Below are 91,588 nucleotides of genomic sequence, written 5' to 3'. Positions count from 1 at the left end.
TCATCATCCGCAACAACGGTGTCGAGATCGATCGTGTGCCGGTTCAACTCGATGGCACTTGGAGCTTCACGCCGAACCCGCCGCTGAACAATGGCTCGACCAACGTGTTCGATGTGATTGCCCAGGATCCGGCCGGTAACCAGAGTGCGCCGTCTGCTTCGTGGACCATCACGATCGATACCGATGCGCCGACCACCTCGGCAATTGTCGATAGCATGGGCAAGGACAGCGGTGCTGACAGTGGCGACTTCCTCACCAACGATGGCAGCGCCGGGCGTTTGATTCAGGGATCGTTGACGGCGGCGTTGGCGGCGGATGAAAAGGTACAGATCTCCATCGACGGCGGTGCGACCTGGCTTGATGTGCTGGTGAATGCCGGTAATACGTGGAGCTTCCTCGACCAGAACAATCACTCCGGTGATTGGACCATACAGACCCGTGTAGTTGACGCTGCTGGTAACGCCAACGTTACCAGCCAATCAATCACATTGGATCGCTTGGCTCCCGATGCACCTGATACGTTCGCGATCAGTGGCACGACTGTCACCGTTGCATTTGATGGCAGCAGCTTGACTGAGGGTGACACCATTCAGGTAGTGGTGGGCAGCGAGCGATTTGAGCAACAGCTGACCCAGGCACAGATTGATGCAGGTTCGGTTGATGTAGTCACCACAACCGGTGTGTCGATGTCCAACACTTCTGCCTCGTTTATCGATCAGGCGGGTAACTCTTCGCAGGTTCTGACGTTCTTTACTTCGTCTTCTGATTTCGAAGATTTTGCGCCTGTCGACGTAAATAGTAGCGGCTCCTTAGATTTCGGTGGATTTACTTTCAGATGGGATGACTCAACATCATCCAACCCTGTTTGGTGGCCACGGGGCATCGTTGAGGCAGGCAAGACCACTGGAGATGGACTGCTAACACCTTCCATTGGTTTGGGAGTATGGGGGGGAGGCTTTAATGATGCGCGACTCACTTTGAACAATGGGGAGACGGCGACAGAAGTCAACTTCTCTCTTGGTGAGCTGCTTGCTTCTACTATGATTTTAAGGTTCTTCAATGCCGACGGAAACCAAATCCATACAGTTGTTTTAACTGGCGCAATGCTCCAAGAAGTCAGTGTAACCATGCCTACTGGGCTAGAGTTTAGTTATATGGAATTTGACACTGCTCTAGGCGAGTGGTTCTGGCTTGATAACTTCGAATTCGTAGGTACGTCAGAAGGCTTCGAAAAGAACGATCCAGCGACCAACCAGACGATTGACGGCACAGGCGCCTATCTTGGCGGTGACACCGACAACGTCTTTTCGTTGAGCGATGTGGCACACCTGAATGCAGCGGACAGTTCTATCAATGGCGGCACCGGCGTCGACACTTTGAGCCTAACGGGAACTGGTCAGGTCCTTGATCTGGCGACCATCGCCGGGAAGCTCGAGTCGATTGAAATCATCGACATCACCGGCACCGGCGACAACACCCTGAACCTCTCTCTGAGCGACGTTCTGGAACTGGGTGAGAGTTCATTGTTCACCGAAGACGAGACCGTACAGATGATGGTCAAAGGCAATGCCGGCGACGTGGTCAATCTGGACGATCTGCTGGCCGACGGTACCGATCCGGGTGACTGGGCCGGTCAGGGTCAAGTCACGGTCGAGGGTGTGACGTACAACGTCTTCCAGCACTCGAGTCTCGATGCTCAGTTGCTGGTTCAGGACGGGGTGACCACCAACCTGGTGTAAACGCGAACACCCTGCGCAGACCTTGTCTGTGCAGGGCGCTCGATGCCATGCGGTTGGTTCGTCCAGCCTCAATCCAATTCATTAGCTGCGGGCGCCTTGGGGTGTTCGCAGTGGAGTCATGATTATGTTTAAACGTATAGCCGTCCTTAACGTTGCATTGCTGAGCGTGGCCCTGGCCAGTGCCCAGTTTGCCACGGCCGAGGAATTCAAGTCGGGCACTGTCTCGGACAAAGTCTTCGGCACTCAATATGCCCCGGTGGCACCGGTTGCCGATCGTCAGGTGCAAGTGGTGTATTACCGCGCCAACGCCATGGGCACCCAACAGGGCGCTGCCCACGTGTATGTCGACCGCGAGTTTCATGCCGGTCTGCTGCCCGGTGGTTACAGCGCGTTTTGCGTGGCACCGGGCAATCACAGCCTGGGCGCCTATTTGAAAGATGCCCCGCAATACAAAGGTAAAAGCACCGATGTGTTCTCGGCCAGCCTGGACGGCGGCAAGACCTACTTCCTGCGGGTTCGCGAAGACGGTCATGGCGCCCCTCAACCGGTCGCGCGGGTAGAAGCGGAACGTGAGCTGGCGGGCATGCGCAAGCAGATTCAGGCATTGTCCCGCGCCTCGACCGTGCAGGCCTGTGACTATCTGCCGATGGCACCGGCCCCGTTCACGGATTACGCCTTGTCCGGTGACGTACTGTTTGCCTTCGGCAAATCGGGCTATCAGGACATCACCTTCCAGGGCCGTGAAGCGATTCGCCAACTGGTCAGCCGTCTCAAGCAGGAAAACGCCAACCTGGAGCGCATCGAAGTGGTCGGTCATACCGACTCGATCGGTTCGGCGGCCAGTAACCACCTGCTGGGCCTCAAGCGTGCCCAGACCGTGCGGCGCATGCTGCTCGAAGGTGGTCTGCCAGCCTCGGCGGTACAGGCCAGCAGCGCCGGCGCCAATGAGCCTGTGACCAGCGGCTGCTACGGCTCCCGCGCCGAGAAGGTCGCTTGCTACGCGGCGGATCGTCGTGTCGTGGTGCGGGTGCATACCCAACGCTGATGCTCAACGGGGAGGTTTGCCCTCCTCGTTTTTTAGCCCGACGCAAGGGATGCGTCGGGTTTTTTTTGCCTGTTGCACGGCGTTTCTCACTGGGGCGAACAGCCACGGGGCGAGCGCCTGTCGGCGATTTCTGAGACGGGTCTTATATCGGGGCCGATGGGGCTTTCGGATAATCAAGGTTCGAACGGTTGCCCTGACGGACAGCCCCATTCTGTTGATAGTCCTGGCGCCCCGACGGGTTGACGCCGACGATGGAACCAAGATGAATTTCATGCGAAACACGAATCGAGTGGTGTGGCTGGGAGGCTGCGCGTTACTGGCCGCCTGTCCCGTACTGGCGCAGGAGCCCAAGGCCGGTCAGGTCGCCGGTCGGGTGTTTTATGCTGCGTATATGGGGCTGCCACCGGTCGATGTCGATCAAGCGCAAGTGGTGTATTACCGCAGCAAGGAAGGCGTGCAGCGTGGGGGGGCCGCCCATGTATACATCGATCGTGAGTTCCACACGGGCCTGTTGCCGGGTGGTTTCAGCAGCTTCTGCCTGGCGCCCGGCAATCACACCCTGGGCGCGTACCTGGACGATGCGCCGACCTACAAAGGCAAAAAAACCGATCTGTACCTGGCCAGCCTGGAAGGCGGCAAGACCTATTACCTGAAGGTCCGGGAGGACGGCAATACCTTCCCCATGCCGATCAAGCGTGAAGAGGCCGAACGTGAATTGCAGGCTACGCGCTCGCAGATGCACGCCTTGTCCCGCGCCACGAGCGTCGAGGTCTGCCGTTACTACGAGCACTTGAAGGACGAGGAACGTTTCAAGCATTACACCCTGGCCAGTGATGTGTTGTTCGCCTATGGCAAGTCGGATCTGCGCGACATCAGCGGGGCTGGCCGTCACGCCATCAGTCAGCTGCTTGATGAGCTGCATCGTGACGATGCACAGATCAAGCATGTTCAGGTGACGGGCCATACCGATCCGCTCGGCACGGCATTCGACAATCAACTGTTGGGTGAACGCCGGGCCAGCACCGTGCGGCAAATGCTGGTCGACGGTGGCGTGCCCGAGTCGATCCTCAGCACTGCCGGCGCTGGCAGCCGCGAGCCGGTGGTGCACACCTGCTACGGCCCACGGGTCGAGCAGATCAACTGTTATGCCCCGAATCGCCGGGTGGAAATTCGCGTGGAGCTGAACCGCAACCCGCTATAAAGAATCGCTCCCTCTCGAGAAGCTCTGCTTCTTGATTTTGCCCGTCGTGTTCAGCTTCAGAACCGACGGGATTTTTTTGTCCGGCGTTTGTTGAAGGTTACCGTTATCGGCCAGTGACCAGCGGGTCGGAATCTTCCAGCAAGTGCCGCTCAAGTGACTCAATAGCGCTCAGCAGGGTTTCCACCTGTTCGCTACAGCTCAGGGCGTCACCCTTGAACGCCAGTGACTCCAATTGCGTACAGGCATCGATGAGTTCCCGGGCATCGGCCATTTGGGCTCCGCCCTTGATCTTGTGGGCCAGGCTGATCATGTTCTCGAAGTCCTCGTCGAGCATCAGTTGCTTGAGCCGGGCACTGTCTGTGCGATTGGTATTGATCAGTTCGTCCAGCAAGGCCGGATAGGCTTCGGGCGCCAGCACCCGGAGTTTCTGCAGTTCGCCACCTGAAGTGCGGGCGGCTTTCGCCCGGCGCTCGACCTGAGCGGCCACGGCACCGATATGTTGAGTCAGGGCTTCGATGCCAATGGGTTTGAACAGACACTGGGTCATGCCGACATCAAGGCAGTCTTGAATGATTTGCGTCTGGGCATGGGCGGTGAGACCGAAAATCGGGTGGGCGCCCAAAGCTTGGGACTGCTCGATGCCGCGCATTTGCCGGGTGAGCTCATAACCGTCCATTTGCGGCATGTTGCAGTCGGTGATGGTCAGGTCGAACGGTGGATCAGCCTGCTTCCATTCGGCCAATGCCGTCTCACCGTTATCGCAGGCGACCGCGCGGTGGCCCAGGTATTCGATCTGCTGACAGAGCAACAGGCGATTCGGTGCGTGGTCCTCGACCACCAGAATGTTCAGGCGCTGATTGGTTGGGCTGGAGGGCGCGACCGGTGCTGATGCAGGGGCTTGCCGGGTACGTTCGGCAGTGAATTGCAGGGTAAAGCAAGCGCCCTGGCCAGGCTGGCTTTCAACGCTCAACCGGGCATCGAGAAGTGTCGCCAATCGGGTACAGATGCTCAACCCGAGGCCAGTGCTGCGCCCGCCGCCGACGTTTGGCGATGCCTGCACAAAAGGCTCGAAGATGGCTTTTTTCTGCGATTCGTTGAGGCCGATACCGGTATCGCGAACCTCAATGGCGTAGCGTCCGAACCCCGACCTGGTGTCATCGGGCAATTGCTTGAGGGACAACTGGACCAAGCCATGCTGGGTGAACTTGATGGCATTGCTGATCAGGTTGGCGACTATCTGATTGAGCATCAGCGAGTCGATGATCACCTGCTGATCATCGGCTTCGAGCAGCAACTCGAACCTCAGATTCTTGTTTTGCGCATTGATCTCAAACAGCTTGTGAACGGAACGCAGCAGCTCTGCGAGGTGGGTTGGCCGTGGCGATGGATGCATGGCCCCGGCTTCGATTTTCGACAGGTCCAGAATATCGCCGATCAATGACAGCAAGGACTGCGCGGACTGGTGTGCCACCGTCAGGTTTTCATCGATCTGTTGCGGGCTGCCACCGCGCACGCGGAGCATTTCGATGAGGCCGATCAGGGCGCTGATCGGGGTACGGATTTCATGGCTCATACTGGCCAGGAAAATCGATTTGGAATCGTTGGCCTCGTCGGCGGCTTCCTTGGCCAGGCGCAGCTGTTCCATCAGGTGTTCGCGTTCACTGATATCCAGCCAGCCGCCAATCACTCCGGAAAACTCACCAGAGCTACTCAAGAACGGCAGGGTCCAGTGATAGATACGTCGTGATTGGCCCTGCACTTCGATTTCCAGGTCGGCGAAGGTCGGTTCTCCATGCCGCTCGGTATCCTGATAGACCTGCTGGTACTGGCGGCTCAATTGCGGCGAAATGACACCGGCGTCGAGTAAAGTCTTGCCGATAACCTTTTCGTGGGTGGTTTGCAAAAACTCCAGGTAGGCCCGGTTGCAGTGAGCCAGTCGGCCAGACTTGTCGCGCACATAAAGGGCGATGGGCGAACCATCGATCAGGGTTTTACTGAAGGTCAGTTGGTCACTGAGGGCCAACTCGGCGCTGCGGCGCCTCTTGATCTGGATTTGCAGATAGTAGTTCCAGACCAGGAACGCCAGGACGAAGGCGATGGCCACGGCGATGACTTTATAGACGTCGTCCTTGTAGGTGCTCCAGGAACTGGAGACGGCCGGGGCCGCGTGATTACGCCAGCGATCGCTCAGCGTCTTGAGCTCTTCGGGAGGGATACCCAGAAGCACCTTGTTGATGATGCTTTTGAGCGGCATGTCATCCATACCGACGGCCATTGCAATACGTCCCGGGTTGGGTCCGAGCACTGCGGCGATCTTCAGATCCTCGCGGAAATGGTGCTTGATGAAGTAGTCGGCGCCGAAGCGGGTGTGCACGCTGGCATCCACTTCACCCTTGGACAGCAGTTCGATGCCGCGCACTGCCGTGGCGACCGGAACCTGGGTGATCTCGGGATGGTGTCGGGTGAGCCAGTTGGAAAGTGGATTGCCGACAGGAATGGCCAGGCGCTTGTTCTTGAGTTCATTGATGCTCTGGATGGTCGCCCCGGAGCGCGAAGTGACCACCACGAACGGACTGATGAGGTAAGGCCGGGTGTACTGCTCGGGCATCAGTCGCAAGTCACCGATGCTCAAGGAGGCGATGACATCGGCCTCTTTGTCCTTGAGTTGGGCGAGCATGCTGGGAACGCTGTTGTTGCGGATGATTTCAAGTTCAAGGCCCGTGCGTTGCTGGACTATTTTCAACAGGTCCGCGCTCAGGCCCTGGAGCCGGTCGTGGTCATCGAAAAATGTCAGCGGTGCATAAGACCCGGCTACCAGCACCCTGATCTTGCGATGGGTTGCGAGCCAGGCGGTCTCGGTCGAATCCAGGTTCAGTGGCGGTTGTTCGACGACGAAGTTGTTGCTCAGCCCCCAGCGCGTGGTGACGCGCATCATGTCGGTGGGAGAGATCGCATCGAGGGTGTTGTTGATCGCCGCCAGTAACTGCGGCTTGCGATCACTGACGGCAAAGTTGATGTCGGCCGAGGTGGAGACAGCATCGCCGGAAATATAAACGTCGTTGCTGTACAGCAGCCTGATCAGGAATTCGGCAGTGATGGCGTCGGTCCAGAGGGCATCGGCCTGGTCATAGACCAGTGCGGTCAGGCTGTTCAAATGGTTGGTGTGCTGGATCAACGTCGCCTGTGGATATTGCCGGTGCAGAAATGCACCGACCGTGTCGTCACCCACGTAGGCCAAGCGCTGCCCGTGCAGATCCGTGGAAGGCAGCAAGGTTTCACCGAGGCGCCGGACAATGACTTTGCGGTTCAGCAGATAGGGACGGGACTGGGTAATCGCGCCCTCCTGGCCTTCGCTCACGTCATGTAGCGCGAGCATGTCGACCTGACCTTTCTCAAGGGCTTCCCTGGCCTTGGCGCGGGTTGCGAAGCGCCAGATTTTCAGGCGTATGCCAGTGGCCTCGCGTATTGCCCCGAGGTAATCGGCCGTGACGCCTTCGAACTGACTTTGTTCGAAGCCCATGTGCAAGGGCGGTAGCGCGCCAGTCCAGATGGCCACACTGACTTCGGGATGGCGCGCGAGCCAGGCTTGGGTTTGTATATCGAATTCGACATGGGGAGCGGTGATCGGCGCGTTGACCAGCAGCTCTACCGGCTGCGGAGCCTTGGCCAACACATTCGCTACGGGCAGAAACGCCAGCAAAGCCAGCAGCCAGGCAAATGAAAAACGAGAGATATTCAAGGCGTTCCGTTCCGTAGAGAGCACTGACGATCAAGCCCGTTGAAGATAGGTCCTGGGGGGGCCACGGGCACTACGCTGATGAATCTAGCAACCTTGTGCGATCTTGTCTTGGCGTCCGATGCGCCGATCCCCCCTCTCCTCCCCGACGGCCAGAGGCCGCGTCTTTTAATGACGCGGCACTCAACTGCCGGTGCGCAACCAGCGAGCCAGTGTACCGGCCCCCGCATACTGTCGGAAAATCGCCTGGTAGCCGTCGAAGCGATTGTTGATTTCGTTGACCTGATTGCCGTAGTGCTCGTTCTCGGCGGTCAGCACATCCAGCAGCGTCCGTCGGCCCAGATGGTGCCATTGCTGGAAAAAGTCCTCGCGGATGCGGCTGGATTCCACCGACAGCTCACGATAAAGCTCTGAACGCTCGAGCAAGGTGCGGGCATCGTGATCGGCGGTGCGGATGCGGAACTCCAGGTCGCGGCGCTGCTGATCGGTTTCGAAGCGGCTGGCTTCGGCGCGTTGCAGGGCCGCACGTTCGGCGGCGCGAGTGGAGCCGCCGCGAAACGCCCCCCAGGTCATCGAAAGATTGGTTTGCCATGGCTGTTCGCGGCCGAGCGAGTCTTCAGCGGTACTTTTGCTGACCACCCAGTTCAACTGCGGCAACCCGCCTGCGCGCACGGCTTTGGCTTGCAACTCGGCCGACTCCGTTTCAGCGATGGACTGGCGAATGGTCGGGTGCTCCTTGGCATCGTCGAGCAGAAGGTCGAGGTTCGCCAGCCGAATGTTCCATTCCTTGGTTCGCGGAATCGCCACCGGGCGTTCGCCCACCAGTTTGCTCAAGGTGATTTCGGCGTCCCGGGCCTTGGCATTGGCCGAGTCGCGCAAAGCCTGTGCCTGCAGCAAACGCGCCTTGGCCTGGGTCAGCTCGCTGGAGCGTCCCTGGTCGACGGCGACAATGCCGGCGAGCATCTTCACCAATTCACTCATGCGGTCGGCGAACTGCTGGCTGAGGTCGACGATGATGCGCTGTTTGCCCAGCTCGATCATTGTGGTGACCACCTCGTAGCCGAGGGTTTCCTTTTCAGCCTCAAGGCTTTCATCGGCGGCTTTGGACAAGTGCTTGCGGCTGTCGATGGTGTTGCGAATGCGCCCCCAGTCATAAACCGGCGTGGTCACGGCCAGATTGATGCCGCCGCTGCCAGAGTCCTCATCGGAGCCTTTGCCGAACTTCACCGGAGAGGTCTGCGTACCGACATCCACTTGTGGATAGCGTTGCCCGCGGGCTTCAGCGATGTCTTCTTCGGTGGCTTGTTGTTCGGCCTTGGCGCGCTCGATCGTCGGGGCCCGATCGATGGCTGCCTCCACGGCGCGATTGAATATGTCGCGCAATTCAAACTCGGACGGTCCGAGGATGGTGTTGCCTTCCCCGCGACGAGCGGCTATACGGGGCGGCAATGCTGCCAGGGACAACGCTGAAACACTATGGACCTGTTGTTCCGCGGCGCGCGCAACACTGGACGTGGTGGGCGGTTTTGCCGCGCCTGGAGCCGTGACTGGAGCCGTGACCGCCGGCGTACTGGCCGGCCGTGGCGCAGGGATGGCATTGGCCGCCACGCTCGACGTGGTCGGGGTGAAGTTGAGCAGTTCGTCTTTCTTGTGTTTGGTCGAGACTGGCGCGGCAGGTTGGCGCGCCGTGCGCGGCTGTACCAGGGCCTGCGTGACTTGGGGTTGTGATGTCCGGCCGGCCGCCGATGGTGACGGGCGTACGGGGGTGGTTTTGGGTGTCGATGCAGATTGGAACTCCACTAAGCCCCCCTCGCGCCGCGCCGTGGCCGTCGCCGCGGGTTGTGCTGGCGTGACACGGGTAAAGCTCGGCAACTCTTCAGCCAGGGCAAGGCCGCAGCTCAATCCCCCTAGCAGACAGGAAGAGACCAGCAAGGCTGCCGAGGCGAACGGAAAACGGTGGTTATTCGAGACGTTCATCCTAGCGCTCCCGGAAAGCTTCACGTGCCTTGAGCACGGGCTTGAGCAGGTAGTCGAGAATGGTTTTTTCACCGGTGCGCACCTCCACCGAGGCGACCATTCCGGGAATGATCGGCAATGACCGGCCACCTGCTTCCAGGGTGCTGCTGTCGGTCAGGACCAGCACCCGGTAATAGGTGTCGTCAGGCCGTCCGGCCGCCGCTTTTTGATCGTCTTTCAGGGTATCGGGGCTGATGTGCTCGACTTGTCCTTTGAGACCGCCATAAATGGCGTAGTCATAGGCCGTGATCTTCACTGTCGCGGGTAGGCCGGGGCGCAAGAACGCTACATCGGCGGGGCGAATCTTGCCCTCGACCAACAGTTGGTCCTCCAGGGGGACGATTTCCAGAATGTGCTCGCCGGGCTGGATCACTCCGCCACGGGTATTGACCCGTACGTTCTTCACCGTGCCGCGCACGGGAGCATTGATGGTGGTGCGTTCGACCACATCGGCACGTCCCACCAGGTTCTCGCTGGTCTGCGACAGCTCCAGTTCGAACTTGGCCAATTCCGAGTTGGCCTCCGCCTGGTAGCGGTTGATCCGCTCGACGATCTGCGATTTGATCTCGTTGGCCGAACGCCGCATGCGCAGGATTTCGACCTCGGACATGAGCCCCTTGGCTGCCAGCGGCTCGGCCAACTGGATTTCGCGGGCCGACAAGGCATAGCTGCGTTGCAGGGACGCGATGCTCTCGTCCAGGGCACTCTTGCGTGCTTTGTAGGCTTGTTGTTCCTGCAGGACCACGGCCGGATCGCTCATGACCATTTCGTCGAACTCCAGCGGCTGCTGGTACGCTTCGGCCCGTAGTCGGGTGATGCTGGCCTTGAGGCCGATCACCTTGGACAGGGTTTCGCGATAGCTGGCCTGGGCCCGGGTCGGGTCGATTTTGAGTAATACCTGATCCTTCTCCACGATGTCGCCTTCGCGCACATTCATCTCGGCAAGAATGCCGCCTTCGAGGCTTTGTATGACCTGTTCACGACTCTTCGAAATGATCTTCGCTTCACCGAGGGTGATCTCTTCGACGCGAGCGAAATAGGCCCAGACCAAACCACCGATCAGCACGGCGGCAATCAGTTGGAGGACAAGCCTGGAACCCGGTGTGGTCTGGGCCAGCAGCGACTCCTGAACATCGTTCATGAATGCCGCGTCGCCGGGCATCAAAGCCGGTGCGCTCTCGCCCCGGCCGAATATTTTCTTGATCATTGTTTAGTCACCGCAGATTGTTCCGGGGGATTGGCGCTCTGCGCCGAGGCATCGCTTTCGCTGATGGCTCCAGGCGTTGCGGTAACGGCTGCAGGCACAGGACGGGCCGGGCCGATCTTCACGTTGGTGCGAGGTTTGGCCGTTGCCGTGGCAGCGGCTTTATCCATGTCCTTGGCAGGCTTGCCACTCAAGGCTTCGAGGATCTTGTCCTTGGGGCCGTCGGCGGTGACCTTGCCGTCATCGACGATGATGATCCGATCTACCAATGCGAGGAGCGAAGGACGGTGGGTGACCACCACCAGGGTCTGGCCTTCAGTGGCGCGCTTGAGATGCTCGAGAAATTGCGTTTCGGTCTGCCCGTCCATTGCGCTGGTGGGTTCATCCAGCAACAACAGACTGGGGCGCGCCAGCAGGCTGCGAGCCAGGGACACCAGTTGACGCTGGCCGCCCGACAAACCTTCCCCCATTTCACCGATGGGCAGGTTGATGCCTTTGGGATGACGCGCGGCGACGTGGTCCAGGCCTGTCAGTCGCAGTACCCGCAGGAACTCTTCGGGCGTGGCTTCAGGTTTGCCGATCATGACGTTTTCCCGCAGCGTGCCGTAGAACAGGCGCGCTTCCTGACCGACGTAACCAACCGCTTTACGCCAGTCCGCCGGGTCGATCTGGTTGACGTCCAGGCCATCGGTGAACATCTGTCCGTTCACCGGCAGGTACAGACGCGCCATCACCCGTAGCAGGGTAGATTTGCCACTGCCGATACGCCCCAGGATGGCCACGCGCTCACCTGGCTTGATCGACAGATTGATGCCTTGCAGCACGGGTGGGTTGGGCTGCATGGGCGGGGCGGGGTAGGCAAAACCAACGTCCTTGAGGCTCAGTTGGCCACTGATCGTTGGCTTGGCCAGATACTCGCGAGTGACGTCTCGATCGACCGGCATCTCCATCAGACCATTGAGCGAGCTCATCGCTGCCTTGGCTTGCTGGTAGCGCAAGGCAAGCCCGACGACCTGGCTCAACGGCGCGGTGGCGCGACCGGCGAGCATCACGGTAGCGATCAGCGCACCCATGGTCAGATCACCGGCGTCGATCAGGTAGACACCGATGACGATCAGCGCCACGGTCTGGATCTGTTGCAGGAACGCGACCGAGCCGGATGCCATGCTGGACAGTTCGCGCGACTTCATCGAGGTGTTGGCAGCCAATGCGCTGAAGGTTTCCCAGCGTCGCTGCATGTAAGCCTCACCGCCGGTTGCCTTGAGGGTTTCCAGGCCTTCCACGGACTCGATCAGCACGCCTTGCTTGAGAGAAGACTCTCGCAGGTTTTCCTTCATGGTGCGGGCCAGCGGCCACTGGATTGCCACGCTGATGATCAGGATCAGCGGAATCAGCAGCAACGGCACCCAGCCCAAAGGACCACCCACAGCGAAAATCACACCCACGAACAGCAACACGAAGGGCAGATCGGAAATGGTTGCCAGGGTCGCCGAAGTGGCGAAGTCACGAACGGATTCGAATTCGCGCAACTGGTTGGCAAATGAACCGGAGGAAGCTGGCTTGTGCTCCATCTGGATCGAGAGGGCTTGTCGAAACAGCATCGTGCCCAGCACCAGATCGGCTTTTTTTCCGGCAAGGTCCAGCAAGTGCGCCCGCACATAACGGGCGATGGCCTCGAACACCATGGCCACGACCACACCGATTGCCAATGACCAGAGCGTGATGAATGCCTGGTTCGGCACAACGCGGTCGTAGACGTTCATGGTGAAGAAAATGCTGGCCAGTGCCAGTACGTTGATCAGTACGGCGGCAATCGCTGCGCTGCGGTAATAACGACGGTAGCGCCATAGCGTGGAGAACAGCCAATGGCCGGCGGCTTGCGGGGTTTCATCGCCGGCGCGTGCATCGACCTTGGCCGTCGGCTTCATGAGAATGGCGAAACCGGTGTACATCTCGTCCATCTCGGCCTGGCCGATTTCTACTGGCTCATTGCTGATCTCAGGCAGAACCAACTGGTACAACCAGGCGCGTTTGTCTTCTGCGTCAGGATCAGGGCGATGCCCCAGCAAAATGCAGCCGCCTCGATCCTTGCGCAGCAGAATGATGGGCATCAGTTGCTTGGGCAAAGCCTTGGCGGAGCGCTCGACCATTCCCGCGGTCAGCCCGGCATTGCTCAGGCTGCGCATGGCCAGCGAAGGCGTGAGCAAGCCGACTTTAGGCAATCCGGCGGTCAACGCCTGAGGTGATTTTCCCAGAGCATAGTGATCACAGATCCAGGACACGCTCTGCAGCAGAGTGTCCTGAATCTGTGTTTGCGGCGCAGGTATCGCCTGCTCGTCCACGCTTGCTGCGGCGGACGTACTTTGAGTAGCCATCAAATTGAGTCCTGGCCCGCCTCGTGGCGAGCTTGTCGAAAAGTATCGGCGGGGAGTGGAGGGCACTGGAGTGAGGCCGCAAGCTGCAAAACGTCTCCCGATCATTGGGATAATTCTGATCAGCGAGGGGACAGGTGTGAACGAGACTTGTCCCAAAAGCCATTGGGACGAATACCGCTTCTTGAGCATGAAGCGAGTCGACCGAACAAGGCACGCAATGGCCCAGCGGGCGTTTTTCAGGCTTGGTAAATGTCCGTAACCCACTGAAAAACGGACGATCGCCGTCAGGGATAACAAATCGAATGACTTGTTCTAATCGGGTGCATAGGAAAAGCTTTTTGCAGTTTTCTTTCAGTCGGCACTTAGGATAAGGTGCAGCGAGCAAGCAAGGGCTGTAGGAAAATTCCGAATATCAGTGCTGTGGAGTCCTAAGAATGAAGTGGTCGGTCGTTTCCCCTCTGCGAATCGTTCTGGTCGATGATCACGCTCTGATACGAGAAGCGCTGAAAGTCCGACTTTCCACCGAGTCGGACTTCAAGGTGGTCGGGGTTTACTCTGGAAGCGCAGAGCTGGTAGAGGCGTTGCGTGGTGAAAAAGCCAATCTGCTGGTTCTGGATTATCAATTGCGCGATGGCGAGCTGGACGGCCTGCGCTTGATCCAGTTGTTGCGTAGCCATTACCCAGAGCTGCGCATCCTTATTTTTTCCTCCGTGGAACGACCGGCGACGGTCAACATGGCCATTCGTGCTGGCGCCAATGGCTTTTTCGGTAAGTCCCAGGATACCGAAGAACTGTTGCGAGCAATTCGTACGGTGGCGCTGGATCGCTTGTACCTTTCGCCATCGATGGCCGCGGAACTGGACTCGACTCCCAAGATGCCAACGGCGATCCCCGAAGCTGGGGAGGCAGGGGAAAACATCGGTATGCTGGTCAACTATCCGGCACTCTCACCCAAAGAGCGTGAGGTGTTGCGTTGTTGTCTGGAGGGGATGTCGGTTTCTCAGATCGCGATCAAGTTTCTACGCAGTCGAAAAACCATCAGCGGACAGAAGCAGGCTGCACTGCGCAAGTTGAATGTGCGCACGGATACCGAATTGTTCAAGCTGCACCTGGACCTCAAGGACATTTGAGCAGTCGCTCGAAATTGCCTATCTCTGCGTATAGAAGATGTGATCGCCGATACGCACGGTTTTTTCCAAACGCTGAGTCCAGAGCGGTCGAACCCGCTTGGCATGAAAATGCGTAGCCCCTTGGGTAATGTCAGGGTGCTCGCCATCGATCACGCCCCTGGCGACGGCCTGGGCTTTTTTCCAGGCTTGAGGCTCCCGCGGAGTCTTGTTGCGTTTTGAATCTGTCCAGGAAAACTGCCCGCGCTCATAAACCACTTGGCAGACCTTACCGGGTACCCATTCAGCACGGTTCATGGTTACCATGGCCACCGCAATTTGCCCGGATTTAGGCTCCCCGCGGGCTTCATGATAAATATTCAACGCCAAACAGAACAATGCACTACCGGGGGTCATTTATTTATGTTCCTTGCCACTTGTGTTCGTGAGCACAGTTTTTCCGGGCACGACTAACCATCGGCCGGGTAATCATCAACGGCGTCCAGGGAAGTTATTTGTGCTCCAGAGTTACACTTTTTTGTTTTCAACTACTTTGACTGTGCTGCGAATGTTGTCCGAAATTTCGCCCTGATTAACTGAGCTCGATTGTCAATATATGGTCAGGGCTCTGCCAGTCTGTTGCGTTTTGCCAGGTCATAAAGTTCTAGCAGGTTGTTCGCATTGAGTTTGACCAGCAATCGGGTCTTGTAGGTACTAACGGTCTTGCTGCTGAGCGACAGACGTTCGGCAATCTGTTTATTACTCAGCCCCTGGGCCAGTTGTTGCAGCACTCCCAGTTCGCGAACGGAGAGTGTTTTGAGTAGTTCTTCGTCCCGATCCTTGCCCCCTTCACGGCGGGTCAGACAAAAAGCCCGATCAGGAAAATAACTGTATCCACTGCCTACCGCCCGGATGGCGCTGACCAGTTCGCACAGGTCGTCATGCTTGTTGACGAAGCCATGGGCACCGGCTTCCATACAGCGTATCGCTATGTGAGTGGAGACTTGAGCGGTCAACACAATGATTTTTACTGGCATGCGCTGGGCTGCCAGGCGGCTGATGACCGTCAGCCCATCAACCTTTGGCAGCCCTATGTCGAGAATCACTGTTCCTGGCTGATGTTCATGGATGAGGGCCAGAGCATCCGTTCCGTTTTCCGCTTCACCCACAATCGTGTAACCCTCATCCTCCAGCAAGCAGCGAACGGCCATGCGGACGACTGGATGGTCATCGATTATTACAATCTGCTTATTCATTGTGCGGCCACTGGGTGAGACGAGGTCGGTGATTTTTAACCGGTAACCCGGGTGTTAGCAATTCCTCACCGTTTTTTTGAGACAAGTCTTGAAAGGTTCAGATACGTGATTATTTTGTATATAAAATATTTTTTGCAGCATTGAACATGTTTTCCGTTCCGGCCCGTCAGTTCTTTTGCAGTTGAGTGCTGCTTGATATTTCTATTGTTGTTTTTTGTTTTGAAGTTTGCTTGGTCAACACTCGCAAGACATTAAGTTACGAGTGTTTCTTGCTTTTGGTCGTATTGTGCGGACTCCAGGCGTGTCGCCAAGCCACCACCACGGTCGGATACTCGCAACAGATCTCGAAGAAAGCTCGCGCAGGCAGTCGCGCTTTCGATCGGCCAGTTCACTTTGCCAATGCCGTGTGAGTGTGGGAATTCGAGGCAGATCATGGCCGGGGTCGATTCATCAGACCAACGTGATGAACTGGAGGTCTGGCTGACGGCAGGCCGTTACCGGTTCGCACTCAAAAAAATCTGACACTCCCCCGGTGTCAGGATAGTTGTTTGCACTTTTTAGCGAATATCCGTGACCTGTTTTTAATCTGAGAACTTTTTCGAAAGGAAACTGTAACGTTCCTCGTTTAGTGCGCTCTAGCGATGTGACTCATGGGGGTGTCTTGCGCGAATGCAAGCTTCCTTTTTGGGGTACTACTCGGTGGGTGCATACCGCCCGAGAATAATTAAATCCTATTACCAGCGGTCAAGGATTCTAGATGAACTCGAATGATAAAGGCAGCAATGCAACGCAGCGGGTCACTGAGGCGGGGCTATTGGTCGATATGTTGAACAACGGGAGCCTGGCGGGCCTGGATGTCGGCTCATTGTCGGCGCCGTCGATCACCGCAGTGCTGGATCTCCACGGCGCTACGCAAATTGTCGATAACGGCGGCAGCATGGACGATCCCTCTCCGCAATTGCGCGGTAGCGGTGAACCAGGCTCAGTCGTGACGATCTACGATAATGGCCAGGTATTGGGACAGACGTTGGTCGACAAAACGGGCGGTTGGAGCTTGCAGGTATTTTTCGACACCCTGATTGAGCCGGGTGAGCATACCTTTACCGTGGTCAATGAAGCGGGCGAGGGTTCTGAGCCGTTCAAGGTGACGGTCACTGCGGCGGCCGTCGCCCAGCCGGTAATCACCTCGGCTTACGACAATGTGGATGAAACCGGCACAATCATAAGTGGCGGGAATACGGATGACAGCATCCCGACTTTCTTCGGCCTTGGCGAGCCAGGCACCTACGTTTACCTATACCAGGACGACAAGGTCGTTTCCAGGGCCTTGGTGGGGGCAGATGGCAATTGGACAATCGATTCAGATGAGTTGTCGCCGGGGCAGCACGTGTTCACCGTGAGGGCTCACGGTGGTGAGCATTCGCCACCGTTTGTACTGAACGTGACCGCAATTCCTGACATCCCCTCTAACAAGCCGGTAATCGAATCGATTTACGACGATGTGGGTCAATCAGGCACGGTCGTCAGCGGCGGTAGCACCGATGACAACATCCCGACCTTCAGCGGCAAGGGCGAGCCGGGGATCCGCATTTACCTGTTTGAGGGCAACACGCGTCTGGCCAGCACGGTGGTGGATGCGGACGGCAGTTGGACGATCAGCGGGCAGGTCTGGTTAGCGCCAGGTGAACACGTGTTTACGCTGACGGACAATAACGGCGAGCGTTCGGAACCGTTCGTGTTGAACGTGACCGACACTTCTGAAGTTCCTGAGGCTCCTGAGGCTCCTGAGGTTCCTGAGGTTCCTGAGGTTCCTGAGGTTCCTGAGGTTCCTGAAACACCTTCTGGCAAGCCAGTGATCGAGTCGATTTTCGATGATGTGGGTCAATCAGGCACGGTCGTCAGCGGCGGTAGCACCGATGACAACATCCCGACCTTCAGCGGCAAGGGCGAGCCGGGGATCCGCATTTACCTGTTTGAGGGCAACACGCGTCTGGCCAGCACGGTGGTGGATGCGGACGGCAGTTGGACGATCAGCGGGCAGGTCTGGTTGGCGCCAGGTGAACACGTGTTTACGCTGACGGACAATAACGGCGAGCGTTCGGAACCATTCGTGTTGAACGTGACCGAGGCTACTCTTGGCAAGCCGGTGATCGAATCTGCAGTGGACAATATCGGTGTCGACATTGGCTTGATTGGCAACGGTGCTATCACCGACGATGCGCGACCAACACTCAAGGGTCATGGCGAGCCCAATACCGCAGTCTCGTTGTACGTAGACGGCAGGTATATGGTGAGTGCCGTGGTGGCCGAAGATGGTAGCTGGAGCCTGCTCTCGCCGCGTGCTCTTACACCCGGCGAGCACGTTTTCACCGTGAGGGGGGATAATGTGGTGTCGGATCCATTCGTGTTGACTGTGATCAACGCCCCGCAAGCGGCAACATTGGTGATCGAGTCAGCGATTGACCAGACCGGTCCAGTGACTGGCGTGATTGGCGACGGTAGTGCCACTGACGAGCATCAGCCGGTCTTCCGTGGCCATGGTGAGCCAGACGCCCCGGTGTTCTTGTTTGTCAGCACGGGCGGAGAGCGCTTGTTGGTCGGTAGCGGTGTAGTGCAGTCAGACGGTACGTGGGAAGTGGGTATTGATATCAACCTCTCAGTGGCCTCAGGCCACAATGTGTTCACAGTGTCCGATGGTGTAAGCGACTCGGCCCCGTTCACCCTGCACATTGGTAGTGATGAATCGACATTGAGGATGGCAGCGCAAGCCGATACCGTCGTCGACCTGGAGCCGCTTACCCTGTCGTTGTCCGACCTGTTGCAGGATGTATCGAGCGAGTTGTTTACCCATGAAGTGGCGTTGCCTCTGATCAGTGACGTGCACCCGGAGTTGGATCTGGGTGTCGTTGTTGAAACCGACGGTGGTGTCAACGTCTCGGTGGGCGTTCTGAGTCTGATACTGGAGCCAGAGTTGGCTCACGTGGCGTAAGACGGGCAATCACTCGGGCCAATGCGGTCTCGGTACCCGCGTGCATATCCATGGGTTCGGTGGCGAGCCAGATGGCGTCGATGCGGATCATCGCAACAGATCTCGAAGAAAGCTCGCGCAGGCAGTCGCGCTTTCGATCGGCCAGTTCACTTTGCCGATGCCGTGTGAGTGTGGGAATTCGAGGCAGATCATGGCCGGCGTCGATTCATCAGACCAACGTGATGAACTGGAGGCCTGCCTGACGGCAGGCCGTTACCGGTTCGCAAACAAAAAAATCTGACACTCCCTACAACGCATCCACTTCAGATTTAAATCAATTACATCGTTACAACCGTGTAATTTTTTCAAGTCACCAATCTCTCCTTATCAACAAGGTTTCTTCAGAAGCTTTGTGGGCCTGCATTTCAGCTATAGCCATAGGAGTTACCAAGCATGTCTATAAAAAAACGTTCCATCGAAAACGCTGCTGTCAATTCGGACATATCACAGTCCCAAGCTGCCACTGCGGTGACGCCGAGTGCTACGCCCACCTTGGGCGTAAATAGCAATCCTTCCGCCACGACCACCCCCTCTGCGCCCGCCATCACGGCGGTATTCGACAATGTCGGGGAAAGCGTAGGCTTGCGTGGTAATAACAGCAGCACAGACGACACTCGCCCTACCCTCCAGGGCATCGCCGAACCCAATAGTGTGGTGACTATCCGTGACAACGGTGTCGTGCTCGGGTCAGCTGAAGCAAATGCCTTCGGCGAGTGGAGTTTCACCCCCCTCACCGACCTGACTCCTGGTGACTACAATCTGCGCGTCAGCGACTCTTTCGATCAGTTGAGCGAGTTGTTCGTGTTACGTGTTCTGGCACCGGGAGAAGCGGCACCCGAAGTCGGCATCACGTTCTATCTCGATGACTCCGGCGCACAACAAGGGTACTTCCACAACAACTCCAGCACCGACGATGCCCGGCCCACCTTCGGTGGTGTTGCTCAAGCCAATGCCGTCGTCACGATCTATGAAGGCGAACAAATCATCGGTTCAACCCAGGCTGACGCCAGGGGTAATTGGCAATTCACGCCAACCAATGACCTGAGCGCAGGCGCGCATAGTTTCACGGTGACCGATGCCAGCGGTCAGCGCAGCGACACCTTCAACGTACAGATCCTGGACCCGACGCAAGCACCTGACCCAAGGCCTGGCATCCATTCGGCTATCGACAATGCAGGCCCAAGCCAGGGCAACCTCGGCAACGGCGCCAGCACCGACGACAACCTGCCGGTGTTGTCCGGCCACGGCAAGCCCGACAGTGTTCTCAATGTGTATGCCGGCGGTACTTACCAGGGTTGGGTTAACGTTGATGGCAGCGGTAATTGGTCCTTCAGCTTCATCCAGCCACTGCCCGAGGGAAATCAGATCCTCACCGTGGTGGACACCGCCAATGGCTTGACCAGCGCGGACTTCAACTTACATATTGAACCCTCGCCAGCTTTACCTGCGGCACCCAGTATCGAGTCGGTCTTTGACAATGTCGGCACCAGCCAAGGCAACCTTTTCAACGGCGCCAGCACCGACGACCTTCGCCCGCAACTTCTGGGTAAAGGACAGCCCAACAGCGAGATACATATCCTCGATAACGGCAGCTACCTGAACTCGGTCAAGGTCGACAGCAATGGCAACTGGTCACTCAGCCTCTTCAAGGATCTGAGTGGCGGTACACACAGCTTCACCGTAGTGAATGCTGCCGGCCAGAGCGGTCCAGCCTTCGAACTGAATATCGCAGCTGCACCTGCGCCAAGTATTGAGTCGGTCTTTGACAATGTCGGCGCCAGCCAGGGCAACCTTGCCAACGGCGCCAGCACCGATGATTTCCGTCCGCAGTTGCTAGGGAAAGGTCAGCCCAACAGCGAGATACATATCCTCGATAACGGCAGCTACCTGAACTCGGTCAAGGTCGACAGCAACGGCAACTGGTCACTCAGCCTCTTCAAGGATCTGAGTGGCGGTACACACAGCTTCACCGTAGTGAATGCTGCCGGCCAGAGCGGTCCAGCCTTCGAACTGAATATCGCCGTTGCAACTGCGCCTGCGCCAAGTATTGTGACGGTCCAGGATAATGTCGGCGGTGAACAGGCATTTCTCGCCAGTGGCGCCACCACCGATGACGCTCGCCCTGGTCTGTATGGGGAAGGCAGACCTAACTCGGTTATCACTATCTATGACGGTGAGCAGGTGATCGGCTCGACGACGAGCGACTTCAACGGTAATTGGTACTTCAGCCCCCGTGCTGACCTGTCTCTGGGCGATCACCATTTCGTAGCTGTCGATAGTACTGGCGAACGTAGCGAGACCTTTTCGCTGACGGTAGAAGCTCAGGCACCATTTATCAGCCACTTTGCTGACAACGTGGGTAGCGAGACTGGCTTCTTTGGTGATGGAGACACCACTGATGACGCCAGGCCTACGTTCGGTGGCAATGGCATACCTGATAGCCTGATCACTTTCTACAGCGACGATCAAGTCATCGGCTCGACTCAAACGCTTGCTAACGGCCAGTGGCAGTTCACTCCGGCAGAGCCCTTAAATGAAGGCAATCACAGTATTAGCGCGATAAGCGCCAATGGCCTGGTCAGCAATACGTTCGAGCTGACGGTCACCCCACTGACCAAGGCGAACGGACTGTTGGGGCTGACGCTGTCCGATGTATTGAGCGATACAGGTGAACACTTCTTTGTGTCCGCGGTACCTGAAGTCAGTAGCGGGTTCTCGGCAGAGGCCTTGGAGTTCGATGCACAATCGTTCGCTCTAGACAGTGCATTGTCGTCAACTCCCGCCACCGATTACGGGGTAGTCGTTCAAGCTAGCCTGACGATGGCCGACTTGATGGAGCAGGTGCAGCCGCATTAACCGAAGACTGTAAAAGTCTCGATTGAAACCATCAGTCGCTTCGGGTCTTGATACGACTCCAAATCAGCAGGTGGCAACAGGTGTGATGCATGACGCGATGAGCGTCCGCCGTCGAGATAAGCAGGATCGCCCCGCTTGAGGGATATGAGCGCAGAAAATTGCTGGTCTTGAATCATTCAAGACCAGCATTGCGTTCGTTCGAGCCCAAAATCCGAGCAACAGACTTTCTGAGCTAGAGGATGCTCAGACTTCTGACCGAGTGGTTCGAACCACTGGCGAAGAGACAGGGGTTTTTCAACTGTGGATAACTTATTCCACAGTGACCGACTTCGCCAAATTGCGCGGCTGATCAACGTCAGTACCCTTGAGTACGGCGACGTAGTACGACAGCAGCTGCAGCGGGATGGTGTAGAGGATCGGCGACAGGATGTCGTGGATGTGCGGCATGTGCACCACGTGGGTGCCTTCACCGTTGGTCATGCCGGCCTTCTCGTCAGCGAAGACGATCAACTGGCCACCACGAGCGCGGACTTCCTGAAGGTTGGACTTCAGCTTCTCCAGCAGCTCGTTGTTCGGCGCCACGGTCACCACTGGCATGTCGTTATCCACAAGCGCCAACGGGCCGTGTTTCAACTCGCCGGCCGGATAGGCTTCGGCGTGGATATAGGAGATTTCCTTGAGCTTGAGCGCCCCTTCCATCGCCACCGGGAACTGCGCGCCACGGCCGAGGAACAGTGTGTGGTGTTTTTCGGCGAACAGTTCGGAGATTTTTTCCACGGTGCTGTCCATGGCCAGCGCTTCGCCCAGACGGGTCGGCAAACGACGCAGTTCTTCGACCAGCGTTGCTTCGACACCTTCGGCCAAGGTGCCACGAACCTGACCCAGGGAAAGCGTCAGCAACAGCAGGCCAACCAATTGCGTGGTGAAGGCTTTGGTCGATGCCACACCGATTTCGCGACCGGCCTGGGTCAACAAGGTCAGGTCGGATTCGCGCACCAGCGAGCTGATGCCGACGTTGCAGATCGCCAGGCTGGCGAGGTAACCCAGTTCCTTGGCGTTGCGCAACGCGGCCAGGGTGTCGGCGGTTTCACCGGACTGGGAAATGCTCACGAACAAGGTGTCCGGCTGCACTACCACCTTGCGGTAGCGGAATTCGCTGGCGACTTCGACCTGGCAAGGAATGCCGGCCAGCTCCTCGAGCCAGTAACGCGCGACCATGCCGGCGTGGTAACTGGTGCCGCACGCGACGATCTGTACGTTACGCACTTTGGCGAACAGCTCGGCGGCCTGTGGGCCGAATGCCTGTACCAGGACCTGGTTCTGGCTTAGGCGACCTTCCAGGGTGCGCTGAACCACGGACGGTTGCTCGTGGATTTCCTTGAGCATGAAGTGACGGAACTCGCCCTTTTCAGCGGCTTCGGCGCCGTCGCGATACTGCACGGCTTCGCGCTCGACAGCCTGGCCGTTGACGTCCCAGATCTGCACGCTGTCGCGGCGGATTTCGGCGATATCGCCTTCTTCCAGGTACATGAAGCGGTCGGTGACCTGACGCAGGGCCAACTGGTCGGACGCCAGGAAGTTTTCCCCCAGGCCCAGGCCGATCACCAGCGGGCTGCCGCTGCGGGCTGCGACCAGGCGATCAGGTTGCTTCATGCTGATCACTGCCAGGCCATAAGCACCGTGCAGTTCTTTGACAGTTGCCTTGAGGGCCACGGTCAGGTCGCTCAGATCCTTGAGTTTGTGGTTCAACAGGTGAGCGATGACTTCGGTGTCGGTGTCCGAGGTGAACACATAACCCAGGGCCTTGAGTTGTTCACGCAGGGCTTCGTGGTTCTCGATGATGCCGTTATGCACCACCGCCAGGTCGCCGGAGAAATGCGGGTGGGCATTGCGCTCGCACGGCGCACCGTGAGTAGCCCAGCGGGTGTGGGCAATGCCAAGACGCCCAAGCAGTGGCTCGGCGGCCAGTGCTTGTTCCAGTTCACTGACCTTGCCCGGACGACGCACGCGCTCGAGTTTTTCGTCGTTGGTGTAGACCGCCACGCCGGCACTGTCATACCCGCGGTATTCCAGACGCTTCAGGCCTTCGACCAGGATGGCGGTGATGTTACGTTCTGCGACTGCGCCGACAATTCCACACATGCTATTTCTCCTGACTGACAGCCGCGCAAATCAACGTGATGCCGCGGGCCTGAATCTGATCGCGAGCCTCTAATGGCAGGCGTTCATCGGTAATAAGGGTATGGACACTGCTCCAGGGCAGTTCCAGGTTGGGAATCTTGCGGCCGATCTTGTCGGCCTCCACCATCACGACCACTTCGCGGGCGACTTCGGCCATGACCCGGCTCAGCCCGAGCAGTTCGTTGAAGGTGGTTGTACCGCGAACCAGATCGATGCCATCGGCACCGATGAATAGCTGGTCGAAGTCGTAGGAGCGTAGGACCTGCTCGGCGACCTGCCCCTGAAAGGACTCGGAATGCGGGTCCCAGGTACCACCGGTCATCAACAGCACCGGTTCGTGCTCAAGTTCGCTCAGGGCATTGGCGACATGCAGCGAGTTGGTCATCACCACCAGGCCGGGTTGCTGTCCGAGTTCCGGGATCATGGAGGCAGTGGTACTGCCACTGTCGATAATGATCCGCGCATGCTCACGAATCCGCGCGACGGCGGCACGGGCGATGGCTTGCTTGTACTTGGAAATCGGCTGACCAAGATCCGCGACCAGTTCCTGAGGCATGGTGATCGCCCCGCCGTAACGACGCAGCAACAGGCCATGGCTTTCAAGTGCCGCCAGATCCTTGCGAATCGTAACTTCCGACGTTTCGAAACGCTTGGCCAACTCATCCACACTGACTTCGCCCTGCTCATTGAGCAAGGCGAGGATGTTGTGACGACGCTGAGGTGTATTACGCTTCGACATGAGCTGGTAAGTTTCGTTTCGAAAGATAACGGAAGCAATCAAAACCTATCAGCGAAACTTCGTCAAGCGCCAAGCGATAAAAAGAGCTGTGGATAACTTGCTAGCGATGGGCGTGAACGATGATGCATTCTTTCTGGAAAAATGCGCCGCTCTCGAATTCATCGCGAGCAAGCTCGCTCCTACAAGGGAATTGTGGATAACTCAGCCCTTCTTGATCTTCTCAGGCCGCTTCCAGCCATCGATGTTCTTCTGACGAGCACGCCCGATAGCCAACTGGGATTTATCCACAGTCGAGGTAATGGTCGAACCGGCAGCCGTGGTCGCACCGTCCAGGATATCCACAGGCGCTACCAACGAGTTGTTGGAACCGATGAACACGTCTTCACCCAGCACGGTTTTCCACTTGTTGGCACCGTCGTAGTTGCAGGTGATGGTGCCAGCACCGATGTTGGTGCGTGCGCCCACTTCGGCATCGCCCAGATAAGTCAGGTGACCGGCCTTGGCACCTTCGCCCAGGCGAGCGTTTTTCAACTCGACAAAGTTACCCACATGGGCCCGCGCTTCCAGCACGGAACCTGGACGCAGACGCGCGAACGGGCCAGCATCGCTGCCTTCACCCAGAATGGCACCCTCGATATGACTGTTGGCCTTGATGACCACGCCTTTGCGCAGGGTGCTGTCCTTGATCACGCAGTTCGGGCCGATCACCACGTCATCCTCAATGACCACTTTGCCTTCAAGGATCACATTGATGTCGATCAGCACATCGCGGCCTACGGTCACGTCTCCCCGTACATCGAATCGTGCCGGGTCGCGCAGCGTCACACCTTGAGCCATCAAACGACGACCGGCGCGCAATTGATAATGCCGTTCCAGTTCGGAGAGTTGCTTGCGGTCATTGGCGCCCTGCACTTCCATGGCGTCGTGCGGTTGCTCGGTGGCCACCACCAGACCATCGCTCACTGCCATGGCAATGATGTCGGTCAGGTAGTACTCGCCCTGGGCGTTGTTATTGGAGAGACGGCTCATCCAGTCGCCAAGGCGGGCAAAAGGCAGCGCCAGAATGCCGGTATTGCCTTCGGTGATCTTGCGTTCGGCTTCATTGGCATCTTTCTGTTCGACGATGGCCGCAACCTTGCCGGCGGCATCACGAACAATTCGGCCGTAACCGGTCGGGTCATCCAGCTCGACGGTCAGCAAGCCCAGCTGCTGCGGACCGACCTGCTTGAGCAGGCGCTGCAGGGTTTCGACCTCGATCAACGGCACATCACCGTAGAGCACCAGCACGGTGTCGGACTGAATGAACGGCACTGCCTGAGCAACGGCGTGACCGGTACCCAGCTGTTTATCCTGCAGGACGAAATTCAGGTCATCCGCTGCCAGGCGCTCGCGCACGGCATCGGCACCGTGACCGATCACGACGTGGATGCGCTGTGGATCAAGTTGCCGGGCGCTGTGGATAACATGGCCAAGCATCGAGTTGCCGGCAATCGGGTGCAAGACTTTCGGCAAAGCGGAACGCATGCGCGTGCCTTGGCCAGCAGCGAGAATAACGATTTCAAGAGACATGACTGGCTACCAATCCTGGGTGGTCAACGGCTGCGACCAGGTTGTAAAAGTCGGAAAAGAAAAAAGGGTAGCCGAGGCTACCCTTTTTAATCAATCACACAACAAGTGCTGCCTTAGTGGCCGAACTTCTTGCGGATCTGCTGGACGGTGCGCAGCTGAGCTGCAGCCTCGGCCAGACGTGCGGCAGCAGAACCGTAATCGAATTCCGCGCCTCGCTCATGCAGGGCTTTCTCGGCAGCCTTAACGGCTTCCAAAGCTGCGGCTTCGTCCAGGTCGGCAGCACGTTGCACGGTGTCGGCAAGAACCTTGACCATGTTCGGCTGAACCTCGAGGAAACCACCGGAGATGTAATACACCTCCTCTTCCCCGCCCTGCTTGACCAGGCGGATCGGACCTGGCTTCAGATTAGTGATCAGCGGCGCGTGACCCAGAGCGATACCAAGATCACCCAGTGCACCGTGCGCAATCACCATCTCGACCAGACCGGAAAAGATTTCTCCTTCCGCGCTGACGATATCGCAATGGACTGTCATAGCCATCTGATTGCCTCAACCTAAATTAGCGCCCGTTGCCGGGCGCCGGGATTACAGTTTCTTGGCTTTCTCGATCGCTTCTTCGATGCCGCCAACCATGTAGAACGCTTGTTCTGGCAGGTGGTCGTAGTCACCGTTGAGGATGCCTTTGAAGCCAGCAATGGTGTCTTTCAGGGAAACGTATTTACCCGATGCACCGGTGAAGACTTCAGCCACGAAGAACGGCTGCGACAAGAAGCGCTGGATCTTACGAGCACGGTTTACCAACTGCTTGTCGGCTTCCGACAGCTCGTCCATACCCAGGATCGCAATGATGTCCTTCAGTTCTTTGTAACGCTGCAGAACGTACTGAACGCCGCGAGCGGTGTCGTAGTGGTCCTGGCCGATTACGTTCGGGTCCAGCTGGCGCGAAGTCGAGTCGAGTGGATCGACCGCCGGGTAGATACCCAGGGAAGCGATGTCACGGGACAGAACGACGGTAGCGTCCAAGTGGGCGAAGGTGGTCGCTGGCGACGGGTCGGTCAAGTCATCCGCAGGTACGTATACCGCTTGGATCGAAGTGATCGAACCTTCCTTGGTCGAAGTGATACGTTCTTGCAGAACGCCCATCTCTTCAGCCAGGGTCGGCTGGTAACCTACTGCCGAAGGCATACGGCCCAGCAGTGCGGATACTTCAGTACCGGCCAGGGTGTAACGATAGATGTTGTCGACGAACAGCAGAACGTCGTTACCTTCGTCACGGAACTTCTCGGCCATGGTCAGGCCGGTCAGTGCTACGCGCAGACGGTTACCCGGCGGCTCGTTCATCTGACCGTAAACCAGTGCCACTTTGTCCAGAACGTTGGAGTCCTTCATCTCGTGGTAGAAGTCGTTACCCTCACGAGTACGCTCACCCACACCGGCGAACACGGAATAACCGCTGTGCTCGATGGCGATGTTACGGATCAGCTCCATCATGTTTACGGTTTTGCCTACACCGGCACCACCGAACAGACCGACTTTACCGCCTTTGGCGAACGGGCAAACCAGGTCGATAACCTTGATGCCGGTTTCCAGCAGGTCGTTGCCGCCTGCCTGTTCAGCGAACGAAGGCGCTGGACGGTGAATGCCCCAACGCTCTTCAGTGGCGATAGGACCAGCTTCGTCGATCGGGTTGCCCAGAACGTCCATGATCCGGCCCAGAGTCGCTTTACCGACCGGTACGGAGATGGCTGCGCCAGAGTCGACAACGTCCAGACCGCGCTTCAAGCCTTCGGTGGAACCCATCGCAATGGTACGAACCACGCCGTCGCCCAGCTGCTGCTGAACTTCCAGGGTGGTCCCGGCCGCGCTTTGTACAGTCAGCGCGTTGTAGATGCTCGGTACGCTGTCGCGTGGAAATTCCACGTCGATAACGGCGCCGATGATTTGAACGATACGTCCGCTACTCATAGCTGGATCCTCTGAATATTTGAACCGTTAAACCGCGGCAGCGCCGCCGACGATTTCCGAGATCTCTTGGGTGATCGCAGCCTGACGCGCCTTGTTGTAGACCAGCTGCAAATCGCTGATCAAATCACCGGCATTGTCGGTAGCGTTCTTCATCGCGATCATCCGCGCAGCTTGTTCAGCCGCGTTGTTCTCGACCACCGCCTGGTAGACCTGCGACTCCACGTAACGGACCATCAAGCCGTCCAGCAGCTCCTTGGCATCCGGTTCGTAGAGATAGTCCCAGTGGTGCTTGAGGTCTTGATCCGGGGTTGCCACCAGTGGAATCAACTGCTCCACGGTAGGCTGTTGCGTCATGGTGTTGATGAACTTGTTGGACACCACGGACAGGCGGTCAATACGGCCGTCCAGGTAGGCATCCAGCATCACCTTGACGCTGCCGATCAGATCATTGATCGACGGCTCTTCACCCAGGTGGCTGATAGCTGCAACGACGTTACCGCCGAAGTTGCGGAAAAAGGCCGCACCCTTGCTACCAACGACACACAGATCGATCTCGACGCCGTTTTCGCGGTTTACCGCCATGTCCTTGACCAGGGCCTTGAACAGGTTGGTGTTCAAGCCACCGCACAGACCACGGTCACTGCTCACTACGACATAACCGACACGCTTGATTTCGCGGTCGATCATGAACGGGTGGCGGTATTCCGGGTTGGCGTTGGCCAGATGCCCAATTACCTGGCGGATACGCTCCGCATAAGGACGGCTAGCAGCCATGCGCATTTGTGCCTTGCGCATTTTGCTGACCGCCACTTTTTCCATGGCGCTGGTAATCTTTTGCGTGCTTTTGATGCTCGCAATCTTACTGCGAATCTCTTTTGCGCCTGCCATGTAACACCTATCAGGTTAGCAAGCGGGAGCCTTGCGGCTCCCGCTGCGGCTTACCAGGTTTGGGTGGCCTTGAACTTCTCGATACCGGCTTTCATGCCAGCGTCGATTTCGTCATTGAAGTCACCTTTCACGTTGATCTTCGCCATCAAATCGGCGTGATCGCGGTTGAAGAAAGCAATCAGCGCTTGCTCGAAGCTGCCGATCTTGGCGATTTCAACGTCAGTCAGGAACCCACGCTCAGCGGCATACAGCGACAGCGCCATGTCAGCGATCGACATTGGTGCGTATTGCTTCTGCTTCATCAGCTCGGTAACGCGCTGACCATGCTCAAGTTGCTTACGGGTCGCTTCGTCCAGGTCAGAAGCGAACTGGGCGAATGCCGCCAGTTCACGGTACTGAGCCAGAGCGGTACGGATACCACCGGACAGCTTCTTGATGATCTTGGTCTGAGCGGCACCACCCACACGGGATACCGAAACACCGGCGTTCACTGCAGGGCGGATGCCCGAGTTGAACATGGCCGATTCCAGGAAGATCTGACCGTCGGTGATGGAAATCACGTTGGTCGGAACGAACGCGGAAACGTCGCCAGCCTGGGTTTCGATGATCGGCAGTGCGGTCAGGGAACCGGTTTTGCCGGTCACTGCGCCGTTGGTGAACTTCTCTACGTATTCTTCCGAAACGCGGGATGCGCGCTCCAGCAGACGGGAGTGGAGATAGAACACGTCGCCTGGGTAAGCTTCACGGCCTGGTGGACGGCGCAGCAGCAGGGAAATCTGGCGGTAAGCCACTGCTTGCTTGGACAGATCGTCATAAACGATCAGCGCGTCTTCACCGCGGTCGCGGAAGAATTCACCCATGGTGCAACCGGAGTACGGTGCCAGGAATTGCAGCGCAGGAGATTCCGAAGCACTGGCAGCCACGATGATCGTGTTGGCCAGGGCGCCGTTTTCTTCCAGCTTGCGAACCACGTTGGCGATGGTCGATTGTTTCTGACCGATCGCTACGTAGACGCAGAAAATGCCGCTGTTCTTCTGGTTGATGATCGCGTCGATCGCCAGAGCGGTTTTACCGATCTGACGGTCACCGATGATCAGCTCACGCTGGCCACGGCCGACAGGGATCATGGCATCGACAGCCTTGTAGCCAGTCTGTACAGGCTGGTCTACCGACTTACGCCAGATCACGCCTGGAGCAACTTTCTCGACCGCGTCGGTCTCGGTGTTGCCCAGTGGACCTTTGCCGTCAACAGGGTTACCCAGTGCGTCGACTACGCGACCCAGCAGTTCCTTACCAACCGGAACTTCCAGGATGCGGCCGGTGCACTTGGCGCTCATGCCTTCAGCCAGAGACTGGTATGCGCCCAATACAACGGCACCTACGGAGTCTTGCTCCAGGTTGAGGGCCATACCGAAGACGCCGCCCGGAAACTCGATCATCTCGCCGTACATTACGTCGGCCAGACCGTGAATCCGCACGATACCGTCAGATACGCTGACGACAGTGCCTTCGTTACGGGCTTGGGAGGTCACATCGAGCTTGTCGATGCGGCCCTTGATAATTTCACTTATTTCGGAAGGATTGAGTTGCTGCATTGCTCTGCTGCCCCTTCAAACTCAAGATTTCAATGCTTCGGCAAGTTTCGCGATTTTGCCGCGAATCGAGCCATCGATAACCAGGTCGCCGGCGCGGATGACGACACCACCAATAAGGGCAGCGTCCTCCGCAACTTGCAGGCGCACTTCCCGGTTGAGTCGTGCACTGAGAACCTTGGCGAGTTTGTCTTGCTGTTCTTGGTTCAATGCAAAAGCACTGGTCACTTCAACGTCTACCGACTTCTCTTGTTCGGCCTTGTACAGGTCAAACAGAGCGGCGATCTCCGGCAACAGCGGGAGACGGTCGTTTTCGGCAACGACGTGGATGAAGTTCTGTGCCTTGGCATCAAACTTGTCGCCGCACACGTCAATGAACGTGGCGGCCTTTTCTGCGCTCGTCAGTCGCGGGGCCTTGAGCACGCGCTGCATGGTGTCGTCTTCCGACACCGCTGCAGCCAGGCCGAGCATGGCTGACCAATTGGCCAGTTGCTGGTGGGCCTGAGCGTGCTCGAAGGCCGCCTTAGCGTAAGGTCGGGCCAACGTGGTCAGTTCTGCCATGATCGCCCTCGCTTAGATTTCAGCAGCCAGTTGGTTAACCAGCTCTGCGTGCGCGTTTTGATCGATTGTGGCACCCAGGATCTTCTCGGCGCCGCCGACTGCCAGCAAGCCCACTTGGGCACGCAGCGCGTCTTTGACACTGTTCAGTTCCTGTTCGATCTCGGCTTGAGCCTGAACCTTCACACGGTCAGCGTCGACACGGGCTTTTTCAACAGCCTCTTCGACAATCTGGTTACCGCGTTTCTTGGCTTGCTCGATGATTTCAGCTGCCTGAGCTTTCGCTTCGCGCAGTTGGTGACCCGCTTTCTCTTGGGCCAACTCCAGGTCGCGAGCTGCACGGCTGGCAGCGTCCAGACCATCAGCGATCTTCTTTTGACGTTCGTGCAGAGCCGCAATGACCGGAGGCCATACGAACTTCATGCAGAACAGTACAAAAATCAGGAACGCAACGGACTGGCCAATCAGGGTCGCATTAATGTTCACGCCAACACCTCGCAGTTACGTTGTCCATCACACCAAATTACCCGGAAGATCCGAGTAATTAGCCAGCGATTTGACCAACGAACGGGTTCGCAAAGGTGAAGAACAGAGCGATACCAACACCGATCATGGTTACGGCGTCGAGCAGACCGGCAACGATGAACATTTTAACTTGCAGCATTGGAACCATTTCTGGCTGACGCGCTGCGCCTTCCAGGAACTTGCCGCCCAGCAGGCCGAAACCAATTGCGGTACCCAGTGCGCCCAGGCCGATCAACAGTGCAACAGCGATAGCGGTTAGACCAACTACAGTTTCCATCTTTCCTCCCGACTTTTACGTCGTATGGTTTAGGTTTTTTAGATTAAAGCGGTAAAACAAATCGTTTCAGATGCCCCGCAAGGAGCACCTTCCCGTTTTACCGGGAAGGACATCAGACTAGTCGAGACTGGCCTTAATGGTTTTCTTCGTGTGCCATCGACAGGTAAACGATGGTCAACATCATGAAGATGAACGCCTGCAGGGTGATGATCAGGATGTGGAACACAGCCCACGCCCACTGCAGAACAACGCCCAGGCCACTAAGCCAGAGCAGACCGCTGCCGAACATCACAGCAATCAGAATGAAGACCAGCTCGCCGGCGTACATGTTGCCGAACAGACGCAGAGCCAGGGAGATCGGCTTGGCGATCAGGGTCACGAATTCCAGCAGGAAGTTCACCGGGATCAGCAGGGCCTGAACGAAGATGTTCTTGCTGCCGAACGGGTGCAGGGTCAGCTCGCCGATGAAGCCGCCGAGGCCCTTGACCTTGATGCTGTAGAAAATGATCAGTGCGAAGACCGAGAACGCCATGCCCAGGGTCGCGTTCGGGTCGGTGGTCGACACGGCGCGGAACGGGATGTGGTGGTCGCCGGTGATCAGGATGGCCAGTTGAGGAATCCAGTCGACCGGTACCAGGTCGACGGCGTTCATCAGGAACACCCAGACGAAGATGGTCAGTGCCAGCGGTGCAATCACCGGGCTACGGCCATGGAAGCTGTCTTTCACGCTGCCATCGACGAATTCGACCAAAACTTCAACGAAGTTCTGCAAAGCACCTGGCTGACCCGAAGTCGCTTTTTTTGCCGCCATGCGGAAAAGAAGAACGAAGATCAGACCCAATGCGACCGACCAGCCGAGAGTATCGACATGGAAAGCCCAGAAGCCCATTTCCTTGGCTTCTGCTGCGGTGTGGGCAAAGCCCCAGCCGCCGGTAGGGAGCTGACCGAAGGTCAGGTTCTGCAAGTGGTGCTGGATATAGCCCGAAGCGGTTGTTTCTGCCATGGTTGCCTCAAACGCCCTAAGGTCTCGAAAGTCTTGTTCTCATCAGCAGGGGAGCGAACCAGCTGACTGACTGAGTCAGCACGAAGGCACCGAATACTGCAATCGGCGCCAGTGGCTTCACACCTGCAAACACCAGTGCAAACAGCACTGCCGTCAAAATCAGTTTGCCTGCCTCGCCGGCATAAAAAGACCGGACGATGGACTGGGCCGCTCGAGCGCCGGAAAACCGAAATGCCCTGTGAGCGAAATAAACATTGGGTAGCAAGGCTATCAGGCCTCCGCAGAGTCCCGAGTACCCGGCAACGACTCCATATCGGTACCAAAGCGCCAAAGCGGCGATCAGCAACACGACAAATTGAGCCATTAACACCGGAAAAACTGCCAGGCGATGGAAGGGCAGGCGGTTTGGCGTGCGGGTTTCCATCACTTTTACTCTCCAATGGTCGGCTGCCGAAATTCAATAACTTGGCATAATTTGTGCCGACAAAATGCGCGCAGAGTATAGGGGCGGTTCTGCCCCTATTCAACTGTCAGGTAGTGATTTCCGACTGCGCGCTACATGAGGAAATGTTTCAGCGGATATGTGCAAGTACGCCTTGAAGCTCATCCAGTGAGTTGTAGCCAATCACCAACTGCCCTTTACCCTTCTTACCGTGGCGGATCTGCACCGCAGAGCCTAGGCGCTCGGCCAGGCGCTGTTCGAGACGGGCGATATCCGGGTCCGGTTTTGCCGGTTCAACAGGCTCCGGTTTCCCACTCAACCACTGGCGAACCAGTGCCTCGGTTTGGCGCACGGTCAGCCCGCGTGCGACAACATGTCGCGCCCCTTCAACCTGTTGAATTTCCGGCAAACCGAGCAATGCACGGGCATGACCCATTTCCAGGTCGCCGTGGGACAACATGGTCTTGATGACTTCCGGCAAGGAAATCAGGCGCAACAGGTTGGCCACGGTCACCCGGGACTTGCCCACAGCCTCGGCTACCTGTTGCTGGGTCAGCTGGAACTCCTGCTGCAAACGCTGCAGGGCCACGGCTTCTTCAATCGGGTTCAGGTCTTCGCGCTGGATATTCTCGATCAGGGCGATAGCGATCGCGGTTTCATCGGGTACATCGCGAACCATCGCCGGGATCGTTTCCTGCCCGGCTTGCTGGCTGGCGCGCCAGCGGCGTTCGCCGGCAATGATCTCGAAGCGGCCGCTGCCGATCGGGCGAACCACGATGGGCTGCATGACACCCTGGGCCTTGATCGACTGCGCCAGCTCTTCGAGCGCCTGCGGATCCATGTCACGACGCGGCTGGTACTTGCCGCGCTGGAGCAGATCCAGGGGAAGGTGCTGCAGCTCACGCTGATCGGCTTGCGCCGCTTGTTCTTCCAGCGAGCTGACAGTCGGACCACTCAACAGAGCATCCAGTCCACGTCCGAGACCTCGTTTCTTGACGGCCATGGGGATTCCTTAAGTTGCCTGAGCAGCGGCGATGCGTGAGTTTTTGCGTTGACGACGAACCATCTCGCCCGCCAATGCCAGGTAGGCAACGGCGCCTCGCGACGCTTTGTCGTACGCCAGCGCCGGCATGCCGTAGCTTGGTGCTTCGGCCAGACGGATGTTGCGTGGAATGACGGTATCGTAGAGCTGCTCGCCGAAGTGTTCCTTGAGCTGCGCCGAGACATCGTTCATCAGGCTAAGGCGCGGGTCGTACATCGTGCGCAGCAGGCCTTCGACCTTCAGGTTCGGGTTCAGCAGTTCAGAGATACGCTTGATGTTATCCACAAGGTCGCTCAAGCCTTCGAGTGCGAAATACTCGCACTGCATGGGGATAATGACCCCGTCGGCGGCAACCAGTGCGTTCAGGGTCAGCATCGACAGCGACGGCGGGCAGTCGATCAGGATGTAATCGTAGTTTTCCCGGATCGGCGCCAGCGCGCTGCGCAGACGGCTTTCCTTCATCTGCATTTCCAGCAGAACCACTTCGGCCGCGGTGAGATCGCGGTTGGCCGGCAACAGCTGGTAACCACCGTGTTCGGAGTAGTGCATGGCCTGGGCCAGGTCACATTCGCCGATCAGCAGGTCGTAGACCGAGTTTTCCAGGCCATGTTTATCCACACCGCTACCCATGGTGGCGTTGCCCTGTGGATCGAGATCGATCAACAGCACCCGGCGCTTGGTCGCGACCAGGGATGCTGCGAGGTTGATGCAGGTGGTGGTTTTGCCCACGCCACCCTTTTGGTTCGCAATCGCGAATACCTTAGCCATTCTTGCTTGTGTTCCCAATCATGCCGTGCGGCGCAGTATCAGCAGATGGCGTTGGCCTTGGCAACCAGGTACGGCCAGGGCGTGTTCGCTATCGAGGTGGAAGTCTGCCGGCAATGCTACCAGCTCATCGGCCGGATGAACGCCCTTCATTGCCAGCCAGCGTGTTTCGCTATCGCCGAGGTGGCGAGTCCAGTTACTGAAGTTTTCCATGCTGCTGAACGCCCGGGAAATGATCCCGTTGAATGGCTGTGCAGGCTGGAATGCTTCGACGCGACTGTGGATAACTTGCAGGTTATCCAGTTTGAGTTCGAGTTTGACCTGGGTCAGGAAGCGGGTTTTCTTGCCGTTGCTGTCCAGGCAGGTCACCTGGGACTCGGGAAACAGGATCGCCAGCGGAATGCCAGGCATGCCGCCGCCGCTGCCGACGTCGAGCCAGCGACCGTTTTCGATGAACGACATCACGCTCAGGCTATCGAGCAAGTGACGGGAAACCATTTCGTCCGGATCACGCACGGCGGTGAGGTTGTAAGCCTTGTTCCATTTGATCAACAGGGCCAGGTAACCCAGCAACTGTGCGTGCTGGGTTTCTGTCAGCGTGACACCGAGTTGGCGAGCACCTGTGGATAACTCTTCTGCGTGTTGCGAAGTGACCAACGAACTCAAGCGCTTTGCTCCAACTGACGGCCCGCGCCGCGTTTTTTCAAATGAATCATCAACAGCGAAATGGCTGCCGGCGTAACGCCCGGGATACGCGAGGCCTGACCCAGGGTTTCTGGACGGGTCGCGCCGAGCTTGCTCTGGATCTCCTTGGAGAGACCGGAAATGTTCGTGTAATCGATATCCACAGGCAGTCTGGTGTCTTCGCTGGCACGCAAGCGGGCGATTTCATCCTGTTGACGATCGATGTAGCCGGCGTACTTGGTCTTGATTTCGACCTGCTCGGCAACCTGTGGATCTTCTGCGCCCCCACCGGTCACGGCAATCAGACCAGCGTAGTCGATTTCCGGACGGCTCAAGAGATTGAGCAGGTTGTATTCGTGAGTCAGTGGCGTGCCGAATTTTTCGGCAATGGCATCGCCCTGTTCGGTGCCCGGGCGTACCCAGGTGCTTTTCAGGCGCTGCTCTTCCAGTTCGATGCTTTCGCGTTTTTTGCAGAAAGCCGCCCAGCGCACGTCATCCACCAGGCCCAGTTCGCGACCTTTTTCGGTCAAGCGCAGGTCGGCGTTGTCTTCGCGCAGGATCAGACGATATTCGGCGCGGGACGTGAACATCCGGTACGGCTCTTGGGTACCAAGGGTGATCAGGTCGTCGACCAACACACCGATATAGGCCTCGTCGCGACGCGGGCACCAGGCCTCTTTGCCTTGTGCACGCAGTGCAGCGTTGGTTCCGGCGAGCAAACCCTGCGCACCGGCTTCTTCGTAACCGGTTGTACCGTTGATTTGCCCGGCGAAGAACAGACCGCCGATGACTTTGGTTTCCAGGCTGTATTTCAAATCCCGTGGATCGAAGTAGTCGTACTCGATCGCGTAGCCAGGACGCACGATGTGCGCGTTTTCCATGCCGCGGATCGATTGCACGATCTGCAATTGCACGTCGAACGGCAAGCTTGTGGATATCCCGTTCGGATACAGCTCATGGGTGGTCAAACCTTCCGGTTCGATGAACACCTGATGGCTTTCCTTGTCGGCGAAGCGATGGATCTTGTCTTCGATCGACGGGCAATAACGCGGGCCGATGCCTTCGATCTCGCCGGCAGCGGAATACATCGGCGAACGGTCGAGGTTCGCGGCAATGATTTCGTGGGTACGGGCATTTGTGTGGGTAATCCAGCAACTGACCTGTCGTGGATGCTGTTCCTTGTTGCCCATGAACGACATCACCGGGATCGGCGTATCACCCGGTTGTTCGGACATCACCGAGAAATCCACGGACCGGCCGTCGATACGCGGTGGAGTACCGGTTTTCAAACGACCCACACGCAATGGCAGTTCACGCAGACGGTGAGCCAGCGCGATCGATGGCGGATCACCGGCGCGACCGCCGGAAAAATTCTGCAAACCGATGTGGATAAGTCCACCGAGGAACGTGCCGGTGGTCAGCACCACGGAATCGGCGAGGAAACGCAGACCCATTTGCGTGACAACACCACGAACTTGTTCCTGCTCAACGATCAGGTCGTCAGCGGCCTGTTGAAATATCCACAGGTTCGGCTGGTTTTCCAGGATTTCGCGGACAGCTGCCTTGTACAGAACCCGGTCTGCCTGTGCGCGGGTTGCGCGCACGGCCGGGCCTTTGCGGCTGTTCAACACGCGAAACTGGATGCCGCCTTTATCGGTGGCCATGGCCATCGCGCCGCCGAGGGCGTCGATTTCCTTGACCAGGTGGCTTTTGCCGATCCCGCCAATGGCCGGATTGCAACTCATGGCACCGAGGGTTTCCACGTTATGCGTCAGCAACAGGGTTTTAACCCCCATACGTGCTGAGGCCAGTGCTGCCTCGGTACCGGCATGACCGCCGCCGATGACGATCACTTCAAAACGGGAAGGGAAATCCACCACGCACCTCGTGCCTGCTTAAGTAGGTAATTCAGGAATAGTTTGAGCTCAGGTTTTTGGACCTGGTCGACAAGTATAGGGACTTCGCCCTTCCTAAAGAACCCTTTGCACAAAATTTAACCAGCTGTGGAAAAGTCGGAGTTATAGAAATTAAAAAGAAAGAAATTTATTAAATCTTTGTTTTTATGTTTATTTCTATGCACCCACCTTTCTGTGGATAGATTGATGCAGGCCTTTGTTTTCAATATGTACAGAGATTCAAAACCCTGTGTTCATGTACCAATGAGGCCCTTGGATAACCGGTGTAAGCCTGTGGATGAAAGGGGTGGTTATCCACAGAGGCGGTTATGTTCAGTTTTCGAGCCCTGTTATCAACTGACCTTAGCGTCGGTTATTCACAGGGCTTAATCCACAGAAAAGCTCCGTTTGCTCGAATTTCAGGTACAGGAATTACGCTCAAGCAGACGAAGCCCGCTCGGCACTGGAGGTTATTTTCAGAAAAGGAGAAAGCAGACAGGCACGAATGGCCTGTCTGTGAATAACAGGAGGGCTACTTACCGATACAGAAGCTGGAGAAAATTCGCCCCAGCAGATCGTCAGAGCTGAAGGCACCAGTGATTTCACCCAACGACTGCTGAGCCTGGCGCAAATCCTCGGCCAATAACTCGCCAGCACCGGCCAGGGTCAATTGCGCGCGGCCATGCTCGAGAGCAGCACTGGCATGACGTAGCGCCTCAAGGTGTCGCCGGCGAGCGCTGAAGCTGCTTTCAGACGTTTGTTCATAGCCCATGCAGGCCTTGAGGTGATCACGCAGCAACTCCAGTCCGATACCACCCGATTTGGCGCTCAGGCTGATGGTGACATGACCGTCCTGGCTGACCTCCAGGGCAATGGCTTCGCCTGTAAGGTCGGCCTTGTTGCGGATCAGGGTGACTTTCGCGGGATCGGGACGAATTTCGAGAAACTCCGGCCACAGCGCGAACGGATCGAGGGCTTCGGGCGCTGTGGCATCGACCACCAGCAATACCCGATCCGCTTCGCCGATGGCCTTCAAGGCACGCTCGACGCCGATTTTTTCAACATGATCATCGGTATCGCGCAGACCGGCGGTATCCACGACGTGCAGCGGCATGCCATCGATGTGGATATGTTCGCGAAGCACGTCACGGGTGGTACCGGCAATTTCCGTTACGATCGCTGCTTCACGCCCGGCCAGGGCATTGAGCAGGCTGGATTTGCCGGCATTCGGACGACCGGCAATGACCACGGTCATGCCGTCACGCAGCAAGGCACCCTGCCCGGCTTCGCGGATTACAGTGGATAACTCGTCGCGCACCTTGTCGAGCATGCTCAGGACGTGACCATCGGCGAGGAAGTCGATTTCCTCTTCCGGAAAATCGATGGCCGCTTCGACATAGATGCGCAGGCCGATCAATTGCTCGGTGAGGTTATGCACACGCGACGAGAAGGCACCCTGCAGGGAGCGCAACGCATTTCGCGCAGCCTGGGCGGAACTGGCTTCAATCAGGTCGGCAATGGCTTCGGCCTGGGCGAGGTCCAGTTTGTCGTTGAGGAAGGCGCGCTCACTGAATTCCCCCGGCCGGGCGAGACGGCAACCCAGTTCCAGACAGCGTTTGAGCAGCATATCCAGAACAATCGGGCCGCCATGGCCTTGCAGCTCCAGGACATCTTCGCCAGTGAACGAGTTCGGGCCGGGGAAATACAAGGCAATGCCCTGGTCCAGCACCTCGTCGTTTTCACTGAAAAACGGACCGTAGTGAGCAAATCGCGGCTTGAGCTCGCGACCACTGAAGGCCTTGGCCGCAACGCTGGCCAACGGCCCGGAAATACGCACGATGCCTACACCGCCGCGACCTTGAGCGGTGGCGACGGCTGCGATGGTTTCACGAGGAACGCTCATAAACCGGTATCCAGACAAAAGTGACAGATAGCAAAACGCCCCACTAGGGGGCGTTTTGAGTGGTTATCCACAGTGTAAATCAGGCAGCTGCTTTAGCGGCTGCTTCGATCTTACGTGTGATGTACCACTGTTGGGCGATCGACAGGCAGTTGTTCACTACCCAGTACAGCACCAGACCAGCCGGGAACCACAGGAAGAAGAAGGTGAAGATGATTGGCATCAGCTTCATCACCTTGGCCTGCATCGGATCCGGAGGAGTCGGGTTCAGCTGCTGCTGGATGAACATGGTTGCACCCATGATGATCGGCAGAATGAAGAACGGATCCTTGATCGACAGGTCAGTAATCCACAGCATGAACGGCGCCTGACGCATCTCGACGCTTTCCAGCAGAACCCAGTACAGCGAGAGGAAAACCGGCATCTGCACGAGGATTGGCAAGCAACCACCCAGCGGATTGATCTTCTCTTTCTTGTACAGCTCCATCATGGCTTGCGACATTTTCTGCCGGTCATCGCCATGTTGCTCTTTCAGCGCGGCCAGTTTCGGTGCCACTGCACGCATGCGCGCCATGGATTTGTAGCTGGCAGCCGACAGCGGGAAGAAGATCCCTTTGATCAGCATGGTCAGGAAGATGATCGACCAGCCCCAGTTACCCACAATGGCGTGGATATGTTGCAGCAACCAGAAGATCGGTTGGGCGATGAACCACAGAATGCCGTAGTCGACCGTCAGCTCCAGACCTGGGGACAACTCTTTCAGCACGGCCTGGCTTTTCGGACCAGCGTACAGAACGGCGCTGGTTTCAGCCTTGGCACCCGGTGCAACACTCATCGATGGACCGGTGTAGCCGATGATGTAGTTGCCTTTGCTGTCTTTACGGGTCTGGACGACGTTGTTTTCGCCCTTGGCCGGAATCCATGCGGTCACGAAGTAGTGCTGCAACCAGGCAACCCAACCGCCAGTGACGGTTTCTTTCAGCGGCGCCTTGTCCATGTCCTTCATGGACACTTTCTTGTACGGCTCGGAACTTGTCCACAGGGCGGCCCCCAGGTAAGTCGCGGTACCAGTAGCCGTGGTCGACGAAGGATCGGCGCTGGCGTCGCGCTTCAACTGGGCGAACATCGCACCGGTCCAGGGCTGGGCGCTCTGGTTGTCGATCAGGTAGGAAACGGTTACGTCATACAGGCCGCGTTTCAGGGTGAAACGCTTGATGTAGTTGACGCCGTCCTTGCTGAACTTCAGGTCAACGACCAATTGGTCCTGACCGTCGGCCAGCTGATAAACCTTCTTCTCCGAGGAATAAACCGGACGACCGGCCGGATTTGCATCCGGACCGTTGGTGCCGATCAGACCGCTTTGCGCCAGATAAGTACGTTCGCCGCCGTTATCGAACAGCTGGAACGGAATTTCCGGGTGATCCTGACGACGCGGATACAGTGGCAGGGTCAGCTGGGCAACATCGCCACCTTGTGGGTCGACAGCCAGGTCCAGTACATCCGTTTTGATCTGGATGAGGTCCTTGCTCACAGCCACCGGCGTTTCGGCAGGTGCGCTGGTGTCGCTTGCAGCACGTGGAATGTCGTCACTGGCGGAAGCGTTGGAGCCAGATGCCGTATCCGGCAGGCCCGATGCAGTCGTATTGGTGGCAACATTCTGAGTCGGCAGGGCAGCCTGGCCATAGTCCTGGTTCCATTTAAGAACCATAACGTAGGACACGATTGCCAGGGCGACGATCAGGATCGTGCGTTTGATATCCATGATTACTCGGCCATCGAAGAAGAACGGGAGGTAGGGATAGGTGGAACCGGGTCATAACCACCGGAATTCCACGGATGACAGCGACCTAAACGACGAAAGGTCAGCCAGCCACCGCGAAGAAGGCCATGATTTTCGATGGCTTCTAACGCGTAGCAAGAACAGCTGGGGTAGAAACGACAGTGATCGGCCATCAGGGGACTAATGGCATAGCGATAAAACTGGATCGGAACGAGTGCCAGTTTACGCATCCGGACTGTCTACCCCTACAGGTTCGGTTTTAACTGCTGGTACCGGCGAACTGCGAGCCAGTCGTTTCCAGAGTTTGCCGAGATGCTGAATCAATTCGGGGTTTTCTACGTCACCCAAACCTTTACGCGCGACGATAACAATGTCCCAACCGACCAGAGAATCCTGGTTCAGGCGAAACGATTCGCGCATCAGACGTTTGAGGCGATTGCGCTCGACGGAGAGCTTTACGCTCTTTTTCCCGATAACCAACCCGAGACGGGGGTGATCAAGATCGTTGTTGCGCGCAAGGAGCAGGAGATTTTTCCCCGGAACCTTGCCGGTAGGGGAGTCAAAGACTGCCTTGAAATGCCGGGGGGTAAGCAGACGCTTTTCCCGACTGAAGTCCTGACTCACCTCCAGTGCCGGATTATCAAACTGCCAGACGCGCACGACCTTTGGCGCGACGACGCGACAGGACGGCACGACCGTTCTTGGTAGCCATGCGAGCACGGAAACCGTGGGTACGAGCGCGTTTGATAGTGCTTGGTTGGAAAGTACGTTTCATTGTCGTGTTACCTGGTTCGTCCACAACGGGCCGGAATGGCCCCCGTTTTAAGAGACCGGGGATTCTAGAGAAAGCAAGCCTTCAGGTCAATTTCCAACCAACGTTTCCTTATAAATAGATCTCCGGAGGTTTTTCTGTGTTCGCACCTTGCGTAGATATAAAAATAAGAAAGGAAAGTATTTAAAGCTTTTCTGTAAAGCTTATAAAAGCTAGGTGCGCATTCATCTGTGGATAAGTTGATTCAGGCCTTGTTTTACCAGCTGTACAGAGAATGACAACTACGGTGGAAAACAGTGTTCAGCCTGTGCTGCGCTGTCGGATAACCTGTGTGTGAAAGGTGGCTTTATCCACAGGCCGGTTATCCACCGAGTTTCGCCCCCACTTGTACAATGACCTTAACCCCGGTTATCCACAGAGCTTATGCACAGACCACTGGTCGCCTTTTTTGCGTATAAAACGGAGATTCTTCTTGGGCGATGAACCACCTTCGTGTGGATAAGTCGGCGTCTGGTCGCTACAATGGCCGCTTGTTTTTGCCTCACCGGCTTTCAACTTAGGGGATATCCGTGTCAGTGGAACTTTGGCAGCAGTGCGTGGAGCTTCTGCGCGATGAGCTGCCTGCCCAACAATTCAACACTTGGATCCGTCCACTACAGGTCGAAGCCGAAGGCGACGAGTTGCGTGTCTATGCGCCCAATCGTTTTGTTCTGGACTGGGTCAACGAAAAATACCTGGGGCGTGTTCTCGAATTGCTCGATGAACACGGCAATGGCATGGCACCTGCGCTTTCCCTGTTAATAGGCAGCAAACGCAGTTCGGCACCTCGTGCCGCGCCCAATGCTCCCCTGGCTGCCGCGGCTTCCCAGGCCCAGGCTGCTCAAGCGCCAGCCAGTCCGCCGACGGCACCTGCCGCCGCGTCGACCAAGCGTGCGACGCAAAAAGTGTCTGAGGTCATTGAGGAAGAACCTTCCCGTGACAGCTTCGACCCGATGGCCGGCGCCAGTTCGCAACAGGCTCCGGTTCGCGCCGAACAACGTACCGTGCAGGTCGAAGGTGCGCTCAAGCACACCAGTTACCTGAACCGCACCTTTACCTTCGAGAATTTCGTTGAAGGTAAATCCAACCAGCTGGCGCGCGCCGCCGCCTGGCAGGTGGCAGATAACCCCAAGCACGGTTACAACCCGCTCTTCCTTTATGGTGGCGTTGGCTTGGGTAAAACCCACTTGATGCACGCTGTGGGTAACCATCTATTAAAGAAGAACCCGAATGCCAAGGTGGTGTACCTGCATTCCGAGCGTTTCGTGGCAGACATGGTCAAGGCCCTGCAGCTGAATGCGATCAACGAGTTCAAACGCTTCTACCGTTCGGTGGACGCGTTGCTGATCGATGACATTCAGTTCTTCGCCCGCAAGGAGCGTTCCCAGGAAGAGTTTTTCCACACCTTCAACGCCCTGCTCGAAGGTGGCCAGCAGGTTATTCTCACCAGTGACCGCTACCCGAAAGAAATCGAAGGCCTTGAAGAACGCCTGAAATCCCGCTTTGGCTGGGGCCTGACCGTAGCGGTCGAGCCGCCGGAGCTGGAAACCCGCGTGGCTATCCTGATGAAGAAGGCCGATCAGGCCAAAGTCGAGCTGCCTCACGATGCCGCGTTCTTCATTGCCCAGCGCATTCGCTCCAACGTCCGTGAGCTGGAAGGCGCGCTCAAGCGCGTGATTGCCCACTCGCACTTCATGGGCCGCGATATCACCATTGAGCTGATTCGCGAATCCCTGAAGGACTTGTTGGCGTTGCAGGATAAACTGGTCTCTGTGGATAACATTCAGCGCACTGTCGCCGAGTACTACAAGATCAAGATCTCTGACTTGCTGTCCAAACGCCGTTCGCGTTCGGTCGCTCGTCCGCGTCAGGTCGCCATGGCATTGTCCAAGGAACTGACCAACCACAGCCTGCCGGAAATCGGTGATGTGTTTGGCGGTCGCGACCATACAACGGTCTTGCACGCGTGCCGCAAGATCAACGAACTTAAGGAATCCGACGCGGACATCCGCGAGGACTACAAGAACCTGCTGCGTACGCTGACCACTTGATGAACACCAGCGCAGCTTATTAAGGCAAGGGACTAGACCATGCATTTCACCATTCAACGCGAAGCCCTGTTGAAACCCCTGCAACTGGTCGCAGGCGTCGTCGAACGCCGACAGACCTTGCCGGTACTTTCCAACGTGCTGCTGGTTGTCGAAGGCCAGCAATTGTCGCTGACCGGTACCGACCTGGAAGTCGAGCTGGTTGGTCGTGTTCAACTCGAAGAGCCGGCGGATCCGGGTTCCATCACCGTGCCTGCGCGCAAGCTGATGGACATCTGCAAAAGCCTGCCGAACGATGCGCTGATCGACATCAAGGTCGACGAGCAGAAGCTTGTGGTCAAGGCTGGCCGTAGCCGCTTCACTCTGTCGACACTGCCGGCCAACGACTTCCCTACCGTGGAAGAAGGCCCGGGTTCGCTGACCTGCAGCCTGGAGCAAAGCAAGCTGCGTCGTCTGATCGAACGCACCAGCTTCGCCATGGCCCAGCAGGACGTGCGTTATTACCTCAACGGCATGCTGCTGGAAGTTTCCGCCGGTGTGATCCGCGCCGTGGCCACCGACGGTCACCGTCTGGCCATGTGCTCAATGCAGGCCGATATCGGTCAGCCGGATCGTCACCAGGTCATCGTGCCGCGTAAGGGTATCCTCGAGCTGGCACGCCTGCTCACCGAGCCGGACGGCAATGTCAGCATCGTGCTGGGTCAGCATCACATCCGCGCCACCACCGGTGAGTTCACCTTCACTTCGAAACTGGTCGACGGTAAATTCCCGGACTATGAGCGTGTTCTGCCTAAGGGCGGCGACAAGCTGGTACTTGGCGATCGCCAGGCTCTGCGCGAAGCGTTCAGCCGTACCGCCATTCTGTCCAACGAGAAGTACCGTGGTATCCGTCTGCAACTGGCGAGCGGTCAGCTGAAGATCCAGGCGAACAACCCGGAGCAGGAAGAGGCGGAAGAAGAAGTGGGCGTTGAATACAACGGCGGCTCTCTGGAAATCGGCTTCAACGTGAGCTACCTGCTCGACGTACTGGGCGTGATGACCACTGAGCAGGTTCGTCTGATCCTGTCCGACTCCAACAGCAGTGCGCTGGTGCAGGAATCGGATAACGACGACTCGGCCTACGTTGTCATGCCGATGCGTCTGTAATAGCTAGATGTCCTTAAGTCGCGTCTCGGTCACCGCGGTGCGCAATCTGCACCCGGTGACCTTCTCCCCCTCCCCCCGCATCAATATTCTTTACGGCGCCAACGGCAGTGGCAAAACCAGTGTTCTGGAAGCCATCCATCTGCTGGGGCTTGCCCGTTCGTTTCGCAGCACTCGTTTGTTGCCGGTCATTCAATACGAACAATTGGCATGCACGGTTTTTGGCCAGGTTGAACTGGCGGAGGGTGGGCAAAGCGCCTTGGGCATTTCGCGGGATCGCCAAGGCGAATTCCAGATCCGTATCGATGGGCAGAACGCGCGCAGCGCCGCGCAACTGGCCGAGATACTGCCACTGCAACTGATCAATCCGGACAGCTTTCGATTGCTGGAAGGTGCGCCGAAGATTCGCCGACAGTTTCTGGACTGGGGTGTGTTCCACGTGGAACCGCGCTTCATGTCAACCTGGCAGCGCTTACAGAAGGCCCTGCGCCAGAGAAACTCTTGGCTGCGGCATGGTACACTTGACGCCGTTTCACAAGCGGTTTGGGACAGGGAACTGTGCCAGGCCAGCGCTGAAATTGATGAATACCGCCGCGCTTATATCAAAGCCTTGAAACCAGTCTTTGAACAAACCTTGAGCGAACTGGTTGAGCTTGAAGGCTTGACGCTCAGCTATTACCGCGGCTGGGACAAGGACCGAGAACTGAGTGCTGTGCTCGCCGGGTCTCTTCAGCGAGACCAGCAAATGGGGCATACCCAGGCGGGACCACAACGTGCTGATTTGCGTCTCAGACTGGGCGCACACAACGCCGCGGACATCTTGTCCCGTGGCCAGCAGAAGTTGGTGGTTTGCGCATTACGGATTGCCCAAGGGCACTTGGTCAGCCAGGCTCGACGCGGTCAGTGTATTTATCTGGTGGATGACTTGCCGTCCGAACTGGACGAGCACCACCGTCGCGCGCTTTGCCGCTTGTTGGAAGACTTACGCTGCCAGGTCTTTATCACCTGTGTAGATCACGAATTATTGAGGGAAGGCTGGCAGACGGAAACGCCAGTCGCTCTGTTCCACGTGGAACAGGGCCGTATCACCCAGACCCACGACCATCGGGAGTGAAGGCATTGAGCGAAGAAAATACGTACGACTCAACGAGCATTAAAGTGCTGAAAGGCCTGGATGCCGTACGCAAACGTCCCGGTATGTACATTGGTGACACCGACGATGGCAGCGGTCTGCACCACATGGTGTTCGAAGTGGTCGATAACTCGATCGACGAAGCTCTCGCCGGCCACTGCGACGACATTAGCATCATCATTCACCCGGATGAGTCCATCACCGTTCGTGACAACGGTCGTGGCATCCCGGTAGACGTGCACAAAGAAGAAGGCGTTTCGGCAGCCGAGGTCATCATGACCGTGCTGCACGCCGGCGGTAAGTTCGACGACAACTCCTATAAAGTATCCGGCGGTCTGCACGGTGTAGGTGTGTCGGTGGTGAACGCACTGTCCAAAGAGCTTGTTCTTACGGTGCGCCGCAGCGGAAAAATCTGGGAACAGACTTACGTCCATGGTGTTCCGCAAGAACCGATGAAAATCGTCGGCGAGAGTGAGACAACCGGTACCCAGATTCACTTCAAGCCATCGGCTGAAACCTTCAAGAATATCCACTTTAGCTGGGACATCCTGGCCAAGCGGATTCGTGAACTGTCCTTCCTCAACTCCGGTGTCGGCATCGTCCTCAAGGATGAGCGCAGCGGCAAGGAAGAGCTGTTCAAGTACGAAGGCGGCCTGCGTGCGTTCGTTGAATACCTGAATACCAACAAGACTGCGGTCAACCAGGTGTTCCACTTCAACATTCAGCGCGAAGACGGCATCGGCGTGGAAATCGCCCTGCAGTGGAACGACAGTTTCAACGAGAACCTGTTGTGTTTCACCAACAACATTCCACAGCGCGATGGCGGTACTCACCTGGTGGGTTTCCGTTCCGCACTGACGCGTAACCTGAACACTTACATCGAAGCGGAAGGCCTGGCGAAGAAGCACAAGGTCGCCACCACCGGTGACGATGCCCGTGAAGGCCTGACCGCGATTATTTCGGTGAAAGTACCGGATCCGAAGTTCAGCTCTCAGACCAAAGACAAGCTGGTGTCTTCCGAAGTGAAGACCGCGGTCGAACAGGAAATGGGCAAGTACTTCTCCGACTTCCTGCTGGAAAACCCGAACGAAGCCAAGCTGGTCGTCGGCAAGATGATCGATGCGGCGCGTGCCCGTGAAGCGGCGCGTAAAGCCCGTGAAATGACCCGTCGTAAAGGCGCGCTGGATATCGCCGGCCTGCCGGGCAAACTGGCCGACTGCCAGGAAAAAGACCCTGCCCTTTCCGAACTGTACCTCGTGGAAGGTGACTCTGCTGGCGGCTCCGCCAAGCAGGGACGTAATCGTCGGACCCAGGCCATCCTGCCGCTGAAGGGCAAAATCCTGAACGTTGAGAAGGCGCGTTTTGACAAGATGATCTCTTCGCAAGAAGTGGGCACCTTGATCACTGCGCTGGGCTGCGGTATCGGCCGCGACGAGTACAACATCGACAAGCTGCGTTACCACAACATCATCATCATGACCGATGCTGACGTCGACGGTTCGCACATCCGTACCCTGCTGCTGACCTTCTTCTTCCGTCAGTTGCCGGAGCTGATCGAGCGTGGCTACATCTACATCGCTCAGCCGCCGCTGTACAAAGTGAAGAAAGGCAAGCAAGAGCAATACATCAAAGACGACGACGCCATGGAAGAGTACATGACGCAGTCGGCCCTGGAAGATGCGAGCCTGCACCTGAACGAAGAAGCACCTGGCATTTCCGGTGAAGCACTTGAGCGTCTGGTGACTGACTTCCGTCTGGTGATGAAGACCCTCAAGCGTCTGTCGCGCCTGTATCCACAGGAGCTGACCGAGCACTTCATCTACCTGCCAGCGGTGAGCATGGAGCAACTGTCCGATCACGCAGCGATGCAGGATTGGCTGGCTCAGTACGAAGTTCGCCTGCGCACCGTCGAGAAGTCCGGCCTGGTTTACAAAGCCAGCCTGCGTGAAGACCGTGAACGTAACGTCTGGCTGCCGGAGGTCGAACTGATCTCCCACGGTCTGTCGAACTACGTCACCTTCAACCGCGACTTCTTCGGCAGCAACGATTACAAGACTGTCGTTTCGCTAGGCGCTCAACTGAGCACCCTGCTGGACGACGGCGCGTACATCCAGCGTGGCGAGCGCAAGAAGCCGGTGACCGAGTTCAAGGAAGCCCTTGAATGGCTGATGGCTGAAAGCACCAAGCGTCACACCATCCAGCGATACAAAGGTCTGGGCGAAATGAACCCGGATCAGCTATGGGAAACCACCATGGACCCAAGCCAGCGTCGGATGCTCAAAGTGACCATCGAAGACGCCATTGGCGCGGACCAGATCTTCAACACCCTGATGGGTGATGCGGTCGAACCTCGCCGTGACTTCATCGAGAGCAACGCTTTGGCGGTGTCCAACCTGGACTTCTGATCCCGGTCGGCACCAACGAAAAGGCCAACGCATTGCGTTGGCCTTTTTTATTCGCCGCGTTTTACTCTCTCGCCGGAGCAATACGCGGTCTCATTGCGGCTCCTGTCTCACGACCTACGGGCAATCCAGGCTGCTTCGTCATGGCGAAAGCCTGCGTTTGCTCCGGGCATAAAAAAACCGGCTATATCAGCCGGTTTTTTTACGTCCAAAAAAAACTTATGCACGTTTTTATGATTTTTATCATTCTAAGAAATATGTAAAAAAATCATAAGCTTACATGCAAAAAACAACGTTTTTCGATGAAACGGTACACAGGTTATCCACAGAATCTCAGACAGCCACCTGATCGTTTGAAACCGGCGCTTGCGGGGCCGGTGGCAACGAGCCCATTTCCCGTTGCATCTGCTCGTTCCACGCCTGGACCCGGTCGTTCAATTCAGCAATGGCTCGCGGTCCGGTGCCTGCGGCATACATCGGCTCGCCAATGATCACTGTGATGACGCCCTGCTTCTTCGCCCAACCGGTTTTCGGCCAGAACTTGCCTGCGTTGTGCGCAATCGGCAGCACCGGCAACTCGGCGTTGACCGCCAAGGCGCTGCCACCGCGCGAGAACTTTCCGACGGTGCCGAAAGGAACGCGTGTGCCTTCGGGGAAGATCAGCACCCAGACATTGTCCTTGAGCAATTCATCGCCTTTTTGCGCCACATGCTTGAGCGCGGCTTTCGGGTTGTCGCGATCGATGGCGATCGGTCGCAGCATGGCCATGGCCCAACCGAAGAACGGCACATAGAGCAATTCACGTTTGAGCACCTGGCTCAGCGGTGAGAAGTAGGCCGAGAGAAAGAACGTCTCCCAGGTGCTCTGGTGGTTTGACTGAATGACGCAAGGCCGTTCAGGTACGTTCTCGGCACCCTTCACTTCGTAGCGAATGCCAAGGAACACTTTGCTCAGCCACAGGGCGCAGCGGCACCAGTACACGTTGATGAAGCGATAACGTGCCTTGAAGGGCAGAAACGGCGCGATAAAAAAACTCAAGCTGCACCACAGCAAAGAGCTGGTGCCCAGTAGCAGGTAAAAGAGGAAGGTTCTGATGGCCTGCAATATCGACATGGTGACGTTTACCGTTGCGGGAATTGCCCGCCTGTATAAAGCGCACTCCTGATGGGTCCCTTATCAGGAATTTCAGAAGCACTCTAATTGTGGATAAGTTCTGCGGCAATCGCCGCCAGATCGTCAAAAATCAATGTGCCAACCGGAAGGGTTTTACCCAAAGTCTTTTCGCCTTTCCCGGTCTTTACCAAAACTGGCTGTGAATCGACGGCTTTGGCGGCCTCCAGGTCACCAAGGCTGTCGCCGACGAACCAGAGATTGGTCAGCGACACGTTGTAATGAGCGGCGATGGTTTTCAACATCCCGGGTTTCGGCTTGCGGCAATCGCAGCCTTCGTCCGGCCCGTGGGGGCAGTAGACGATCAGGCCGACTTCACCGCCCTGCTCCGCCACCAGCGCGCGCAAGCGCTCGTGCATGGCATCCAGGGTGGCGAGGTCGTAATAACCGCGAGCGATGCCCGACTGGTTGGTAGCGACCGCTACCGTCCAGCCGGCCTTGCTCAACTGCGCGATGGCCTCGATCGATCCGGGGAGCGGAATCCACTCCTCCACCGACTTGATGTAAGCGTCGGAGTCGTAATTGATCACTCCGTCCCGATCGAGAATCAGCAGTTTCAACAGCAGTCCCTCAACCCAGCAGCGAAATGTCGGCGACGCCGAGGAACAAACCACGCAGACGTGCCAGCAACGCATAACGGTTGGCGCGCACTTTTGCGTCCTCCGCGTTGACCATCACGGCTTCGAAGAACGCATCCACCGGCTCGCGCAGTGCAGCCAGGCGTGCCAGGGACTCGCTGTACTGACGCGAGGCGGCCATTGGCTGTACAGCCTGGTCAGCCTGCTGGATCGCCGAGTACAGGGAGAACTCGTTGGCATTGTCGAAGTACTTCGCTTCCACGACTGTCGGAACGGAGCCTTCGACCTTGCTCAGCAGGTTAGACACGCGCTTGTTCACGGCGGCGAGGGCGGCAGCTTCCGGCAGTTTGCGGAAAGCCTGTACCGCTTGCACGCGCTGGTCGAAGTCCAGGGCAGAGCCTGGCTTCAGGGCACGTACCGACAGGTAGGTCGCAACATCCACGCCTTCGTCTTCGTAACGGGCACGCAGGCGGTCGAAGATGAATTCCAGCACCGAGTCGTTGAGGCCGGCAGCCTTGACCTTGGTCCCGAACGCATTCACGGCGAAAGCCACGGCGTCGTTCAGGTCCAGATCCAGTTGCTTCTCGATCAGGATACGCAACACACCCAGCGCTGCACGGCGCAGTGCGTACGGGTCTTTGCTGCCGGTCGGCAGCATGCCGATACCGAAGATACCCACGAGGGTGTCGAGCTTGTCGGCGATGGCCACGGCCGCACCGGTCAGGGTGCTCGGCAGTTCAGCGCCGGCACCGCGCGGCATGTACTGCTCGTTCAGCGCCAGTGCGACATCTTCCGGCTCGCCGTCGTTGAGGGCGTAGTAGTAACCGGCGACACCTTGCATCTCCGGGAACTCGCCGACCATCTCGGTCGACAGGTCGCATTTGGACAGCAGGCCCGCACGAGCAGCCCACGAAGCGTTGCCGCCAATGCGCGCCGCGATGTAGGCGGCGAGTCTGGAAACGCGCTCGGCCTTGTCGTAGACGCTGCCGAGTTTTTCCTGGAACACCACGTTTTGCAGGCGTTGGTTGAAGTCTTCGAGCTTCTGCTTCTTGTCTTGCTTGAAGAAGAACTCGGCGTCGGTCAGGCGTGGGCGAACCACTTTCTCGTTACCGGCGATGATCTGCTGCGGGTCTTTGCTTTCGATGTTGGCCACGGTAATGAAACGTGGCAGCAACTTGCCGTCGGCGTCCAACAGGCAGAAGTACTTCTGGTTGTCCTGCATGGTGGTGATCAGGGCTTCCTGCGGCACGTCGAGGAAGCGCTCTTCGAACGAGCACACCAGCGGCACTGGCCACTCGACCAGCGCGGTCACTTCATCGAGCAGGGCTGGCGGAACGATTGCCGTGCCTTCCTGACGGGTGGCCAGCTCTTCGGTGCGCTTGCTGATGATCTCGCGACGCTCGTTGGCGTCGGCCAGCACGTAGGCGGCACGCAGGTCGGCCAGGTAGCTGGACGGCGAACCGATGCGCACGTTTTCCGGGTGATGGAAGCGGTGGCCACGGGAGTCACGGCCGGCCTTCTGGGCGAGGATGGTGCAATCGATGACCTGGTCACCGAGCAGCATCACCAGCCACTGGGTCGGACGAACGAATTCTTCCTTGCGTGCGCCCCAACGCATGCGTTTAGGGATCGGCAGGTCGTTCAGGGAATCTTCGACGATGGTCGGCAGCAGGCTCGCGGTCGCCTTGCCGGCGATGCTCTGGCTGTAGCGCAGTTTCGGGCCGCTCTGATCGATTTCGCTCAGGTCGACGCCGCACTTCTTGGCAAAGCCCAGTGCCGCCTGGGTCGGGTTGCCTTCGGCGTCGAACGCGGCCTGACGTGGCGGGCCGTCGAGGTTGATGCTGCGATCCGGCTGCTGGGTGGCCAGTGCGGTGATCAGCACGGCCAGGCGGCGCGGGGCGGCATAAACGGTTTTGCTCTCGTAGTTCAGGCCGGCTGCTTGCAGGCCCTTGTCGATACCGGCGAGGAACGCCTCGGCCAGGGTGTTCAGGGCTTTGGGTGGCAGTTCTTCAGTGCCCAGTTCAACCAGGAAATCCAGAGCACTCATTGTGCAGCCTCCAGCTTGGCCAGTACTTCATCACGCAGGTCCGGGGTCGCCATCGGGAAGCCCAGCTTGGCGCGAGCCAGCAGGTAGGCTTGCGCAACGGAACGCGCCAGGGTGCGTACACGCAGGATGTATTGCTGACGCGCGGTCACGGAAATTGCCCGGCGCGCATCCAGCAGGTTGAAGGTATGGGAAGCCTTCAACACCATTTCGTAGCTCGGCAACGGCAGCGGCTGGTCGAGTTCGATCAGGCGCTTGGCTTCGCTTTCGTAGAAATCGAACAGTTCGAACAGCTTGTCGACATTGGCGTGTTCGAAGTTGTAAGTGGACTGCTCCACTTCGTTCTGGTGGAACACGTCGCCGTAGGTCACTTTGCCGAACGGACCGTCAGCCCAGACCAGGTCGTAGACCGAGTCCACACCTTGCAGGTACATGGCCAGACGCTCGAGACCGTAGGTGATCTCGCCGGTCACCGGGTAGCACTCGATGCCGCCCGCTTGCTGGAAGTAAGTGAATTGGGTCACTTCCATGCCGTTGAGCCAGACTTCCCAGCCCAGACCCCAGGCGCCGAGGGTCGGCGATTCCCAGTTGTCTTCGACGAAGCGGATGTCGTGGACCAGCGGGTCCAGGCCGACGTGCTTGAGGGAGCCCAGGTACAGTTCCTGGAAGTTGTCCGGGTTCGGCTTGAGGACCACCTGGAACTGATAGTAGTGCTGCAGACGGTTCGGGTTTTCGCCGTAGCGGCCGTCAGTCGGACGGCGGCTTGGCTGCACGTAGGCGGCGTTCCAGGTTTCCGGGCCGATGGCGCGCAGGAACGTTGCGGTGTGGAAAGTGCCGGCGCCTACTTCCATATCGTAGGGCTGAAGTACCACACAACCTTGCTCGGCCCAGTATTGCTGGAGGGCGAGGATCAAGTCTTGGAAGGTACGCACGGCTGGCGTAGGCTGGCTCACGAAATTCACCTGTTTCTTGGGCTGCGATTTAAAGAGCGGGAGTATACCCGATTCATTGCTGCGCACGCCCCCTGGAGCCTTATGCCACGCTGCTTTTGGTGTTCCGAAGATCCGCTGTACATGGCTTATCACGATCAGGAGTGGGGCACGCCGTTACGGGATGCGCAGGGTTTGTTCGAGTTGCTTTTGCTCGAAGGGTTCCAGGCCGGCCTTTCCTGGATCACCGTACTGCGCAAACGCGAGCATTATCGCCAGGTGATGTTCGGGTTTGATGTCCAGCGCGTGGCGCAGATGAGCGATGCCGAAATCGACGAGTTGATGCTCGATCCCGGCATCATCCGCAACCGGCTCAAGCTCAACGCGGCCCGGCGCAATGCCCAGGCCTGGCTGGCGCTGGAGGACCCGGTGGCGTTTCTCTGGTCGTTCGTCGGTGGTGTGCCTGTAATCAATCATTTCAAGGATCGCAGCGAGGTTCCGGCCGTGACGCCGACCGCCGTGGAAATGAGCAAAGGCCTGAAAAAAGCCGGTTTCACGTTCGTCGGCCCAACCATTTGCTATGCGCTTATGCAGGCTTCGGGCATGGTCATGGATCACACCCGGGACTGCGACCGCTACGCGCAGTTGGTGAACGGCGGTTAGAATGGCCGCCTCGCGCACAGCACAAAATCAGGAGTGACCTGTGGATAAGTTGAAAGGCGCCTTGCTGGTAGGCGCTCTGCGGCTGTTTGCCCTGCTTCCGTGGCGGGCCGTGCAGGCCGTGGGCTCGGCGATTGGCTGGGTCATGTGGAAAACCCCGAACCGTTCCCGCGACGTGGTGCGGATCAATCTGTCCAAGTGCTTTCCGGACATGGACCCCGCCGAGCGTGAACGCCTGGTGGGCCAGAGCCTGAAGGACATCGGCAAGTCCCTGACCGAAAGCGCCTGCGCCTGGATCTGGCCGGCCGAGCGCTCCATCGACCTGGTGCGCGAGGTCGAAGGCCTCGACATATTGAAGGACGCCCTCGCCTCCGGCAAAGGCGTGGTCGGCATCACCAGCCACCTGGGCAACTGGGAAGTGCTCAACCACTTCTATTGCAGCCAGTGCAAACCGATCATTTTCTACCGTCCGCCGAAGTTGAAGGCGGTGGATGAATTGTTGCAAAAGCAGCGGGTGCAGTTGGGTAACAAGGTTGCCGCTTCCACAAAGGAAGGCATCCTCAGTGTCATCAAGGAAGTGCGCAAAGGGGGGGCAGTGGGCATTCCCGCTGACCCGGAACCATCCGAATCCGCCGGGATCTTCGTGCCGTTCTTCGCCACTCAGGCGCTGACCAGCAAGTTTGTGCCGAACATGCTCGCGGGCGGCAAAGCGGTCGGCGTGTTCCTGCACGCCCTGCGCCTGCCGGACGGTTCCGGCTACAAGGTGATCCTTGAAGCCGCGCCAGAAGCCATGTACAGCACCGATACAGCGGAATCCTGTGCGGCCATGAGCCAGGTGGTCGAGCGCTATGTGCGGGCTTATCCGAGCCAGTATATGTGGAGCATGAAGCGCTTCAAGAAGCGCCCACCGGGTGAAGAGCGTTGGTATTGAGTCGATTGGAATGATCTGTGGATAACCTTGGCATCGGGGGGTTATCCACAACCGTTCATTCGTCTGATCAGTGCGCCTGACGCTCGAGCTTCTTCAGGAACACCGTCATTTCCTTCTCGGCCTGCTTGTCGCCATGGGCGCGAGCGGCTTCCAGGCCTTGCTCCCAGGCCTGCCGCGCGGCCGCAAAGTCCGCCAGCGCCAGATGGGCCTTGCCCAGTAATTTCCACGCCGCCGAATACTTCGGATCGAATTCGACGCAGCGTTGAAAATGCTCCGCAGCCTTGGCGTTTTCCCCCAGATCCAGATAGCCCTTGCCCAGACCGAAGCGCAGCAATGAGTTATCCACACCCTTGGCGAGCATTTTTTCCAGGGATTCGATCATGGTGGATTCCTTGCGTGAGGCATGTCAGGGGTTGATTTATTGTAGGAGCGAGCTTGCTCGCGATGAACCCGAGAGCGACGCGGGGTGTCTGGTTTCCAGCATTATCGTTGACGACCATCGCGAGCAGGGCTCGCTCCTACAAAGTCAGGACAGCGCTAAATCCGGATCAGAAGAAACTCAACCCCACATGGAACAGCTTCTCCACATCGCGAATATGCTTTTTATCCACAAGGAACAGAATCACATGGTCGCCCGCTTCGATCACGGTGTCGTCGTGGGCGATGATCACTTCTTCGTCGCGGATAATCGCACCGATGGTGGTGCCCGGCGGCAGGCCGATGTTTTCGATGGCCTTGCCGATCACCTTGCTCGATTTCGCATCGCCATGGGCAATCGCCTCGATGGCTTCTGCCGCGCCCCGGCGCAGTGAGTGCACGCTGACGATGTCGCCCCGGCGCACGTGGGCCAGCAAGGTGCCGATGGTCGCCAGTTGCGGGCTGATGGCGATGTCGATGTCGCCGCCCTGGATCAGATCGACATAAGCCGGGTTGTTGATGATGGTCATCACCTTCTTCGCGCCCAGGCGCTTGGCCAGCAACGATGACATGATGTTGGCTTCGTCGTCGTTGGTCAGGGCCAGGAAAAGGTCGGCGTCGGCAATGTTCTCCTCCATCAGCAGGTCGCGGTCCGAAGCACTGCCTTGCAACACCACCGTGCTGTCGAGGTGGTCCGAGAGATGACGGCAACGTGCCGGATTCATCTCGATGATCTTTACCTGATAACGGCTTTCGATGGCTTCGGCCAGACGTTCGCCGATCTGCCCGCCACCGGCGATGACAATGCGTTTATAAGTTTCGTCGAGACGGCGCATTTCGCTCATCACCGCACGAATGTTCGCCTTGGCGGCGATGAAAAATACTTCGTCGTCGGCCTCGATCACTGTGTCGCCCTGGGGCAGGATCGGCCGGTCACGACGGAAAATCGCCGCGACGCGGGTTTCCACGTTCGGCATGTGTTCACGCAATTGCCGCAGCTGCTGGCCCACCAGCGGCCCGCCGTAGTACGCCCGCACCGCCACCAGTTGCGCCTTGCCTTCGGCGAAGTCGATCACCTGCAAGGCACCAGGGTGCTGGATCAGACGCTTGATGTAGTTGGTGACCACTTGTTCCGGACTGATCAGCACGTCCACCGGAATCGCTTCGTTCTGGAACAACTGCTCTTCGCGGGTCAGGTACGCGGCTTCGCGAACCCGGGCGATCTTGGTCGGGGTGTGGAACAGGGTGTGGGCGACCTGGCAGGCGACCATGTTGGTTTCGTCGCTGTTGGTTACGGCGACCAGCATGTCGGCGTCATCGGCACCGGCCTGACGCAGCACCGTCGGGAATGAACCGCGACCCTGCACCGTGCGAATGTCCAGGCGGTCGCCAAGGTCGCGCAGGCGTTCGCCATCGGTGTCGACCACAGTAATATCGTTGGCTTCGCTGGCCAGGTGTTCCGCCAGCGAACCGCCGACCTGCCCTGCACCAAGGATGATGATTTTCATCCAGTCACTCCATTGAATCCATTTAACCGCGCGCGGCGGCGATCTTGATCAGCTTGGCGTAGTAGAACCCGTCGTGGCCACCTTCCTGGGCCAGTAACTGGCGACCATGGGGCTGCTTGATGCCGGCCGCCGTGGCGAGGTCCAGTTCACGAGCACCCGGCGTGCGGGCGAGGAAGGCTTCGATGACTTCGGTGTTCTCGGTTGGCAGCGTGGAGCAGGTGGCGTACAGCAGGATGCCACCCACCTCCAATGTGGTCCACATGGCGTCGAGCAACTCGCCCTGTAGCAGCGCCAGCGCGGCGATGTCGTCGGGTTGGCGGGTCAGCTTGATGTCCGGGTGACGACGAATCACACCCGTGGCCGAGCATGGCGCGTCCAGCAGGATGCGCTGGAACGGCTTGCCGTCCCACCACGCCTGAGTGTCGCGACCGTCGGCGGCAATCAGTTCGGCGCTCAGTTTCAGGCGTTCGAGGTTTTCCCGCACCCGCACCAGCCGCTTGGCCTCCAGGTCTACCGCCACGACACCGGCCAGTTTTGGCTCGGCTTCGAGGATGTGGCAGGTCTTGCCACCTGGCGCACAGCAGGCGTCCAGCACCCGTTGGCCCGGCGCTAGGTCGAGCAGATCGGCAGCCAGTTGCGCGGCTTCGTCCTGCACGCTGATCCAGCCCTCGGCGAAACCCGGCAGGCTGCGCACATCGGCGGCAGCGTCGAGCACGATGCCGTCGCGGCTGTACACACATGCTGTGGCGGCGATACCCGCGTCAGTCAGCAAACCGAGGTAGGCATCGCGGCTGTGATGGCGACGGTTGACCCGCAGGATCATCGGCGGATGCGCATTGTTCGCCGCGCAAATGGCTTCCCATTGCTCTGGCCAGAACGCCTTCAAAGATTTCTGCAACCAGCGCGGGTGAGCGGTGCGCACCACCGGATCGCGTTCCAGCTCGGCGAAAATTGTTTCGCTCTCGCGTTGAGCATTACGCAGCACTGCGTTGAGCAACGCCTTGGCCCAGGGCTTTTTCAACTTGTCGGCGCAACCGACGGTTTCACCGATGGCGGCATGGGCCGGGACGCGGGTATAGAGCAGCTGATAGAGACCGACCAGCAACAGTGCCTCGACATCGGCGTCGGCGGCCTTGAACGGTTTCTGCAGCAGCTTGGCCGCCAGTGCCGACAAGCGTGGCTGCCAGCGCGCGGTCCCGAACGCCAGGTCCTGGGTGAAGCCGCGATCACGGTCCTCGACCTTGTCCATCTGCGTTGGCAGCGAACTGTTGAGCGAGGCTTTGCCGCTCAGGACAGCGGCAAGTGCCTTGGCGGCGGCCAGACGCGGGTTCATTGAGCGTCCGCCGCTTGACCGAGGACAGTGCCGGCTGCGAATTTCTCACGGCGGCTGTTGAACAGGTCACTGAAGTTCAGCGCCTTGCCGCCGGGCAATTGCAGGCGGGTCAGGCACAAGGCCTGCTCGCCGCACGCGACGATCAGACCGTCCTTGCTGGCGCCGAGGATTTCACCCGGGGCGCCTTTGCCTTCGGCCAGATTTGCGGCCAGCACTTTCAGGGCTTCGCCGTTCAAGGTGCTGTGGGTGATTGGCCACGGGTTGAAGGCACGGACCAGACGCTCCAGCTCAACCGCCGGGCGACTCCAGTCGATGCGTGCTTCGTCCTTGTTCAATTTGTGCGCGTAGGTGGCCAGGCTGTCGTCCTGCACTTCGCCCTCCAGGGTTGCGGCGGCGAGGCCGGCAATCGCCTGGACCACGGCCGGCGGGCCCATTTCGGCCAGGCGATCATGCAGGCTGCCGCCGGTGTCTTCGGCGCTGATCGGCGTAGCGACCTTGAGCAGCATCGGCCCGGTGTCGAGCCCGGCTTCCATGCGCATCACGGTCACACCGCTTTCGGCGTCCCCCGCTTCCACGGCGCGCTGGATCGGCGCCGCACCACGCCAGCGTGGCAGCAGCGAGGCGTGACTGTTGATGCAACCCAGGCGCGGAATATCCAGCACCACTTGCGGCAGGATCAGGCCGTAGGCGACGACCACCATCAGGTCCGGCTTCAGTGCAGCCAATTCAGCCTGAGCATCTTCATTGCGCAAGGTCGGCGGTTGCAGCACCGGGATATTGTTCTCCAGAGCAAGCTGCTTGACCGGGCTCGGCATCAGTTTTTGCCCGCGACCGGCCGGACGATCCGGTTGAGTGTAGACCGCGACGATCTCGTAAGGGCTGCTCAGCAGGGCCTTGAGGTGTTCGGCGGCGAATTCCGGGGTGCCGGCAAAGACAATGCGCAGTGGCTCAGGCATGGGTGACGTCTCTTGAAAAGAAAAAGGCTTGCCGCAGCAAGCCTTTGAAGATGGGCATCAGGCGTTCTGGCGATGAAGCTTTTCCAGTTTCTTCTTGATGCGGTCGCGTTTGAGCGTCGACAGGTAATCGACGAACAATTTGCCGTTGAGGTGGTCGCATTCGTGCTGGATGCACACGGCGAGCAAATCTTCGGCGATCAGTTCGTAAGGCTGGCCGTCGCGGTCCAGTGCCTTGACCTTGACCCGTTGTGGGCGATCTACGTTTTCGTAGAAGCCCGGCACCGACAGGCAGCCTTCCTGATACTGGCCCATCTCGTCGGTCAGCGGTTCGAACTCGGGGTTGATGAACACTCGTGGTTCGCTGCGGTCTTCGGAGAGGTCCATCACGACGATACGTTTGTGCACGTTGACCTGGGTAGCGGCGAGGCCGATGCCAGGCGCTTCATACATTGTTTCAAACATGTCGTCGACCAACTGACGCACTTCGTCGTCCACTACGGCCACTGGCTTGGCGATAGTGCGCAGACGCGGATCAGGGAATTCGAGGATGTCTAAAATGGCCATAAGCTTGATTAGTGCACGTGTGAAGTAAGGTCGGGTCGATGGCCTGGCGGTCCGAAGATGCAGGCTACCGTTGTAAAACGTAGCTCCCTTTTGTTGACAAGCAAGTCTTGATAAGCAAGCAGGGAGCGAGCCTCTGACGGCTCTGGCGTTTCACGCGAATGCACATAATAAAGGGATTCACCGCATGAGGAAATCACTACTCGCCCTGCTGCTGCTGGCCTCGGCCGGTTGGGCGTACGGGCAAGTGCAACTTCGGGAAGATATTCCCACCATAAAGCTGTCGCCTCAGGTGCGTAGCAGCCCGGCAACCGAGGCTATCCCCGGCATTGCGCTGAAATCCATCAACAGCTTTCTGCTGAGCAACCGCATCGTCGACAAGGCCGAGGATTTCGACAAGGCGCCTTACATCGTCGCTGGCGATTCCGAACGCGTACTCAGCGGCGCGGGTGACCGCATCTTTGCCCGTGGCCATTTCGATCCGGCGCAACCGGCGTATGGCATCTTCCGCCAAGGCAAGGTCTACACCGATCCGCAGAGCAAGGAGATTCTTGGGATCAACGCCGACGACATCGGCAGCGGTGAGGTCGTGGCGACCGAAGGCGACGTCGCTACCCTGGAGTTGCAACGCACGACCCAGGAGGTCCGCCTCGGCGATCGTTTGTTTAGCGGTGAAGAGCACGCGATCAACTCGACCTTCACGCCCAGCGCACCGAGCCACGAAATCAACGGTTTGATCATCGATGTACCGCGTGGGGTCACGCAGATCGGCGAGTTGGACGTGGTTACGCTGAACAGGGGGCAGCGCGACGGCCTGGCCGAAGGCAATCTGCTGGCGGTAATGAAGACCGGCGAAACCGTGCGCGACCAGATTACCGGTCAGCCGTTGAAAATTCCCGATGAGCGCGCCGGTCTGCTGATGGTTTTCCGTACCTACGACAAACTCAGTTATGGGCTGGTGCTCAGCGCTTCGCGCTCGCTGTCGGTGATGGACAAGGTGCGAAATCCGTAAGCGTGCTTCACAAGTTACCAACAGAGTTATCCACAGCTTATTCCCGTTTGTACGGGGGCTTATTACGATCAAGGATGATCCATGTCGCTGCCTGCTGTTACACCGGTTTCCCCCGCGGAACTGGAAGCTCGATTACGTCTGCACCGTTTGCCGGAACTCGGTCCGGCACGGTTCAAGAAGCTGCTTGAAGCCTTTGGCTCGGCGTCCAAAGCGATCAGCGCACCGGCCAGTGCCTGGCGCGCGCTGGGTTTGCCACTGGTCTGTTCCGAGGCCAGGCGTAGCACTGAAATCCGTGATGGCGCCAGTCATGCATTGGCCTGGCTGGAGCGCCCGGCCCAGCATTTACTGATGTGGGACCAGCCGGACTACCCGGCCCTGCTGGCACAAATCAGCGATGCACCACCATTGTTATTTGTCGCGGGCGATCCGGGTATTCTGGAAAAACCACAACTGGCGATGGTTGGCAGCCGTCGCGCATCCCGGCCAGGAATGGACACCGCTGCCGCATTTTCCCGCAGCCTGGCAGGTGCCGGTTTTGTCATTACCAGCGGCTTGGCCCTGGGCATTGATGCCGCCGCGCACCAGGCCGCGCTCGACGTCGGCGGGCAAACGGTCGGTGTGCTCGGTACGGGGCTCGAGAAGTTTTATCCACAGCGAAACAAACGCCTGGCGGACGCCATGATCGCTATGGGCAGCGCAGTGCTTTCGGAGTTTCCGCTGGACGCTGGGCCCAGCGCCGGCAACTTCCCCCGGCGCAACCGGATCATCAGTGGTTTGTCTCTCGGGGTGCTGGTGGTCGAAGCCAGTGTCGCCAGCGGTTCACTGATCACCGCGAGGCTGGCGGCGGAACAGGGGCGGGAGGTGTTTGCGATGCCTGGGTCGATCCATCACCCCGGCGCCCGCGGCTGTCATCAGTTGATCCGGGACGGTGCGGTGCTGGTGGAAACCATCGAACATATCCTCGAAGCCTTGCGCGGCTGGCAACGACTGCCGTTATCCACAGAAATCTGCACCCCTGCAACGACTCACCCGCTGTTGAAACTGCTGCTTTCCGCGCCTCTCACCAGTGAAGCACTGGCCGATGCAAGCGGCTGGGCCTTGCCGAAAGTGCTGGCGGCGTTGACGGAACTGGAAATGGATGGCCGTGCCGTGTGCGAAAGCGGGCGCTGGTTTGCAAGGGTGAGCTAGGTTTTATAAACAAGATCGGTAAACTGCGCAGAGCCTTAGTCTGGAGTGTTTTTCATGGTCAACAGTTGGCGTGTGCAACAAGCCGCGCAAGCAATTCGCGCCGGGGCGGTGATTGCCTACCCAACCGAAGCAGTCTGGGGCCTGGGTTGCGACCCGTGGGACGAGGAAGCGGTGGAACGTCTGCTGCTGATCAAGGGCCGTTCTATGGATAAGGGGCTGATTCTGGTCGCCGACAACATCCGTCAGTTCGATTTCCTTTTCGAGGACTTCCCTGAGTTGTGGATGGACCGCATGGCCAGCACCTGGCCGGGTCCGAACACCTGGTTGGTGCCGCACCAGAACCTGTTGCCGGAGTGGATTACCGGCGTGCATGAAACCGTGGCGCTGCGGGTCAGCGATCACCCGATGGTGCGGGACTTGTGCGCGCTGGTCGGGCCGCTGGTGTCGACGTCGGCCAACCCGCAGGGGCGCCCGGCGGCGCGTACGCGAATTCGAGTCGAACAGTATTTCCGTGGCCAGGTGGATCTGGTGCTGGGTGGCAATCTGGGCGGGCGCAAGAACCCGAGCGTGATTCGCGATCTGGCGACCGGCAGGGTTGTGCGCCCGGACTGATACCCAGGTGCGCCCATCGCGAACAGGCTCGTTCCCACATGGGTTCTGTGTCGAACACAAATCCCCTGTGGGAGCGAGCTTGTTCCGGGCGGCGTTCCGCCGATGGCGTCAGTCAGGGCAACAACACCACCGAGCCCGTCGTGCGCCGCGCCGACAACTCGGTCTGCGCCTTCGCCGCTTCAGCCAGTGGATAACGCTGGCTGATGTCCACGGTCAGCTTGCCGCCGATGATCATCTCGAACAACTCCTCGGCCATGCGTTGCAGGCTCTCGGCGTTGTTCGCATAAGTGCTCAGGGTCGGCCGGGTCACGTACAGCGAGCCTTTCCCCGCCAGGATCCCCAGGTTCACGCCGTCGACCGCGCCGGACGCATTGCCGAAACTCACCACCAGCCCACGCGGCGCTACGCTGTCGAGTGAAGTCAGCCAGGTGTCCTTGCCAACGCCGTCGTACACCACCGGGACTTTTTTGCCGTCGGTCAATTCCAGCACGCGTTGCGCGACATTTTCATGGCTGTAGTCGATGGTCGCCCAGGCGCCGTTGGCCTTGGCCAGCGCGGCTTTCTCCGCTGAGCTGACAGTGCCGATCAACTTCACGCCCAAGGCCCTGGCCCACTGGCAGGCCAGGGAACCGACTCCGCCGGCCGCGGCATGGAACAGGATGGTTTCGCCACCCCTGAGTTCATACGTCTGACGCAGCAGGTACTGCACGGTCAGGCCCTTGAGCATCACGCCGGCCGCCTGTTCGAAGCTGATGGCGTCCGGCAGTTTCACCAGATTGGCCTCGGGCAAGACGTGAACATCGCTGTAGGCGCCCAGTGGCCCGCTGCCATAGGCCACGCGATCGCCGATCTTGAAACGGGTCACGTCGCTGCCCACCGCCTCGACCACGCCCGCACCCTCTGAACCGACACCGGACGGCAGAGATGGCGGTGGATACAAACCGCTGCGGTAATAAGTGTCGATGAAGTTCAGGCCGATGGCCTTGTTGGTCACGCGCACTTCCTTCGGACCTGGCTCGGCGGGTTGATAATCCACGTATTCGAGCACTTCGGGGCCGCCATGGGCGCGGAACTGGATACGCTTTGCCATCAGAACTCTCCATAGGTCGTTTTACCAGGCTCCCTATCGGACTCCTAAGCTTGATCTTCGTCAACTGCGACGGGGTGACTTGCGATGGTATGCTACGGGCCCATTTGCGCAGGCTGAGCTCCAATGGAGCGCCGCGTTGTTTTGCCCGATTCAAGGTGATGACATGACGACCCGCACCGAGGCCGTAAAAGCCTACCTGCTCGACCTGCAAGACCGTATTTGCGCTGCCCTGGAAGCCGAAGACGGCGGCACGCAATTCGTCGAAGACGCCTGGACCAGGCCGGCGGGCGGTGGCGGTCGCACCCGCGTGATCGAAAACGGCGCGGTGATTGAAAAGGGCGGCGTCAACTTTTCCCATGTCTTCGGCAGCGGTCTTCCACCGTCTGCCAGCGCCCATCGACCGGAACTGGCCGGTCGTGGCTTTGAAGCCCTGGGCGTGTCGCTGGTGATTCACCCGCACAACCCCCACGTGCCGACTTCCCACGCCAACGTGCGCTTTTTCATCGCTGAAAAAGAAGGTGAAGAACCGGTCTGGTGGTTCGGTGGCGGCTTCGACCTGACGCCGTATTACGGCAACGAAGAAGACTGCATCCACTGGCACCGAGTCGCCGAGCAGGCCTGTGCGCCGTTCGGTCCGGACGTCTACCCGCGTTACAAGGCCTGGTGCGACAGCTACTTCCACATCAAGCATCGTCACGAGCCGCGTGGCATCGGCGGCCTGTTTTTCGACGACCTGAACGAGTGGGACTTCGACACCAGCTTCGCCTTCATGCGCGCCATCGGCGACGCGTACATCGACGCCTATCTGCCGATCGTGCAGCGCCGCAAGAACGATGCGTTCACCGCCAAGCAGCGCGAGTTCCAGGAGTTCCGCCGAGGCCGCTACGTTGAATTCAACCTGGTCTACGACCGCGGCACGCTGTTCGGCCTGCAATCGGGTGGGCGTACCGAGTCGATCTTGATGTCGCTACCGCCGCAAGTACGCTGGGGCTACGACTGGAAGGCCGAGCCTGGCAGCGAAGAAGCCCGCCTGACCGAGTATTTCCTGCAAGACCGCGATTGGTTGGCCGAAGCCTGAACGAGGAAACCTGATGGACCGTTATGTCGTATTCGGTAACCCGATAGGCCACAGCAAGTCGCCGTTGATCCATCGCCTGTTCGCCGAGCAGACCGCGCAACAACTGGACTACAACACACTGCTGGCGCCACTCGACGATTTTTCCACCTGTGCCCGGACGTTTTTCCTCGAGGGACGCGGCGCCAATGTGACGGTGCCATTCAAGGAAGAAGCCTATCGGCTGGCGAACAGCCTGACGGCGCGGGCGCAACGGGCCGGAGCGGTGAACACCCTGAGCAAACTGGCCGATGGCAGTCTGCTGGGCGACAACACCGATGGGGCCGGGCTGGTGCGCGACCTGACGGTCAACGCCGGGTTCAGCCTCAAGGGCAAACGCATCCTGCTGCTCGGCGCTGGTGGCGCGGTGCGTGGTGTTTTGGAGCCGTTGCTGGCCGAGCAACCGGCATCGGTGATCATCGCCAACCGCACGGTAGAGAAGGCTGAGTTGTTGGCGGAACTGTTCTGCGATCTGGGGCCGGTCTCGGCCAGCGGCTATGACTGGTTGCGGGAGTCGGTGGACCTGATCGTCAACGCGACGTCGGCGAGCCTGACCGGCGATGTGCCGCCGATTGCATCCAGCCTGATCGAGCCTGGCAAAACGGTGTGCTACGACATGATGTACGGCAAGGAGCCGACCTCGTTCTGCCGCTGGGCCAGCGAACACGGAGCTGCGGTGGCGATGGATGGCTTGGGCATGCTGGCCGAGCAAGCGGCGGAGGCGTTCTTCCTGTGGCGCGGTGTGCGTCCGGAGACGGCGCCGGTGTTGGCCGAACTTCGCCGGCAGTTGGCGTTGTAACCCCTGTAGGAGCAAGCCTGCTCGCGATTGCGGTGGGACAGTCAGCAGAGATGTTGAATGTGATTCCGTCATCGCGAGCAGGCTCGCTCCTACAGGGATTTGCGAAACGTCGGATTAATCCTCAAACCGAATCGGGCACTTCTGCGCCCCTTCCAGCTTCCTCAACTCCTCCACCACCTGTGGCCGGGCCCGGCGCAAGGTCAGGCTGCGATCCTGGCGAAGCAGGCGTCGCGCTTCCTGATGCAGCATTTCCACCCCTGAATAGTCGATGAAGTTGATCTGCTGTGCCTCGATCACCACGCGCGCGCCGTGCATGCGTTGCAGGCGCACTTGCAGGTAATGGCTGGCGCCGAAAAAGATTGAGCCCCCCACCCGCAAAATGTCTTCCTCGCCATCTCGCACATGCTGCACCCGTGGTTGCGATGTGCGCTTGAGGTAGAAAAAAAGCGAGGCCAACACACCGGCGTAGATCGCAGTCTGCAATTCCAGCAACAACGTGGCGACGCAGGTCAGCGCCATGACCACGAATTCAGCACGGCTGACCCGCAACAACGCGCGAATGCCGCGATGGTCCACCAGTCCCCAGGCGATCAACAGAATGCTCCCGGCCATCGCGGGAATCGGGATGTGTGCGATCAGGCTCGCGCCGAAGATCGCAAACAGCGCCACCCACAATGCCGAAAAAATTCCGGCCAGTGGCGAACAGGCCCCCGCTTCATAGCTCAGGCCTGAGCGAGTGAAAGAGCCGGCTGACAGCGATCCGGAAAAAAACGCACCGACGATATTCGACAGGCCTTGGGCACGAACTTCCTGATTCGCGTCGAGTAATTGCTGCGAACGTGCGGAGATCGAGCGAGCAATCGACAGGCTGGTGACCAGCCCGAGCATACCGACCGCCACCGCGCTGGGCAGCAGGCGCAGGATCAGATCGAGATCCAGCGGCAACGGACTGAAAGGCGGCAGTTTGCCGGTAAAGGCGCTGACCAGTTGCACATGGCCGAACATTGATGGCCAGAGCCAAACCAGCAAGCCGCCGAGGATCAGAGTGATCAAGAGCGTCGGCCAGCGTGGCAGCAGCAGCTTGAGGATCACGCCCACCACCACTGTCGCCAGCCCCAGTGCCAGCGAAGGTTTGTCCACTTCGCCGAAATGACGCAACAACGTGATGAAACTGTCCAGCGCGGTGGCCTGGATGGGCAGGTCCAGCCCCAGCAGGTTAGGTAATTGACCGATGGCAATCACCACGGCGGCACCCAGGGTGAAGCCGAGTACCACCGAGTGCGAGACGAAATTCACCAGCGCGCCAAACCGCAGCAAACCCAGCAGCCACTGAAAGAGGCCGGCAAGAAACGTCAGCAACAGGATCAACATGACGTAGTCCTGCGACGCTGGCACGGCCAGAGGACTGACGCTGGCGTACAGGACAATGGAGATGGCCGCCGTAGGACCGCAGATCAGATGCCAGGACGAGCCCCAGAGACAGGCGATCAACACCGGGATGATTGCTGCGTACAGGCCGTATTCCGGCGGCAGGCCGGCAATCAGTGCGTAGGCAATGGATTGCGGCAGTGCGAGAATCGCGCCGCTGAGGCCAACGATCAGGTCGCGACCGACACTGGCGCGGGTTTGCCGGGGTAGCCAGGTGAGGAAAGGGAAGAGTGAATGGCGGCTTGGCAGGGCCATGGGGCCTCTCGGTGAATGACTGTAAATGCGTCAGGGTGGTGTGTCAGATGTCATGACGCAAGAGCATAAATCGATTCGCGAGCAGGCTCGCTCCCACAGAGACTGAGCGGACCTGTGGGAGCGAGCCTGCTCGCGAAGGCGTCCTTGAACCTTAAAGCTTGGCTTTGACCGCCGGCAACGCATCTTTGCCATCCACGGTTTTCACCCCATCGAGCCACTTGTCCAGCACTGCCGGGTTGGCCTTGATCCACGCCTTGGCCGCGTCGGCATTGCTGACTTTCTTGTTCACCACCTCGGCCATGATGCTGTTCTCCATGTCCTGGGTGAAACTCAGGTTGGTCAGCAGTTTGCCGACGTTCGGGCAGGCCTGTGCATAACCTTTGCGAGTCAGCGTATGCACGCTGCCGGTATCACCGAAGTATTTCTCGCCGCCCTTGAGGTAATGCATTTTCAGTTGCACGTTCATCGGGTGCGGGGTCCAGCCGAGGAAGGTCACGAATTTCTGTTTTTTCACCGCGCGGGACACCTCCGCCAGCATTGCCTGCTCGCTGGATTCGACCAGTTTCCACTGGCCCATGTCGAAATCGTTTTTCTTGATGATTTCTTGCAGCGAGATGTTCGCCGGCGCGCCGGAGCCGATGCCGTAGATCTTGCGGTCGAACTTGTCGGCGTATTTGTTCAGGTCGGCAAAGTTATGCACACCCGCGTCCCACACATAGTCCGGAACGGCGAGGGTGAATTCGGTACCGTCGAGGTTCTTCGCCAGTTGCGTGACATCGCCGTTGGCGACGAACTTGTCATAGAAGCCCTGCTGCGCCGGCATCCAGTTTCCCAGGAACACATCGACCTGGCCATCCTTGAGCCCGCCAAAGGTGATCGGTACCGCGAGAGTGTCGACCTTGGCCTTGTAGCCCATGCCGTCCAGCAGAAACCCGGTGATGGCATTGGTCGCGGCGATGTCGCTCCAGCCCGGGTCGGCCATTTTCACGGTCTCGCAACTCTGCTCGGCAAACACCGATGCACTGCCCAGAGTCAGGAGCCCGACCGTCAGTACTGTGGATAACCTTTGCATGGACTTCCCCTTAACATTATTGGTTTTGGCAGGGTTGTGGATAACGTGCTTTACGCTCCAGATCGTCGAGGTCGATGTGGTTGCGCATGTATTGCTGACTGGCGTCCACCAGCGGCTGGTGATCCCAGCTCTTCAGCTTGCCGAGGGTCAGCGCCTCGGCCACGAAGCGTCGGCGCCGCTGGCTGGCGAGCACCTGCTGGTGAATCGCCGGAATGTTCCATTTGGCCCGCGCTTCGACAAGAAAATCGTCGAACAGCTGGCGATGTTGCGGCGAATGGCTGAGTTCTTCCAGTTCGCGAGGGTCATTCTGTACGTCGAAGAGTAGGCAAGGGTCGTCTTCGCTGTAGATGAATTTGTAGGCGCCCCGGCGAATCATCATCAACGGGCTGATGGTGCCTTCGGCCATGTACTCGCCGAACACTTCATCGTGGCCGCCTTGCCCTTGCAGGTGCGGGACCAGCGAGCGTCCGTCCAGCGGCAAGCCCGGTTCCAGCGAGCCGCCGGCCAGTTCAACGAAGGTCGGCAACAGGTCTGCTGTGGAAACACTGGCGCTGACCCGACCGGCGCCGAATTGCCCCGGTGCGCTGATCAGCAACGGCACCCGTGCGGCCATTTCATACCAGTGCATTTTGTACCAGAGGCCGCGCTCGCCGAGCATGTCGCCGTGGTCACCGGAAAACACAATGATGGTGTCATCGATCAGCCCGGTATCCTCGAGGGTTTGCAGGAGTTTGCCGACGTTGCTGTCGATATAGCTGCACGCGCCGAAATAGGCACGGCGGGCATCGCGGATCTTGTCCACAGGCAGCGGCTTGTCCCACAGGTCGTAGACCTTGAGCAGGCGTTGCGAGTGCGGATCGAGATCGTGCGGGTCGGGGGTTGCAGGCAGCGGGATATCGTCATCGTCGTACAAATCCCAGAAGGCCTTGGGAATCGTGTACGGATCGTGTGGGTGAGTCATGGAAACGGTCAGGCAGAACGGCTGGTCGCCATCCTCGCGGATATGGTCGAACAGGTACTGCTGGGCCTTGAACACCACCTCTTCGTCGAAATCCAGCTGATTGGTACGCACGCACGGGCCGGCCTGCAGCACCGACGACATGTTGTGATACCAGGTCGGGCGCACGTCCGGTTCATCCCAGTTCACCGCCCAGCCGTAGTCAGCCGGGTAAATGTCACTGGTCAGGCGTTCTTCGTAGCCATGCAACTGGTCTGGCCCGCAGAAATGCATTTTTCCCGAAAGGGCAGTGCGATAGCCGAGGCGGCGCAGGTAGTGGGCGTAGGTCGGTACGTCGGCGGGGAAATCGGCGGCGTTGTCATAGGCGCCGATCTTGCTCGGCAACTGGCCGCTGACCAGGGTGAAACGCGATGGCGCGCACAATGGGCTGTTGCAATAAGCGGAGTCGAACACCACGCCTTGTGCGGCGAGGCGGCTGAGATGAGGCAGTTTGATGGGCGATGGGCCGTAGAACGGCAACATTGGCGCGGCCATTTGATCGGCCATGATGAAAAGAATGTTCTTGCGCTTCATGTGATCGCGGCATTCCATAGTGGATGTTTATGCGAGAGTGCTGGCTTCGAGAATGAAACCCCAGCACCTTGCGGTAAAGCCCATGCACGGCAATGACTAGGATAAGCACAGCTTATGTATGACGCCCTTGGTGACCTGTCACTGGATTTGCTTCGCACCTTCGAAGCGGCGGCCCGTCAGCACAGTTTTACTGCGGCGGCGGTTGAGCTGGGCACCACGCAACCGGCCATCAGCCAGCAGATCAAGCGCCTGGAAGTACAACTGGCGACCCGCCTGTTCGACCGCATTTATCGTGGCATCGAACTGACTGAGGCTGGGCAGATTCTTTTCGAGCAGGTTCAGCTCGGTTTGCAGAACATCGATGCAGGATTGAACACAATCAGCGCACAGCAACAGCACGAAGTGCTGCAGGTGGCCACGGATTTTGCCTTCGCCGCGTATTGGTTGATGCCGCGCCTGCACCGCTTTCACGCGGCCAATCCGCAGGTGGATGTCAGCCTGGTCACCAGTGAACGCAGCCATAACATGCTACGTACCGATATCGATGTGGCGGTGCTGTTCGGCGATGGCCGCTTCAAGCAGGGTGAAAGTCATTGGCTGTTCAGCGAAGAAGTGTTTCCGGTGTGCAGCCCGCAGTTGTTGAGCGAACGTTCCATGCCCTTGCCGGCCCAGGCATTGCTGGAGTTTCCGTTGTTGCACCTGCGTGGGGAACACAGCAGTAACTGGTTCGACTGGAGTGGTGTGTTCCGCGAACTGGGCATCACCTCACCCCCGGCGCCCGGGCAGTTGCGCTTCGACAATTACACTTTATTGATTCAGGCGGCGATTGGCGGCCAGGGGGTGGCCATCGGCTGGCGCCACCTTGTGGATAACTTGCTGGCGCAAGGGTTGTTGTGTCGACCGATCGGCGAAACGGTGATGTCGAGACTGGGTTACTACGTGGTTCTGCCCCAGCGCAAACGACGCGGAGCGTTGATCCAGCAGTTTGTGGATTGGTTGATGGCCGAGCAGGCCGGCAGTGCGCAATCGCTCAACGGCCTGACGCTGCCGTCCATTGCGGTTTAGCTGTCAGTGGCGATGAAGTTGACGTGCTCGCCGATGTGCAGGTTCAAGTGCAATTCATCGGCAATGCCCACGGCGGTGCGGGCCAGCCTTGCGAGTGGTTCGGTCAGTCCCGGCTCGAGGTTGCCACCGATTTGGGCAAAATGTTCGATGGTCAGCCCCGGTACCCCACGCGGTTCGTTCACCAACGTCCACTTCAAAGAACTGTTTTGCAGTGCCTCGCGGATTTCCTCGGCGGCGTGACGTTGCAAGCTGTCTTCGGATTCCGGATCGTCCAGCACGTCGAAATCACCCACCAGAAACAATCGGGCGATGTTCGCTGCCTGCATGCCATCGATTAGCGCATCCACCGCCAGCACCTGCTCGACCGGGCCCGGTACGACGGTTTTTTCCACGTGTTCGCTGTTGAACGGTAAGCCTGGAGCGTCCAGTAAGCAGATGACCACGGAGCTGCCGGCCACACTCTGCCTGACCCGTTGCGCGTCGAACAGGTCGCCAGTCTTGGTGCGCATCCCTGGACGGGGTGCCAGAGCATTGAGATCATCGAGAATCGCGATCACTTCATGCTGGCGCCGCAGCATTTCAGCCATCAGCGCACTGCCCAGGCTACTCATGGCACCATAAAGCACCACTTTCACGACGGGGGTTTCAGCATTTTTCATGGCTGGGCTTCCTGTTTTCCAGCGCCTATATGATGTTTGACCCGCAGGAACCAGCGAGGGTTCGAACAGCTTGCAGAGGGATTCAGATGCAGCAGATCACGGGTTACCACGCCCACGTCTATTTCGATGCCAGCACGATCGGGCAAGCGCGGGCCTTGTGTGAGCAGGCAGCGCAATTGTTTCCACTGAACATGGGCCGTGTGCACGAGCGCCCGGTCGGTCCGCACCCGGACTGGAGCTGCCAGCTGGCGTTCGAGCCGCAGGTGCTGGGCGACGTGCTGCCGTGGCTGGCGCTCAACCGCAAGGGCCTGGTGGTGTTTCTGCACCCGGACACCGGTGACGATTTGCTTGATCACACCGAGCACGCGATCTGGATGGGCGCCATTCGTCCGCTGGACCTGACTGTTTTTTGATCAGAGTGTTTCCTGAGCCTCCCCGGGCAAGTGTTCGTCCAGATGCAGCCATGGCAAACGGCTGTCGGTCCAGATGTGCCGCTCGGCCCGTGCTTGCTCGGGATGGTCGAGGGTGGCGATGGTCAGGTCGATACTTTCCGGGCTCAGTTGCGTCACCAGCGCAAGTTGCGCCCCACAGCGGCCGCAGAAATATCGCGCGCAGGTGGATGAAGAGTCATACCGCGACGGTGTCCCGGCCAGCCATTGAAAGTCAGATGCCGGCACGGTGATCCAGGTGGTCACGATGCCGCCGCTGACCCGTCGGCAAATCGAGCAATGGCAGTGGGCAATATCGTGCAGCGGCCCGCTGAATTGATAGCGCAGTTGCCCGCAATGGCAGCCGCCGGTGTGAAGCTCACCCATGTTCAACCTCCCGCCCTGTGTTCAGGGACTTGAAACCCGATCCGACGATCGGTTGCACATCCGGTCCTTGCTTTCATCGCCGAAAGCTGGCTGAAAGCTTCCCCGATTAGGATCGCCCCCACTACCGGCAACAGACCGGTTGGCCAATGCCAGCGTTTTATCGCTCGCACAGCCCATTTAACAACAACAATGGTGATTCTGATGTCCTCTTCTACCCGCCAATTCGCTGTAACTCCGCCCGTACGTCTCGTGCTTTCCGTTCTGCGCTGATCCCGCCCGATCCGCTCATTCCCTAGTCGCGCTACGCCTGGAGTATTCCCATGCTGACTTTCCTTGGCTTCGCCATGGTCATCACGTTCATGTTCCTGATCATGACCAAGCGCCTTTCCGCGCTGATCGCCCTGATCATCATCCCGATCATCTTTGCCCTGTTCGGCGGTTTTTCGCCGAAGATCGGCCCGATGATGCTTGAGGGCATCACCAAGCTTGCGCCGACTGGCGTGATGCTGATGTTCGCTATCCTGTACTTTGCCCTGATGATCGACTCCGGCCTGTTCGACCCGGCCGTGCGCAAGATCCTCAAACTGGTCAAGGGCGACCCGCTGAAAGTTTCGGTCGGCACCGCCGTTCTGGCGCTCGTGGTCTCCCTCGATGGTGACGGCGCGACCACTTACATGATCTGCGTGGCCGCCATGCTGCCGCTCTACAGCCGTATCGGCATGAGCCCGCGGATCATGGCCGGCCTGATCATCCTCGCCGGTGGCGTGATGAACATGACCCCATGGGGCGGCCCGACCGCTCGCGCGGCCAGTGCGCTGCACGTGGACCCGTCCGACATCTTCGTACCGATGATTCCTGCGATGCTGGCCGGTGTGGTGGCGATCCTGGTCATTGCCTACTTCTACGGCAAGCGTGAACGTGCACGCCTGGGTGAACTGCACTTGGTGGGCGATGAAATCGACCACAGTGAAATCAGCGTTTCGCAGTTCCCGGATGCCCGTCGTCCGAACCTGATCTGGTTCAACGGCGCCCTGACGCTGGCCCTGATGGGCACTTTGATCACCGGCCTGCTGCCGTTGCCGGTGCTGTTCATGGTGGCGTTCAGTATTGCCATGATCGTCAACTATCCTTGCCTGCAACAGCAGAAGGATCGCGTCGCGGCCCACGCCGGTAGCGTGCTGGCGGTGGTCGGGTTGATCTTTGCGGCCGGTATCTTCACCGGTATCCTGACCGGCACCGGGATGGTCGACGCCATGTCGAAAAGCCTGTTGGCAGTGATTCCGGACTTCCTCGGCCCGTACCTGGCGGTGATTACGGCGCTGGTAAGCATGCCGTTCACTTTCTTCATGTCGAACGATGCATTTTATTACGGCGTGTTACCGGTTCTTGCCGAAGCCGCCAGCCATTACGGTATAACCGCGGTGGAAATGGCACGTGCCTCGATCGTCGGTCAGCCCGTCCACCTGTTGAGCCCGCTGGTTCCATCGACCTACCTGTTGGTGGCCCTGGCCGGCATCGATTTCGGTGACCACCAGCGCTTCACCCTGAAGTGGGCAGTGCTGGTTTGTATCTGCATACTGATTGCTGCACTGCTGTTGGGGACTTTCCCGGTGTTCAGTACTCTATAAGCCCAAGACTCACCACTTCGGGTCCAGGCTTCGCTGTTTGAAGCCCGGGCCCGTTGTGGTTTAACAATCGCTCAAAGGAATACACATGGAATGGCTGACCAACCCTGAAATCTGGGTTGCCTTCTTCACCCTGACCGCCCTGGAAATCGTCCTGGGTATCGATAACATCATCATGATTTCGATCCTGGTCAGCCGCATGCCCAAACACATGCAGGCGCGCACCCGGATTTTCGGTCTGGCGCTGGCCATGATCACGCGAATCCTGCTTCTGCTGTCGATCACCTGGGTCATGCGCCTGACGGCGGACCTGTTCGTAGTATTCGGCCAGGGCATTTCCGGACGCGACCTGATCCTGTTCTTCGGTGGTCTGTTCCTGCTGTGGAAAAGCTCGCAAGAGATGTACCACGCACTGGAAGGTGAAGACGAAAGCAACGACGAACCTTCGGGCAAGGGCGGCAACTTCCTCTACACCATCGTCCAGATCGCGATCATCGACATCGTGTTCTCCCTGGACTCGGTGATCACCGCTGTCGGCATGGTTTCCCACGTACCGGTCATGGTCGCGGCAATCATCGTGGCGGTACTGGTGATGATGTGGGCATCCGGCACCATCAGTGAGTTCATCGACAAGCACCCATCGCTGAAGATGCTGGCGCTGTCGTTCCTGCTGATCGTCGGTACGGTGCTGATTGCCGAATCCCTGGACGTGCACGTGCCAAAAGGCTACGTCTACTTCGCCATGGCGTTCTCGCTGGCGGTGGAAGCGATCAACATCAGGATGCGCACTGCCATCGCGAAAAAGAAGAAACAGCAGGATCCGGTAAAGCTGCGCAAGGACATTCCAGGCCAGTAACCCGAAAACGCTGAATACGCGAAACCTGTGGGAGCGAGCCTGCTCGCGAAGACGGAGTGTCAGTCGACTTCAATGTTGCCTGATACACCGCTTTCGCGAGCAGGCTCGCTCCCACATTGTTTTGTGGTGTCCACTTATGACAGTTTTGTTTCAATCCCTTCTTTGGCTATGCGATGCTGGCGCGTAGACCGTTAGCCAACTACAGCTTAAGTACAGAACGTAGAACGTCGCGCGGTACCGTCAACTTGCTCCATTGGGGCGCTACACCACAGGGGGTCATTATGCTCACCCTGCTCAATTTGCTTTCTGCCGTGGCCCTGCTGATCTGGGGCACGCACATCGTCAGAACCGGCATCCTGCGGGTCTACGGCACCAACTTGCGCCATGTCATCAGCCACAACATGACCAACCGCTGGCTGGCTTTCCTCTCCGGGATCGCCGTGACGGCGATGGTCCAGAGCAGCAACGCCACCGCCATGCTGGTCACTTCCTTTGTCGGCCAGGGCCTGATGGCGCTAACGCCGGCGTTGGTCACCATGCTCGGCGCCGATGTCGGTACGGCCCTGATGGCACGAGTGCTGACGTTCGATCTGTCGTGGTTGTCGCCCCTGCTGATTTTTGCCGGGGTGATTTTCTTTCTGTCGCGCAAGCAGACCCGACTCGGACAGATGGGCCGTGTCGCCATTGGTTTGGGGTTGATCATTCTGGCGCTGCAACTGATTGTCGAAGCCGCGCACCCGATTACCCATGCCAAAGGGGTGAAGGTGATTTTCGCCTCGCTCACCGGCGACCTCCTGCTCGACGCCCTGGTCGGCGCGCTGTTCGCGATGGTGTCCTATTCCAGCCTGGCCGCTGTGTTGCTCACCGCGACCCTGGCGGGCGCCAATGTGATCAGCCTGCCGGTGGCCATCGGGCTGGTGATCGGCGCCAATATCGGCAGCGGCATTCTCGCCTTCCTTAGCACCAGCATGCAGAACGCCGCCGGGCGCCAAGTGGCGCTGGGGAGTCTGCTGTACAAACTGATTGGTCTTTTGTTGATCATTCCGGTGCTCGATCCGCTGGTGCGCTGGCTCGATAGCCTGGATTTCAGCCCTCAGGAAATGGTCATTGGCTTTCACCTGCTCTACAACACCGCGCGTTGCCTGATCCTGCTGCCCAGCGTCGGGCCGATGGCCAGGTTTTGTGCCTGGGTGCTGCCGGAGCGTCCGCTGGCCAACGGTACGGCCAAACCCCGGCACCTTGACCCCACGGCATTGGTCACCCCCGGTCTGGCGCTGGCCAACGCGGCCCGGGAAACCCTGCGCATGGGCGACCTGATCGACAACATGCTCGAAGCGATGGTCGACGTATTGCGCGGCAAGCAGACTGCCGTCACTCAGGAAATCCGTCGCCTGACCGACGATGTCGAAGCGCTCTACAGCGCGATCAAGTTGTATCTGGCGCAAATGCCCCGGGAAGATCTCAGCGATCAGGACAGCCGGCGCTGGGCGGAAATCATCGAGCTGGCGATCAACCTGAAACTGGCCAGCGACTTGATCGAACGCATGCTGCGCAAGGTCCAGCAGCAGAAAACTTCGCAGCGCCGGTCTTTTTCCGAAGTCGGGCTGGACGAGTTGACCGGGCTGCAAACTCAGTTGATTTCCAACCTGCGGCTCGGGATGTCGGTGTTTCTCAGTGGCGACCCGGAGAGTGCCCGCCAGCTGGTGCGTGAAAAACGTCGTTTCCGCGCACAGGAACGGCGTCTGGCTCACGCTCATGTCAGCCGCCTGCAACGTAAAATCGTGCAAAGTATCGAAACCAGTTCGTTACACCTGGAGCTGATCGCCGACATGAAGCGTCTCAATTCGCTGTTTTGCAGCAGTGCCTACGTGGTGCTGGAAACATCGGACACCGGTGCGCTGGTGGTCGACGATTTGAGCGACATCACACATTCACCCTGAACGTCCACGGTTACCTGAAGTCTGTTGAACTTAGCTAGCCGTACGGAAGCTTGTTATGCGTTGTTTGTTGTTCGCCTGCCTTTTGCTTGGTTCATTCCCGTCATTCGCCCTGGATCGTTTCCAGGTCGAGGGCTATACCCTGCGCAACGGTTTGCAGTTGCTGCTCAAACCCGGCACTGACCGCGGGCATGTGGCGATCCGGCTGGTGGTCGGCGTTGGCCTGGACGATTTCAAGTGCCAGGAAAAGGAGCTGCCGCATCTGCTGGAACACCTGTTGTTCAGCGGTATCGACGCCAGCGGCGAAGGCGGACTGGAAGAAAGCATGCAGGCTCTTGGCGGCGAGTGGAACGCGTTCACCAGCAATGCCGATACGACCTTCGTCATCGAAGCCCCGGCGAAAAACCAGCGCAAGGTGCTTGACCTGCTGCTGGCGTTGCTGACCCAGACCCGCTTCGACGACAGCGCTATCAACGCGGCCAAGCAAGTGGTCGAACGTGAAGACGGCGGCCACTACTCGCACCTGCAGCGCTGGCTCGATCGTCAGGACCTGGGCCACACGGCCAGCAAACAACTGGCCGTGGAATTGGGCCTCAAATGCCCGGAGCGTGCGCAAGTCGATGACCTGACCCGTGAACAACTGGAGCAGGTGCGCAAGGACTGGTATGCGCCGAACAACATGACCCTGATCGTGGTCGGCGACCTCGACAAGTTGCTGCCGGCCTATCTGGAGCGGGCGTATGGTGCGCTGGAAGCGATTACGCCTGGCGAGCACCCGCCGCTGCCGCAAATCCAGGCCAGCGCCGCCCATGAGCGCACCTTGACCCACGGGCTGGTCGGCAACGGCGCCAAGTTGCACTGGCTGGTGCCGGAGCCGGTACTGGAGGATGGGCACGATGAAACCTTCGATTTGCTCAAGGACTACCTGGATTGGGCGCTCTATCGCCAGCTGCGCCTGGCTCACGGTTTGTCCTACGGCCCGTGGGCGGAACGCGAAGTGTTCGGCGGCGTGGGTTTCATGAGCCTCAATGCCGACCTTGAACGCGACGACGTGGCCGATGCCGAACAAGTACTCGAGGACCTGAAGGCCGGACTGCTCAAGGACGGCCTCAATGCCGACACCTTCAACCGCCTCAAGCAGGCAGCGATTGCCCGCCAGGCCTGGGCCGTACAAGGCAACAGCGCGTTGGCCGACTACTACTGGAGCGCCATCGGCAACTATGAGGACGGCCGCTTCACCAACCCGGCCCGTGAGCTGCAGGGGGTGACCCTGGAAGAAGCGAACAAGGCCGTGCGTGAATTGCTCCTGCAACCAGGGTATTTGCGGATCGAGAGGGCGTTGTTCAGTTATGACCAGTTGATGTGGTTGGTGGTCGGTGGGGCGGGCTTGATCGTGTTGATGCTGGTGGGCTGGCGTTTGCATCGCAGGAAGTAACCATTCCATGTGACAACGGCCTGAGAGGCCTTGCCGGTTACCTGTGGGAGCGTAACTGACCGTGAACCCTCGCCACAGCGCCGCACCAGCGGTACCCTGTCGAGGTTTTTTTCCTACGACGACTGTGAAACCGCCGAATGCAAAACCTGACCCTTTTCGTACAGCGCATCCTCGAATTGATGAAGCGCTACCCTGGGGTCATTGCGCTCTGTGGTTTCATCTCCGGGGTGGGCAGTTTCATTCTGGTCGACCGCCAGCAAGGCCTGGCGAGCTGGATCACCACCATCATGCTGATCAGCTGGATCTGGCTGATGCTGGAAAACAGCCTGACCAAGCTGTTCGCGCGCATATTCAAGCGCGAAATACCAGAACCCTTGCTGCGTTACGCAACGCAGATGATCCATCAGGAAAGCCTGTTCTTTGTCCTGCCGTTCTTCTTCATCACCACGACGTGGAACAGCGGCCAGCTGGTTTTCACCGGGCTGCTGGGCGTCGCGGCGCTGATTTCGATCATCGACCCGCTCTACTACAAGTGGCTGGCTCCACGGCGCTGGGCGTTTCTGGCCCTGCACACCCTGACCCTGTTCGCCGCGCTGCTCACCGCGTTGCCGGTGATCATGCACCTGACCACCGCGCAAAGTTTCAAATGGGCACTGGGTATCTCGGTGCTGTTGTCGTTCCCGAGCCTGGCGTCGATCTTCCCGATTCGTACCCTGCGCAATGCGCTGGCGATATTGAGTATCACCCTGGGCATCGGCGCCGTTGGTTGGACGCTGCGTTCGTGGGTGCCACCGGCGACGCTATGGATGACCGACGTGGCCATCAGCACGCAAATGCAGGACCGCACGCCTGGCGCCAGCCTCGACGAAGTCAGTGCCGAGCAGATTCGCAATGGCGGGCTCTACGCCTACACCGCGATCAACGCTCCACGTGGCCTGGGCGAACGGATTTATCATGTCTGGCAGTTCAACGGTAAAGAGGTCGACCGCATCCCCCTGGATATTCGTGGCGGACGCAAGGAAGGTTACCGGGCCTGGACCCACAAGCAGAACTTCCCGGGCAACCCGGCCGGCAAATGGCAGGTTCGGGTGTTGACCGAAGATGGCCAGGTCATCGGCGTGCTGCGTTTCAAAGTCACGGACAGCACAGCGATCAAAGAAAAGTAGTCCGGTTCGTGCTATTACGTAGGCTGCGTAATCACTGAACAAGCACGGAGCTTATGATCAGCAGCACGATGGCCGGCAACGCCCGATTGGACACGTCGATTACCCCTGCGCGGTTGCGGGTGACGGGCGACTGGACGCTTGCCCATTACGCGGACCTCAAGCTGTTGAGCGAAAAACTCCACGGCCAGTACGACCCCAACACCCCCATCGACCTCAATGGCCTCGGCGCCCTCGACACCGCCGGCGCTTCGCTGTTGGTCGAACTGCTCGGCTCCGAGCGCCTCGGTCGTTCCGCCGAACATCCTGATTGCACACTCTGCGCCGCCGATCGGGCGTTGCTGCAAACCGTCTACTGCTCGTTGACCGACTTCTGCGTACCGATCAAGGAACCGGAAGTCAGCGTTTCCATTCAGTTGCTGACCCGTATAGGCCGCGCGGTGGACACCGTCTGGCAGGACACCCTGCAACTGCTGGGTTTCGTCGGCCTGATCATCGAAACCATCGTCCGCGGCCTGTTCCGTCCCAAGTGCTGGCGCGTCACGCCGATGATCGCCCATATCGAACAGACCGGTCTCGACGCCGCCCCCATCGTTGCGTTACTGACTTTTCTGGTGGGCGCCGTGGTGGCGTTTCTCGGGTCGACGGTGTTGGCCACGTTTGGCGCCACCGTCTTCACCGTGGACCTGGTGGGGTTTGCCTTCCTGCGCGAGTTCGGTGTGTTGCTGACCGCGATCCTGATGGCCGGACGCACCGCCAGTGCGTTCACGGCGCAAATCGGTTCGATGAAGGCCAACGAGGAGATCGACGCCATCCGCACCCTGGGCCTCGACCCTGTGGAGTTGCTGGTGGTGCCGCGGGTCCTGGCGTTGCTGATCTCCCTGCCGATGCTGACCTTCCTGGCGATGCTGTCGGGGATTATCGGTGGTGCCGTGGTCTGCGCGGTGGCGCTGGATATCTCGCCGGCGATGTTCCTGTCGCTGTTGCAATCGGACATCGGCGTTCAGCACTTTCTGGTGGGTATCGTCAAAGCGCCGGTGTTCGCCTTCCTCATCGCCGCCATCGGTTGCCTGGAAGGCTTCAAGGTCAGTGGCAGCGCTGAGTCTGTGGGCGCACACACCACGTCGAGTGTGGTGCAGTCAATTTTCGTGGTGATCGTGATGGATGCGATCGCCGCGATGTTTTTCATGGAGATGGGGTGGTGAGTCGTATCCCTCGAGCGCCCTGCGAGGCGGTGATTGAAGTCCGTGGGCTGTGCAACCGTTTTGGAAGCCAGAGCGTGCACGAAAACCTTGATCTGGACTTGTACAAGGGCGAGATCCTCGCCGTGGTCGGCGGCTCCGGCAGCGGCAAATCGGTGCTGCTGCGCAGCATTGTCGGGTTGCGCCAGCCCAGCGAAGGCGTAGTGAAAGTCTTCGGGAAAAACCTGCCGACCTTGTCCGAACATGAGCGTTCGCTGGTGGAGCGGCGATTCGGCGTGCTGTTCCAGAAAGGCGCGTTGTTCTCTTCACTGACCGTGACCGAGAACGTTGCCCTGCCGCTGATCGAACACGCCGGCTTGAGCCGCAACGACGCCGAGCACCTGGCAGCGGTGAAAATGGCCCTGGCCGGGTTGCCGCTGTCGGCTGCGCAGAAGTACCCCGCGTCGCTGTCCGGCGGCATGATCAAGCGCGCCGCGCTGGCCAGGGCGTTGGCGCTGGACCCGGACATCCTGTTTCTCGACGAGCCCACCGCGGGTCTCGACCCGATTGGTGCCGCCGCGTTCGACCAATTGATCCTGACCCTGCGCGATGCCCTGGGCCTGAGTGTCTTTCTGGTGACCCACGACCTCGACACGCTCTACACCATCACCGACCGGGTGGCGGTGCTGGCGCAGAAAAAGGTGCTGGTGGCGGACGCCATCGACAAGGTATCGGAAACCAACGATGCGTGGATTCACGAATACTTCCATGGCCCTCGCGGCCGCGCGGCATTGACAGCCGCCCAACAGCTCAAAGAGGTCTGACATGGAAACCCGAGCCCATCATGTATTGATCGGCCTGTTCACCGTGATTGTGGTGACGGCCGCGCTGCTGTTCGGCCTGTGGCTGGCCAAGTCCAGTGTCGACACCGAGTTCAAGGACTACGAGGTCGTGTTCAACGAGGCGGTCAGCGGATTGTCCAAGGGCAGTTCGGTGCAGTACAGCGGGATCAAGGTCGGCGACGTGATCTCGCTGCGCCTGGACCCGAAAGACCCGCGCCGGGTGCTGGCGCGAATTCGCCTGGCCGGCGATACGCCGGTCAAGGAAGACACCAATGCCAAGTTGGCCCTGACCGGGGTCACCGGGACTTCGATCATCCAGCTCAGTGGCGGCACACCACAGAGCCCGACGCTCAAGGGCAAGGACGGCAACCTGCCGACCATAGTCGCCTCGCCCTCGCCCATTGCCCGACTGCTCAATGACAGCGAAGACCTGATGGCCGGGGTGACCACGCTGATGCATAACGCCAACCTGATGTTCTCCACGGAAAACATCGAGCGCATCAGCAATACCCTGGAGCATCTGGAACAAACCACCGGGACCATTGCCGAGCAGCGCGGCGATATCCGCCAGGCCATGCAGCAACTGGCCTCGGTGGGCAAGCAGGCCAACACCATGCTGGAGCAGACCACGGCGCTGATGAGCAATGCCAACGGGCTGCTCAACGAGCATGGCAAGGAAGCGCTGGGCAGCGCCGAGCAGGCGATGAAGTCGCTGCAGGAGAGCAGTGCCACCCTCAACAAACTGATCACCGCCAATCAGGACTCGCTCAACAGCGGCATGCAAGGCCTCAATGGCCTGGGCCCGGCCGTGCACGAGATGCGCGAAACCTTGAGTTCGTTGCGTACCATTACCACACGCCTGGAAGCCAACCCCAGTGGTTACCTGCTGGGCAGTGACAAGACGAAGGAGTTCACGCCATGAAGCTGATTCGGATTGCCCTCCTCGCTGGCTTCACGCTGATCAGTTCGTGCTCGATCCTGCCCAAGCCCGAGCCCTTCGAGGTCTATCGATTGCCGTCGGCCCAGAGCGCATCGGCCAACCATGGCACGCCACAGCGCTGGTCGCTGCGCCTGAGCACATTCCAGTCCAGCGAAGCGTTGAACAGTCCGAACATCGCAGTGATTCCCCAGGGCGATGTGATCAGCCACTACAAGGGTTCACGCTGGAGCGACCCGGCGCCGGTGCTAATGCGCAATCGCCTGCTGGAAGGTTTCCAGCATGACGGACGGGTGCCGTTGCTGAGCACCGATGACAGCATTTTCCAGACCGATCTTGAATTGGGTGGCAGCCTGCTGGCGTTCCAGACTGAATATCAGGGTAAGAACGCCAGCGCGGTCGTGCGTCTGGATGCATTGCTGGTGCGCAGTTATGACCAGCGCATCCTTGCCAGCCGCCGTTTTGAAGTGCGCCAGCCTTTGAGCGATGTGCAGGTTCCGGCGGTGGTGGTCGGGTTCGGTCAGGCGAACGATCAGTTGACCACGCAGGTGGTGAACTGGGCGGTTGAGCAAGGGCAGAAATTGGCGCCGCCACCGAGACCTTGAATACTTACGCAGTCCACCTGTGGGAGCGAGCCTGCTCGCGATAGCGGTATGTCAGACACATTGATTTTGAATGTGCAGCCGCCTTCGCGAGCAGGCTCGCTCCCACAGGGGTAAAGCTGTATCAGCTCTGCAAAAACGCCTGATGCAGCTCAGCCAGCGTTTCAAAATGATACGCCGGCGCTTCGGCACTCAACTCTTCATGGCTGCCGAACCCGTAACCCACTGCCGCCGCGTCCAGGCCATTGCTACGCGCGCCGATCAGGTCGTGCTTGCGGTCGCCGATCATCAAGATGTTGGCCGGGTCCAGGTTTTCTTCCGCAATCAGGTGAGCGATCAGCTCGACCTTGTTGGTTCGGGTTCCATCCAGTTCGCTGCCGTAAATCACTTTGAAGTGTTTGGCAAAGTCGAAATGCCGGGCGATTTCCCGGGCGAACACCCACGGTTTCGAAGTGGCGATGTACAGCTGCCGACCTTGTTCGCTCAGTGTTTCCAGCAGCGGCGTGACGCCATCGAACACACGGTTTTCGTAGAGGCCGGTGACCTTGAAGCGCTCGCGGTAGAAGTTCACCGCCTCCCAGGCCCTGGCTTCATCGAAGCCATAGAACTGCATGAACGCCTGCAGCAGCGGTGGGCCGATGAAGTGTTCGAGCTTGGTCAGGTCCGGTTCATCGATACCCAGTTTGCCCAAGGCGAACTGGATCGAACGGGTGATGCCCTCGCGCGGGTCGGTCAGGGTGCCATCGAGGTCGAACAAAACGGTTTGGTAATGCATGTCGAATCCTGAATAAGGGGGCCGGGTCAAAGCTGGTCGTAGCCTTCGGCCAGATGCAGGTCCTTGAGCTTCACGTAGTTCGCCGCGCTGTAGGTGAAAAAGGCGCGCTCTTTGTCAGTCAGCGGGCGGATCTGCTTCACCGGGCTGCCCACATACAGGAAGCCGCTTTGCAGATGCTTGCCCGGCGGCACCAGGCTGCCGGCACCGATGATCACATCATCGTCGACCACCGCGCCGTCCATGACGATGCTGCCCATGCCGATCAATACCCGGTTGCCTACCGAACAACCATGCAGCATGACCTTGTGGGCGATGGTCACATCATCGCCGATCAGCAACGGATAGCCGTCCGGGTTGAACGGCCCGGCGTGGGTGATGTGCAACACGCAGCCATCCTGCACGCTGGTGCGCGCGCCAATGCGGATGCGGTGCATGTCGCCGCGGATCACTGTCAGCGGCCAGACCGAGCTGTCTTCGCCAATTTCAACGTCGCCGATCACCACTGCCGAGCCGTCGACAAAAGCGCCCTTACCCAGCAGCGGCGTGTGGTTTTGATACTTGCGAAGGTTCACGATAGGGTTTCTCTCTGTTGCTGATAGCTGCGGTGAACGTCGATTGTAATTAAGATGGCTGCATGTTTCTCCAGCCAAGGTATCAACCGTGAGCGTGAACAACCCTCTTTTGCAGTCCTATGACCTGCCGCCGTTCTCCGCCATCCGCGCCGAACACGTACAACCGGCCATTGAACAGATCCTGGCTGACAACCGTGCCGCTATCGCCGAGATCCTCAAGACCCAGGTCAAACAGCCAACGTGGGCTGGCCTGGTGCTGGCGATGGACGAGCTCAACGACCGCCTGGGCGCTGCCTGGAGCCCGGTCAGCCATCTCAATGCCGTGTGCAACAGCGCTGAACTGCGTGAAGCCTACGAGTCTTGCCTGCCAGCCTTGAGCGCCTACTCCACCGAATTGGGCCAGAACCGCGAACTGTTCCAGGCTTTCGAAGCCCTGGCCTGCAGCCCGGAAGCCGCTGGTTTCGACGTGGCGCAGAAAACTATCCTGGAACACTCCCTGCGTGACTTCCGTCTGTCGGGTATCGACCTGCCGGAAGCCGAACAGAAGCGTTACGCCGAAGTGCAGAGCAAGCTGTCCGAACTGGGCAGCCGTTTCTCCAACCAGCTGCTCGATGCCACTCAGGCGTGGACCAAGCACATCACCGATGAAGCCGCCCTCGCCGGCCTGACCGACTCGGCCAAGGCGCAAATGGCCGCCGCGGCCCAGGCCAAGGATCTGGACGGCTGGCTGATCACCCTGGAATTTCCGAGCTATTACGCGGTGATGACCTACGCCCAGGACCGTGCACTGCGTGAAGAAGTCTACGCCGCCTACTGCACCCGCGCGTCGGACCAGGGGCCGAATGCCGGCCAGAACGACAATGGCCCGGTCATGGAAGAAATCCTCGACCTGCGTCAGGAACTGGCCAAGTTGCTGGGTTTCAGCAGTTTTTCCGAGCTGAGCCTGGCGACCAAAATGGCCGAGTCCAGCGATCAGGTGCTGAGCTTCCTGCGCGACCTGGCCAAGCGCAGCAAGCCGTTCGCCGTCCAGGATCTGGAACAGCTCAAGGCTTATGCCGCCGAACAGGGTTGCCCGGATCTGCAAAGCTGGGACAGCGGTTTCTACGGCGAAAAACTCCGTGAACAGCGCTACAGCGTGGCCCAGGAAGCCCTGCGCGCCTACTTCCCGATCGACAAGGTGCTCAGCGGCCTGTTCGCCATCGTCCAGCGTCTGTACGGCATCGAGATTGCCGAGCAGAAAGGTTTCGACACCTGGCACCCGGATGTCCGCCTGTTCGAGATCAAGGAAAACGGCCAGCACGTCGGCCGCTTCTTCTTTGACCTCTACGCCCGCGCCAACAAGCGTGGCGGTGCGTGGATGGACGGCGCACGCGACCGTCGTCGCACCGCTGGTGGTGTATTGCAAAGCCCGGTGGCCAACCTGGTGTGCAATTTCACCCCGGCCGACAGCGGCAAGCCTGCGCTGCTGACTCACGACGAAGTCACCACCCTGTTCCACGAGTTCGGTCACGGCCTGCATCACCTGCTGACCCGCGTCGAGCATGCTGGCGCGTCCGGCATCAACGGCGTGGCCTGGGATGCGGTCGAGCTGCCGAGCCAGTTCATGGAGAACTGGTGCTGGGAGCCTGAAGGCCTGGCGCTGATTTCCGGTCACTATGAATCCGGAGAACCGCTGCCGCAGGACCTGCTTGGGAAAATGCTTGCGGCGAAAAACTTCCAGTCCGGCCTGATGATGGTTCGCCAACTGGAGTTCTCGCTGTTCGACTTCGAACTGCACGCCACCCACGGCGACGGCCGCAGCGTGCTGCAAGTGCTCGAAGGCGTGCGCGACGAGGTTTCGGTGATGCGTCCACCCGCCTACAACCGTTTCCCCAACAGCTTTGCGCACATCTTCGCTGGCGGTTACGCCGCGGGTTACTACAGCTACAAATGGGCTGAAGTGTTGTCCGCCGATGCGTTCTCGAAGTTCGAAGAAGAAGGCGTGCTCAACGCCGACACCGGTCGTGCGTTCCGCGAAGCAATCCTGGCCCGTGGCGGCTCCCAGGAGCCGATGGTGCTGTTCGTCGACTTCCGTGGTCGTGAGCCATCAATTGACGCACTCTTGCGCCACAGCGGCCTGAGTGAGGACGCGGCAGCATGAGTGAGGGGCCTGTGATTACGAAAAAACGCTTTATCGCCGGGGCGGTCTGCCCTGCATGCAGCGAGCCGGACAAGTTGATGATGTGGAACGAAGATCAGGTCCCGCACCGAGAGTGCGTGGCCTGCGGTTACTCCGACACACTCAATGAGCAAGGGCTGTCGGTGCCCAAGGAGTTGGGTACGCGGGTTAACACCAGCGCACTCAAACCTGCCGACACCAAGGTTCAGGCGGTCCAGTTTTTCCCGAATCCGAAACTGAAGAAAAAGCCTGACGAACAACACTGAGTGAAAAAAGCCCCCGTTGCGCAATGCAACGGGGGCTTTCTTTATTCGATATGAGCGGACTTGAACCAGCTCTTCATTGAACACGCGGCGAACGGGCTGGTGCTGCAATCGCCATTGGCCAAGGCGGTGCGCAGTTTTTCCACGTCGGCCTGCATCATGTAGCGAATGCCGTCCTTGAAGTGGGTGCTGTCACCAAAGCCGCCCTGGGTCATTTCGTTCAGGGCCTCCTCCTTGGTCCAGCCCTGGATGACAACCCGGTACATGGCTGCCATCAGGCCGGTACGGTCGGAACCGTGTTTGCAGTGCATCAGCACCGGGCCTTTGGCTTCAGCAGACTGAATGGCGCGCAAGGCCTTGAGCACATCGGCGTCATCGACATGGTTGGTGCGATAAGGCAGTTGTACTTGCGTGATGCCTGGCGTGGACAACCAACTGGAGTCTGTTTCGGGCAGGAAGTTGATCACTGTGCCCACCTTGAGTTTCTCCAGCAGCGGCACCGCGCCCTTGTCCGGCAAGGCACTGCGATAGAGCGTCGGCGACATCTGGAAGAGGTTGTATTGCTTCTGGACCGGTTGAGCCCAGTCTGCCGGACGCTGCATCACACCGTCGTCAGCAAGTGCCGGTGTCAGGTTAACGAGTGCAACCAGCGACAGGCATATTGCAGATAAAAAACGTGGAAAAGGCATGCTTGAGCGACCGTTCAGAAAGGGACGGGAAGAGGGTGGCAAGGATCAGCCATGCACGGTCAAAGGCCTGTGAGCTGACTGTCAAAGAATCGTGAAGTCCACGCTCAGGTTATAGTTTCAGTTTGATGAATGATTTGAGCATCTCGTTCAGTTCGACCCCATAGTCAAACACTTGTCCAGTGAGAGGGTTGCGCTCCCAACCTTCAAAAGACAAGCCGGCATCCGCTGACTTGGTCTCGAACACTACGCGGCTATACAGTTGATGATCATCTTCATCAATGTCAAAAATCTCAACTTCTACTCGAAGCTCGGGTGGTTTAGCGGGAAGACAATAAAGGTACGCTATGCCCTCTGGAGCAATTATTTGTTGATGATAAAAATCGAGTGCAAGTTGTGTAAGTGCGGCAATGTCCTTTTTGTCGATGCTATTGCCTGGAATGACATTGACATCGGACCATGGATCAAAATCGAGCTTTGAAGTCTTGCTATCGTTTTTTATATGGAGTGTCACGGAGGGAGCGCTTGCGAGAACATCAGCGAACTGCTCCATTGTTTTATTTGGATGCTCGTCTGCCCTTATTGGCTTGATAACTATCTGCACATTTTCTGGCGTTTTTATTTTTTGTAGATAAGCACCGGTTTTTATGGGCTTGGACATTTTTGATTCTCGTGGCTGTCTGGAATGCACGCGGGAGCCCGCATGCATTCGGCAATCATGCTTTTCCAGTGATTGGAAAGTCAGGGCTCAGGGATTGACGATACTGGCATAAGCCTTTGCCAGCGCCTGTAACTTGGCTTTGTCCTCGGCACCGATCTTTCCGTCGAGATCGACATCCTTGCCAACGGCCCTGATGCTGAACGAGTTACCACGGTCCGTGGAAACAGCAGTGTAAAACTCCGAATCGACCAGGCTTTCAATTTGAACATTATTTGCCGCATCCCAACTTAACTCTTTTCGCGCCAGTTGCAGCGAAACCAGTGTGTTGGGCTCCGAAGGACTCGGTTGCATGAGTTGCAGAAAGATGCCGCGCTGATTAAAGAAAGACATTAATAAATCCTTTTATTTGATGACTGTTGAGGGTGTTGCTTGTCTGGCTGAATATACGGGGGGGGATTGGATCTAACCACTGACTATATGTTTCCTCAGTTTTCCCATCTTTGATGAACAAGTAACTCATGACGCCTTGTCACCAGATGAATGGCTGAGCGGTACTGGTCGATTCGCCGCTGGTCGTATACTGTATGAATATACAGATCAAGGAGTCCGCCGATGGTTAGCTCTCTGCCTCCCCGCGGCCGCGGCACCGCAACCAACCCGCATAACCGCTTTGCCCCCCGCCATTCGGTGGTTGAGGACGACGGTTGGTATCAGGAAGTACCGCTTACCCAGGGCACCGAGGTGAGCATTGAAACGGCGAAAACCATCATTACCCGCAACACGTCGCCGGACTTGCCCTTCGACCGATCGATCAATCCCTATCGCGGCTGCGAGCATGGCTGCATCTACTGCTACGCGAGACCAAGCCATGCCTATTGGGACATGTCGCCTGGGCTGGATTTCGAAACCAGACTCATCGCCAAGACCAACGCCGCGCAGGTGCTGGAGGAACAACTCTCAAAACGTGGGTATCAATGTGCGCCGATCAACCTCGGCTCCAACACCGATCCCTATCAGCCGATCGAGCGCGAATATAAGGTCACCCGGCAAACCCTTGAAGTACTCCTGCGTTACCGACACCCCGTGACCATCGTCACCAAGGGCTCGCTGATCCTTCGCGACCTGGACCTGTTGACCGAGCTTGCCAGCCAAAGACTGGTGGCGGTAATGATCAGCCTGACCACACTGGACGACGAGCTCAAGCGCATCCTTGAACCCCGGGCCGCAGCGCCCAAGGCCCGGTTGCGGGCGATCAGGGTCATGCGCGAGGCGGGCATTCCGGTGGGCGTGCTTTGTTCACCGATGATTCCGATGATCAACGACAGCGAGCTCGAAAGCCTGCTCACCGAAGCCTGGGCGGCAGGGGCGCAAAGTGCTGCTTACATGATGTTGCGCCTGCCGTTGGAGGTGGCGCCGCTGTTCGAAGAATGGCTGGGCGCCCACTATCCACAACGGGCGGCGCATGTGCTCAGCCTGATTCGCCAGAGTCGTGGCGGTGAACTCTACGACAGCCGCTTTGGTGCTCGTATGCGCGGTGAAGGCCCCTTCGCCGACCTGCTGGCACAGCGCTTTGCCAAAACCATCAAGCGCCTGGGGCTCAATCACCGGGAAGGCTTTGACCTGGACTGCAATGCCTTTTGTCCGCCGGGTCGCCAAATGTCGTTGATTTGAGGACAATTGGCCTATGGTTGGTACTGAAGATCACGCTCGAGCCTTAGGCGGGTCACGTTTTTTGTGACCTGGAACACGCATTCTAGAGCGGTTTATTCAGTTTCAATTAAGATTCGGCCGCTACCTTGTTCATCGAGTGACTGATGGGTCGAGATGTTTGGCCTGGATGTTTTTTCACCAGCCACTGGCTTCACACCGGACCACACGGGATGACTCCCTGAGCCCGCCAATGAGGATGAATTGATGAGTGACAAGGATAAACAGCCGTTGGCTGCGTCGGCTTCAGCCCAACCCGAGGCCGAAACCGCCGATGCAGCGTTGCAGCACATCGTTGACGGCTTTTTGCATTTTCATCATGAGATCTTTCCTCAGCAGGAAGAGCTCTTCAAGAAACTCGCCACGGCCCAGCGGCCACGAGCGATGTTCATCGCCTGCGCCGATTCGCGCATCGTTCCCGAGTTGATTACCCAGAGCTCCCCCGGCGACCTGTTCGTGACCCGTAACGTTGGCAACGTCGTGCCGCCTTACGGGCAAATGAACGGGGGTGTTTCCACGGCCATCGAGTACGCCGTACTGGCTCTGGGGGTACACCACATCATCATTTGCGGGCATTCCGACTGCGGCGCCATGCGCGCTGTGCTTAACCCGGACAGTCTGGAAAAAATGCCCACGGTCAAGGCCTGGTTGCGTCATGCTGAAGTGGCCAAAACCATGGTGCAGGAGAACTGCAACTGCTCTAGCGAAAGCGAAAGCATGCACATCCTCACCGAAGAGAATGTGATCGCTCAATTGCAACATCTGCGCACCCATCCGTCGGTGGCCTCGCGCATGGCTAACGGTCAGTTATTTATTCACGGCTGGGTCTACAACATCGAAACCAGCGAAATCAAAGCGTATGACGCCGATCAAGGTTGTTTCCTGCCGCTCAATGGCAGCCTGCCGATTCCCGTGGCGACGCCCAAAGCGCGCTTCTAAACCCTCCTAAATCGTTGTGTGGTTCAGCCGAGGCTGCCGTTCAGGCAGCCTGGCTTTGCCATGCCTGAAGAAAACTTCGGGAGATTCACCATGCGTGCTGCTCGACTCAAAGCTGTTCTGCCACGGGAGCTGCTGGCTTCGGTGGTTGTGTTTCTGGTCGCCCTGCCCCTGTGCATGGGCATCGCGATTGCCTCGGGGCTGCCGCCGGCCAAAGGCCTGATCACCGGCATCATCGGTGGTCTGGTGGTCGGCTGGTTGGCCGGCTCGCCGCTGCAAGTCAGCGGCCCGGCGGCGGGCCTGGCCGTTCTGGTATTCGAACTGGTCCGCCAGCACGGTATCGCCATGCTTGGGCCCATTCTGTTGCTGGCGGGTTTGCTGCAATTGGTGGCTGGCCGTTTGAAGCTGGGCTGCTGGTTTCGGGTGACGGCACCTGCGGTGGTGTACGGCATGCTTGCCGGGATTGGCGTGCTGATCATCCTGTCTCAGGTGCATGTGATGCTGGATGCCGTGCCCAAACCCTCGGGCCTGGATAACCTGGCGGCCTTCCCGACAGCGCTGGCTCAGGCGTTGCCCACGTTTGGCTGGCAAGCCGGGTTGCTCGGTTTGTCGACGATTGCCGC

Annotated in this window: 80 protein-coding genes (1 of these 80 cut by a window edge); 33 read left to right on the top strand and 47 right to left on the bottom strand. The window is 58.6% G+C overall.

Annotated features, from left to right (window positions below):
- The 3 genes from BSF44_RS30295 to BSF44_RS08130 form a co-directional block, all read left to right on the top strand.
- The coding region (locus BSF44_RS30295) for an Ig-like domain-containing protein (protein WP_218194548.1) at positions 1 to 1,739 on the top strand (1,739 nt) is incomplete at its 5' end.
- 124 nt (positions 1,740 to 1,863) lie between these two features.
- Positions 1,864 to 2,784: an OmpA family protein gene (locus tag BSF44_RS08135; RefSeq protein WP_095943054.1), complete on the top strand. Its 921-nt coding sequence runs from the start codon at positions 1,864 to 1,866 to the stop codon at positions 2,782 to 2,784.
- Positions 2,785 to 3,055: 271 nt separating this feature from the next.
- Positions 3,056 to 3,985: an OmpA family protein gene (locus BSF44_RS08130; RefSeq protein WP_172435318.1), complete on the top strand. Its 930-nt coding sequence runs from the start codon at positions 3,056 to 3,058 to the stop codon at positions 3,983 to 3,985.
- 103 nt (positions 3,986 to 4,088) lie between these two features.
- On the opposite strand, the gene BSF44_RS08125 is transcribed toward BSF44_RS08130, so the two are convergent.
- The 4 genes from BSF44_RS08125 to BSF44_RS08110 form a co-directional block, all read right to left on the bottom strand.
- Positions 4,089 to 7,724, bottom strand: a complete 3,636-nt coding sequence (locus BSF44_RS08125) for a transporter substrate-binding domain-containing protein (protein WP_095943052.1) — start codon at positions 7,722 to 7,724, stop codon at positions 4,089 to 4,091.
- Between the two features lie 180 nt (positions 7,725 to 7,904).
- Positions 7,905 to 9,698: a TolC family protein gene (locus BSF44_RS08120; protein WP_095943051.1), complete on the bottom strand. Its 1,794-nt coding sequence runs from the start codon at positions 9,696 to 9,698 to the stop codon at positions 7,905 to 7,907.
- A 1-nt stretch (position 9,699) separates the two neighbouring features.
- The gene (locus BSF44_RS08115; protein WP_095943050.1) at positions 9,700 to 10,944 is read right to left on the bottom strand and encodes an HlyD family type I secretion periplasmic adaptor subunit; all 1,245 of its coding nucleotides are present in this window, start codon (positions 10,942 to 10,944) and stop codon (positions 9,700 to 9,702) included.
- Positions 10,941 to 13,316, bottom strand: coding sequence for a type I secretion system permease/ATPase (locus tag BSF44_RS08110; RefSeq protein ID WP_095943049.1), 2,376 nt, complete (start codon positions 13,314 to 13,316; stop codon positions 10,941 to 10,943). Before BSF44_RS08110 ends, BSF44_RS08115 begins: the two co-directional genes overlap by 4 nt.
- Before the next feature lie 434 nt (positions 13,317 to 13,750).
- On the opposite strand from BSF44_RS08110, the gene BSF44_RS08105 reads away from it, so the two are divergent.
- Positions 13,751 to 14,446 (top strand): response regulator transcription factor, encoded by a 696-nt coding sequence (locus BSF44_RS08105; RefSeq protein WP_095943048.1) that lies wholly within the window; start codon positions 13,751 to 13,753, stop codon positions 14,444 to 14,446.
- 18 nt (positions 14,447 to 14,464) lie between these two features.
- Here the strand turns inward: BSF44_RS08105 and BSF44_RS08100 are convergent, their stop codons facing one another.
- A complete protein-coding gene (locus tag BSF44_RS08100; protein ID WP_095943047.1) occupies positions 14,465 to 14,839 on the bottom strand; it encodes a cell wall hydrolase in 375 nt (124 codons plus the stop codon).
- Between the two features lie 203 nt (positions 14,840 to 15,042).
- Positions 15,043 to 15,678 carry a response regulator transcription factor gene (locus BSF44_RS08095; RefSeq protein WP_095943046.1) on the bottom strand — a complete coding sequence of 212 codons (636 nt, stop codon included), beginning with the start codon at positions 15,676 to 15,678 and terminating at the stop codon, positions 15,043 to 15,045.
- 757 nt (positions 15,679 to 16,435) lie between these two features.
- On the opposite strand from BSF44_RS08095, the gene BSF44_RS29585 reads away from it, so the two are divergent.
- Together BSF44_RS29585 and BSF44_RS08060 are read left to right on the top strand one after the other, a co-directional pair.
- Positions 16,436 to 18,667, top strand: a complete 2,232-nt coding sequence (locus BSF44_RS29585; RefSeq protein WP_141250013.1) for an Ig-like domain-containing protein — start codon at positions 16,436 to 16,438, stop codon at positions 18,665 to 18,667.
- A 432-nt stretch (positions 18,668 to 19,099) separates the two neighbouring features.
- Positions 19,100 to 21,562, top strand: coding sequence for an Ig-like domain-containing protein (locus tag BSF44_RS08060; protein WP_141250012.1), 2,463 nt, complete (start codon positions 19,100 to 19,102; stop codon positions 21,560 to 21,562).
- Positions 21,563 to 21,871: 309 nt separating this feature from the next.
- Here the strand turns inward: BSF44_RS08060 and glmS are convergent, their stop codons facing one another.
- The 21 genes from glmS to rpmH all read right to left on the bottom strand — a co-directional run bounded on the left by glmS (position 21,872) and on the right by rpmH (position 42,141).
- Positions 21,872 to 23,704, bottom strand: coding sequence for a glutamine--fructose-6-phosphate transaminase (isomerizing) (glmS, locus tag BSF44_RS08055; protein ID WP_095943041.1), 1,833 nt, complete (start codon positions 23,702 to 23,704; stop codon positions 21,872 to 21,874).
- Between the two features lies 1 nt (position 23,705).
- A complete protein-coding gene (locus BSF44_RS08050) occupies positions 23,706 to 24,482 on the bottom strand; it encodes a DeoR family transcriptional regulator (protein WP_095943040.1) in 777 nt (258 codons plus the stop codon).
- Between the two features lie 201 nt (positions 24,483 to 24,683).
- Positions 24,684 to 26,051, bottom strand: coding sequence for a bifunctional UDP-N-acetylglucosamine diphosphorylase/glucosamine-1-phosphate N-acetyltransferase GlmU (glmU, locus tag BSF44_RS08045; RefSeq protein WP_095943039.1), 1,368 nt, complete (start codon positions 26,049 to 26,051; stop codon positions 24,684 to 24,686).
- Between the two features lie 113 nt (positions 26,052 to 26,164).
- Complete coding sequence (locus BSF44_RS08040; RefSeq protein WP_007985046.1) at positions 26,165 to 26,590, bottom strand: F0F1 ATP synthase subunit epsilon; 426 nt, start codon at positions 26,588 to 26,590, stop codon at positions 26,165 to 26,167.
- A gap of 45 nt (positions 26,591 to 26,635) precedes the next feature.
- The gene (gene atpD, locus BSF44_RS08035; protein ID WP_008045671.1) at positions 26,636 to 28,015 is read right to left on the bottom strand and encodes a F0F1 ATP synthase subunit beta; all 1,380 of its coding nucleotides are present in this window, start codon (positions 28,013 to 28,015) and stop codon (positions 26,636 to 26,638) included.
- A gap of 27 nt (positions 28,016 to 28,042) precedes the next feature.
- Positions 28,043 to 28,903 (bottom strand): F0F1 ATP synthase subunit gamma, encoded by an 861-nt coding sequence (atpG, locus tag BSF44_RS08030; RefSeq protein WP_008045673.1) that lies wholly within the window; start codon positions 28,901 to 28,903, stop codon positions 28,043 to 28,045.
- Between the two features lie 50 nt (positions 28,904 to 28,953).
- Positions 28,954 to 30,498: a F0F1 ATP synthase subunit alpha gene (gene atpA / locus BSF44_RS08025; protein WP_030132553.1), complete on the bottom strand. Its 1,545-nt coding sequence runs from the start codon at positions 30,496 to 30,498 to the stop codon at positions 28,954 to 28,956.
- Positions 30,499 to 30,519: 21 nt separating this feature from the next.
- The gene (locus BSF44_RS08020; RefSeq protein ID WP_008045680.1) at positions 30,520 to 31,056 is read right to left on the bottom strand and encodes a F0F1 ATP synthase subunit delta; all 537 of its coding nucleotides are present in this window, start codon (positions 31,054 to 31,056) and stop codon (positions 30,520 to 30,522) included.
- A 12-nt stretch (positions 31,057 to 31,068) separates the two neighbouring features.
- Positions 31,069 to 31,539: a F0F1 ATP synthase subunit B gene (locus BSF44_RS08015; protein ID WP_008045681.1), complete on the bottom strand. Its 471-nt coding sequence runs from the start codon at positions 31,537 to 31,539 to the stop codon at positions 31,069 to 31,071.
- Positions 31,540 to 31,597: 58 nt separating this feature from the next.
- A complete protein-coding gene (gene atpE / locus BSF44_RS08010; RefSeq protein WP_003097235.1) occupies positions 31,598 to 31,855 on the bottom strand; it encodes a F0F1 ATP synthase subunit C in 258 nt (85 codons plus the stop codon).
- Between the two features lie 133 nt (positions 31,856 to 31,988).
- Complete coding sequence (gene atpB, locus BSF44_RS08005) at positions 31,989 to 32,858, bottom strand: F0F1 ATP synthase subunit A (protein ID WP_095943038.1); 870 nt, start codon at positions 32,856 to 32,858, stop codon at positions 31,989 to 31,991.
- Positions 32,859 to 32,874: 16 nt separating this feature from the next.
- Positions 32,875 to 33,282 (bottom strand): F0F1 ATP synthase subunit I, encoded by a 408-nt coding sequence (locus BSF44_RS08000; RefSeq protein ID WP_008045685.1) that lies wholly within the window; start codon positions 33,280 to 33,282, stop codon positions 32,875 to 32,877.
- 148 nt (positions 33,283 to 33,430) lie between these two features.
- Positions 33,431 to 34,303 (bottom strand): ParB/RepB/Spo0J family partition protein, encoded by an 873-nt coding sequence (locus BSF44_RS07995; protein ID WP_008045687.1) that lies wholly within the window; start codon positions 34,301 to 34,303, stop codon positions 33,431 to 33,433.
- Between the two features lie 9 nt (positions 34,304 to 34,312).
- Complete coding sequence (locus BSF44_RS07990; RefSeq protein WP_095943037.1) at positions 34,313 to 35,110, bottom strand: ParA family protein; 798 nt, start codon at positions 35,108 to 35,110, stop codon at positions 34,313 to 34,315.
- An 18-nt stretch (positions 35,111 to 35,128) separates the two neighbouring features.
- A complete protein-coding gene (gene rsmG, locus BSF44_RS07985; protein ID WP_007969895.1) occupies positions 35,129 to 35,773 on the bottom strand; it encodes a 16S rRNA (guanine(527)-N(7))-methyltransferase RsmG in 645 nt (214 codons plus the stop codon).
- Entirely contained in the window at positions 35,770 to 37,668 is a 1,899-nt protein-coding gene (mnmG, locus tag BSF44_RS07980; RefSeq protein WP_095943036.1) for a tRNA uridine-5-carboxymethylaminomethyl(34) synthesis enzyme MnmG, read from the bottom strand. The genes rsmG and mnmG overlap by 4 nt, the downstream gene beginning before the upstream one ends.
- 550 nt (positions 37,669 to 38,218) lie before the next feature.
- Complete coding sequence (gene mnmE / locus BSF44_RS07970; protein ID WP_095943035.1) at positions 38,219 to 39,589, bottom strand: tRNA uridine-5-carboxymethylaminomethyl(34) synthesis GTPase MnmE; 1,371 nt, start codon at positions 39,587 to 39,589, stop codon at positions 38,219 to 38,221.
- A 79-nt stretch (positions 39,590 to 39,668) separates the two neighbouring features.
- Complete coding sequence (gene yidC, locus BSF44_RS07965) at positions 39,669 to 41,348, bottom strand: membrane protein insertase YidC (protein WP_095943034.1); 1,680 nt, start codon at positions 41,346 to 41,348, stop codon at positions 39,669 to 39,671.
- A 2-nt stretch (positions 41,349 to 41,350) separates the two neighbouring features.
- Positions 41,351 to 41,596 carry a membrane protein insertion efficiency factor YidD gene (yidD, locus tag BSF44_RS07960; protein WP_095943033.1) on the bottom strand — a complete coding sequence of 82 codons (246 nt, stop codon included), beginning with the start codon at positions 41,594 to 41,596 and terminating at the stop codon, positions 41,351 to 41,353.
- Entirely contained in the window at positions 41,589 to 41,990 is a 402-nt protein-coding gene (gene rnpA, locus BSF44_RS07955; protein WP_218194549.1) for a ribonuclease P protein component, read from the bottom strand. Before rnpA ends, yidD begins: the two co-directional genes overlap by 8 nt.
- A 16-nt stretch (positions 41,991 to 42,006) precedes the next feature.
- On the bottom strand, positions 42,007 to 42,141 hold the full coding sequence (gene rpmH, locus BSF44_RS07950) for a 50S ribosomal protein L34 (protein WP_003213577.1): 135 nt from the start codon (positions 42,139 to 42,141) through the stop codon (positions 42,007 to 42,009).
- A 566-nt stretch (positions 42,142 to 42,707) separates the two neighbouring features.
- Between rpmH and dnaA the strand changes: the two genes are divergently transcribed.
- The 4 genes from dnaA to gyrB are packed head-to-tail and all read left to right on the top strand — an operon-like array spanning position 42,708 to position 48,905.
- The gene (dnaA, locus tag BSF44_RS07945) at positions 42,708 to 44,228 is read left to right on the top strand and encodes a chromosomal replication initiator protein DnaA (protein ID WP_095943031.1); all 1,521 of its coding nucleotides are present in this window, start codon (positions 42,708 to 42,710) and stop codon (positions 44,226 to 44,228) included.
- 39 nt (positions 44,229 to 44,267) lie between these two features.
- Positions 44,268 to 45,371 carry a DNA polymerase III subunit beta gene (gene dnaN / locus BSF44_RS07940; protein ID WP_007969885.1) on the top strand — a complete coding sequence of 368 codons (1,104 nt, stop codon included), beginning with the start codon at positions 44,268 to 44,270 and terminating at the stop codon, positions 45,369 to 45,371.
- A gap of 7 nt (positions 45,372 to 45,378) precedes the next feature.
- Positions 45,379 to 46,482, top strand: a complete 1,104-nt coding sequence (recF, locus tag BSF44_RS07935; RefSeq protein ID WP_095943030.1) for a DNA replication/repair protein RecF — start codon at positions 45,379 to 45,381, stop codon at positions 46,480 to 46,482.
- Positions 46,483 to 46,487: 5 nt separating this feature from the next.
- Positions 46,488 to 48,905 carry a DNA topoisomerase (ATP-hydrolyzing) subunit B gene (gene gyrB, locus BSF44_RS07930; protein WP_095943029.1) on the top strand — a complete coding sequence of 806 codons (2,418 nt, stop codon included), beginning with the start codon at positions 46,488 to 46,490 and terminating at the stop codon, positions 48,903 to 48,905.
- A gap of 330 nt (positions 48,906 to 49,235) precedes the next feature.
- Here gyrB and BSF44_RS07925 read toward each other — a convergent pair whose 3' ends face one another.
- The 4 genes from BSF44_RS07925 to glyQ form a co-directional block, all read right to left on the bottom strand.
- Complete coding sequence (locus BSF44_RS07925; protein WP_032829311.1) at positions 49,236 to 50,015, bottom strand: 1-acyl-sn-glycerol-3-phosphate acyltransferase; 780 nt, start codon at positions 50,013 to 50,015, stop codon at positions 49,236 to 49,238.
- An 83-nt stretch (positions 50,016 to 50,098) separates the two neighbouring features.
- Complete coding sequence (gmhB, locus tag BSF44_RS07920; protein WP_165798734.1) at positions 50,099 to 50,638, bottom strand: D-glycero-beta-D-manno-heptose 1,7-bisphosphate 7-phosphatase; 540 nt, start codon at positions 50,636 to 50,638, stop codon at positions 50,099 to 50,101.
- A gap of 4 nt (positions 50,639 to 50,642) precedes the next feature.
- Entirely contained in the window at positions 50,643 to 52,697 is a 2,055-nt protein-coding gene (glyS, locus tag BSF44_RS07915; protein WP_095943027.1) for a glycine--tRNA ligase subunit beta, read from the bottom strand.
- Positions 52,694 to 53,647, bottom strand: coding sequence for a glycine--tRNA ligase subunit alpha (gene glyQ / locus BSF44_RS07910; protein ID WP_003187265.1), 954 nt, complete (start codon positions 53,645 to 53,647; stop codon positions 52,694 to 52,696). The genes glyS and glyQ overlap by 4 nt, the downstream gene beginning before the upstream one ends.
- An 81-nt stretch (positions 53,648 to 53,728) precedes the next feature.
- On the opposite strand from glyQ, the gene BSF44_RS07905 reads away from it, so the two are divergent.
- On the top strand, positions 53,729 to 54,286 hold the full coding sequence (locus BSF44_RS07905; protein ID WP_095943026.1) for a DNA-3-methyladenine glycosylase I: 558 nt from the start codon (positions 53,729 to 53,731) through the stop codon (positions 54,284 to 54,286).
- Positions 54,287 to 54,326: 40 nt separating this feature from the next.
- Complete coding sequence (locus BSF44_RS07900) at positions 54,327 to 55,214, top strand: lysophospholipid acyltransferase (protein WP_095943025.1); 888 nt, start codon at positions 54,327 to 54,329, stop codon at positions 55,212 to 55,214.
- 67 nt (positions 55,215 to 55,281) lie between these two features.
- Here BSF44_RS07900 and BSF44_RS07895 read toward each other — a convergent pair whose 3' ends face one another.
- From BSF44_RS07895 to def, 5 genes are all read right to left on the bottom strand, one after another.
- The gene (locus BSF44_RS07895; RefSeq protein ID WP_095943024.1) at positions 55,282 to 55,596 is read right to left on the bottom strand and encodes a tetratricopeptide repeat protein; all 315 of its coding nucleotides are present in this window, start codon (positions 55,594 to 55,596) and stop codon (positions 55,282 to 55,284) included.
- A 166-nt stretch (positions 55,597 to 55,762) separates the two neighbouring features.
- Positions 55,763 to 57,139 carry a Trk system potassium transporter TrkA gene (gene trkA / locus BSF44_RS07890; protein WP_046042728.1) on the bottom strand — a complete coding sequence of 459 codons (1,377 nt, stop codon included), beginning with the start codon at positions 57,137 to 57,139 and terminating at the stop codon, positions 55,763 to 55,765.
- Positions 57,140 to 57,161: 22 nt separating this feature from the next.
- A complete protein-coding gene (gene rsmB, locus BSF44_RS07885) occupies positions 57,162 to 58,472 on the bottom strand; it encodes a 16S rRNA (cytosine(967)-C(5))-methyltransferase RsmB (RefSeq protein ID WP_095943023.1) in 1,311 nt (436 codons plus the stop codon).
- A complete protein-coding gene (gene fmt / locus BSF44_RS07880) occupies positions 58,469 to 59,428 on the bottom strand; it encodes a methionyl-tRNA formyltransferase (RefSeq protein ID WP_095943022.1) in 960 nt (319 codons plus the stop codon). The genes rsmB and fmt overlap by 4 nt, the downstream gene beginning before the upstream one ends.
- A 57-nt stretch (positions 59,429 to 59,485) precedes the next feature.
- The gene (def, locus tag BSF44_RS07875) at positions 59,486 to 59,992 is read right to left on the bottom strand and encodes a peptide deformylase (RefSeq protein WP_095943021.1); all 507 of its coding nucleotides are present in this window, start codon (positions 59,990 to 59,992) and stop codon (positions 59,486 to 59,488) included.
- 184 nt (positions 59,993 to 60,176) lie between these two features.
- Here def and BSF44_RS07870 point away from each other — a divergent pair, with 184 nt between their 5' ends.
- From BSF44_RS07870 to BSF44_RS07860, 3 genes are all read left to right on the top strand, one after another.
- A complete protein-coding gene (locus BSF44_RS07870; protein WP_095943020.1) occupies positions 60,177 to 61,001 on the top strand; it encodes a peptidoglycan-binding protein in 825 nt (274 codons plus the stop codon).
- Between the two features lie 81 nt (positions 61,002 to 61,082).
- Positions 61,083 to 62,189: a DNA-processing protein DprA gene (dprA, locus tag BSF44_RS07865; protein WP_095943019.1), complete on the top strand. Its 1,107-nt coding sequence runs from the start codon at positions 61,083 to 61,085 to the stop codon at positions 62,187 to 62,189.
- A gap of 54 nt (positions 62,190 to 62,243) precedes the next feature.
- The gene (locus BSF44_RS07860) at positions 62,244 to 62,801 is read left to right on the top strand and encodes an L-threonylcarbamoyladenylate synthase (RefSeq protein ID WP_095943018.1); all 558 of its coding nucleotides are present in this window, start codon (positions 62,244 to 62,246) and stop codon (positions 62,799 to 62,801) included.
- Between the two features lie 112 nt (positions 62,802 to 62,913).
- Here the strand turns inward: BSF44_RS07860 and BSF44_RS07855 are convergent, their stop codons facing one another.
- Positions 62,914 to 63,891: an NADPH:quinone reductase gene (locus tag BSF44_RS07855; protein ID WP_095943017.1), complete on the bottom strand. Its 978-nt coding sequence runs from the start codon at positions 63,889 to 63,891 to the stop codon at positions 62,914 to 62,916.
- Between the two features lie 163 nt (positions 63,892 to 64,054).
- On the opposite strand from BSF44_RS07855, the gene hemF reads away from it, so the two are divergent.
- Together hemF and aroE are read left to right on the top strand one after the other, a co-directional pair.
- Complete coding sequence (gene hemF / locus BSF44_RS07850) at positions 64,055 to 64,969, top strand: oxygen-dependent coproporphyrinogen oxidase (protein WP_057716534.1); 915 nt, start codon at positions 64,055 to 64,057, stop codon at positions 64,967 to 64,969.
- Positions 64,970 to 64,982: 13 nt separating this feature from the next.
- Positions 64,983 to 65,804, top strand: a complete 822-nt coding sequence (gene aroE, locus BSF44_RS07845; protein ID WP_095943016.1) for a shikimate dehydrogenase — start codon at positions 64,983 to 64,985, stop codon at positions 65,802 to 65,804.
- A 114-nt stretch (positions 65,805 to 65,918) separates the two neighbouring features.
- Here aroE and BSF44_RS07840 read toward each other — a convergent pair whose 3' ends face one another.
- The 3 genes from BSF44_RS07840 to betC all read right to left on the bottom strand — a co-directional run bounded on the left by BSF44_RS07840 (position 65,919) and on the right by betC (position 70,090).
- A complete protein-coding gene (locus BSF44_RS07840) occupies positions 65,919 to 67,487 on the bottom strand; it encodes a SulP family inorganic anion transporter (RefSeq protein ID WP_095943015.1) in 1,569 nt (522 codons plus the stop codon).
- 151 nt (positions 67,488 to 67,638) lie between these two features.
- Positions 67,639 to 68,559 (bottom strand): choline ABC transporter substrate-binding protein, encoded by a 921-nt coding sequence (choX, locus tag BSF44_RS07835; protein ID WP_095943014.1) that lies wholly within the window; start codon positions 68,557 to 68,559, stop codon positions 67,639 to 67,641.
- Positions 68,560 to 68,575: 16 nt separating this feature from the next.
- A complete protein-coding gene (betC, locus tag BSF44_RS07830; protein WP_095943013.1) occupies positions 68,576 to 70,090 on the bottom strand; it encodes a choline-sulfatase in 1,515 nt (504 codons plus the stop codon).
- Positions 70,091 to 70,204: 114 nt separating this feature from the next.
- On the opposite strand from betC, the gene BSF44_RS07825 reads away from it, so the two are divergent.
- On the top strand, positions 70,205 to 71,155 hold the full coding sequence (locus BSF44_RS07825) for a LysR family transcriptional regulator (protein ID WP_095943012.1): 951 nt from the start codon (positions 70,205 to 70,207) through the stop codon (positions 71,153 to 71,155).
- Here BSF44_RS07825 and BSF44_RS07820 read toward each other — a convergent pair.
- Positions 71,152 to 71,814, bottom strand: coding sequence for an NAD(P)-dependent oxidoreductase (locus BSF44_RS07820; RefSeq protein ID WP_095943011.1), 663 nt, complete (start codon positions 71,812 to 71,814; stop codon positions 71,152 to 71,154). The two genes, BSF44_RS07825 and BSF44_RS07820, sit on opposite strands and share 4 nt — an antisense overlap.
- An 86-nt stretch (positions 71,815 to 71,900) precedes the next feature.
- Between BSF44_RS07820 and BSF44_RS07815 the strand changes: the two genes are divergently transcribed.
- Positions 71,901 to 72,227, top strand: coding sequence for a DOPA 4,5-dioxygenase family protein (locus BSF44_RS07815; protein ID WP_095943010.1), 327 nt, complete (start codon positions 71,901 to 71,903; stop codon positions 72,225 to 72,227).
- Here the strand turns inward: BSF44_RS07815 and BSF44_RS07810 are convergent, their stop codons facing one another.
- Positions 72,228 to 72,629: a GFA family protein gene (locus BSF44_RS07810; RefSeq protein WP_095943009.1), complete on the bottom strand. Its 402-nt coding sequence runs from the start codon at positions 72,627 to 72,629 to the stop codon at positions 72,228 to 72,230.
- 320 nt (positions 72,630 to 72,949) lie between these two features.
- On the opposite strand from BSF44_RS07810, the gene BSF44_RS07805 reads away from it, so the two are divergent.
- The 9 genes from BSF44_RS07805 (at position 72,950) to BSF44_RS07765 (ending at position 83,210) form a co-directional block, all read left to right on the top strand.
- Positions 72,950 to 74,257 (top strand): CitMHS family transporter, encoded by a 1,308-nt coding sequence (locus BSF44_RS07805; protein ID WP_095943008.1) that lies wholly within the window; start codon positions 72,950 to 72,952, stop codon positions 74,255 to 74,257.
- A gap of 85 nt (positions 74,258 to 74,342) precedes the next feature.
- The gene (locus tag BSF44_RS07800) at positions 74,343 to 75,110 is read left to right on the top strand and encodes a TerC family protein (protein WP_095943007.1); all 768 of its coding nucleotides are present in this window, start codon (positions 74,343 to 74,345) and stop codon (positions 75,108 to 75,110) included.
- 281 nt (positions 75,111 to 75,391) lie between these two features.
- The gene (locus tag BSF44_RS07795) at positions 75,392 to 77,050 is read left to right on the top strand and encodes a Na/Pi cotransporter family protein (protein WP_095943006.1); all 1,659 of its coding nucleotides are present in this window, start codon (positions 75,392 to 75,394) and stop codon (positions 77,048 to 77,050) included.
- Between the two features lie 55 nt (positions 77,051 to 77,105).
- Positions 77,106 to 78,482 (top strand): pitrilysin family protein, encoded by a 1,377-nt coding sequence (locus BSF44_RS07790; protein ID WP_095943005.1) that lies wholly within the window; start codon positions 77,106 to 77,108, stop codon positions 78,480 to 78,482.
- 137 nt (positions 78,483 to 78,619) lie between these two features.
- Positions 78,620 to 79,648 carry a DUF5924 family protein gene (locus BSF44_RS07785; protein ID WP_095943004.1) on the top strand — a complete coding sequence of 343 codons (1,029 nt, stop codon included), beginning with the start codon at positions 78,620 to 78,622 and terminating at the stop codon, positions 79,646 to 79,648.
- Positions 79,649 to 79,701: 53 nt separating this feature from the next.
- Positions 79,702 to 80,850, top strand: a complete 1,149-nt coding sequence (locus BSF44_RS07780; protein ID WP_095943003.1) for an ABC transporter permease — start codon at positions 79,702 to 79,704, stop codon at positions 80,848 to 80,850.
- Positions 80,847 to 81,650, top strand: a complete 804-nt coding sequence (locus tag BSF44_RS07775) for an ABC transporter ATP-binding protein (RefSeq protein ID WP_095943002.1) — start codon at positions 80,847 to 80,849, stop codon at positions 81,648 to 81,650. Before BSF44_RS07780 ends, BSF44_RS07775 begins: the two co-directional genes overlap by 4 nt.
- 1 nt (position 81,651) lies before the next feature.
- Positions 81,652 to 82,590 carry an MlaD family protein gene (locus BSF44_RS07770; protein WP_095943001.1) on the top strand — a complete coding sequence of 313 codons (939 nt, stop codon included), beginning with the start codon at positions 81,652 to 81,654 and terminating at the stop codon, positions 82,588 to 82,590.
- Positions 82,587 to 83,210 carry an ABC-type transport auxiliary lipoprotein family protein gene (locus BSF44_RS07765; RefSeq protein WP_095943000.1) on the top strand — a complete coding sequence of 208 codons (624 nt, stop codon included), beginning with the start codon at positions 82,587 to 82,589 and terminating at the stop codon, positions 83,208 to 83,210. Before BSF44_RS07770 ends, BSF44_RS07765 begins: the two co-directional genes overlap by 4 nt.
- Positions 83,211 to 83,331: 121 nt before the next feature.
- Here the strand turns inward: BSF44_RS07765 and BSF44_RS07760 are convergent, their stop codons facing one another.
- Positions 83,332 to 83,982, bottom strand: a complete 651-nt coding sequence (locus BSF44_RS07760) for an HAD family hydrolase (RefSeq protein ID WP_095942999.1) — start codon at positions 83,980 to 83,982, stop codon at positions 83,332 to 83,334.
- A gap of 26 nt (positions 83,983 to 84,008) precedes the next feature.
- Positions 84,009 to 84,554 carry a gamma carbonic anhydrase family protein gene (locus BSF44_RS07755; RefSeq protein ID WP_095942998.1) on the bottom strand — a complete coding sequence of 182 codons (546 nt, stop codon included), beginning with the start codon at positions 84,552 to 84,554 and terminating at the stop codon, positions 84,009 to 84,011.
- 88 nt (positions 84,555 to 84,642) lie between these two features.
- Here BSF44_RS07755 and prlC point away from each other — a divergent pair, with 88 nt between their 5' ends.
- Positions 84,643 to 86,694 carry an oligopeptidase A gene (gene prlC / locus BSF44_RS07750; RefSeq protein WP_095942997.1) on the top strand — a complete coding sequence of 684 codons (2,052 nt, stop codon included), beginning with the start codon at positions 84,643 to 84,645 and terminating at the stop codon, positions 86,692 to 86,694.
- Entirely contained in the window at positions 86,691 to 86,978 is a 288-nt protein-coding gene (locus BSF44_RS07745; protein ID WP_008018424.1) for a YheV family putative zinc ribbon protein, read from the top strand. Before prlC ends, BSF44_RS07745 begins: the two co-directional genes overlap by 4 nt.
- Before the next feature lie 41 nt (positions 86,979 to 87,019).
- Here BSF44_RS07745 and BSF44_RS07740 read toward each other — a convergent pair whose 3' ends face one another.
- The 3 genes from BSF44_RS07740 to BSF44_RS07730 form a co-directional block, all read right to left on the bottom strand.
- Positions 87,020 to 87,664, bottom strand: a complete 645-nt coding sequence (locus tag BSF44_RS07740) for a dual specificity protein phosphatase family protein (RefSeq protein WP_218194547.1) — start codon at positions 87,662 to 87,664, stop codon at positions 87,020 to 87,022.
- 109 nt (positions 87,665 to 87,773) lie between these two features.
- Positions 87,774 to 88,322 (bottom strand): hypothetical protein, encoded by a 549-nt coding sequence (locus tag BSF44_RS07735; protein WP_095942995.1) that lies wholly within the window; start codon positions 88,320 to 88,322, stop codon positions 87,774 to 87,776.
- 87 nt (positions 88,323 to 88,409) lie between these two features.
- Positions 88,410 to 88,712, bottom strand: a complete 303-nt coding sequence (locus tag BSF44_RS07730; RefSeq protein WP_095942994.1) for a hypothetical protein — start codon at positions 88,710 to 88,712, stop codon at positions 88,410 to 88,412.
- A 222-nt stretch (positions 88,713 to 88,934) separates the two neighbouring features.
- Between BSF44_RS07730 and BSF44_RS07725 the strand changes: the two genes are divergently transcribed.
- From BSF44_RS07725 to BSF44_RS07715, 3 genes are all read left to right on the top strand, one after another.
- Complete coding sequence (locus BSF44_RS07725; protein ID WP_095942993.1) at positions 88,935 to 89,993, top strand: PA0069 family radical SAM protein; 1,059 nt, start codon at positions 88,935 to 88,937, stop codon at positions 89,991 to 89,993.
- Positions 89,994 to 90,236: 243 nt separating this feature from the next.
- Positions 90,237 to 90,968, top strand: a complete 732-nt coding sequence (locus BSF44_RS07720) for a carbonic anhydrase (RefSeq protein WP_008045785.1) — start codon at positions 90,237 to 90,239, stop codon at positions 90,966 to 90,968.
- A 90-nt stretch (positions 90,969 to 91,058) separates the two neighbouring features.
- On the top strand, positions 91,059 to 91,588 hold the start of the coding sequence (locus BSF44_RS07715; protein WP_095942992.1) for a SulP family inorganic anion transporter. 997 nt of this gene lie beyond the right edge of the window; 530 of the gene's 1,527 nt are visible here — the first part of the coding sequence; the start codon lies at positions 91,059 to 91,061; its stop codon lies beyond the right edge, outside the window.

Source organism: Pseudomonas sp. ACN8, assembly GCF_002303925.1.
In the GTDB taxonomy this organism is placed as follows: Bacteria; Pseudomonadota; Gammaproteobacteria; order Pseudomonadales; family Pseudomonadaceae; genus Aquipseudomonas.
Note: the sequence above shows the minus strand (reverse complement) of the source record. Positions and strands in the feature narration are given on the sequence as shown.

What these genes read in the sequence shown, in the direction of transcription:
- BSF44_RS08135 (WP_095943054.1), top strand. Translation starts at nt 1,864, where the DNA reads ATGTTTAAACGTATAGCCGTCCTTAACGTTGCATTGCTGAGCGTGGCC.
- BSF44_RS08130 (WP_172435318.1), top strand. Translation starts at nt 3,056, where the DNA reads ATGCGAAACACGAATCGAGTGGTGTGGCTGGGAGGCTGCGCGTTACTG.
- BSF44_RS08120 (WP_095943051.1), bottom strand. Translation starts at nt 9,698, where the DNA reads ATGAACGTCTCGAATAACCACCGTTTTCCGTTCGCCTCGGCAGCCTTG.
- BSF44_RS08115 (WP_095943050.1), bottom strand. Translation starts at nt 10,944, where the DNA reads ATGATCAAGAAAATATTCGGCCGGGGCGAGAGCGCACCGGCTTTGATG.
- BSF44_RS08110 (WP_095943049.1), bottom strand. Translation starts at nt 13,316, where the DNA reads ATGGCTACTCAAAGTACGTCCGCCGCAGCAAGCGTGGACGAGCAGGCG.
- BSF44_RS08105 (WP_095943048.1), top strand. Translation starts at nt 13,751, where the DNA reads ATGAAGTGGTCGGTCGTTTCCCCTCTGCGAATCGTTCTGGTCGATGAT.
- BSF44_RS08100 (WP_095943047.1), bottom strand. Translation starts at nt 14,839, where the DNA reads ATGACCCCCGGTAGTGCATTGTTCTGTTTGGCGTTGAATATTTATCAT.
- BSF44_RS08095 (WP_095943046.1), bottom strand. Translation starts at nt 15,678, where the DNA reads ATGAATAAGCAGATTGTAATAATCGATGACCATCCAGTCGTCCGCATG.
- BSF44_RS29585 (WP_141250013.1), top strand. Translation starts at nt 16,436, where the DNA reads ATGAACTCGAATGATAAAGGCAGCAATGCAACGCAGCGGGTCACTGAG.
- BSF44_RS08060 (WP_141250012.1), top strand. Translation starts at nt 19,100, where the DNA reads ATGTCTATAAAAAAACGTTCCATCGAAAACGCTGCTGTCAATTCGGAC.
- glmS (WP_095943041.1), bottom strand. Translation starts at nt 23,704, where the DNA reads ATGTGTGGAATTGTCGGCGCAGTCGCAGAACGTAACATCACCGCCATC.
- BSF44_RS08050 (WP_095943040.1), bottom strand. Translation starts at nt 24,482, where the DNA reads ATGTCGAAGCGTAATACACCTCAGCGTCGTCACAACATCCTCGCCTTG.
- glmU (WP_095943039.1), bottom strand. Translation starts at nt 26,051, where the DNA reads ATGTCTCTTGAAATCGTTATTCTCGCTGCTGGCCAAGGCACGCGCATG.
- BSF44_RS08040 (WP_007985046.1), bottom strand. Translation starts at nt 26,590, where the DNA reads ATGGCTATGACAGTCCATTGCGATATCGTCAGCGCGGAAGGAGAAATC.
- atpD (WP_008045671.1), bottom strand. Translation starts at nt 28,015, where the DNA reads ATGAGTAGCGGACGTATCGTTCAAATCATCGGCGCCGTTATCGACGTG.
- atpG (WP_008045673.1), bottom strand. Translation starts at nt 28,903, where the DNA reads ATGGCAGGCGCAAAAGAGATTCGCAGTAAGATTGCGAGCATCAAAAGC.
- atpA (WP_030132553.1), bottom strand. Translation starts at nt 30,498, where the DNA reads ATGCAGCAACTCAATCCTTCCGAAATAAGTGAAATTATCAAGGGCCGC.
- BSF44_RS08020 (WP_008045680.1), bottom strand. Translation starts at nt 31,056, where the DNA reads ATGGCAGAACTGACCACGTTGGCCCGACCTTACGCTAAGGCGGCCTTC.
- atpE (WP_003097235.1), bottom strand. Translation starts at nt 31,855, where the DNA reads ATGGAAACTGTAGTTGGTCTAACCGCTATCGCTGTTGCACTGTTGATC.
- atpB (WP_095943038.1), bottom strand. Translation starts at nt 32,858, where the DNA reads ATGGCAGAAACAACCGCTTCGGGCTATATCCAGCACCACTTGCAGAAC.
- BSF44_RS08000 (WP_008045685.1), bottom strand. Translation starts at nt 33,282, where the DNA reads ATGGAAACCCGCACGCCAAACCGCCTGCCCTTCCATCGCCTGGCAGTT.
- BSF44_RS07995 (WP_008045687.1), bottom strand. Translation starts at nt 34,303, where the DNA reads ATGGCCGTCAAGAAACGAGGTCTCGGACGTGGACTGGATGCTCTGTTG.
- BSF44_RS07990 (WP_095943037.1), bottom strand. Translation starts at nt 35,110, where the DNA reads ATGGCTAAGGTATTCGCGATTGCGAACCAAAAGGGTGGCGTGGGCAAA.
- mnmE (WP_095943035.1), bottom strand. Translation starts at nt 39,589, where the DNA reads ATGAGCGTTCCTCGTGAAACCATCGCAGCCGTCGCCACCGCTCAAGGT.
- yidC (WP_095943034.1), bottom strand. Translation starts at nt 41,348, where the DNA reads ATGGATATCAAACGCACGATCCTGATCGTCGCCCTGGCAATCGTGTCC.
- yidD (WP_095943033.1), bottom strand. Translation starts at nt 41,596, where the DNA reads ATGCGTAAACTGGCACTCGTTCCGATCCAGTTTTATCGCTATGCCATT.
- rpmH (WP_003213577.1), bottom strand. Translation starts at nt 42,141, where the DNA reads ATGAAACGTACTTTCCAACCAAGCACTATCAAACGCGCTCGTACCCAC.
- dnaN (WP_007969885.1), top strand. Translation starts at nt 44,268, where the DNA reads ATGCATTTCACCATTCAACGCGAAGCCCTGTTGAAACCCCTGCAACTG.
- recF (WP_095943030.1), top strand. Translation starts at nt 45,379, where the DNA reads ATGTCCTTAAGTCGCGTCTCGGTCACCGCGGTGCGCAATCTGCACCCG.
- BSF44_RS07925 (WP_032829311.1), bottom strand. Translation starts at nt 50,015, where the DNA reads ATGTCGATATTGCAGGCCATCAGAACCTTCCTCTTTTACCTGCTACTG.
- glyS (WP_095943027.1), bottom strand. Translation starts at nt 52,697, where the DNA reads ATGAGTGCTCTGGATTTCCTGGTTGAACTGGGCACTGAAGAACTGCCA.
- BSF44_RS07905 (WP_095943026.1), top strand. Translation starts at nt 53,729, where the DNA reads ATGCCACGCTGCTTTTGGTGTTCCGAAGATCCGCTGTACATGGCTTAT.
- BSF44_RS07895 (WP_095943024.1), bottom strand. Translation starts at nt 55,596, where the DNA reads ATGATCGAATCCCTGGAAAAAATGCTCGCCAAGGGTGTGGATAACTCA.
- trkA (WP_046042728.1), bottom strand. Translation starts at nt 57,139, where the DNA reads ATGAAAATCATCATCCTTGGTGCAGGGCAGGTCGGCGGTTCGCTGGCG.
- rsmB (WP_095943023.1), bottom strand. Translation starts at nt 58,472, where the DNA reads ATGAACCCGCGTCTGGCCGCCGCCAAGGCACTTGCCGCTGTCCTGAGC.
- fmt (WP_095943022.1), bottom strand. Translation starts at nt 59,428, where the DNA reads ATGCCTGAGCCACTGCGCATTGTCTTTGCCGGCACCCCGGAATTCGCC.
- def (WP_095943021.1), bottom strand. Translation starts at nt 59,992, where the DNA reads ATGGCCATTTTAGACATCCTCGAATTCCCTGATCCGCGTCTGCGCACT.
- BSF44_RS07870 (WP_095943020.1), top strand. Translation starts at nt 60,177, where the DNA reads ATGAGGAAATCACTACTCGCCCTGCTGCTGCTGGCCTCGGCCGGTTGG.
- dprA (WP_095943019.1), top strand. Translation starts at nt 61,083, where the DNA reads ATGTCGCTGCCTGCTGTTACACCGGTTTCCCCCGCGGAACTGGAAGCT.
- BSF44_RS07860 (WP_095943018.1), top strand. Translation starts at nt 62,244, where the DNA reads ATGGTCAACAGTTGGCGTGTGCAACAAGCCGCGCAAGCAATTCGCGCC.
- BSF44_RS07855 (WP_095943017.1), bottom strand. Translation starts at nt 63,891, where the DNA reads ATGGCAAAGCGTATCCAGTTCCGCGCCCATGGCGGCCCCGAAGTGCTC.
- hemF (WP_057716534.1), top strand. Translation starts at nt 64,055, where the DNA reads ATGACGACCCGCACCGAGGCCGTAAAAGCCTACCTGCTCGACCTGCAA.
- aroE (WP_095943016.1), top strand. Translation starts at nt 64,983, where the DNA reads ATGGACCGTTATGTCGTATTCGGTAACCCGATAGGCCACAGCAAGTCG.
- BSF44_RS07840 (WP_095943015.1), bottom strand. Translation starts at nt 67,487, where the DNA reads ATGGCCCTGCCAAGCCGCCATTCACTCTTCCCTTTCCTCACCTGGCTA.
- choX (WP_095943014.1), bottom strand. Translation starts at nt 68,559, where the DNA reads ATGCAAAGGTTATCCACAGTACTGACGGTCGGGCTCCTGACTCTGGGC.
- betC (WP_095943013.1), bottom strand. Translation starts at nt 70,090, where the DNA reads ATGAAGCGCAAGAACATTCTTTTCATCATGGCCGATCAAATGGCCGCG.
- BSF44_RS07825 (WP_095943012.1), top strand. Translation starts at nt 70,205, where the DNA reads ATGTATGACGCCCTTGGTGACCTGTCACTGGATTTGCTTCGCACCTTC.
- BSF44_RS07820 (WP_095943011.1), bottom strand. Translation starts at nt 71,814, where the DNA reads ATGAAAAATGCTGAAACCCCCGTCGTGAAAGTGGTGCTTTATGGTGCC.
- BSF44_RS07815 (WP_095943010.1), top strand. Translation starts at nt 71,901, where the DNA reads ATGCAGCAGATCACGGGTTACCACGCCCACGTCTATTTCGATGCCAGC.
- BSF44_RS07810 (WP_095943009.1), bottom strand. Translation starts at nt 72,629, where the DNA reads ATGGGTGAGCTTCACACCGGCGGCTGCCATTGCGGGCAACTGCGCTAT.
- BSF44_RS07805 (WP_095943008.1), top strand. Translation starts at nt 72,950, where the DNA reads ATGCTGACTTTCCTTGGCTTCGCCATGGTCATCACGTTCATGTTCCTG.
- BSF44_RS07800 (WP_095943007.1), top strand. Translation starts at nt 74,343, where the DNA reads ATGGAATGGCTGACCAACCCTGAAATCTGGGTTGCCTTCTTCACCCTG.
- BSF44_RS07795 (WP_095943006.1), top strand. Translation starts at nt 75,392, where the DNA reads ATGCTCACCCTGCTCAATTTGCTTTCTGCCGTGGCCCTGCTGATCTGG.
- BSF44_RS07790 (WP_095943005.1), top strand. Translation starts at nt 77,106, where the DNA reads ATGCGTTGTTTGTTGTTCGCCTGCCTTTTGCTTGGTTCATTCCCGTCA.
- BSF44_RS07785 (WP_095943004.1), top strand. Translation starts at nt 78,620, where the DNA reads ATGCAAAACCTGACCCTTTTCGTACAGCGCATCCTCGAATTGATGAAG.
- BSF44_RS07780 (WP_095943003.1), top strand. Translation starts at nt 79,702, where the DNA reads ATGATCAGCAGCACGATGGCCGGCAACGCCCGATTGGACACGTCGATT.
- BSF44_RS07770 (WP_095943001.1), top strand. Translation starts at nt 81,652, where the DNA reads ATGGAAACCCGAGCCCATCATGTATTGATCGGCCTGTTCACCGTGATT.
- BSF44_RS07765 (WP_095943000.1), top strand. Translation starts at nt 82,587, where the DNA reads ATGAAGCTGATTCGGATTGCCCTCCTCGCTGGCTTCACGCTGATCAGT.
- BSF44_RS07760 (WP_095942999.1), bottom strand. Translation starts at nt 83,982, where the DNA reads ATGCATTACCAAACCGTTTTGTTCGACCTCGATGGCACCCTGACCGAC.
- BSF44_RS07745 (WP_008018424.1), top strand. Translation starts at nt 86,691, where the DNA reads ATGAGTGAGGGGCCTGTGATTACGAAAAAACGCTTTATCGCCGGGGCG.
- BSF44_RS07740 (WP_218194547.1), bottom strand. Translation starts at nt 87,664, where the DNA reads ATGCCTTTTCCACGTTTTTTATCTGCAATATGCCTGTCGCTGGTTGCA.
- BSF44_RS07735 (WP_095942995.1), bottom strand. Translation starts at nt 88,322, where the DNA reads ATGTCCAAGCCCATAAAAACCGGTGCTTATCTACAAAAAATAAAAACG.
- BSF44_RS07730 (WP_095942994.1), bottom strand. Translation starts at nt 88,712, where the DNA reads ATGTCTTTCTTTAATCAGCGCGGCATCTTTCTGCAACTCATGCAACCG.
- BSF44_RS07725 (WP_095942993.1), top strand. Translation starts at nt 88,935, where the DNA reads ATGGTTAGCTCTCTGCCTCCCCGCGGCCGCGGCACCGCAACCAACCCG.
- BSF44_RS07720 (WP_008045785.1), top strand. Translation starts at nt 90,237, where the DNA reads ATGAGTGACAAGGATAAACAGCCGTTGGCTGCGTCGGCTTCAGCCCAA.